The sequence below is a fragment of the Janthinobacterium sp. SUN026 genome (genome assembly GCF_030397625.1).
In the GTDB taxonomy this organism is placed as follows: Bacteria; Pseudomonadota; Gammaproteobacteria; order Burkholderiales; family Burkholderiaceae_D; genus Janthinobacterium; species Janthinobacterium kumbetense.
On the sequence record NZ_JAPQNU010000001.1, the window covers coordinates 681,485 to 795,078 of the forward strand.

General features: G+C 62.8%; 98 protein-coding genes, 3 tRNA genes and 1 other RNA gene (2 of these 102 running past the window's edge). 53 read left to right on the forward strand and 49 right to left on the reverse strand.

Annotation, left to right across the window (positions count from 1 at the left end; translation table 11 throughout):
* On the reverse strand, positions 1-1,764 hold the 5' portion of the coding sequence (locus OX459_RS03120) for a TonB-dependent siderophore receptor (RefSeq protein ID WP_289903794.1). The gene continues 402 nt to the left of window position 1, outside the view; the window shows 1,764 of its 2,166 coding nt (coding positions 1-1,764); its start codon is at positions 1,762-1,764; the stop codon falls past the left edge of the window.
* A 407-nt stretch (positions 1,765-2,171) separates the two neighbouring features.
* On the opposite strand from OX459_RS03120, the gene OX459_RS03125 reads away from it, so the two are divergent.
* On the forward strand, positions 2,172-3,986 hold the full coding sequence (locus tag OX459_RS03125) for an EAL domain-containing protein (protein ID WP_289903795.1): 1,815 nt from the start codon (positions 2,172-2,174) through the stop codon (positions 3,984-3,986).
* Here OX459_RS03125 and OX459_RS03130 read toward each other — a convergent pair.
* The 10 genes from OX459_RS03130 to OX459_RS03175 form a co-directional block, all read right to left on the reverse strand.
* Positions 3,977-6,427 carry a TonB-dependent receptor gene (locus OX459_RS03130; protein WP_289903796.1) on the reverse strand — a complete coding sequence of 817 codons (2,451 nt, stop codon included), beginning with the start codon at positions 6,425-6,427 and terminating at the stop codon, positions 3,977-3,979. The two genes, OX459_RS03125 and OX459_RS03130, sit on opposite strands and share 10 nt — an antisense overlap.
* 77 nt (positions 6,428-6,504) lie before the next feature.
* Positions 6,505-7,458 carry a FecR domain-containing protein gene (locus OX459_RS03135; RefSeq protein WP_289903797.1) on the reverse strand — a complete coding sequence of 318 codons (954 nt, stop codon included), beginning with the start codon at positions 7,456-7,458 and terminating at the stop codon, positions 6,505-6,507.
* The gene (locus OX459_RS03140) at positions 7,455-7,997 is read right to left on the reverse strand and encodes a sigma-70 family RNA polymerase sigma factor (RefSeq protein WP_289903801.1); all 543 of its coding nucleotides are present in this window, start codon (positions 7,995-7,997) and stop codon (positions 7,455-7,457) included. The genes OX459_RS03135 and OX459_RS03140 overlap by 4 nt, the downstream gene beginning before the upstream one ends.
* A gap of 122 nt (positions 7,998-8,119) precedes the next feature.
* Positions 8,120-8,473 carry a DUF3325 domain-containing protein gene (locus tag OX459_RS03145; RefSeq protein ID WP_289904812.1) on the reverse strand — a complete coding sequence of 118 codons (354 nt, stop codon included), beginning with the start codon at positions 8,471-8,473 and terminating at the stop codon, positions 8,120-8,122.
* On the reverse strand, positions 8,473-10,101 hold the full coding sequence (locus tag OX459_RS03150; RefSeq protein WP_289903803.1) for a PepSY-associated TM helix domain-containing protein: 1,629 nt from the start codon (positions 10,099-10,101) through the stop codon (positions 8,473-8,475). Before OX459_RS03150 ends, OX459_RS03145 begins: the two co-directional genes overlap by 1 nt.
* Complete coding sequence (locus OX459_RS03155; RefSeq protein WP_251350631.1) at positions 10,098-10,436, reverse strand: DUF3649 domain-containing protein; 339 nt, start codon at positions 10,434-10,436, stop codon at positions 10,098-10,100. The genes OX459_RS03150 and OX459_RS03155 overlap by 4 nt, the downstream gene beginning before the upstream one ends.
* A 2-nt stretch (positions 10,437-10,438) precedes the next feature.
* Positions 10,439-11,185, reverse strand: coding sequence for a DUF4198 domain-containing protein (locus OX459_RS03160; RefSeq protein WP_289903806.1), 747 nt, complete (start codon positions 11,183-11,185; stop codon positions 10,439-10,441).
* Positions 11,186-11,561: 376 nt separating this feature from the next.
* Positions 11,562-13,958, reverse strand: a complete 2,397-nt coding sequence (locus OX459_RS03165) for a TonB-dependent receptor (protein WP_289903807.1) — start codon at positions 13,956-13,958, stop codon at positions 11,562-11,564.
* Positions 13,959-14,049: 91 nt separating this feature from the next.
* A complete protein-coding gene (locus tag OX459_RS03170; protein WP_289903809.1) occupies positions 14,050-15,138 on the reverse strand; it encodes a FecR domain-containing protein in 1,089 nt (362 codons plus the stop codon).
* Positions 15,138-15,623: a sigma-70 family RNA polymerase sigma factor gene (locus OX459_RS03175; RefSeq protein ID WP_289903810.1), complete on the reverse strand. Its 486-nt coding sequence runs from the start codon at positions 15,621-15,623 to the stop codon at positions 15,138-15,140. The genes OX459_RS03170 and OX459_RS03175 overlap by 1 nt, the downstream gene beginning before the upstream one ends.
* 168 nt (positions 15,624-15,791) lie before the next feature.
* Here OX459_RS03175 and OX459_RS03180 point away from each other — a divergent pair, with 168 nt between their 5' ends.
* Positions 15,792-17,423 carry an alpha-D-glucose phosphate-specific phosphoglucomutase gene (locus OX459_RS03180; protein WP_289903811.1) on the forward strand — a complete coding sequence of 544 codons (1,632 nt, stop codon included), beginning with the start codon at positions 15,792-15,794 and terminating at the stop codon, positions 17,421-17,423.
* Between the two features lie 45 nt (positions 17,424-17,468).
* Here the strand turns inward: OX459_RS03180 and OX459_RS03185 are convergent, their stop codons facing one another.
* The 3 genes from OX459_RS03185 to OX459_RS03195 form a co-directional block, all read right to left on the reverse strand.
* Positions 17,469-19,007 (reverse strand): oligopeptide:H+ symporter, encoded by a 1,539-nt coding sequence (locus tag OX459_RS03185; RefSeq protein ID WP_289903813.1) that lies wholly within the window; start codon positions 19,005-19,007, stop codon positions 17,469-17,471.
* Between the two features lie 118 nt (positions 19,008-19,125).
* On the reverse strand, positions 19,126-19,683 hold the full coding sequence (locus OX459_RS03190) for a GNAT family N-acetyltransferase (RefSeq protein ID WP_289903814.1): 558 nt from the start codon (positions 19,681-19,683) through the stop codon (positions 19,126-19,128).
* A gap of 93 nt (positions 19,684-19,776) precedes the next feature.
* Positions 19,777-20,253: a hypothetical protein gene (locus tag OX459_RS03195; protein WP_289903815.1), complete on the reverse strand. Its 477-nt coding sequence runs from the start codon at positions 20,251-20,253 to the stop codon at positions 19,777-19,779.
* A 321-nt stretch (positions 20,254-20,574) separates the two neighbouring features.
* On the opposite strand from OX459_RS03195, the gene OX459_RS03200 reads away from it, so the two are divergent.
* Positions 20,575-21,669, forward strand: a complete 1,095-nt coding sequence (locus OX459_RS03200; RefSeq protein ID WP_289903816.1) for a hypothetical protein — start codon at positions 20,575-20,577, stop codon at positions 21,667-21,669.
* Positions 21,670-21,813: 144 nt separating this feature from the next.
* Here the strand turns inward: OX459_RS03200 and groL are convergent, their stop codons facing one another.
* Together groL and groES are read right to left on the reverse strand one after the other, a co-directional pair.
* Complete coding sequence (groL, locus tag OX459_RS03205; protein WP_289904813.1) at positions 21,814-23,463, reverse strand: chaperonin GroEL; 1,650 nt, start codon at positions 23,461-23,463, stop codon at positions 21,814-21,816.
* A 50-nt stretch (positions 23,464-23,513) separates the two neighbouring features.
* On the reverse strand, positions 23,514-23,804 hold the full coding sequence (gene groES, locus OX459_RS03210) for a co-chaperone GroES (protein ID WP_010400979.1): 291 nt from the start codon (positions 23,802-23,804) through the stop codon (positions 23,514-23,516).
* Between the two features lie 535 nt (positions 23,805-24,339).
* On the opposite strand from groES, the gene OX459_RS03215 reads away from it, so the two are divergent.
* From OX459_RS03215 to OX459_RS03235, 5 genes are all read left to right on the forward strand, one after another.
* On the forward strand, positions 24,340-25,086 hold the full coding sequence (locus OX459_RS03215) for a hypothetical protein (RefSeq protein WP_289903817.1): 747 nt from the start codon (positions 24,340-24,342) through the stop codon (positions 25,084-25,086).
* 156 nt (positions 25,087-25,242) lie between these two features.
* Complete coding sequence (locus OX459_RS03220) at positions 25,243-25,506, forward strand: DUF904 domain-containing protein (RefSeq protein WP_289903818.1); 264 nt, start codon at positions 25,243-25,245, stop codon at positions 25,504-25,506.
* Positions 25,506-25,817, forward strand: a complete 312-nt coding sequence (locus OX459_RS03225; protein WP_034747344.1) for a cell division protein ZapA — start codon at positions 25,506-25,508, stop codon at positions 25,815-25,817. The genes OX459_RS03220 and OX459_RS03225 overlap by 1 nt, the downstream gene beginning before the upstream one ends.
* A 54-nt stretch (positions 25,818-25,871) precedes the next feature.
* Positions 25,872-26,049, forward strand: a non-coding RNA gene (gene ssrS, locus OX459_RS03230) — 6S RNA.
* Positions 26,050-26,127: 78 nt separating this feature from the next.
* On the forward strand, positions 26,128-26,592 hold the full coding sequence (locus OX459_RS03235; RefSeq protein WP_099666763.1) for an EVE domain-containing protein: 465 nt from the start codon (positions 26,128-26,130) through the stop codon (positions 26,590-26,592).
* Here OX459_RS03235 and OX459_RS03240 read toward each other — a convergent pair.
* From OX459_RS03240 to OX459_RS03250, 3 genes are all read right to left on the reverse strand, one after another.
* Complete coding sequence (locus tag OX459_RS03240; protein WP_289903819.1) at positions 26,589-28,106, reverse strand: diguanylate cyclase; 1,518 nt, start codon at positions 28,104-28,106, stop codon at positions 26,589-26,591. The two genes, OX459_RS03235 and OX459_RS03240, sit on opposite strands and share 4 nt — an antisense overlap.
* 156 nt (positions 28,107-28,262) lie before the next feature.
* On the reverse strand, positions 28,263-29,093 hold the full coding sequence (gene lgt, locus OX459_RS03245) for a prolipoprotein diacylglyceryl transferase (RefSeq protein ID WP_152283306.1): 831 nt from the start codon (positions 29,091-29,093) through the stop codon (positions 28,263-28,265).
* A gap of 79 nt (positions 29,094-29,172) precedes the next feature.
* Positions 29,173-30,084, reverse strand: a complete 912-nt coding sequence (locus OX459_RS03250; protein WP_289903820.1) for a LysR family transcriptional regulator — start codon at positions 30,082-30,084, stop codon at positions 29,173-29,175.
* 182 nt (positions 30,085-30,266) lie between these two features.
* Between OX459_RS03250 and ilvD the strand changes: the two genes are divergently transcribed.
* Both ilvD and OX459_RS03260 read left to right on the forward strand, forming a co-directional pair.
* Complete coding sequence (ilvD, locus tag OX459_RS03255; RefSeq protein ID WP_289903821.1) at positions 30,267-32,132, forward strand: dihydroxy-acid dehydratase; 1,866 nt, start codon at positions 30,267-30,269, stop codon at positions 32,130-32,132.
* A gap of 220 nt (positions 32,133-32,352) precedes the next feature.
* On the forward strand, positions 32,353-32,664 hold the full coding sequence (locus OX459_RS03260) for a c-type cytochrome (protein WP_099666767.1): 312 nt from the start codon (positions 32,353-32,355) through the stop codon (positions 32,662-32,664).
* Between the two features lie 21 nt (positions 32,665-32,685).
* On the opposite strand, the gene OX459_RS03265 is transcribed toward OX459_RS03260, so the two are convergent.
* Positions 32,686-33,693, reverse strand: a complete 1,008-nt coding sequence (locus OX459_RS03265; RefSeq protein ID WP_289903822.1) for an NAD-dependent epimerase/dehydratase family protein — start codon at positions 33,691-33,693, stop codon at positions 32,686-32,688.
* A 91-nt stretch (positions 33,694-33,784) separates the two neighbouring features.
* On the opposite strand from OX459_RS03265, the gene OX459_RS03270 reads away from it, so the two are divergent.
* On the forward strand, positions 33,785-34,687 hold the full coding sequence (locus OX459_RS03270; protein WP_289903823.1) for a LysR family transcriptional regulator: 903 nt from the start codon (positions 33,785-33,787) through the stop codon (positions 34,685-34,687).
* 91 nt (positions 34,688-34,778) lie between these two features.
* Here the strand turns inward: OX459_RS03270 and OX459_RS03275 are convergent, their stop codons facing one another.
* From OX459_RS03275 to folD, 5 genes are all read right to left on the reverse strand, one after another.
* The gene (locus OX459_RS03275) at positions 34,779-35,921 is read right to left on the reverse strand and encodes a branched-chain amino acid ABC transporter substrate-binding protein (protein WP_070257968.1); all 1,143 of its coding nucleotides are present in this window, start codon (positions 35,919-35,921) and stop codon (positions 34,779-34,781) included.
* 369 nt (positions 35,922-36,290) lie between these two features.
* Entirely contained in the window at positions 36,291-36,659 is a 369-nt protein-coding gene (locus OX459_RS03280) for a hypothetical protein (RefSeq protein ID WP_289903825.1), read from the reverse strand.
* Entirely contained in the window at positions 36,656-37,081 is a 426-nt protein-coding gene (locus OX459_RS03285) for a DNA polymerase III subunit chi (protein WP_289903827.1), read from the reverse strand. The genes OX459_RS03280 and OX459_RS03285 overlap by 4 nt, the downstream gene beginning before the upstream one ends.
* Before the next feature lie 5 nt (positions 37,082-37,086).
* Entirely contained in the window at positions 37,087-39,156 is a 2,070-nt protein-coding gene (locus OX459_RS03290) for a M3 family metallopeptidase (RefSeq protein ID WP_289904814.1), read from the reverse strand.
* A 94-nt stretch (positions 39,157-39,250) separates the two neighbouring features.
* Positions 39,251-40,096, reverse strand: a complete 846-nt coding sequence (gene folD, locus OX459_RS03295) for a bifunctional methylenetetrahydrofolate dehydrogenase/methenyltetrahydrofolate cyclohydrolase FolD (RefSeq protein WP_099666771.1) — start codon at positions 40,094-40,096, stop codon at positions 39,251-39,253.
* Positions 40,097-40,666: 570 nt separating this feature from the next.
* Between folD and aceE the strand changes: the two genes are divergently transcribed.
* The 4 genes from aceE to OX459_RS03315 all read left to right on the forward strand — a co-directional run bounded on the left by aceE (position 40,667) and on the right by OX459_RS03315 (position 48,688).
* Positions 40,667-43,363 carry a pyruvate dehydrogenase (acetyl-transferring), homodimeric type gene (gene aceE, locus OX459_RS03300; RefSeq protein WP_034747396.1) on the forward strand — a complete coding sequence of 899 codons (2,697 nt, stop codon included), beginning with the start codon at positions 40,667-40,669 and terminating at the stop codon, positions 43,361-43,363.
* A 94-nt stretch (positions 43,364-43,457) separates the two neighbouring features.
* On the forward strand, positions 43,458-45,122 hold the full coding sequence (gene aceF, locus OX459_RS03305) for a dihydrolipoyllysine-residue acetyltransferase (protein ID WP_289903829.1): 1,665 nt from the start codon (positions 43,458-43,460) through the stop codon (positions 45,120-45,122).
* Positions 45,123-45,132: 10 nt separating this feature from the next.
* Positions 45,133-46,905: a dihydrolipoyl dehydrogenase gene (gene lpdA / locus OX459_RS03310; protein WP_289903830.1), complete on the forward strand. Its 1,773-nt coding sequence runs from the start codon at positions 45,133-45,135 to the stop codon at positions 46,903-46,905.
* A gap of 607 nt (positions 46,906-47,512) precedes the next feature.
* Complete coding sequence (locus tag OX459_RS03315) at positions 47,513-48,688, forward strand: hypothetical protein (RefSeq protein ID WP_289903831.1); 1,176 nt, start codon at positions 47,513-47,515, stop codon at positions 48,686-48,688.
* A gap of 23 nt (positions 48,689-48,711) precedes the next feature.
* On the opposite strand, the gene OX459_RS03320 is transcribed toward OX459_RS03315, so the two are convergent.
* Positions 48,712-49,431 (reverse strand): TetR/AcrR family transcriptional regulator, encoded by a 720-nt coding sequence (locus tag OX459_RS03320; protein ID WP_289903832.1) that lies wholly within the window; start codon positions 49,429-49,431, stop codon positions 48,712-48,714.
* Between the two features lie 144 nt (positions 49,432-49,575).
* On the opposite strand from OX459_RS03320, the gene OX459_RS03325 reads away from it, so the two are divergent.
* From OX459_RS03325 to OX459_RS03335, 3 genes are read left to right on the forward strand one after another with little or no spacing between them, the layout of a single operon-like run.
* Positions 49,576-50,769: an HlyD family secretion protein gene (locus OX459_RS03325; protein WP_289903833.1), complete on the forward strand. Its 1,194-nt coding sequence runs from the start codon at positions 49,576-49,578 to the stop codon at positions 50,767-50,769.
* Positions 50,770-50,775: 6 nt separating this feature from the next.
* Positions 50,776-52,374 (forward strand): DHA2 family efflux MFS transporter permease subunit, encoded by a 1,599-nt coding sequence (locus OX459_RS03330; RefSeq protein WP_289903834.1) that lies wholly within the window; start codon positions 50,776-50,778, stop codon positions 52,372-52,374.
* Positions 52,375-52,424: 50 nt separating this feature from the next.
* Positions 52,425-53,855, forward strand: a complete 1,431-nt coding sequence (locus OX459_RS03335) for an efflux transporter outer membrane subunit (protein ID WP_289903836.1) — start codon at positions 52,425-52,427, stop codon at positions 53,853-53,855.
* A 166-nt stretch (positions 53,856-54,021) separates the two neighbouring features.
* Here the strand turns inward: OX459_RS03335 and OX459_RS03340 are convergent, their stop codons facing one another.
* Positions 54,022-54,939 (reverse strand): LysR family transcriptional regulator, encoded by a 918-nt coding sequence (locus tag OX459_RS03340; RefSeq protein WP_251350662.1) that lies wholly within the window; start codon positions 54,937-54,939, stop codon positions 54,022-54,024.
* 39 nt (positions 54,940-54,978) lie between these two features.
* Here OX459_RS03340 and OX459_RS03345 point away from each other — a divergent pair, with 39 nt between their 5' ends.
* The 5 genes from OX459_RS03345 (at position 54,979) to OX459_RS03365 (ending at position 60,625) form a co-directional block, all read left to right on the forward strand.
* On the forward strand, positions 54,979-55,650 hold the full coding sequence (locus OX459_RS03345; RefSeq protein ID WP_289904815.1) for a short chain dehydrogenase: 672 nt from the start codon (positions 54,979-54,981) through the stop codon (positions 55,648-55,650).
* A 111-nt stretch (positions 55,651-55,761) separates the two neighbouring features.
* Positions 55,762-57,495 carry a hypothetical protein gene (locus OX459_RS03350; protein ID WP_289903837.1) on the forward strand — a complete coding sequence of 578 codons (1,734 nt, stop codon included), beginning with the start codon at positions 55,762-55,764 and terminating at the stop codon, positions 57,493-57,495.
* Positions 57,496-57,648: 153 nt separating this feature from the next.
* A complete protein-coding gene (locus tag OX459_RS03355; protein ID WP_289903838.1) occupies positions 57,649-58,341 on the forward strand; it encodes a hypothetical protein in 693 nt (230 codons plus the stop codon).
* A 104-nt stretch (positions 58,342-58,445) separates the two neighbouring features.
* The gene (locus OX459_RS03360; RefSeq protein WP_289903839.1) at positions 58,446-59,177 is read left to right on the forward strand and encodes a BON domain-containing protein; all 732 of its coding nucleotides are present in this window, start codon (positions 58,446-58,448) and stop codon (positions 59,175-59,177) included.
* Positions 59,178-59,332: 155 nt separating this feature from the next.
* A complete protein-coding gene (locus OX459_RS03365) occupies positions 59,333-60,625 on the forward strand; it encodes an MFS transporter (protein ID WP_251350666.1) in 1,293 nt (430 codons plus the stop codon).
* Between the two features lie 157 nt (positions 60,626-60,782).
* Here the strand turns inward: OX459_RS03365 and OX459_RS03370 are convergent, their stop codons facing one another.
* Positions 60,783-62,951: a S9 family peptidase gene (locus tag OX459_RS03370; protein WP_289903840.1), complete on the reverse strand. Its 2,169-nt coding sequence runs from the start codon at positions 62,949-62,951 to the stop codon at positions 60,783-60,785.
* A gap of 174 nt (positions 62,952-63,125) precedes the next feature.
* On the opposite strand from OX459_RS03370, the gene OX459_RS03375 reads away from it, so the two are divergent.
* Both OX459_RS03375 and OX459_RS03380 read left to right on the forward strand, forming a co-directional pair.
* Positions 63,126-64,172 carry a lysozyme inhibitor LprI family protein gene (locus OX459_RS03375; RefSeq protein WP_289903841.1) on the forward strand — a complete coding sequence of 349 codons (1,047 nt, stop codon included), beginning with the start codon at positions 63,126-63,128 and terminating at the stop codon, positions 64,170-64,172.
* A gap of 39 nt (positions 64,173-64,211) precedes the next feature.
* Positions 64,212-64,679 (forward strand): hypothetical protein, encoded by a 468-nt coding sequence (locus OX459_RS03380; RefSeq protein WP_289903842.1) that lies wholly within the window; start codon positions 64,212-64,214, stop codon positions 64,677-64,679.
* A 1-nt stretch (position 64,680) separates the two neighbouring features.
* Here OX459_RS03380 and OX459_RS03385 read toward each other — a convergent pair whose 3' ends face one another.
* From OX459_RS03385 to OX459_RS03410, 6 genes are all read right to left on the reverse strand, one after another.
* Positions 64,681-65,130 (reverse strand): hypothetical protein, encoded by a 450-nt coding sequence (locus tag OX459_RS03385; RefSeq protein WP_289903843.1) that lies wholly within the window; start codon positions 65,128-65,130, stop codon positions 64,681-64,683.
* A gap of 144 nt (positions 65,131-65,274) precedes the next feature.
* The gene (locus tag OX459_RS03390) at positions 65,275-66,129 is read right to left on the reverse strand and encodes an HNH endonuclease signature motif containing protein (protein WP_289903844.1); all 855 of its coding nucleotides are present in this window, start codon (positions 66,127-66,129) and stop codon (positions 65,275-65,277) included.
* A gap of 289 nt (positions 66,130-66,418) precedes the next feature.
* A tRNA-Lys gene (locus OX459_RS03395) sits at positions 66,419-66,494 on the reverse strand.
* Positions 66,495-66,562: 68 nt separating this feature from the next.
* Complete coding sequence (locus tag OX459_RS03400) at positions 66,563-68,317, reverse strand: GspE/PulE family protein (protein WP_289903845.1); 1,755 nt, start codon at positions 68,315-68,317, stop codon at positions 66,563-66,565.
* A 47-nt stretch (positions 68,318-68,364) separates the two neighbouring features.
* The gene (locus OX459_RS03405; RefSeq protein WP_289903846.1) at positions 68,365-69,153 is read right to left on the reverse strand and encodes a spermidine synthase; all 789 of its coding nucleotides are present in this window, start codon (positions 69,151-69,153) and stop codon (positions 68,365-68,367) included.
* A 222-nt stretch (positions 69,154-69,375) separates the two neighbouring features.
* Positions 69,376-69,888, reverse strand: a complete 513-nt coding sequence (locus OX459_RS03410) for a glycine zipper 2TM domain-containing protein (protein ID WP_034785134.1) — start codon at positions 69,886-69,888, stop codon at positions 69,376-69,378.
* Between the two features lie 401 nt (positions 69,889-70,289).
* Here OX459_RS03410 and OX459_RS03415 point away from each other — a divergent pair, with 401 nt between their 5' ends.
* The 5 genes from OX459_RS03415 (at position 70,290) to OX459_RS03435 (ending at position 75,624) form a co-directional block, all read left to right on the forward strand.
* A complete protein-coding gene (locus tag OX459_RS03415) occupies positions 70,290-70,688 on the forward strand; it encodes a barstar family protein (protein WP_034747450.1) in 399 nt (132 codons plus the stop codon).
* Positions 70,689-70,844: 156 nt separating this feature from the next.
* A complete protein-coding gene (gene purN / locus OX459_RS03420; protein WP_099666788.1) occupies positions 70,845-71,453 on the forward strand; it encodes a phosphoribosylglycinamide formyltransferase in 609 nt (202 codons plus the stop codon).
* Positions 71,454-71,474: 21 nt separating this feature from the next.
* Positions 71,475-72,794: an RsmB/NOP family class I SAM-dependent RNA methyltransferase gene (locus OX459_RS03425; protein WP_099666789.1), complete on the forward strand. Its 1,320-nt coding sequence runs from the start codon at positions 71,475-71,477 to the stop codon at positions 72,792-72,794.
* A 129-nt stretch (positions 72,795-72,923) separates the two neighbouring features.
* Positions 72,924-74,282 (forward strand): mechanosensitive ion channel domain-containing protein, encoded by a 1,359-nt coding sequence (locus OX459_RS03430; RefSeq protein ID WP_289903849.1) that lies wholly within the window; start codon positions 72,924-72,926, stop codon positions 74,280-74,282.
* Between the two features lie 133 nt (positions 74,283-74,415).
* The gene (locus OX459_RS03435) at positions 74,416-75,624 is read left to right on the forward strand and encodes a fatty acid desaturase (RefSeq protein ID WP_034785142.1); all 1,209 of its coding nucleotides are present in this window, start codon (positions 74,416-74,418) and stop codon (positions 75,622-75,624) included.
* Positions 75,625-75,764: 140 nt separating this feature from the next.
* Here the strand turns inward: OX459_RS03435 and rpmG are convergent, their stop codons facing one another.
* From rpmG to radC, 3 genes are all read right to left on the reverse strand, one after another.
* Entirely contained in the window at positions 75,765-75,932 is a 168-nt protein-coding gene (gene rpmG / locus OX459_RS03440; protein WP_010400929.1) for a 50S ribosomal protein L33, read from the reverse strand.
* Between the two features lie 22 nt (positions 75,933-75,954).
* On the reverse strand, positions 75,955-76,191 hold the full coding sequence (rpmB, locus tag OX459_RS03445) for a 50S ribosomal protein L28 (protein ID WP_010400928.1): 237 nt from the start codon (positions 76,189-76,191) through the stop codon (positions 75,955-75,957).
* A gap of 247 nt (positions 76,192-76,438) precedes the next feature.
* Positions 76,439-77,113 carry a DNA repair protein RadC gene (radC, locus tag OX459_RS03450; protein ID WP_099666791.1) on the reverse strand — a complete coding sequence of 225 codons (675 nt, stop codon included), beginning with the start codon at positions 77,111-77,113 and terminating at the stop codon, positions 76,439-76,441.
* A 244-nt stretch (positions 77,114-77,357) separates the two neighbouring features.
* Between radC and OX459_RS03455 the strand changes: the two genes are divergently transcribed.
* From OX459_RS03455 to OX459_RS03485, 7 genes are all read left to right on the forward strand, one after another.
* Positions 77,358-79,205, forward strand: coding sequence for a LamG-like jellyroll fold domain-containing protein (locus OX459_RS03455; protein WP_289903851.1), 1,848 nt, complete (start codon positions 77,358-77,360; stop codon positions 79,203-79,205).
* A 134-nt stretch (positions 79,206-79,339) separates the two neighbouring features.
* The gene (locus OX459_RS03460; protein WP_070224501.1) at positions 79,340-79,795 is read left to right on the forward strand and encodes an FKBP-type peptidyl-prolyl cis-trans isomerase; all 456 of its coding nucleotides are present in this window, start codon (positions 79,340-79,342) and stop codon (positions 79,793-79,795) included.
* A gap of 9 nt (positions 79,796-79,804) precedes the next feature.
* Positions 79,805-80,752, forward strand: a complete 948-nt coding sequence (gene ispH, locus OX459_RS03465; RefSeq protein WP_099666793.1) for a 4-hydroxy-3-methylbut-2-enyl diphosphate reductase — start codon at positions 79,805-79,807, stop codon at positions 80,750-80,752.
* A 297-nt stretch (positions 80,753-81,049) separates the two neighbouring features.
* Positions 81,050-81,979, forward strand: a complete 930-nt coding sequence (locus tag OX459_RS03470) for a branched-chain amino acid ABC transporter permease (RefSeq protein WP_077407985.1) — start codon at positions 81,050-81,052, stop codon at positions 81,977-81,979.
* A gap of 21 nt (positions 81,980-82,000) precedes the next feature.
* Complete coding sequence (locus OX459_RS03475; RefSeq protein WP_289903852.1) at positions 82,001-83,218, forward strand: ABC transporter ATP-binding protein; 1,218 nt, start codon at positions 82,001-82,003, stop codon at positions 83,216-83,218.
* A 13-nt stretch (positions 83,219-83,231) separates the two neighbouring features.
* Positions 83,232-84,005 carry an ABC transporter ATP-binding protein gene (locus OX459_RS03480; protein ID WP_099666795.1) on the forward strand — a complete coding sequence of 258 codons (774 nt, stop codon included), beginning with the start codon at positions 83,232-83,234 and terminating at the stop codon, positions 84,003-84,005.
* Entirely contained in the window at positions 84,002-84,721 is a 720-nt protein-coding gene (locus OX459_RS03485) for an ABC transporter ATP-binding protein (protein ID WP_070256673.1), read from the forward strand. The genes OX459_RS03480 and OX459_RS03485 overlap by 4 nt, the downstream gene beginning before the upstream one ends.
* Before the next feature lie 133 nt (positions 84,722-84,854).
* Here the strand turns inward: OX459_RS03485 and OX459_RS03490 are convergent, their stop codons facing one another.
* Positions 84,855-85,421: a phasin family protein gene (locus OX459_RS03490; protein ID WP_099666796.1), complete on the reverse strand. Its 567-nt coding sequence runs from the start codon at positions 85,419-85,421 to the stop codon at positions 84,855-84,857.
* Positions 85,422-85,837: 416 nt separating this feature from the next.
* Here OX459_RS03490 and OX459_RS03495 point away from each other — a divergent pair, with 416 nt between their 5' ends.
* The 3 genes from OX459_RS03495 to pbpG all read left to right on the forward strand — a co-directional run bounded on the left by OX459_RS03495 (position 85,838) and on the right by pbpG (position 88,685).
* Entirely contained in the window at positions 85,838-86,689 is an 852-nt protein-coding gene (locus tag OX459_RS03495; protein WP_251350747.1) for a DMT family transporter, read from the forward strand.
* Between the two features lie 25 nt (positions 86,690-86,714).
* A complete protein-coding gene (locus OX459_RS03500) occupies positions 86,715-87,434 on the forward strand; it encodes a nitroreductase (RefSeq protein ID WP_099666798.1) in 720 nt (239 codons plus the stop codon).
* 177 nt (positions 87,435-87,611) lie between these two features.
* The gene (gene pbpG, locus OX459_RS03505) at positions 87,612-88,685 is read left to right on the forward strand and encodes a D-alanyl-D-alanine endopeptidase (RefSeq protein WP_099666799.1); all 1,074 of its coding nucleotides are present in this window, start codon (positions 87,612-87,614) and stop codon (positions 88,683-88,685) included.
* 140 nt (positions 88,686-88,825) lie between these two features.
* Here pbpG and OX459_RS03510 read toward each other — a convergent pair whose 3' ends face one another.
* Positions 88,826-89,605, reverse strand: coding sequence for an IclR family transcriptional regulator (locus tag OX459_RS03510; protein WP_099666800.1), 780 nt, complete (start codon positions 89,603-89,605; stop codon positions 88,826-88,828).
* 151 nt (positions 89,606-89,756) lie between these two features.
* Here OX459_RS03510 and OX459_RS03515 point away from each other — a divergent pair, with 151 nt between their 5' ends.
* The 8 genes from OX459_RS03515 (at position 89,757) to OX459_RS03550 (ending at position 96,652) form a co-directional block, all read left to right on the forward strand.
* A complete protein-coding gene (locus tag OX459_RS03515; RefSeq protein WP_289903853.1) occupies positions 89,757-90,140 on the forward strand; it encodes a diacylglycerol kinase in 384 nt (127 codons plus the stop codon).
* 130 nt (positions 90,141-90,270) lie between these two features.
* Positions 90,271-91,275: a sulfate ABC transporter substrate-binding protein gene (locus OX459_RS03520; RefSeq protein ID WP_099666802.1), complete on the forward strand. Its 1,005-nt coding sequence runs from the start codon at positions 90,271-90,273 to the stop codon at positions 91,273-91,275.
* A gap of 53 nt (positions 91,276-91,328) precedes the next feature.
* Positions 91,329-91,895, forward strand: a complete 567-nt coding sequence (locus OX459_RS03525; protein ID WP_034747509.1) for an alpha/beta hydrolase — start codon at positions 91,329-91,331, stop codon at positions 91,893-91,895.
* A gap of 45 nt (positions 91,896-91,940) precedes the next feature.
* Positions 91,941-92,579 (forward strand): peroxiredoxin, encoded by a 639-nt coding sequence (locus OX459_RS03530; protein WP_034785187.1) that lies wholly within the window; start codon positions 91,941-91,943, stop codon positions 92,577-92,579.
* 323 nt (positions 92,580-92,902) lie between these two features.
* A complete protein-coding gene (gene cysT, locus OX459_RS03535; protein ID WP_099408869.1) occupies positions 92,903-93,712 on the forward strand; it encodes a sulfate ABC transporter permease subunit CysT in 810 nt (269 codons plus the stop codon).
* Complete coding sequence (gene cysW / locus OX459_RS03540) at positions 93,709-94,635, forward strand: sulfate ABC transporter permease subunit CysW (RefSeq protein WP_251350677.1); 927 nt, start codon at positions 93,709-93,711, stop codon at positions 94,633-94,635. The genes cysT and cysW overlap by 4 nt, the downstream gene beginning before the upstream one ends.
* 1 nt (position 94,636) lies before the next feature.
* Entirely contained in the window at positions 94,637-95,707 is a 1,071-nt protein-coding gene (locus OX459_RS03545; RefSeq protein ID WP_289903856.1) for a sulfate ABC transporter ATP-binding protein, read from the forward strand.
* 12 nt (positions 95,708-95,719) lie between these two features.
* On the forward strand, positions 95,720-96,652 hold the full coding sequence (locus OX459_RS03550) for a CysB family HTH-type transcriptional regulator (RefSeq protein ID WP_034785189.1): 933 nt from the start codon (positions 95,720-95,722) through the stop codon (positions 96,650-96,652).
* Here OX459_RS03550 and OX459_RS03555 read toward each other — a convergent pair.
* Positions 96,649-97,002: an MmcQ/YjbR family DNA-binding protein gene (locus OX459_RS03555; RefSeq protein WP_289903859.1), complete on the reverse strand. Its 354-nt coding sequence runs from the start codon at positions 97,000-97,002 to the stop codon at positions 96,649-96,651. The genes OX459_RS03550 and OX459_RS03555 overlap by 4 nt on opposite strands.
* Positions 96,999-97,610 carry a DUF2185 domain-containing protein gene (locus OX459_RS03560; RefSeq protein ID WP_289903860.1) on the reverse strand — a complete coding sequence of 204 codons (612 nt, stop codon included), beginning with the start codon at positions 97,608-97,610 and terminating at the stop codon, positions 96,999-97,001. Before OX459_RS03560 ends, OX459_RS03555 begins: the two co-directional genes overlap by 4 nt.
* A gap of 353 nt (positions 97,611-97,963) precedes the next feature.
* Here OX459_RS03560 and OX459_RS03565 point away from each other — a divergent pair, with 353 nt between their 5' ends.
* Positions 97,964-98,521, forward strand: a complete 558-nt coding sequence (locus tag OX459_RS03565) for a PEP-CTERM sorting domain-containing protein (RefSeq protein WP_289903861.1) — start codon at positions 97,964-97,966, stop codon at positions 98,519-98,521.
* 91 nt (positions 98,522-98,612) lie between these two features.
* On the opposite strand, the gene OX459_RS03570 is transcribed toward OX459_RS03565, so the two are convergent.
* The 3 genes from OX459_RS03570 to OX459_RS03580 all read right to left on the reverse strand — a co-directional run bounded on the left by OX459_RS03570 (position 98,613) and on the right by OX459_RS03580 (position 103,432).
* Positions 98,613-101,030 (reverse strand): TonB-dependent receptor, encoded by a 2,418-nt coding sequence (locus OX459_RS03570; protein ID WP_289903863.1) that lies wholly within the window; start codon positions 101,028-101,030, stop codon positions 98,613-98,615.
* A gap of 296 nt (positions 101,031-101,326) precedes the next feature.
* The gene (locus OX459_RS03575; protein ID WP_289903864.1) at positions 101,327-102,373 is read right to left on the reverse strand and encodes an aldo/keto reductase; all 1,047 of its coding nucleotides are present in this window, start codon (positions 102,371-102,373) and stop codon (positions 101,327-101,329) included.
* A 9-nt stretch (positions 102,374-102,382) separates the two neighbouring features.
* A complete protein-coding gene (locus OX459_RS03580; protein WP_099666807.1) occupies positions 102,383-103,432 on the reverse strand; it encodes a quinone-dependent dihydroorotate dehydrogenase in 1,050 nt (349 codons plus the stop codon).
* A gap of 203 nt (positions 103,433-103,635) precedes the next feature.
* On the opposite strand from OX459_RS03580, the gene OX459_RS03585 reads away from it, so the two are divergent.
* A complete protein-coding gene (locus OX459_RS03585; protein ID WP_289903866.1) occupies positions 103,636-106,947 on the forward strand; it encodes a S41 family peptidase in 3,312 nt (1,103 codons plus the stop codon).
* Positions 106,948-106,995: 48 nt separating this feature from the next.
* Here the strand turns inward: OX459_RS03585 and OX459_RS03590 are convergent, their stop codons facing one another.
* From OX459_RS03590 to OX459_RS03600, 3 genes are read right to left on the reverse strand one after another with little or no spacing between them, the layout of a single operon-like run.
* Positions 106,996-107,718, reverse strand: coding sequence for an arginyltransferase (locus tag OX459_RS03590; protein WP_099666809.1), 723 nt, complete (start codon positions 107,716-107,718; stop codon positions 106,996-106,998).
* 60 nt (positions 107,719-107,778) lie between these two features.
* Entirely contained in the window at positions 107,779-108,495 is a 717-nt protein-coding gene (gene aat, locus OX459_RS03595) for a leucyl/phenylalanyl-tRNA--protein transferase (RefSeq protein WP_251350684.1), read from the reverse strand.
* Between the two features lie 30 nt (positions 108,496-108,525).
* Positions 108,526-109,104, reverse strand: coding sequence for an NUDIX hydrolase (locus OX459_RS03600; RefSeq protein ID WP_099666811.1), 579 nt, complete (start codon positions 109,102-109,104; stop codon positions 108,526-108,528).
* A gap of 224 nt (positions 109,105-109,328) precedes the next feature.
* On the opposite strand from OX459_RS03600, the gene OX459_RS03605 reads away from it, so the two are divergent.
* A tRNA-Met gene (locus OX459_RS03605) sits at positions 109,329-109,405 on the forward strand.
* A gap of 163 nt (positions 109,406-109,568) precedes the next feature.
* Positions 109,569-109,645: transfer RNA gene (locus tag OX459_RS03610), tRNA-Met, on the forward strand.
* Positions 109,646-109,704: 59 nt separating this feature from the next.
* On the opposite strand, the gene OX459_RS03615 is transcribed toward OX459_RS03610, so the two are convergent.
* Positions 109,705-110,493 (reverse strand): helix-turn-helix transcriptional regulator, encoded by a 789-nt coding sequence (locus tag OX459_RS03615; protein WP_289903867.1) that lies wholly within the window; start codon positions 110,491-110,493, stop codon positions 109,705-109,707.
* A 110-nt stretch (positions 110,494-110,603) separates the two neighbouring features.
* Between OX459_RS03615 and OX459_RS03620 the strand changes: the two genes are divergently transcribed.
* Complete coding sequence (locus tag OX459_RS03620; protein WP_289903868.1) at positions 110,604-111,809, forward strand: MFS transporter; 1,206 nt, start codon at positions 110,604-110,606, stop codon at positions 111,807-111,809.
* Here the strand turns inward: OX459_RS03620 and OX459_RS03625 are convergent.
* On the reverse strand, positions 111,806-113,594 hold the 3' portion of the coding sequence (locus OX459_RS03625) for a xanthine dehydrogenase family protein molybdopterin-binding subunit (protein ID WP_289903869.1). The gene runs 518 nt beyond the window's last position; 1,789 of the gene's 2,307 nt are visible here — the last part of the coding sequence; its start codon lies beyond the right edge, outside the window — the gene reads right to left on this strand; its stop codon occupies positions 111,806-111,808. The two genes, OX459_RS03620 and OX459_RS03625, sit on opposite strands and share 4 nt — an antisense overlap.

Sequence of the window (113,594 nt, forward strand, 5' to 3'; positions counted from 1 at the left end):
GCCGGACACGCTCAGTTCAAACCCGTCGCTGCGCACTTCACCGACCGCCTCGGAGCAAGACAGCAGGCCGGGACCGCACTGCGTCAGCGGCAGCGCGGTCGCCAGGTTCTTTTGCACGATGCGGAACACGGCCGCCGAGGCGTTCAGCGCGCCGCCGAAGTATTCGCCCTTCACGCCCGCTTCCATGTTGATGCCCGTGACGGGATCGAGCAGCACGCCATTCCTGTCGACGGCGCTTTGCGGATTGAAGATGCTGGTCCAGCTGCCGTACAGCGAATGGTGGGCGTCGACGTCGTACACCAAGCCGGCATATGGCGTGACTTCCCGGCTCACCTTGTAGCCGGAGCGCGCGCCCGACAACGTGTTGATGGCGCGATAGTCGTACCAGTCGACGCGGCCGCCCACCAGCAGGGCCAGCGGATCGGCCAGGCTGAAGCGGGCCGTCGTGTAGACGCCCGTCTGCTTCGTCTTGCTGTCCTGGCCATAATAGAAGGTGCCGATCGCCGGTTTCACGGGCGCGCCCGTATCCCAGCGCACGGGGTTGAAGGTATAGCTGTAGTCGGGGACCGACTTGTAGCCCTTGTCCTCGGTATCGCGCGTGCGGTAGTTGGCGCCGAAGACGATTTCATGGCGGCGGCCCAGCAGGCTGAAAGGACCGGCTGCCTGCGCATCGACAATGCGCTGCTGGCGGTCGTAGACAAAGGCGTTGGCCGCGCTGAGGCGGAACAGATTCGTCTTCGGCACGCGGGCGATGCCCGTGACGACGGAGTCGAGTTCGTCCTGCAGCGCCTGCGCCGCCAGTTTGACCTTCCAGCCGTCGCCCAGCCGGTGTTCGAGTTCGGCGAACAGGCGCGTGTTTTTCTTGTTCCAGAAGGTCCAGTCGGGCGCATTGCTGGCCGAGCGGTCGAGCGGCAGGAAACTGCCGTCGAGCGCCGTTGGCAAGCCGTACCACGTGGAGCCGGGATTGCGCTCGTCGTTGACGTGAAAGCCCACGCTCAGGGTCGTGTCGCGCGACAGGTCGGCATCGGCGGTGGCGTAGAGCAGGGCGCGCTTGTGGCGGTAGTTCGAGATGAACGTGTCGGTATCCTGGTAGGCGGCCACGGCGCGCCCGCGCAGGCTGCCCGCCTGGTTCAGTGCGCCGCGCGCATCGACTTCGCCGCGGTAGTCGTTGTAGCGGCCGATGCTGCCCGTGAGCGACACCTCGTTCTGCGCCGTGGGGCGCTTGCGCACAAAATTCATGGTGCCCGACGGGTTGCCCACGCCATTGAGCATGCCGGCCGCGCCGCGCAGGATTTCGACGCGGTCGTACATGGCCAGGGTGGCGAAGCCCAGGGTGTCGCCGTCGGCCGACATGGTCAGGCCGTCTTCCGTGAAATTGCTGATCGAGAAACCGCGCGAATAAAAGCTGGCGCGCTCGGTGGCGCCCTTGTTCAGGCTCAGACCCGGCGTGATATTGGCGATGTCCTCGACCGAGCGGATATTCATGTCGTCCATTTGCTGGCGTGTGACGACGCTGACCGATTGCGGCGTCTCGCGCACGGACAGGTTCAGGCGCGTGGCCGCGTTCATGCTGCCGCTGGTGTAGGAGCCGCTGCCTTCGGTGGTGGCGGAGGCGGCCTGCGCGTTGACGCGCACTTCGGGCAGATTCTGTTCCTGCTGCTGCGTCTGGCCATGGGCTGGTGCACCCAAGGTGCCGAGAATGGCCGCGGCCATGAGGGTCGGCGCCAACGCGGCGGCCTTTCGCTGTGCGCTGTGTATTGTCATTGATTACTCCCGGTGTCGCGATGATGTGGTGGATGAAGCAGGCGGATGCCTGTTTCAAAATATGCGTCGCTGGGGGAGTGTTGCGCCTGGCTTGCCTGGCCATGCCGCTGCGGTCCTGGCATGGGCGCAGGGACTCAGATGAATGGAGCTGATTCCCAATAATGAGAATCATTCTCATTTTAGTGTTGCGCAGCAATTGTTGCAATAATTGGTGAGATTGTCTGTGGGAGGATTGCAACAGTGATCACGCCCCGCCGTGATTGACACCAGTCAAGCGGCGCCCGATCAGGCAAATATCGCGCCGGAATTCTTATATTATTTCCTTTCCGCATGGTTCCGCGCCCGGCCGCATGGCGCGCGTTGCAAAGGAAAAGCATGTCTTCCACCTCTTGCCTGCCGGGTGACGCATGACGACGCTGCTGCTGGCGCTGTGCCTGACCCTGGCCGTGATGCTGAGCGTTCTGCTGGCCTGCCAGTGGCAGGCGGCGCGCACGTGGCGCCTGCGCCATGCGACAGGCGTGGTGCTGCAGGCGGCGCAGGCGCAGCGCATGGCAGATGCGCTGGCGCTGCTGCACGCCTTGCCGGCGGCCGTCGTCGGCACCGACCACGCTGGCGTGGTGCGCTACCTGAATCCCCGCGCCAGCGCCATGGGCGGGCTGCTGGGCAACGATGGCCTGGGCCAGCCCGTGACGCAGCTGCTGCCGCTGTTCCATGACGGCACGCCCATCGATGCGGCGCGCCAGGTGCGTGACTGCGTGGCGCAGCAGGAAGTGCTGGAAGTGGCGCGCGGCGCCGTGCTGCTGCGCCATCTCGACGGCAAGCGCATCGACGTGCAGTACAGCTGCGCACCGCTGGCGCAGGGCGGCGCGGTGCTGCTGCTGCACGACGTGTCGGCACGCCGGCGCGCCGAGCAGCAGCTGGAATTCATCGCCCACCACGACGGCTTGACGGGCTTGCCGAACCGGCTGCACTTCCAGATCCGCTTTGAGCACGGCATCGCCTACGCGCGCCGCCACCAGGCGTTGCTGGCGGTGCTGTTCGTCGATATCGACCGCTTCAAATCCATCAACGACAGTCTGGGGCACGACGTGGGCGACCAGGTGCTGACGGAGTTCGCGCGCCGGGTGCAGCAGTGCGTGCGCAAGGTCGACACGGTGGCGCGCCAGGGCGGCGACGAATTCATCATCCTGCTGACGGAATTGCGCACGGCGCACGATGCCGAGCGGGTGGCCGAGAAAATCGTCGGCGCCATCGCCGCCCCCTTCGTCATCGGCGAATACAGCCTGTCGGTGGCGGCCAGCGTGGGCGTGGCCCTGTACCCGGACGATGACGACGACGTCAATGCGCTGATCGAAAAGGCCGACCTGGCCATGTATGCGGCCAAGCGCCACGCGCCCGGCACCTGCCTGCGCTACGCGCCGCGCATGCAGACGCAATCGTATTCGCGCACCATCCTCGAGACGGCCTTGCGCCACGCGCTCGAACGCAATGAATTCGCCCTGTTCTACCAGCCGCGCATGGACTTGAAGACGCGCACGATCACGGGCGTGAAGGCGCTGCTGCGCTGGAAGCACCCGGAGCTGGGCTTGATGATGCCGCTCGACTTTTTACCGGTACTGGAGGAAATCGCCCTGATCCTGCCGGTGGGAGCGTGGGTGATGGCCACGGCGGTGGAACAGGCGCGCAGGTGGATCGCGCAGGGGCAGATGCTGACGGTGTCCGTCAGCCTGTCGGCGCGCCAGTTCTACCAGCGCGACATCGCGCGCAATTTCGCCGCCGCGCTGGAAGCGGCCGGCGTGCCGGGGCATTGCATCGAGCTGGAAATCGCCGCCGGCATCCTGATCGACCGCAACCAGAACTGCGAACTGATATTGCGCCAGTTCCGCCAGCTGGGCATGGCGATCGCCATCAGCGATTTCGGCACGGGCGACGCTTCGCTCAATTACCTGAAACGCTTTCCCACGGATGCCGTGAAGATCGAAAAATGCTTCGTCGACGACGTGGGCAAGCCGGGCGGCGACGGCGCCATGGTGCGCGCCATCGTGGCGATGGCGCGCACGCTGGGATTGCGCACCATCGCCGGCGGGGTGGAAAGCGGCGAGCAGCTGGAACTGCTGGCCGAGATGGGCTGCGACGAGGCGTTTGGCTATTTCCTGGGCCGCGCCATGGCGCCCGAGGGCATTGAGGTGCTGCTCAAAAGCAGTGAAGCCATTCAGAACTGATAGCGCAGCGACAGCATGGCGTTGCGCGGATCGCCGTAGTAGCCGCCCATGCCCGTCGAGTAGTACTTCTTGTCGAAGACGTTATTCACGTTCAGGGTCGCCATCAGCTGCGGCGTGACCTGGTACTGCGCCATCAGTCCCGCCACGGCATACGCCTTCTGCGTGAAGCGTTCGCCGTTCGGCCCGCGGTCATCCATGTAGATATCGCTCTGCCAGTTCACGCCGCCGCCCAGCACCAGGCCAGGCACGCCCTGCGCCAGGCGCCATGTGGTCCACAGCTTGGCCATGTTCTGCGGCTGGTTGGTCTGGATGCGCTCGCCGGCGGCGTTGCGGATGCGGCTATACGCATAGCTGGCCGTCAGCTGCCAGTCGGGGCGCAGCTGGCCCGATACTTCCACCTCGACGCCGCGCGTGGTGGCGCCCTTCACCGTGTGATAGGCGTAGGAGCCGCCGCCCGTGCCGATGATCCAGATGTTGCCCGGATCGGCTTCGGCCAGGTTTTCCTGCTTCAGCTGGAACAGGGCCGCGCTGGTGGTGAGCTTGCCGCCGAAGAATTCGCCCTTGGCGCCCACTTCGTAGTTCTTGCCTTCCAGCGGCGCCAGGAAGCGGCTGTTGACGTCGCGCTGGCTTTGCGGCGTGAAGATGCTGGTGTAGCTGGCGTAGGCCGACCAGTGCTGGCCCAGGTCGTAGACCAGGCCCGCATACGGCGTGATCTTGCCGTTTTCGCGCATGGCGTCGTACAGGTCCGTATCGTTGAAATAATCGCTGCGGATGTCGCGCTTCCAGTATGACAGGCGCGCCCCGACAATCACCGACAGCGCGTCCGTCGGGCGCAGGCGCAGGGTCGAATACACGCCGCTTTCCCGTTCCTCGTCGTACGAGGAGCCCAGGCGCGTGCCGCTGTAGTCGGGCACCGGCATGGCGCCATGCCAGGCGTGGATATCCGGCACCGTGTAGTCGTAGCCGTCGAGGCGCCAGTTCGGGTAGATGGGGCCATTCGTCTTGAGTTCCGAGGCGCTCACGCCCAGCACCAGTTCATGCTTGCGGCCGAAGGCCTGGAACGGGCCGCTCACGTACGCGTCGAGCGAGGTCTGTTGCGGCTTGCTGTGCCAGTTGGCCAACCACAGCTTCATGCCGCCGCCCGTCACGCGGTCCGGGTAGCCGTTGCCGGAAAAACCCTGCAGGGCGTCGTACTGGTTGCTGCTGCGGCTGACGGCCACCTTGGCGATCCAGTCGTTGTCGAAATAGTGGTCGAGCGTGGCGAACAGCATGTTCTGTTCGCGGTCATACGTGCTCCACGCGGCCGTGCCGTTCATCGAGCGGGGAAAATGGGTTTGCGAGCCGTCGGCGTAGAACACGGGGAATTCGCGCCCCGCGCCCTTGAGCTTTTCCTTTTGGTAGTTGATGCCGGCGCTGAGCACCGTCGAAGGCGACAGGTCCGCTTCGACGATGGCGTACAGCACGTCCTTTTTCTGCTGGTAGCGGTCGATGAACGAGCGTTGGTCTTCATGCGCGGCGACGAGGCGCGCGCGCACCTTGCCGTCCGCCGTCAAGGGCGTCGAGACATCGCCCTCGACGCGGTAACGGTCCCATGAGCCCAGCTGCGCGCCGGCCGTGGCGGCGAACGTGCGGCCCGGGCGCTTGCGCACCAGGTTGATGGCGGCCGACGGGCTGCCCGTGCCGCTGATCAGGCCTGTCGCGCCGCGGATGACCTCGACGCGGTCGTAGATGGCCATGTCGTAGGTACGCGCTTCCAGGCTCTTGCTGGTCGGGATCCCGTCGAACATGTACGACGTGACTTCGAAGCCGCGGGAAAACACCTGGTCGTATTCGCGCGTGCTCGACGAATGATCCACCGTGATGCCGGGCGCCTGCAGCAGCACGTCCTGCAGGGTTTTCAAGCCCTGGTCCTCGATCTGCTGGCGCGTGATGACGCTGACGGCTTGCGGCGTTTCGCGCAGCGACAGGTTCAGGCGCGTGGCGCTGGTCAGGCCCGCGTAGCCGCGCTTGCCTTCCGTGGTGCCGTCGCGCAGGGCGCTGGAGCTGACGGCCACTTCGCCCAGGGTGGCGGCGATCGGCGCGGCGGGCGACGCAGCGCCCGACTTGCGCAGCACGTAGCTGCGCTCCCCGCTGGGAAGTGCCTCGAGGCCCGTGCCGGCCAGCAGGCGGGCCAGCGCCTGCGGCACCGTGTAGCTGCCGCTCAGGCCCGGCGTGCGCACGCCTTGCAGCAGCTCGGCCGCCGCGCCCACGCTCACCTTCGCCTCGATGGCAAAGCTGGCGATGGCGGCGGACAGCTCGCCGCCCGGCACGTTGAAGGCCGTTTGCGCGGCAACCGGCGCGGCGGCGGCATCGGCTGCCATGGCCGGCGCCTGCGCCAGCGACAGCAGGAGCACGGCGCTGCCGATGGCGCGCGCGAGGGGAGTCAGACGAGGAGGGTGCATGGTCTTGCCTTTCCGGTGAGTGTCGTTGTAATACTCACAGGACAGGCAGCGGTGAAAAAAGGGGCCAATTTTGTAAGTTATTTTTTGCGGGCCGCGATGGTGACCCAGTACGGGCTGCGGTACAGCACGTCGACGGGCAGCATGCGCGCCAGGCTGTCCAGCACGGCGTCCGTGTCGTCGAGCTGGAAGGCGCCCGACAGGTGCAAGCCCGCCACCTGCGGTTCCACGCGCAGCAGGCCGGGGCGGTAGCGCGACAGTTCGAAGGCGAAGGCGTCGAGGCGCATGTCCTGCGCCGCCAGCATGCCGCGTGCCCACGCGTCGGCTTGCGGCGGCGCCGGCGTGGGCAGGCTGGCGTGGCTGGCGTCGAAGCGGCCCTGCTGGTTCGCCATGAGCGTGCGGACGGTGGCCGAGGGCGCGCGCGGCGTGATTTCCACCGCGTGTTCGAGCACCGTCACGCGGCTGCCGTCGTCGTCGACGCGCACGGTAAAGCGCGTGCCCAGTGCGCGGATGCGTCCATGGCAGGTGGCGACGATGAACGGGCGGCTGCCCGCGTGGTCGGGGCGCGTCTGCACCAGCACTTCGCCGCGGCGCAGGGTCAGACGGCGTTCGTCGGGGCCATACGCCACATCGACGGCGCTGTCCGTGTTGAGCACCAGGGTGCCGCCATCGGGCAAGGATATGTCGCGCCGCTCGCCCACGCCGCTGCGGTAATCGGCCAGTATCTCGTGGCGCGCCAGCAGCCAGGCGGCGGGCGCCGCCATCAGCGCCAGCAGCAGCTGCACGGCCACGCGGCGCTGCGGACGGCGCAGCACGGGCACGGCCAGCTCCGGCGGCAGCAGACCGGCCGTCTGGCTCACTTGCTGCACCCTGTTCCAGGCGCGCGCGTGCTCCGGGTCGAGCGCGCGCCACTGCGCACTGGCGGCCAGGTCGTCCGGCGTGGCCTGGCCCGACTGCTCCAGCAAATACCATTCGACGGCCTGGCGCGCCACCTTGCGCGACAGCAGAGGAGGCGGTGGCGCGGCCGCGCTCATGGCAGCAGGTCCGGCGCCAGCAGCACGCATTCGGTCAGCGCCTCGGCCATGTAGCGCTTCACGGAGCGCTCGCCGATGCCCAGTTGCGCGGCGATGTCCGCATAGGCATGGCCTTCGATCTGCGCCAGGATGAAGACGGTGCGCACCTTCGGTTTCAGGCCGTCGAGCATGGCGTCCACCGCTTGCAGCGCCTGCAGGATTTGCGCGCGCTGCTCGGTCGATGGCAGATGCTGTTCGGGCAGGGCAGCGAGCGCTGCCAGCCACGCGCGTTCCAGCGACTGGCGCCGCAAGTGGTTGATCAGCAGGTGCTTGGCGACGGTGGCCAGGTAGGCTTTCGGCGCGCGCAGGGCCGGCGTTTGCGGCTGTGCCGGGGCGCCGGCCAGCAGGCGCGCGAAGGTATCCTGCATCAGGTCGGCGGCCTCGGCAGCATTGCCCAGGCGCCGCTGCAGCCAGTGTGCCAGCCAGCCATGGTGCGCGCGGTAATGGTTTTCCAGCTGCGTGGGCAGCAGGGGGGAGGGCGCGAACGGACTGCCTGGCATGGTGGGGAAAACCTTAATGCAAATAAGAATTATTCTCATTTTAGCGCGATGGCGGAGGTGATGCAATGCGCTGTTGCTGCGCCGCCACGCATGACCGTCGCGTGGCGGCGCAGCCAGTCCCGCTACAACACGGCCAGCGCGATGGCGGCCAGCACGGCCGCGCCGCCGATGAGGCGCGCCAGGCGCATGGCCTGGTGCGGCGCGTAGGGCAGCAGCCAGATCAGCAGCAAGCCGCAGCCCGTCAGGCTGCCGACCCAGTAGACGAGGCCGTAGCCGCCGCCGGCGATGTGCATGGCCCAGGCCAGGCCGGCCGCCAGCGCCAGCCACCCCGTCCACTGCAGGCGGCGGCGCAGCGGCGCGGGCGGTTCGGCGCCGCGCCCGTGCAAGTCGGCGTAGTGGCGGTCCATGGCCAGGCACAGCGAGGACAGGCCTGCGTAGCACAAGGCAAAGACGAGGAAATTGGCTAACAGTTCCATCACGCGGCCTCCATCGTCGTCGGTGCCGGCTTGGCGGCGGGTGCGGCCTTGGCCGCCTTCACGGGCAGCGGTTTCAATTTGAACGCCGCATACGCGAGGCCCAGGCCCAGCACCAGCACCACCAGGTCGAAGGCGGCCACCGCCACGGGGCCGCGGCCCAGGAACAGGGTCACGCCCAGGTGCGATTCGGTGGTGAAGACGTTCAGCACGGGCAGCGACGCCAGCAGGAAGGCGCCGGCGGCCAGCTGCATGCGCCACATGGCGCGCGACGGACGCAGCTGGGCGATGATGGCGGCCAGGGCCCAGGCGCCGAAGAAGCAGGCGATTTCCTCCTGCGGCCGGTCTTCCATCGTCACCGACAGCAGGCGGTTGGCCCAGAAATAGGCGCCGAAGGCGATCGGGATGCCGGCGATGGCGCCGATGTTGAGCGCTTCCACCAGGCGCAGGCCGAAGCTGGCGCGCTTGCCGGCGGCCAGTGCCTTGGCCTGTTTCTGGCGCGTCTTGACGGCCCACAGCAAGGCGCCCGTGGCGACCATGGCGCAGCCGGCCAGGCCGGAGAGGAAGAACAGGGCGCGCAGCAGCGGTCCGCCGAAACGGGCGATGTGCAGGCCATACATGACGCCGTGCGTGGCCGCCGCGCCGGGCAGCGCGTCGCCGTCGGTGGCCAGCAGCTTGCCGGACACGCCATCGAATTCCAGCGACGGCTGCTTCGACGACATGTCGCGTCCGGACGCGCGCGACAGCGTCACGGTGGCGTTGGCGTCGCCCGGATTATTCACGGAGATGCGCTCGACCTTGCCGCCGCCCCAGTGCTGTTCCGCCTGGCGCACGAGGGGCGCGAACGGCGTCAGCGGCGCGGCCACGCCGGCTGCCTTGCGCTCGTCCGAGCGGCCGGGGAAGGCTTCGGCAAAGAAGGCATCCTGGTCGCCCTTGTAGGCGGCCGTGGCGCCGGACGGCATGTACAGGAACATCAGGGTGACCAGGCCCGTGTAGGTGATCATCATGTGGTAGGGCAGGGCCAGCACGGCCGTCACGTTGTGCGCGTCCAGCCACGAGCGCTGGCCCTTCTTCGGCCGGAAGGTAAACAGGTCCTTGAAGATGCGCTTGTGCGTGACGATGCCGCTGATGATGGAGACGAACATGAACATGGCGCAGAAGCCCACGATCCAGCGGCCCCAGATGGCGGACATGTAGTGCAGGTCGAAATGCAGGCGGTAGAGGAATTCGCCGCCCCGCGTCTCGCGTGGCTTGGACAGCACTTCGCCCGTGGCCGGGTCGGCCTTTTCGCTATGAAAATTGCCGCGCCGTCCGCGTTTCTTTTCGCCCGGTTGCGACGGCTTGCTCCAGCCCAGCTGCGTGGCGGGATTGCGTTCGCCGGGCAGGCTGATGAACCAGCGCGTGGCGCCCGTGGCCCGCTCTTCCATCGCCTGTTGCGCGACCTTGGCCGCCACTTCCGTCGTCACTTCGCTGGCGGCGGCGCCATGCAGTTCGGGCTGCATCCACAGGGTGATTTCATTGCGGTAGTAGCTGGCCGTGCCGGCGCAAAACACCAGCAGCAAGATCCAGCAGACGAGCAGGCCGGACCAGGTGTGCAGCCATGCCATCGACTGGCGGAAACCTTCTTTCATGCGAGACTCCAGGATAGTGCGTCCATCCACTGCAGGATGGCGGCGATGACGGCGGCGGGAATCAGAAGGCCCAGCCAGGCGCGCAGGGCGCTGCGCGTGGCGAAGACCCACATCACGGCGCAGGTATAGATGGCAAACGACAGCAGGGTAGCCGTCATGACGGCTTCGGAGCGGGCCATGGGCAGGCTCACCGACAGCAGCATGGTGACCAGCGCGGCCAGCACGTAGCCGCCAACGATGGCCGCCACGCTGCGCGAAGCCACGCCGAGGCGGTACACGGCCCCGGCGGAGAGCCGCAGGCGCGGCATTTTTTCAGTGGTGGCTGGCGCTTGCATGGTCAGTCGTGATCCTTGCTCGGTGGCAGGGCCGGGCCGGCCGGCAGCGGCGTCACGCCTTGCGGCTGCACCAGGCTCAGGGTCGTCACGAACATGGCCTTGTCATAGGCTTGCGCGCCGCGCTGGCCGGCCGTCTTGTCCGTGTGTTGCACTTCCAGCACATAGCTGCCCTTCCATGGCAGCGGGAAGCTGACCAGGCCTTGCGCATCGCTCCACGCTTCCTTGCCCCAGCCCGACTGCACCACGGCGTTGACCTTGGCTTGCGCCAGCGGCTTGCCCTGGTAGCTGACCTGGAACTGGCCTGGTTTGCCGGTCGGCACCAGGTCCAGGGTCAGCGCGGGCGCTTGCGCCTTGCCGTCGGCGATCAGGCGCGCGGCCGGGATCCACACGGTGCGCGTGGCCTTGCCATCCTTTTTCTCTTCCCACGACGGGTAGTTGTCTTCCTCGACGATGATGCTTTCGCCGGCGCCCACCTTGCCATTCAGGATGAACGCGCCGGCCGTCTTGCTCGCCTGCAGCGGCTGCGCGCCCTTGGCGGACACCCACGTCACGTTCTTGATGCTGAACTTGTCCAGCAGTCCGGGCGAGGCTTCGCGCAGGTTGTCGCCGAATTCGCCGAAGTACACGCTGGCCGCCTTGCCGTCCTGCTGCAGCCAGATCTGGTGCGCGCTGGCCGTGCCGGAAACGAGGGCCGCGCCCAGTAGGGCGGCGGCGAGGGCGCCGAGGCGCGCGATGGGAGTGAGGTGCATGGTGTATGCCTTAGTTTGTGGTGAGAAACGTGGTTGTCGCAGCGGTGCAAAGTACCGGAAGTGGCGGCGGCAGCGCCGGCCAGCGAACGTGCTCGCGCCATGAAACGACCTTTTTGCGTTATCGATATGGGAAGGCTTGCTTGGCAGGGATGCCTGGCTGGCGCAGCGTGTCATCCAGCTGCGCATCGGCCATGCCGTCCTGGCCGGTCGATGGCAGGCGGGACATGCGAGATGCAGACTCCGAATGGAATCCAAATGTGAATGAGAACTATTCTTATTATAGTGCGAGGTTGCGAGACATGCAAGAGTGTGATGTTGTAAACGCGCACGGCCACCGCAGTGACGCGGCGGCCGTGCGTGCGCGGGAGCGCGGAGTTTACAGCTGGCCGCGCAGGGTCAGCATGGCGTTGCGCGGTTCGCCATAGAAGTTGGAACCATACGCGGCCCACACGCGCGTGTAGTATTTTTTGTCGAACAGGTTGTTCACCGTCAACGACAGCTCCAGCGTGGGACTGAGGCGGTAGCCCGCCTGCAAACCCACCGTGGTGACGGGGCCCTGTTCGAATTTCACGGGCCCGTTCAGGCGGTACATGCTGCTGACGCTGCGCAAGCCACCGCCCACGCTGATCTTGTCGAGCGCGCCGGCGAGCCGGTAATTGGTCCACAGGTTGAAGTTATGCCGTGGCGCGATGAAGGAATACAGTTGCGCTTTCTGGTCATCGCTGCCTTCGAGGGTGCGCGTGCTGGTGTAGGAATAGCCGCTCGTGATGTTCCAGCCCGGCAGGGGGCTGCCGCTCAGCTCGGCTTCCAGGCCCTGGCTGCGCATCTTGCCGGCGCCGATGGAAAACAGCGGGTTGGCCGGATCGGGCATGTCGCGGTTCTCGTCTTCCATGCGGAACAGGGCCGCATGCGCATTGACGTTCTTGTCGAACAGCTGCGCCTTCAAGCCCAGTTCGAATTGCTGGCCCGTGCGCGGCTTCAGGGTTTGGCCTGCTGCGTCCGTGGTGGTCTGGGGCGAGAAGATGCGCGTGTAGCTGCCGTAGGCCGATACCTGCTTGTCGAGCTCATAGACCAGGCCTGCGTACGGCGTGAACTTGGCCTTGATGGTGTTGCTGACGTCGGTGAACTGGTTGAAATACGTATTGCGGCTGACGGTATGGTTGTTTCGGTGCGTCAGGCGCCCGCCCAGGTTGACGGCCAGCCGGTCCGTTGCCTGCAGGCGGGTGCGCGCATACAGGCCGAACTGTTTGGTGCGGTTGTCGTTGCCGTCAGTAAAAGTGTAGCTGGGCTGGGGGATATTGTTATCCGGATGGAAGATGTTGATCGGGGTGTCCTTGCCGCCGCCGTAGCGGAAATTCTTGTGCACCTGGCGGTAGTCGGCGCCCACGATCAGGTCGTGGCTACGGCCGAACGCCTGGAAGGGCGTGGCCAGGTAAGCATCGAGTCCCTGCGTCTTCCAGTGGCTGCGGTAGCTCCAGGTGACCAGGCAACTGTCGCCCGTGACAGGGTCTGCCGAACATTCGGACCACCCGAAATGGCGCGATGGTTCGTCCTGTTCGCGGGACAGGGCGGTCACCTTGAACTGGCCGCCGTTGTCCAGCTTGTGATCGAGTTCGGCAAAATATTCCGTGACCTTTTCCGTGATGTGGTTCCAGGCCGGGTCCAGGTAGGTCGAGCGGGGCACGTCGAGCAGGCGCCCGTCTTCATAGGCGGGCAGGCCGAAGGCGGGACGGCCCTTGTATTCCTGCCAAGTGACGCCGCCCGTCAGCACGGTGCCCGGCGCTAGGTCGATGGCGACGGTGCCGTACAGCAGCGGTTTTTCCGCATACACGTGGTCGACGAAGGAGCGCCGGTGTTCATAGGCGGCCACCAGGCGGCCGCGCACCTTGCCATCCGCGCTCAGGGGGCCGGTGACGTCCGCTTCCGCATAGTAACGGTCCCAGGAACCCGCGCTGAGCACGCCGCTGGCGGCGAAGGTGTCGCGCGCCCGCTTGCGCACCAGGTTGATGGTGCCGCCCGGATCGCCCGCGCCCTGGAACAGGCCGGCGGGGCCGCGCAGCACTTCCACGCGGTCATAGATGGCCAGGCCGTAGCCGGCCGACAGGTCGTTACCCGTGCTGGCGGGCGTCATCACGCCATCGACCTGCACCGCGTCAAGCGCATGGCCGCGCGAGTAAAAATTGCCGTGGTTGCCGCCCGTGCTGCTCGCTTCGACGGTGATGCCCGTCACGCCGCGCATGGCGTCGTCCAGGCTCAGCAAATTCTGGTCGTTCAGCTGCCGGCGCGTCAGCACGGAGACGGACTGGGGAATGTCGCGCAGGCTTTGCCGGCCCTTGCCGATGCTCACCGCTTGCGCCGCATACGACTTCGTCAGCTCGGTATCGATGGTCGCGTCCTGGCGCGCGCTGACGGTGATTTCCGCCAGGGTCGCCACCTTGCCCGTGGCGGCGGGCGCGGGGCGGATGATGACGCTGTTGCCGTCGATGCTGGCGGCCAGGCCGCTGCCGGCCAGCAGGCGCTCCAGGCTGTCGGCCACGCTCAGGGTGCCGCTGACGGCGGGCGCCGTCTTGCCGGCCACCAGTTCCGGCGCAAACAGCAGTTGCAGATTGGCTTGCCGCGCCAGCTCATTCAGGGCTTGCCCCAGCGGCTGGGCGGCGATCGCCAGTTTGACGGGGGACAAGGTTTGCGCCTGTGCCAGGGGGATGTTGCCCAAGGCCAGCATGGCGGCCAGGGCGAGGGGGGCGGGTGTCAGATTGAGGCGGGGGGACCACATGTTGCATTTCTCCAGGTTAATTTATTGTCGATTAACTTGGTAGACGCGGCAGCGGAGAAAACCCTCACCTGCGAATGCGAATTATTTTCATTTATTGCAGTTGCATGGCCGGTGCCTGCGCGGCAGCTTTCGGCGCCATGCCGATGGTGCTGACGGTGCCGCTGCGCACGATCTGCACGGGCAAGAGTTGCGGCAGGGCTGCGGCGAAACGGTCCAGCTGGGTCAGGCTGAAGCTGCCGCCGATGCGCAGCCTGGCGACGGCGGGATCGCGCACGACGAAGCCCGTGTCGCCATAGCGTTCGAACTCGGCCAGCGCCGCGCCCAGCGGCACATTGTCGAAGGTGATCCTGCCGTCGCGCCACGACGCCACGCTGCCCGGGGCCAGGCTGGCGATGGCAGACAGGCGGCCGCTGGCATCGCTGCTGACGCCCTGGCCGGCCCGCAGGTCGACCCGGTCTTGCCGTGCACCCGCCACGCGCACCTGGCCATGCTGCACGGCCACGCGCAGCTTGCCGTCGTGTTCGAGGGTATTGCGCACGGAAAACTGCGTGCCTACCACCGTCACTGTCAAGGGACCGCTGAGCACGTCGAAGGGCTGGCCCTGCTTCGATTGCACCTGGAACAGCGCTTCGCCGTGCGCCAGGCGCACTTCGCGCCGCTGGCGGTACAGGGTGACGTGCAGTTGCGTGGCCGTATCGAGCTGCAGCTGGCTGCCGTCGGGCAGCGCGACGGCCAGGCGCTGGCCGCGCACGGTGGCATATGACTGGCTGAACACGGCTTGCTGTTGCCACCACTGGTAGCCGCCCGCGCCCACGCTCAGCAGCAGCATGGCGGCGGCCGCATACGGCAGGGAGCGCAGAAACGGGCGGCGGGGCAATGGCGCCGCAGCCGGGGGCACCGCCCAGCGCGCGGCGACTTGCGCGGGAATCCGCCGTGCTGCGCGGTGGGTCTGCTGCAGCTGCGCATATGTCTGCGCGTGCAGCGCATCGGCCGCCAGCCAGGCGGCAAACGCCGACTGGCCCTGTGCATCGAGGTTGCCGCGCCGGCTGAACCAGGTGGCGGCTGCCAGCGCCACGCCATCTTGCGTGGCGGCAAAGTTGGCGTACTCGCGCAAGTCCGCCTGCTCCTGGGCAGAGGGGCCGAAATCATGGCGGGGCGAGTGGGCGGTCATGGGCGCCATTATGTGGCTTCCCGCAAAGAATGCAACTGCGCCTGGCAACTGAGCATGCCGCGCGCGATATGTTTTTCCACCATGCTCACGGAAATGCCCATGCGCGCGGCGATTTGCGCGTGCGGCAATTCCTCGAACACGTGCAGCACGAAGGCGTCGCGGCAGCGGGGCGGCAAGGCGTCGATGGCGGCCACGCAGGCTTGCCAGTCCTGGCTGCTTTCCAGCGCCTGTTCCGGCTGCAGATGACGGGGGGCGGCCGGATGCGCGGCCTCCGGCAGGGCGTCGAGCTCCTCGTGCTGGCGCAAGGCGGCGCGGCGGTGCTTGTCGATCAGCAAGTTGCGCGCCGTGCGGTACAGCAGCGCGCGCGGTTCGCGCACGGCCGCTTCGCCCAGCACGCGCGCATAGCTTTCCTGCACCAGGTCGGCAGCGGCCTCGCGGTTGCGCAAGCTGCGCCAGCAAAAGTTCAACAGTTCTTGGTAATAGCGTGCAACCACGGCGTCCGATGTATGAGTCCGCAGCCAGGAATGCCGCATATGAGAATGATTCTCATTATATGCCATGCCGGGATGTGGCGCTAAGCGGCTTGGCGCACCGTGGCAGATGTACAACGCTTTGTCCGACGGCCGGCATCGATTACTATTGGAAGTTAATGTGGAGACAACATGGCCATACAAATCATCAATACGGCGCCGGTAGCGGGCCAGCGGCCCGGCACTTCGGGCTTGCGCAAGAAGGTGGCTGTCTTCAGCGCACCGCAATACCTGGAAAATTTCGTGCAGAGCGTTTTTGACACGCTGGGCGATTGCCGCGGCCAGACCCTGGTGCTGGGCGGCGACGGCCGTTATTACAACCGCGCGGCCATCCAGACGGTGCTGCGCATGGCGGCCGCGCATGGCTACGCGCGCGTGCTGCTGGGACAAGGCGGCATCCTGTCGACGCCGGCCGTCAGCTGCGTCATCCGCAAGCATGGCGCCAGCGGCGGCCTCATCCTGTCGGCCAGCCATAACCCGGGCGGACCCGACGGCGATTTCGGCATCAAGTACAACATCGCCAATGGCGGCCCGGCGCCCGAAAAAGTCACCGAGGCCATGTTTGCGCGCACGCAAACGATCACCGAATACCGTATCAGCGACGCTGCCGACATCGACCTCGATACCCTGGGAGTGGTGCGCATCGAACAGATGACGGTCGAAGTGATCGACCCGGTGCTCGATTACGCGGAACTGATGCAGCAGCTGTTCGACTTCGACGCCATCCGCGCCCTGTTCGCGGGCGGCTTGCGCATATGCTTTGACGGCATGCACGCCGTTTCCGGCCCGTATGCGACGGCCATCCTGGAAGGCATGCTGGGTGCGCCCAAGGGCAGCGTCATCAACGGCGTGCCCCTGGAAGATTTCGGCGGCGGCCACCCGGACCCGAATCCCGTCAACGCGCAGGAATTGATCGCCATCATGGCGGCCGACGATGGGCCCGACTTCGGCGCCGCCTCGGATGGCGACGGCGACCGCAACATGATCGTCGGCCGCCGCTTCGACGTGACGCCCTCGGACAGCCTGGCCATCCTGGCCGCCAACGCCACCGTGGCGCCCGGCTACCGCGCCGGGCTGAAAGGCATCGCCCGCTCCATGCCCACGTCGGGCGCGGCCGACCGGGTCGCCAGCGCGCTGGGCATACCGTGCTACGAGACGCCGACGGGCTGGAAGTTCTTCGGCACCCTGCTCGACGCGGGCCTGGCCACCCTGTGCGGCGAAGAAAGCTACGGCACGGGCTCGAACCACGTGCGCGAAAAGGATGGCCTGTGGGCCGTGTTGTTCTGGCTCAACCTGCTGGCTGAGAAAAAGCAATCGGTGGAAGAGATCGTGCGCGCCCACTGGGCCACCCATGGCCGCAATTACTATTCGCGCCACGATTACGAAGACATCGACAGCGCCGGCGCGGCGCAGCTGATGGACGCCGTGCGCGGCCAGCTGGCCGCCTTGCCGGGCCAGGCGCTGGGCGGCTACACGGTGGCGCTGGCCGACGATTTCAGCTACACGGACCCCGTCGACGGCTCGGTGGCGACGCAGCAGGGCATCCGCATCATCATGACGGACGGCGCGCGCATCGTGCTGCGCCTGTCCGGCACGGGTACCGAAGGCGCCACCCTGCGCCTGTACCTGGAGCGCTACGCAGCCGATCCGGCCCAGCATGACTTGCCGACCCAGCAAGCGCTGGCGGGGCTGATCGCCGTGGCGGAAACAGTGGCGCAGATCCGCGCGCGCACGGGGCGCGACGGGCCGACGGTGACGACGTAAAAAAAGGCGCCCGAGGGCGCCCTTTTGCGTTACATCAAACCGGCATCACGCTTTCGCCGGGATGACTGCCTGGCGGTAGTTGTCCACCATCTTGTAGCGCTTCGCATACAGGCCGAAGGCCAGCATGGCCACGGCGGCGAAGGCGGCGAAGAAGAACATCTGGAAGGCTGTCACGCTGATGCCGCTCTCGGCGATCTTGCCGATCACGCCTTCGTTCATGACGCTGCGGTTGACGATCAGCACCCACAGGTTGCCCACCGTGGTCGACAGGTTCCAGAAGCTCATGATGGCGCCCTTCATGGACACGGGAGCCTGGCTGTACGCAAATTCCAGGCCCGTGGCCGAGACCAGCACTTCGCCGAACGTCAGCAGGGCGTACGGCAGGATTTGCCACATGATGGAGACGGCGTTGCCGCTGTCGAGCGCCAGCTGCAGCAGACCGATGACGATCCACGCCAGCGAGGAAAAGCCGATACCGGCCGTCATGCGGCGCAGGGCCGTCGCTTCCAGGCCGAAGCGGTTCAGCATCGGGTACAGCACCAGGTTGTTGAACGGGATCAAGAGCATCACCAGCATCGGGTTCAACGCCTGCATCTGCGCCGGCAGGAACCAGCTTGGTTTTTCCATGGTGTTCGCTTGCACGATCCACGTCGAGGCCTTCTGGTCGAACAGCGAGAAGAACGGCGTGACGAGGGCGAAGATGACGAGGATGCGCAACACGGCGCGCACGCCTTCGACGGCTTCGTCAGGGTGGATGCCGCGTGCGCGTTCCAGCTGCATGGCCGTGCCGATGCTGCCGAAGGCCAGCAGCAATACCAGTGCGGTACACGCAGAAATCACGAAGCCCCATTCGGGAATGCTGTAGAACGCATACAGGGCGCCGATCACGCCGACGTAGGCCACGTACAGGCCGGGACGGGAACCGCCGTCGACGCGCGCCAGCAAGGCCGTGCGGGCCACGCGGGTGAACGAGTCGGGATTCGGCGGCGCCGGCGGCACGTGCACGTATTTCTTGGCGCCCATCCAGAAGACGATGGTGGCGGCCAGCATCATCAGGCCGGGGATGCCGAAGGCGATCGACGGGCCGAAGTCGCGCAGGAACATCGGCATCAGCAGCGAAGCGAAGAAGGAGCCGAAGTTGATGATCCAGTAGAACAGGTCGAATACCAGCTTGGCCTTGTGCTTGTTGGTCTGGTCGAACTGGTCGCCGACAAACGAGGCCACCAGGGGCTTGATGCCGCCGGAACCGAAGGCGATCAGGAACAGGCCGAAATAGAAGCCGTTGACGCTGTTTTCAAACAGGGCCAGGCAGGCATGGCCGGCGCAATACACGAGGCTGAGCCAGAAGATGGTGTTGTATTTGCCAAAGAAGCGGTCGGCCAGCCAGCCGCCCAGCAGCGGGAAGAAGTACACGCCGATGACGAAGGTGTGGAAGACGTGCTTGGCTTCGCCCGTGCGCTGGTCGATCGGGATCATCAGCAGCAAGGTGCTGATGAGGAATGGCGTCAGGATGTTGCGCATGCCATAGAAGCTGAAGCGTTCGCAGCCTTCGTTGGCGATGATGTACGGTATTTGCCGCGGCATTTTGCCCGTGGCGGTTTGTGTCTCGGCCGATGACATTGGCTCTCCCCCAAGTTTTTTTTGTAAGCCGCGATGCTAAGGCCTGCCGCGTTTGCTTGCAACAGAAAAAACGGCCTGTCCGCTATTTCGCAGAGATTTGTAAGGTATTGATTTTCATAAAGACATTACTTTCGGCACTTGCGCGCACCGGGCGGGGCAGCCACAGCTGCATTTGCAGCATGCCATCCGATGCGGGACAGTCTTCCAGGGTAAAACCGCAACCGAGGTACAGGGTCAATGCCGCGTGGTTGTCCTGCGCCACGGCCAGGCGCACGCGGCCCAGTTCGGGAATGGTGCAGGCATGGGCGATGGCGGCCTGCACCAGTTGCCGTCCCGCGCCGCGCCCGCGCGCCTGCGGCGCCACGTACACGCCCCACAGGCTGGCCTTGTCATGCACGACGGTAATCGGTTCGCGGCGCAGGCCGGCCAGCGCGATCAATTGTTCCTCGTCGAAAGCGCCAAATATTATTTGGTGGGAAGTGGCGCGCAAGCGCTGGGCTATCTGTGCCAGCGGCAAGCCGCTTTCCGCCGCATGCGTGGTGCAGAAGGCGGCGGGCAGTTCGGCGATGCCGGCCAGGCGCAGCGCGCGGTAGGCGGCAACGTCGTCTGGCGCGAGGGGGCGGACAGTGATGGCGGGCATGTGGGCGAGTATCGGGCTTCGATGCCAGAAAGTAAAGCTTGCGCTGCAAGGCAAGCGTCCCTGGCCATCGCGCCTGCAGCCGGCGCAGGGGCGTTACTGCGTGGCGACGCGCTGCATGGGCGCATTGTCCTTGCGCCATTGTTCCAGGCTGATCAGCTCAGCGCTGACGATGTCGTCGACGAGGATGCGCTTGCCGTCGGGCGATACGACGAAACTCTCCCACCGATGCGCCGCATCGGGCGTATTTTCGAAAAAGCTCAGCTGATAACAGGCGACGCCATCGACGAGGCGCGTCTCGGGCGACGTTTCCATCACGGCGCCATGAGCGCGCCCGCCGGATGCCTTTTCGATATGCGCCGACCAGGCCTTGATTTCCGGCAAAGCCATCAAGGCATCGATGGCGCGCGCGTTCTGCTCCGGCACTGCCGTCTGGCTGCTCGCGGCCGGGGCATTGTCTGCCTGCGGCGTGGATTGCTGGTGCAGGTAGAAAGCACCGAGCCCGGCGGCCAGCAAGCCGGCCAGGATGCCGGCGATGATGGTGGTTTTGGAAGAGGAGGCGCGTGGCGGCATGATGGTGAGCATGAGAAAGAGGGACGATGGCGGCCATGCTAAAGCAAAACGCACAGGCCGGCAATCGCCGGGGCAGGTAAGCAGCTGTTCACGGGGCGGGTGCCGCATCCAGGGCTGGACGCTCCTACCTTCGGTTTACCTTTGATATGTTATTAAAAAACATGGACCCATGAAGTTTCCAAATTGAATCAATTAGTGCTTGTATGAAATTGCTTATGTGCTAACTTTGGTGCAGACGCCCTGTTGCAGGCTGTCTGTTGCGCTGGCGAGGCACGGAATGTCCGGGTTTGGGCTCAGCACATCAACGTCCACGGAGAAACGATGAACATGATCAAACGTACGGCGCTGCTTATTGCGTCATGTTTTCTGGCCGCGTGCGCAAGCACGGGCAAGCAGTTTCCAACGCTCCATGAATCGGCGCATACTGCTGCCGGCGCCGTGGAAAAGACCCTGCCGACCGGCGAGGCGCTTGCCATGCTGCGCCAGATATCAAAGCATGCCGACATGGCCGAAGCAGTTTACCGGCGTGATCTTGATGTGTCGGAGCGCCAGGAGCGCGCCTGCGATTATGTTACCGCCACGGACTCGCCCCCCTTGCGCAGTGGCTTGCCCGATGGGTGGTTTCGGCTGAACCAGCAACTTATCAGGAAACTGGGCATGCAGCCAGCGGGGGAACAAGGTCGCCCGCTGCAACCTTGCCGTGGCGCCAGGGGCTTGCAATATGAGACCTACATCAGGCTGGACGCGTCGGGCCGCCCGCTGGAGGCGGTGCTGGCCTTTCGCGGTACGGAAAATACCAAGTATGAGTGGCGCAGCGACTGGATCGCCAACTTCAGCAACGTCGATTTTGGAGTAGGCGCCAATCCCCAGTTTAGCGAGGCCCGTATAGAAGGGGGGCGCCTGATCGAAGCGCTGGTGCGGGTGTTGCCGAAGACGACATCGTCGCCTGTCTGCAAGGCAGCCAAGAACAGGTCCGAGGGCGTGCAAGCGCCCATCGACCTGGTCGGCCACTCGCTGGGAGGGGGCTTGGCGCAACATCTGGCGTATAGCAGCAAGGCGTGCGATGTGCGCGCAACGATTGCCTTTGATCCCAGCCCGGCAACCGGCTGGTTCTTCTTGCATTGGCGCGGGTGCGTGGTGACGGCGGATCCGAATATCTACCGTGTGTATCTTGATGGCGAGGCGCTGTCGTTTGTCCGCAAGGTATCGACCAAATTCAATCAAACGCGTGATCACCGGCGCGACATCCGCATGACTTTTCCCGACGTTGATGTCGGGGCATTCGGGCGGCATAGCATGACTTTGCTGGCTGCCGGTATCAAATATGCCGCGAACAGTCTGCCGCCCGATGATACGGAGAATCGCATTGATTATGCATCGTCCATCGTGTATCCGGAGAGCCTCGGCCAGAACTGAGGGTGCGCCAGGCGAAAAAAAGCCACCTTCCGTAGAAGGTGGCTTTCGGGGCCGCCGGGAGGCGCTGGCAGCTTTTGGTCTGCCAGCCCTGTCCCTGCGTATGCGGCCAGTCGCGCCGTCGCCTGCGCGACTGGCCGCCGGACATTACATCATGCCGTCCATGCCGCCCATGCCGCCCATACCACCCATGCCGCCGCCCATGCCGCCGCCTGCTTTGTCGTCAGCGATTTCGCAGACCATGCAGTCGGTCGTCAGCATCAGCGAAGCGATCGAAGCGGCGTTTTGCAGCGCCGAGCGGGTCACTTTGGCTGGGTCCAGGACACCCATTTCAACCATGTCGCCATACGTGCCGTTGGCAGCGTTGTAGCCGTAGTTGCCCGAGCCAGCCAGTACGGCTGCCACGACGACCGAAGCTTCTTCGCCAGCGTTTTGCACGATCATGCGCAGTGGCTCTTCCATTGCGCGCAGGACGATCTTGATACCAGCGTCTTGATCAGGATTGTCGCCCTTGACCGTGATGTTGGCGCGTGCGCGCAGCAGGGCTACGCCGCCGCCTGGCACGATGCCTTCTTCCACGGCAGCGCGGGTTGCGTGCAGTGCATCTTCAACGCGGGCTTTTTTCTCTTTCATTTCGACTTCGGTGGCTGCGCCAACCTTGATCACGGCAACGCCGCCAGCCAGTTTGGCGACGCGCTCTTGCAGTTTTTCACGGTCGTAGTCCGAGGTCGCTTCTTCGATCTGTACGCGTACTTGTTTCACGCGTGTTTCGATCGAGGCAGCTTCGCCGGCGCCATCGATAACGATGGTGTTTTCCTTGCCCACTTCGATGCGTTTCGCTTGGCCCAGTTCGGCCAGGGTCACTTTTTCCAGGGTCAGGCCGACTTCTTCAGCGATCACTTGGCCGCCGGTCAGGACAGCGATGTCTTCCAGCATGGCTTTGCGGCGGTCGCCGAAGCCAGGGGCTTTCACTGCGCAGGTTTTCAGGATGCCGCGGATGTTGTTCACAACCAGGGTCGCCAGCGCTTCGCCTTCGATGTCTTCCGCGATGATCAGCAGTGGACGGCCAGCTTTTGCGACTTGTTCCAGTACCGGCAGCAGGTCACGGATGTTCGAGATTTTCTTGTCGCACAGCAGGACGAATGGGCTGTCCAGTACGGCAACTTGTTTCTCTGGGTTGTTGATGAAGTATGGCGACAGGTAGCCGCGGTCGAACTGCATGCCTTCAACGATGTCCAGCTCGTCGTTCAGCGACTTGCCGTCTTCTACGGTGATGACGCCTTCTTTGCCGACTTTTTCCATCGCTTCAGCGATACGCTCGCCGATCGAGTAGTCCGAGTTCGCCGAGATCGCGCCAACCTGGGCGATTTCCTTGGTCGTGGTGCAAGGACGGGCGATTTTCGCCAGTTCTTCGACGGTGGCTGCAACAGCTTTGTCGATACCGCGCTTCAGGTCCATCGGGTTCATGCCGGCGGCAACGAACTTCATGCCTTCGCGCACGATGGCTTGTGCCAGCACGGTCGCGGTGGTGGTGCCGTCGCCGGCGTTGTCGCTGGTGCGGGAAGCAACTTCCTTGACCATTTGCGCGCCCATGTTCATGAGCTTGTCTTTGAGTTCAACTTCTTTCGCTACCGACACACCATCCTTGGTGACGGTAGGGGCGCCGAACGAGCGCTCCAGGACCACGTTGCGGCCTTTCGGGCCCAGCGTTACTTTGACTGCGTTGGCGAGGATGTTGACGCCTTCGACCATCTTGGCGCGCGCTGCGTCGCCGAATACTACTTCTTTAGCTGCCATGTTCAATTCTCCTGAGTTTCGGGATGTATCTGTCTACAACGTGGAAACAATTACTTGACGACGATCGCCATGATGTCTTCTTCGCGCATGACCAGCAGCTCATCGCCGTCAACTTTGACGGTTTGGCCGGCGTACTTGCCGAACAGGACGCGGTCGCCCACTTTGACATCCAGAGGACGGACTTTGCCGTCGTCGAGAATCTTGCCATTGCCTACGGCAAGGACTTCGCCTTGATCCGGTTTTTCAGCAGCTGCATCAGGAATGATGAGGCCGGACGCAGTTTTGGTTTCCTGGTCGAGGCGTTTGACGATGACGCGATCGTTCAATGGGCGCAGATTCATACAAAACTCCTTAAAGTTCAATGGATAGGTGTTGCTAAATGAATACATGCCTGGCGCAGCGCCAGGCGTGCTTTCAGTGACCGCCGTTGAAAGCAGCCCGCAACGGTCAAGCAAACCCCATGTCATCGAGTGCGTGCCGGCGCTGGGCAGTGGTGGCATCGCGGCGTCGCCCGCCGCGTAGCGTTCCCTGCTGTTGTCCGGCATACACCATCATGTCCTGAGGATTGCTACGAAAGAGTTTGTTAGCACTCTCTACTAACGAGTGCTAATTATAGGGACGCTAAGGGTCAACTTCAAGGGCTTATTCAAGGGGAACATATAGATAGATGCTGAGCAGAGCCTGCATCTACACAGGGTTTGCGCCAGCACAAGCCTCGTTCCCGGGCGTCAGCAACAGGCGCGACTCTAGCATGTCGTTCGGAGAGGGGGCGTTCCTGTACGCACAGGAAACAGAGTTTGACTATGAAATTTGATAAGATGATTGCAATTGCATATCAATATCGCCACATATCACCGCTCGCGCCAGAAAGAAACCATGCCATTCCCGCTTTCCCGTCCCGCCCTGCGCCTGCTGGGCGTCACCGTCATCGGCCTCGCCTGCCTGGGCAATGCCGCCGCGCAAACGCCCACCATCGTCGATGAAATCACCGTGGCGGCCCTGACCCCGCTGGAAAAGAACATGCTGCTCAATGACTTGTTCAACGACTTGAACAAGGATGACGACGACCAGGAAGCCCATGTGTGGGACAACGGCGGCGACCGCGGCATGCTGGTGAAAGTCACGTATAACTTCAGCAACTCCGGCATGACGGAACACAGCCTGAAGGCGCACGTCTGCCGCGACCTGAAATTCGTCGTCACGGCGGCTGGCAAGTCGCAGGACCTGAGCCGCCGCACCTGTTCGCAAAACAGCGGCAACTGGGATGTGCAGGGCAAGGATCCAGCACCCGTCGTGTATCCGCCATTCCTGTCCGACGTGACCATCGCCAAGCTGAATGCGAAGGAACAGAAAGCCTTGCTGACGGCTGCCGTGCGCACCTTGAAGGATGAAGAGGATGGCAAGACGCGCCAGTGGAGCAACAAGGGCCTGGGCAATGCGGTGCCGCTGGCAGTGCGCCTGACGCCTTCGGGGACGGACGCCAAACCTGGCAGCTACCGCAGTACTTGCCGCGACTTGACGATGGTGCTTGACGGCAAGAGTGGACAACAGACGCTGACGCGCCGCTCTTGCGAAAACCGCTATGGCGGACTGGATATCGAACCCGATTACGTCGACGAGTAAAACGCTGCCATCGCGGCGCTGGCGGATGCGTGCAGATGGCGAAAAGCGCCGGAAAAAGCGTGTATTGTCCGCCAACTGCCCTGCATTGATGTAAATATGTGTGACAGCGGCGTGATTCGATTGACGCCCATGGAGCGTCCGCCCTATAGTGGCGGGATGATTTCCGAATTCAACGAATTATCCGACAAAATAGGCCTGCTGGCCGAAATGACCCATGCGCTGCGCCGTGAAAACGCGCAATTGCGCAAGGACAATGCCGCGCTGGCCGCCGACAACGCCCTGTACGTGCAACGCATGCGCGATGCGCAGGAGCGGGTGGAAGCGTTGCTGGAAAAAATTCCCGAACTGGTGCAAGCTGGCCTGGAGCAAGCCGCTTCGGAAGCGGGCGCCTATATTGCCGAGAACGAGAAGGAAGCGTAATGCCGCGTGTCGATGTCAATATCATGGGCCAGTCCTACAGCATGGTGTGCCGCGACGGCGAAGAGCGCGCGCTGCGCGAAGCGGCGATCTATCTCGATAGCAAAATGAAAGCCATCCGCGACGCGGGCAAGGTCAAGGGCAACGACCGCATCGCCGTGCTGGCCGCCCTGGGCGTGGCTGCGGAATTCCTGTCCGTGAAGTCGCCGCAAGGTCCGCTGTCGGAATTGACGATACTGGAAGTGAAGCAGAAAATCTCGGCCATGCACACAGTATTGGATAGTGCGCTGACGCCCCAGGAAAACCTTTTTTAAGCGCGTACGCGACGATTTGTCTTTGCGATGCGCGATCAAAGGAGTAAACTTGGGTCTACCCTGCGGTGTTCGCGATTGCCATATATTCCTTGAACCATTTATGCGCATCGGTTGCGAATTTTGTTTGATGGGAGTGAGCGTCGCTCGTTCGACGAACCCGAAATTGAACTAACGTGACCACCTTGAACCGTTTGGTTCGGGATGCCGGCATAGCGGCACAGGCGGGGCCCAATTTGCAGTACAAAGAAAACGGTTGCAGCATCATGCTCAGCCGTTTTTTTACGCCTGTTGCTTTTGATAGGGAGTGAACATGAAACAATACTGGCTGATGAAATCCGAACCCGATGAAGTGAGCATCGACGACCTGATGGCCGCGCCGCAGCACACCATGCCGTGGTTTGGCGTGCGCAACTACCAAGCGCGCAACTTCATGCGCGATGGCATGCAGCCGGGCGATGGCGTGCTGTTCTACCATTCCAGCTGTCCGCAGCCGGGCGTGGCGGGCGTGGCCGAAGTGGCCAGCGGCGCGTATCCCGATCACAGCCAGTTTGAAGCGGGTGGCAAGTATTTCGATGCCAAGGCCACGCCTGAACAGCCGCGCTGGATCAGCGTCGATGTGCGCGGCCTGAAGAAGACGGCGCTGCTGCCCCTGTCCGAGATGCGCCAGATGCCGGAGCTGGAAGACATGCTGCTGCTGAAGAAGGGCAGCCGCCTGTCGATCACGCCCGTGACGCCGGCGCAATGGAAAGTCATTACCGGCAAGCTGAAAGCCTAGACTTCGACCCGGTTGCGGCCATTCTGCTTGGCCCGGTACAGGGCCTGGTCGGCGGCGGCCAGCAATGCTTCCGGCGTTTGTCCTGCGTCACTCAAGGCCAGGCCGATGCTGGCCGTGACCAGGCCGCCGCGCGACGGTGCGTGGGCGATGGCGGCCGCGGCGATTGCTTCCTGCATCTTGTGCGCCACCGCCATGGCGCCCGCGCCATCGGTGGCGGGCAGGATGGCGGCAAACTCCTCGCCGCCGAAGCGGGCCGCTAGGTCGCTGGCGCGCGGCAGCGCGGAATGCAGGGCCGCCGCGATCTGCTGCAGGCAGGCGTCGCCATACGGGTGGCCGAAGGTATCGTTGAGGCTTTTGAAGAAATCGATATCGATGATCAGCAGCGCCAGCGCTTGCTGGTTGCGCGCGGCCCGTTGCCACTCCAGCTGCAGGGTCTGGTCGAAGCAGCGCCGGTTGGCGATGCCCGTCAAGCCATCCGTCAGCGACAGCTTTTCCAGCTTGTCATGCGCTGCGCGCAAGGCCAGTTCGCTTTGCATGTAGCGGCTTTGCAGGGTGGCCGAGCGCAGCGCGTGAACCGTCAGCGCGACAAACAGGGCGCTGGCCGCCAGGTAAAAATGCTCGCGCAGCACGACGAATCCCAGTCCCAGCAGGGCTGCCGTGAAGAAGATGGGGCTGAAGTTGTCAATCAGCAAGGTCAACGGCCGCGGCGGCCGCGCCTCTTCCTCGCCCGGCTGCACGCGCATGGCCAGCACCGCCAGCAGCAGGAAAGGCATGCTGGGCAGTATCTCGCTGGGACCGGATTCGGCCAGCGCGTGCAGGGTCAGGTAATTATAGGCGCCCGCGCAGGCGGCGTAGCACCACAGGAACACACTGAGCAGAAGGTAGAAGCGCCCTTGTGCGCCATCGCGGCGGTGCGCCAGCAGGCGCAGCGAGGCGCAACAGGCCAGGACGAGGTTTTCCACGTTGTACGTCGTCACCAGCAGGCTGGCAGGTATCGGCGCGATCGAGCGCTGGTCGAAGGGCGAGACGGAAAAGATGGCCGTGTAGGTCAGGTAGGCCGCCAGCAGCACTTGCACGGCGTCCAGCCATTGCAGGGTGCGCGAAGGGTGCCGGTCGCTGACGGAGGAAATGGCCAGCAGCAAGGGCGCGCCATACATGAAATAGGCAAAATCGGAGAAATACGTCGTGTCGGACGCCACATGGCCGCTCAGGTCTTGCCAGGCAGAAAGGGCCATGCCCACGCTCCAGAACAGCATGGCGGCCGCAAACAGGCCCCAGCCCGTGCGCACGACGCCGGGTGCGCTCAGGCTGGCGTTGCGGCAGCAGGCGGCCAGCGCCAGCAGTGGCGCCGTCACGCCGAACAGGTAGCTTACGGCGGGACCGCGCGTCCCGGCCCAGGCCGTCAAGGCCAGCTGCGCCAGCACGTAGCCGCCCGCCAGCGCCAGCCAGAATGTCGTGGTCTTCCTCGCATACTGCATGGATGGGACTCCCCGCTCGAATTGCCAACACAGCATGATTGCATGCCCTGCTCTTGTTGCAGGGTAAAGCGATCATTGCGCTATCGCAAGCGAAGATTCATTCCGCAAGGAAATTGTGCTGCTTTGAGGGAAAGGTTGCCGGAGGAGGGGGATGGCGCGCCTGCCTGGCGCGCCATCGGGGGAACAGCGGTTTTACGTGTTGGCGGGGCGGGCCTTGGTGGGCGGCGTGCCCATCACCTGGCTTTTATACGCCCACACGAGCAGCGCGATGGCGCCGACGATCATCGGCAAGGACAGCATCTGGCCCGACGTGATCGGCACGCCCAGCCACACGACTTCCCAGTCCGGCGTGCGGAAGTATTCCGTGAAGAAGCGCGCGCAGCCGTACAGCAGGGTGAACATGGCGCCCACGGCCATGCGCGGACGCTGCTTGCGCGCATACAGCCACAGGATGATGAACACCAGGATGCCGTCGACCAGCATCTGGTAGATCGGCGACGGGTGCACGGGATACGGGATGCCCGGCCATTGCATGGCCCATGGCAGGGTGTCCGGGGCGATGCGGCCCGGCAGTTCGGCATTGATGAAGTTGCCCAGGCGGCCGGCCGCGTAGCCGAGCGGCACCAGCGGCGCGATGAAGTCGAGCACGTCGAACAGGTTGCGGCCCGCCTTGCGGCTCCACAGGTACATGGCCAGGATGACGCCGAGGAAGCCGCCGTGGAAGGACATGCCGCCATGCCACACCATGAAGATCTCGAGCGGATTGTGCATGAAGTATTCGGGGCGGTAGAACAGCACTTCGCCCAGGCGACCGCCGATCACCACGCCCAGCATGCCGTAGAACAGCATGTCGTCGAGGTCTTCCTTCTTCCAGCCCAGCACGGCGATATGCGGCTGCTTGATGCGCACGCGGCCCAGGATAATGAACAGGGCGAAGGCCAGCACATACATCAGGCCGTACCAGTGCACGGCGAGCGGGCCGATCTGGATGGCTATCGGGTCGGGCATCGGGTGTATCAGCATGGGGTTTCTTTCTTTGTTTAAAGCTAAGGTTGCGTAGTATGGGGGCGCTTGCGGTTTTTTGCCTTAGCGGCCACTTAATTTAACTGGCAGTACCGCCGATCTGCTTGCGCAGCAGCGCCAGGAAACCTTGCAGCACGGCGGAAGGGTTGTCGCGGCGCCAGGCCAGGCCTGTTTCCACCAGCGGCGTGGCGTCCTGCAGCGGCCTGTATTCTACGCCCGGGCGCATCAGATTCGATACCGATTGTGGCACAAGCGCGATGCCCATGCCAGCCGAGACGAGGCTGACGATGGTTTGCATCTGGATCGCTTCCTGGCCGATCTGAGGCGTGATGCCGGCCGCGCGGAACACGCCGAGGATGGCGTCATGCAGGGCGGGCGAGATCGCGCGCGGGAAGATGATCAGGGGCAGGGCCGGCACGTCGCGCAGGCGTACGGGGCCCGGCGTGTTCAAGATGTCGAGGCCGGACGGCGCGGCCAGCACCAGCGGTTCGGCCAGCACGGGCAGGTAATCGAGTTCCCCCTTCGCCTTTTCGGGCAGGGGCGGGATCAGCAAGCCCGCATCCGTGCGCCCGGCCAGCAATTCGTCCAGCTGCAGGTCGGACGTGGCTTCCTGCAGCGCGATCTGCACTTGCGGATAGGCCGTCCGGTAGGCGCGCAGCAGCGGCGGCAGCACGCTGTAGTCGGCCGAGGAAACAAAAGCCAGGCTCAGGCGGCCCGCCTCGCCCTGCGCGGCCCGCCGCACCAGCGCGGGCAAGTCCTGCGCCTGGGCCAGCAGCCGGCGCGCCTCGGGCAGCAGGGCGTTGCCGGCCGGCGTCAGCTGCACCTCGCGCCGGGTGCGCACGAACAGGGGCGCGCCCAGCAAGTCTTCCAGGGCCATGATGGTTTGCGACAGGGGTGGCTGCGTCATGTGCAGGCGCGCGGCGGCGCGGCCGAAGTGCAATTCCTCGGCCACCGTGACGAAATAGCGAAGTTGTCGTAATTCAAGATTCATATGCATTTCCATGCTGATCGGATGCTGTGATACATAAAACGACTCACAGACACGTGCATCATATATTTGACAGTGGGACGCGCGCAAGGCAATCTGACGTACCCCCACTGCATGCAGGGTTTTACTGCGAATTTTTCTGTAAGCCCGCACAGTCAGGCACCAACACTTTTGGAAGGTCCATCATGCCGCAATACCGCTCCCGCACCACCACCCACGGCCGCAACATGGCTGGCGCCCGCGCCCTGTGGCGCGCCACCGGCATGAAGGATGGCGACTTCGACAAGCCGATCATCGCCGTCGTCAACTCGTTCACCCAGTTCGTGCCCGGCCATGTGCATTTGAAAGACCTGGGCCAGATGGTGGCGCGCGAAATCGAAGCGGCCGGCGGCGTGGCCAAGGAATTCAACACCATCGCCGTCGATGACGGCATCGCCATGGGCCACGGCGGCATGCTGTATTCGCTGCCGTCGCGCGACCTGATCGCCGACTCCGTCGAATACATGGTCAACGCCCACTGCGCCGACGCCATGGTCTGCATCTCGAACTGCGACAAGATCACGCCGGGCATGCTGATGGCCGCCATGCGCATCAATATCCCCGTCGTGTTCATTTCCGGCGGGCCGATGGAGGCGGGCAAGGTCGTCAAGGTGGTCAACGGCACGCAGAAGATCATCAAGCTGGACCTGGTCGACGCCATGATCAAGGCGGGCGACAGCACGGTGTCCGACGCCGACGTGGCGGAAATCGAGCGCTCGGCCTGTCCGACCTGCGGTTCCTGCTCCGGCATGTTTACGGCCAACTCGATGAATTGCCTGACCGAGGCCCTGGGCCTGGCCCTGCCCGGCAACGGCACCATCCTGGCCACGCACTCGGACCGCCAGCAGCTGTTCCTGCGCGCGGGCCGCCTGATCGTCGAACTGGCCAAGCGCCATTACGAGCAGGACGATTACAGCGTGCTGCCACGCTCGATCGCCACCAAGGCCGCGTTTGAGAACGCCATGGCGCTCGACGTTTCCATGGGCGGCTCGACGAATACCGTGCTGCACCTGCTGGCCGCCGCGCACGAGGCGGAAGTGGCATTCACGATGGCCGACATCGACCGCATCTCGCGCAAGGTGCCATGCCTGTGCAAGGTGGCGCCGATGACGGACAAATACCATATCGAAGACGTGCACCGCGCGGGCGGCATCGTGGGCATCCTGGGCGAACTGGCGCGCGCCGGCCTGCTCAACACGACCCTGCCGACGATCCACGCGCCGACCCTGGCCGACGCCATCGCGCAAAACGACATCATGTGCACGGACAATCCGGCCGTGCATGAACTGTTCCGCGCCGCGCCGGGCGGCGTGCCGACGCAGACGGCGTTCTCGCAGTCGGAGCGCTTCGCTGCCGTCGATACGGACCGCAGCACGGGCTGCATCCGCGACAAGGCGCACGCCTACTCGCAGGATGGCGGCCTGGCCGTCTTGTACGGCAACCTGGCCGAAAAGGGCTGTATCGTCAAGACGGCGGGCGTCGATGAAAGCATCCTGAAATTCTCGGGCAAGGCGCGTGTGTTCGAAAGCCAGGATGCGGCCGTCGCTGCCATCCTGGAAGACACCGTGCATGAAGGCGACGTCGTCATCATCCGCTACGAAGGCCCGAAAGGCGGGCCCGGCATGCAGGAAATGCTGTACCCGACGTCGTACATCAAGTCCAAGGGCCTGGGCAAGGCGTGCGCGCTGTTCACGGACGGGCGTTTCTCGGGCGGTTCCTCGGGCCTGGTGATCGGCCACGCCTCGCCGGAAGCGGCCGAAGGGGGCACCATCGGCCTGGTGGAAGAGGGCGACTTTATCGACATCGACATCCCCGAGCGCACCATCAACCTGCGCGTGACGGATGCCGAACTGGCCGCGCGCCGCGCCGCCATGGAAGCGAAGGGCGATGCGGCATGGCTGCCCGTCAACCGCGACCGCTACGTGTCGCAGGCGCTGCAGGCGTATGCGGCGCTGACGACGTCGGCCGACCGGGGCGCCGTGCGCGACCTGTCGCAGCTGAAGAAGCGCTGATTTGTTGCGCAGGTAAGACAGCCGGCCCCGATCTGCTGTGCGGGGCCGGCTGTCGTTACATCGCCTTACAAACAACATGGTCATGGGCGCGCAGATGGGGCAGAATATGACTGCCTCTCGTCTACATTGCGTTACTACATTGAAACGCTTGATCTGGGCTCGTGGTGCATCTGCGGAAACACAGTAAAATGCCGCAGGAAGTAACTTTGGAGAAAAGACAATGAAACGTTTTATGTTGGTGAGTGTATTGACCGTATCGGCTCTGGCATCGCAAGCAGCGTTGGCCAATCCGGACCTGGCGAAAGCAAAAAACTGCATGGCTTGCCACGCGGTGAGCACGAAACTGGTGGGCCCTGCGTTCAAGGACGTGGCTGCCAAGTACGCTGGCCAGAAAGACGCGGAAGCCAAGCTCGTGGCGAAAGTCATGAAGGGCGGTTCCGGCACCTGGGGCGCGATCCCGATGCCAGCGAACCCGCAAGTGAGCGATGCTGAAGCCCACACCCTGGTCAAATGGGTACTGGCACAGAAATAATCTGTGCCGCAGTACCTGCAGTCAGCGCGCCGGCAATCCCGGCGCATTTTTTTTGCCTGCCGCCTTCAGATTGCCCATGCCTTCCAGTGTCGCCCGCACGGCCTCGTCGAGCGGCGTATGCGCTTCCTGGCCCAGCACGGCCAGCAGCCGCGCATTGTCCATGGACAAGGGCGTTTGCCATAAATAGCGCATCTCGCGCATTTCGCGCAGGGTCGCCACGAACGGCGACGCCAGCGCTACCAGCCACCATGGAAAGCGCCGGATGGCGGGCTTGGCGCCCGTCGCCTGCTCCACCGCGCGGGCAATCGCGCCCGTCATTTGCAGGCCGTCGTGGTCCCAGTGGCCCGCCATGTGAAAGCGCGCAAAGGCGGGCAAGGTGGCGCGCATGGCCAGCAACCGCACCATCGTGCGCGCCACGTCGGGCAGGTAGGACCACTGGTGGCCCACGCCGGGCACGCCCGGATACAGGATGGTGCGCACGCTCTGGCCCGGTTTCACCAGCCCCTGCGAAAACCAGTTATTGCCGGCGCGGGGGCCGAAGAAGTCGCCCGCGCGCACGATCAGCACCCTGGCGCCCTGCGTGGCGGCCCGTTCCAGGCGCGCTTCCAGTTCCACGCGGATGGCGCCCTTGCGCGTCAGCGGGCGCTGCGGCGCGTCCTCTGTCAAGACAGGAAAGGCGTCGGGGCCGAAGTTGTACACGGTGCCAGGCAGCACGATGGTGGCGTTTTCGGCAATTGCCGCGGCGATGGTGTTGTCGAGCATGGGCAGCACCAGCTGGCCCCAGTGGCGGTAGCCGGGCGGGTTGACGGCGTGCACGATGACGGCGCAGCCTTTCGCGGCCGCCAGCACGTCCGCGCGCGACAGCGCATCGCCGCGCAGCCATTCGACGTGATCGCCCCGTGGCGACGGCGTTTCTCCCCGCGTCAGGGCGCGCACCTGCCAGCCCGCCGCCAGGAGCTGGCGCAGCATCTCGCCGCCGATGCCGCCCGTGGCGCCCAGTACCAATGCCGTGTTTTTCGTGTTTTCCATCCTGACCTCCGTGTGGTTGATGGAGCCAGTATCTGCCGCGCAAGGTTAATTGGGAATTGACGAGTATCGATCACAGGCTATACATTTATGTATGACTACCGCCATCGCCTGGGAATACTATCGTTCGCTGCTGGCCGTGCTGAAGCACGGTTCCCTGTCCGGCGCGGCCCGCGCGCTGGGCATCACGCAACCCACCGTCGGCCGGCATATCGCCGCGCTGGAACAGGCGCTGGGCGCGACCCTGTTTACGCGCTCCCAGCTGGGCTTGCTCCCCACGGAAGTGGCGCTGGCGTTGCGGCCCCATGCGGAAACCATGGAGCACACTGCCGCCCTGATGGAGCGTGCCGCCAGCAGCCAGGGGCAGGGCGTGGCCGGCGTCGTGCGCATCGCGGCCAGCGAAGTGGTGGGCGTGGAAGTGCTGCCGACTATCCTGGCTCGCCTGCGCGCGCGCCATCCGGGCTTGGTCATTGAATTGGTATTGAGCAACAAGGTGCAGGATTTGCTGCGCCGGGAAGCGGATATCGCCGTGCGCATGCTGCGTCCGCGCCAGGAGCAGCTGGTGGCGCGCAAGGTGGGAGATATCGAACTGGGCCTGCACGCGCACGCGGACTACCTGGCGCGGCACGGCATGCCGCTGGCACTGGCCGATCTGGCGCACCATGCCGTCATCGGCTACGACGAAGCGAGTCCTTTCGTGCGCAACGCTGGCGCCGCCTTCCAGGGATTTTCGCGGGACAACTTTGCCTGGCGCAGCGACAGCGACCTGGCGCAACTGGCCTTGATCCGCGCGGGCGCGGGCATCGGCGTGTGCCAGGCGGGGCTGGCGGCGCGCGATCCGGCCCTGCGGCGCGTGTTGCCGCAGGCGTTTGCGCTGCCGATGGAAACGTGGATCACCATGCATGAAGACTTGCGCGGCAGCCTGCGCTGCCGCGCCACCTTCGACGCGCTGGCCGAAGGGTTACTGGCTTATGTGGCCGGACAGCAAGAACCGTAGCGAGCGGATGTGAGTTGTGGCTGAGAAGCGGAGCTGTGCGAATGCACAGTGAGCATCGCAGGCCGCAAATCGCGCCGCGCAGTAGGTTCTATTATTTGACCACTTCCATCTTGGTCTTCTTGCCATCTCGATATGTAAACAAGGTCAGCGCGCCATCCTTGATGTCGCCGTTGGCATCGAACGAGATCGGCCCCGTCACGCCTTGGTAGTGCACCTTGGCCAGGAACGGCAGGTAGACGGACGGTTTCGACGACTTGGCGTCGGCCATGGCGGTGGCCATGGTCATCACGGCATCGTAGACGTAGGGCGCGTACAGCTGCACTTCCATGTTGTATTTCTGCTTGTAGCGGGCGCGGAAATCGTCCATGCCTTTTTGCTGCGCGCCCGTCACGCCGCCCGCTTCCGCGCAGGTGACCATGTCTTCGCCCACGGCGTCGCCCGCCAGCTTGCCCAGCGGTTCCGTGCACAGACCGTCGCCGCCCATGAACTTGGCCTTGATGCCCAGCGCCTTCATCTGGCGCAGCATGGGGCCGCCCACGGAATCCATGCCGCCAAAGAAGATCAGGTCGGGATTTTTCGACTTGATGCTGGTCAAAATGGCATTGAAATCGGTCGCGTTGGCATTGGTAAATTCCTTGCCGACGATTTGCACGCCGGGCGCCGCCTTCTTGGCGCCTTTGACGAACTGTTCCGCCACGCCCTGGCCGTAGGCCGTGCGGTCATCGATGACGGCGATTTTCTTCGCCTGCAGCTTGCCCACGGCATACGCGCCCAGGGTGCCGCCCAGCTTGTTGTCATTGGCCACCACGCGGAAAGCCGTGTTGAATTTTTGCTGGGTATACGTGGGGTTGGTGGCGGCAGGGGAAATCTGCGGAATGCCCGCATTGAAGTAAATGCGCGAGGCGGGAATCGTCGTGCCCGAGTTCAGGTGGCCGACGACGCCGTTGACCTTGGCGTCGACCAGCTTTTGCGCCACGGCCGTGCCCTGCTTGGGATCGGCCGCGTCATCTTCGGGCACCAGCACGAATTTCACGGCTTTGCCGTCGATCTTGAAGCCTTTGGCGTTCAAATCCTCGATGGCCATCTTGGCCGCGTTCTCGTTATCCTTGCCCAGGTGGGAGCTGGCGCCAGAGACCGGGGCGACGTGGCCGATCTTGATGATTTCCTGCGCGCCCGCATGGCCGGCAAAGGCGAGGGCGACGGCGAGAGGAAGGACTTTGGTCTTGAGCAGCATAAACATTCTCCAATGGATAAAGATACGGCGGCGTCTCGTGAAAACCGCTTCGAGGGGCGGTGCATTTGAAGAAGGTACAACAAAAAACAGGCGGCGCAAAGCCGCTTTTGGGGCTTTTTGCATTTTGTCGCAACAATCACCAAAGTGAGGCGCGATGCACCGATTTCGCAGGCGCGAGCGCACCAAAGAATGGCGTTGGGAGGGATACAGGTGTAGAGAAATCAGGCCAAATATGCCTAGTAAACTGACAGCACCTGATAAAACCGTAGCGAGCGGAATGGAGAGGTGGCTGAGAAGCGCAACCGTACTAGGGTACGGTGAGCATCGCAGGCCGCCTATACCGACGCGCAGTAGGTTTTTGCAGGTGTCTTAGTGTGCGGGAGGGTGCAGGTGTCCCAGCTCGTGGCTGACGGCATGCGCGACGATCTGTTCCAGCGATTGCTGCAAGTCCTCGCGCAGGGCGCCGCGCATTCCGATCAGGGCGTTTTGCAGGGCTGTCTGCAGGACGTGGGCAATGCGCTCTTCCAGCAGGTGGTCGATCTTGCCTTGTACCTGGTGCAGGATGCGCTGCGTCAGGCGCTGTTCGATGGCGTCCCAGTCGGGTTGCACTATGCTCGGTGGCAACACCGGCGCTTCCTCGACGGCAGCCGCAGCTGGAGCGACAGATTCCGGCACTTCCGGCCCCAGCAGCACTTCCGTCAGCAGGGGGATGCCCTGGTCGAATGGTTGATCACTCATGACTTGCCTGCCACGAAGTGGGTCGGTTGCACGTTTTGCTGGCGGTAGTGCAGGAAGCGCTGGCGGCCCGCCTGCGCATCTTGCTCATCCATGGAAACGATCTCGAAGACGCGCTGGAACTGTGCGTAATTAGCGGGCGGCAACTGCGACAGGTTGACGAGGATGTCGTGGTGCGGCAAGTCCGCCGCTGCGTCATCGGTCAGGATGATGGGCGTCTGCGCCGCCAGCGGATCGCCGGCCAGCACGTGGGGCAGGAAATCCGTGGCGGAAATGGTCCACATGGCGCTGTTCAAGGCGTCGAGCTGGGCGCCATCTTGCGCCAGCACGACCACCTCGTTGCCGGCCATATAGGCCTTGCGCGCCAGGCGGCAGGCGTAGGCCAGCTTGTCCGGCACGTTGCTGTGAAAATCGACGCGGCTCATGGCGATCAAGCGGCCATGCCGCTGTGGCGCAGCAGGGCGTCGATCAATGGTTCGCGGCCGCGGAAGGCCGTGAACGATTCCAGCGCGGGGCGCGAGCCGCCGACGGACAGAATTTCTTGCAGGTAACGCTTGCCCGCTGCCGTGGTGGCGGCAGGCCCCAGCACCTTGGCTTCTTCAAACGCGGCATACGCGTCGGCGGACAGCACCTCGGCCCACTTGTAGCTGTAGTAGCCAGCCGCGTAGCCGCCGGCGAAGATGTGCCCAAAGGAATTCTGGAAGCGGTTGAACGGCGGCGGAATCAGCAGCGAAAACTTGGCCCGCACGCCGTCGATCAGCTGCTGCACGCTCTGGCCCGTGCTGGCATCGTAGTCATAGTGCAAATGCATGTCGAGCAAGGAAAATTCCACCTGGCGCAGGGTTTGCAGGCCGGACTGGAAATTCTTGGCCGCCAGCATCTTGTCGTACAGCGCGCGCGGCAGCGGCGCGCCCGTGACGGCATGCGCCGTCATGTGCTCGAGCACTTCCCATTCCCAGCAGAAATTTTCCATGAATTGCGATGGCAGTTCCACGGCATCCCATTCGACGCCGGCAATGCCCGACACGCCCAATTCGTCGACCACCGTCAACATGTGGTGCAGGCCGTGGCCGAATTCGTGGAACAGGGTGATGACTTCATCGTGCGTGAACAGGGCTGGCTGTACCTTGCCGTCGACCACGGCCGGTTCCGTGAAGTTGCAGGTGAGATAAGCGATCGGCGTTTGCACGTGTTGCGCGTCGGCGCGTCGTCCGCGCGCGTCGTCCATCCAGGCGCCGCCGCTCTTGCCCGCGCGCGCATACAGATCCAGGTAGAACTGGCCGACCAGCTTGCCGTCGCGCTCGATGCGGTAAAAACGCACATCCTTGTGCCAGACGGGCGCCGTATCGAGCTTGATGTCGACGGCGAACAGGTTCTGGATCTGGCGGAACAGGCCGTCGATCACCTTGTGTTCAGGGAAATACTGTTTGACTTCCTGGGCCGAGAACGCGTAGCGGCGTTCCTGCAGCTTTTCGGAAGCGTACGGCACATCCCATGCTTGCAGTTCGGCAATACCCAGTTCTTCCTTCGCGAATTGTTTCAATTCTAACAAGTCTTTCTCGGCGAACGGGCGCGCGCGTTTGGCCAGGTCTTCCAGGAAAGCGATGACTTGCGCGGGCGAAGTGGCCATTTTGGAGACCAGCGACACTTCGGCGAAATTGGCGTAGCCGAGCAGTTTTGCCTCTTCTTCGCGCAATTGCAACAGGGTGACGATGTTGTGCGTATTGTCCCAATCCGCTTTCTTGCTGAAGACGTCGCCCTGGTCCGAGGCCTTGGTGGCGTTGGCGCGGTAGATGGTTTCGCGCAGCGCGCGGTTGTCGGCAAATTGCAGGATCGGGTAATACGAGGGGAAGTGCAGCGAGAATTCATAGCCTTGCTTGCCCGCCTTGTCGGCGGCGGCGCGCGCGGCAGCCTTCACGTCGTCGGGCAAGCCGGCCAGTTCAGCATCGTTCTCGACCAGCAACTTGTAGTCATTGGTGGCGTCGAGCACGTTTTCGGAAAAGCGCGTCGAGACGGCCGCGTGTTCTTCCTGGATGGCGCCGAAGCGCTCTTTCTTGTCCTCGGGCAACTCGGCGCCGCCCAGGCGGAAGTCGCGCACGGCATTGTCGACGATGCGCCGGCGCGCGGGCGACAGGCTGGCGAAATCGGCGCGGGCCTGCAATTGCTTGTATTTGCCGAAGAGGATTTCGTTCTGGCCCAGTTCGGTCCAGAATTCCGTCACCTTGGGCTGGTTCGCATTGTAGGCGGCGCGCAGTTCCGGCGTATCGACCACGCTGTTCAAGTGGTTGACGATGCTCCAGGCGCGGCCCAGGGTTTCGGCGATCTGGTCCTGGGGCGCGACGAAGTTTTCCCAGCTCACTTCTTCCATGGGCGCTTCCAGCTGCGCTACCGTGGCGCGCGCCTGGGCCAGCAGGGTATCGATGGCAGGCGTGACATGCTCGTGCGTGATCGCGTCGAAGCGTGGCAGGCCGGAAAAATCAAGCAGGGGATTGGTATTCATCGTCGGTTCGTCCATTCTGTCTTCATATATGGCGCGCCTGAAAAATGTTCAAGGCCAGGCAACGCCGCCATGAGCATTGTCTCAGGTGCTCCTCTTAAATGCGCTCGGCGGCTTCGACCGTGTTCATCAGCAACATGGTGATCGTCATCGGACCCACGCCGCCCGGTACCGGGGTGATGTGCGACGCCACTTCCTTGATGCCGGCAAAATCCACGTCGCCGCACAGCTTGCCGTCATCGTCGCGGTTCATGCCTACGTCGATGACGATGGCGCCCGGCTTGACCATGTCGGCCGTCAGGGTGTTGCGGCGGCCGACGGCGGCCACGACCACGTCCGCCTGGCGCGTGTACAGGCCCAGGTCCGGGGTCGCACTATGGCAGATGGTGACGGTAGCGTTCGCTTGCAAGAGCAGCAGGGCCATCGGCTTGCCGACGGTATTGCTGCGGCCGATGACGACGGCGTGCTTGCCGCGCAAGTCCACGCCCGTGCTTTCGATCAGTTTCATGCAGCCATACGGCGTGCACGGGCGGAAGCCGGGCAAGCCCGTCATCAGTTCGCCGGCGCTCAGGACGGAATAGCCGTCCACGTCTTTCGTCGTGGCGATCGCTTCGATGACCTTGTGCGGGTTGATGTGCTTGGGCAAGGGCATTTGCACGAGGATGCCGTGGATGGCCGGGTCGGCATTCAGGCTGGCGATGCGTGCCAGCAAGTCCGCTTCGGACAGGTCCGCTTCATATTTTTCCAGCACCGAGTGGAAACCCACGTCGCCGCACGCCTTGACCTTGTTGCGGACATACACCTGGCTGGCCGGGTCTTCGCCGACGAGAATCACGGCCAGGCCGGGCTGGGTGCCCTTGGCCGTGAGGGCGGCGGCGCGCGTGGCGATCTCGCTGCGCAGTTTTTGGGAGAGGGCGATTCCGTCGATCAGTTGTGCTGGCATGGTAGGGAGGCTGTGTGGGAGGGAAAAGACAGATTATAAAGCCGGGCGGCGCAAAGGGGCGGTTTTGGCGCCAAGCCTTTAAGTTAAGCAGTGCCATGCGTTTAAAAGCGCAAGGCTTAACAACAGCGGGCCGGAAACGCGGGCCTGAGAAAATGCCGATGGCGGCGTTGCAGCTCCTTGCCGTACTGGCGTACTGTCTGCGTCGCCGCGCCTTGCCCTCGACATTTTTCAGGCCCGCTTGGCCCGGTATGCCTGCGCGGACGACTGGGGTTTTAATTCGGTTTGCTGATGTGCTCGTAGAGCAGGGGCGGCCAGGGCATGCAAGTTTTCCGGTTTCGGCGCTATTTGCTACTCTGATCACCCTAATTTCCGGGCAGAATTTGCGGCAGTGCAGCATAAATCTCATAGGGTAATTTCACAATGCGAAATGCTATATCGTAATTTGAAAAATAGTAAATACGCTGTTAGAATCCCCACACTAAACCGACTTAATAGTAAATAATCAGCGAAATACCGTCCGACAGCGATCCGGAAAATCGGGGTGGGGCGTTCACAAAGGAGACTCAACAGATGTCAGCTCAACTGAACCAGGTAACGACACAGATCGGCACCGACCCGGATATGCAGGAAACCAAGGAGTGGCTGGACGCGCTCGAAGCCGTTCTGGAAAATGAAGGTCCGGAACGCGCGCATTACCTGATGGAGCGCATGGTTGACCTGGCCCGCCGCCGCGGCGCGCAGATCCCGTTCTCCAGCACCACCGCCTACGTCAATACCATCCCCACCAAGCAAGAAGCACACTGCCCCGGCAACCTGGAATACGAAGAGCGCCTGCGCTCGTGGATGCGCTGGAACGCCATGGCCATGGTCGTCAAAGCCAACCGCGCCGACGGCGACCTGGGCGGCCACTTGTCCTCGTTCGCTTCGCTGGCGAACATGCTGGGCATCGGTTTCAACCACTTCTGGCACGCGCCGACGGCCGACCACGGCGGCGACCTGCTGTACATCCAGGGCCACTCCTCGCCCGGCGTCTACGCGCGCGCCTTCCTCGAAGGCCGCTTGACGGAAGAGCAAATGCTGAACTTCCGCAAGGAAGTCGACGGCAAGGGCCTGTCCTCGTACCCGCATCCGAAGCTGATGCCTGACTTCTGGCAGTTCCCGACCGTGTCGATGGGCCTGGGCCCGCACATGGCGATCTACCAGGCGCGCTTCCTGAAGTACCTGCACGCACGCGGCATCGCGAAAACCGACAACCGCAAGATCTGGGCCTTCTGCGGCGATGGCGAGATGGACGAGCCGGAGTCCTTGGGCGCGATCGGCCTGGCCGCACGCGACATGCTCGACAACCTGGTCATCGTGGTCAACTGCAACCTGCAGCGCCTGGACGGCCCTGTGCGCGGCAACACCAAGATCATCCAGGAACTGGAAGGCGAATTCCGCGGCGCCGGCTGGAACGTCGTCAAGGTCATCTGGGGCCCGGGCTGGGACGCCCTGCTGGCACAGGACAAGGAAGGCATCCTGCAGCGCGTGATGATGGAAACCGTCGACGGCGAATACCAGAACTACAAAGCGAAAGACGGCGCCTACGTGCGCAAGCACTTCTTCGGCAAGCATCCGAAGCTGCTGGAAATGGTTGCCAACATGACGGACGACGACATCTGGCGCCTGACCCGTGGCGGCCACGATCCGCACAAGATCTATGCGGCATTCAAGATCGCCCAGGAACACAAGGGCCAGCCGACCGTCCTGCTGGTGAAAACCATCAAGGGCTACGGCATGGGCAAGTCCGGCGAAGCGCGCAACACGGCGCACCAGACGAAAAAACTGGACGACGAAGCCATCCGCGAAATGCGCGACCGCTTCTCGCTGCCTATCCCGGACGACAAGCTGGCCGACATCCCGTTCTTCAAGCCTGCCGACGATGCGCCGGAAATGGTCTACCTGCACGAGCGCCGCAAGGCCCTGGGCGGCTACCTGCCGCAGCGCCGCCAGAAGTCGGAAGAAACCCTGCCCGTGCCTGGCCTGGACGCGTTCAAGAACGTGCTGGAAGCCACGCCTGAAGGCCGTGAAATCTCGACCACGCAAGCGTTCGTGCGCGTCATTTCGACCCTGCTGAAAGACCCGAACCTGGGCCAGCGCGTCGTGCCTATCCTGGTCGACGAGTCGCGTACCTTCGGCATGGAAGGCCTGTTCCGCCAGATCGGCATCTACAACCCGAAAGGCCAGTTGTACGAGCCGGTCGACAAAGACCAGGTCATGTACTACCGCGAAGACAAGGCTGGCCAGATCCTGCAAGAGGGCATCAACGAAGCGGGCGGCATGAGCTCGTGGATCGCTGCGGCGACGTCGTATTCGACCAACGACCGCATCATGATCCCGTTCTACACCTTCTACTCGATGTTCGGCTTCCAGCGCATCGGCGACCAGGTATGGGCTTCGGCCGACATGCGCGCCCGCGGCTTCCTGATGGGCGGCACGGCCGGCCGCACGACCCTGAACGGCGAAGGCTTGCAGCACGAAGATGGCCACAGCCATATCTTCGCCGCGACCATCCCGACCTGCATGCCGTACGATCCGACCTTCAGCCATGAAGTCGCCGTCATCATCCAGGACGGCCTGCGCCGCATGATCGCCAACCAGGAAGATGTGTTCTACTACATCACGATCATGAACGAGAACTACGCCCAGCCAGGCATCAAGCCAGGCCAGGAAGAAGGCATCCTGAAAGGCATGTACAAGCTGCAGGAAGGCCCGGCCGACGCCAAGCTGCGCGTACAGCTGATCGGTTGCGGCACCATCCTGCGCGAATCGATCTTCGCCGCCGAATTGCTGCAAAACGACTGGGGCGTGGCTGCGGACGTGTGGTCGGCGCCGTCGCTGACCCTGGTGGCCCGTGATGGCCAGGATGCGGAACGCTGGAACATGGTCAACCCGTCGAAAGAGCAGCGCGTACCTTACGTGACGTCGCTGATGCAGGACACGGACGGCCCGATCGTCGCCACGACCGACTACATGCGCGCGTTTGCAGAACAGATCCGCGCCTTCATGCCGAAGGGCCGCACTTATAAAGTGCTGGGCACCGATGGCTTTGGCCGCTCGGACAGCCGCGCCAAGCTGCGCGAGTTCTTCGAAGTGAACCGTTATTATGTCACCGTGGCCGCGCTCAAATCGCTGGCTGACGAAGGCAAGATCGACGTGTCGGTGGTGGAGCAGGCGATCGCCAAGTACGGCATCGACGCGAACAAACCGAATCCGGTGACCCAGTAATCGTTGTGCGGACCCGATGATGCCAGGGCGGTGCGAAAGTGCCGCCCTGGCGTGTGTGCGGGTCCATCTGACAAATAAAATAACGGAGCAAGCTATGAGCATTGTGGAAGTCAAAGTCCCGGATATCGGCGATTTCAAGGAAGTCGAGATCATTGAACTGATGGTCAAGCCAGGCGATACGGTCAAGGTCGACCAATCCCTGATCACGGTCGAATCGGACAAGGCCAGCATGGAAATTCCATCGAGCCACGCCGGTGTCGTCAAGGAATTGAAAGTCAACGTGGGCGACAAGATCGCCGAAGGTTCGCTGGTCCTGCTGCTGGAAGTGGCGGACGACGCCTCGGTCCCGGTATCGGCGCCAGCGCCTGCCGCTGCCGCCCCTGCACCGGCTGCTGAAGCTGCACCAGCCGCCGCTCCCGCGCCAGCGCCTGCCGCTTCCGGCGCGCCGGCCCTGGTGGAAGTGACCGTGCCCGATATCGGCGACTTCAAGGAAGTCGAAGTCATCGAACTGATGGTCAAGGTGGGCGACAGCATCAAGGTCGACCAGTCGCTGCTGACGGTCGAATCGGACAAGGCCAGCATGGAAATTCCATCGAGCCACGCCGGTATCGTCAAGGAATTGAAAGTCAAGGTCGGCGACAAGGTGGCCAAGGGTTCGCTGGTGCTGGTCGTGGAAACGACCGGTGGTGCCGCCGCCCCGGCTGTAGCTCCTGCCGCAGCGCCGGCGCAAGCTGCCGCCGCACCAGCCGCCGCCGTCGCTTCGGCGCCGGTCGCCGCTGCTGCCCCGGCACCAGTGGCCGCCGCCCCTGCCGTCAACGGCAAGCTGGCGCACGCGTCGCCTTCGATCCGCAAGTTTGCGCGCGAACTGGGCGTGGACCTGGCCCGCGTGGGCGGTTCCGGTCCGAAGGGCCGCATCACCCAGGAAGACGTGCAGAATTTCGTCAAGGGCGTGATGTCGGGCGCCGTTGCCGCGCCGAACGCACCGGTCGCTGCCAAAGGCGGTTCGGGCGTGGGCCTGGATCTGCTGCCTTGGCCATCGCTGGACTTCAGCAAGTTCGGCACGACCGAATTGCTGCCGCTGTCGCGCATCAAGAAAATCTCGGGTCCGAACCTGCACCGCAACTGGGTCATGATCCCGCACGTCACGCAGTTCGACGAAGCGGACGTGACGGACCTGGAAGCGTTCCGCGTCGACACCAACGCGGCCAACGCGAAGAACAAGGATGCGGCCAAGCTGACCATGCTGGCCTTCGTCATCAAGGCCTCCGTCGCCGCGCTGAAGAAATTCCCCGCGTTTAACGCTTCCCTGGATGCCAAGGGCGAAAACCTGATCCTCAAGCAGTACTACAACATCGGCTTCGCGGCCGACACGCCGAATGGCCTGGTGGTACCCGTGATTAAGGGCGCGGACCAGAAGTCGGTCTCGCAGATCGCCCGCGAAATGACGGAACTGTCGCTGCAGGCGCGCGAAGGCAAGCTGAAACCGGCCGACATGCAGGGCGCCAGCTTCACGATTTCGTCCCTGGGCGGCATCGGTGGCACGCACTTCACGCCTATCGTCAATGCGCCGGAAGTGGCTATTCTGGGTCTGTCGAAAGCCTCGATCAAGCCGGTATGGGATGGCAAGGCCTTCCAGCCGCGCCTGATGATGGGCACCTCGCTTTCCTACGACCACCGCGTGGTCGATGGCGCGATGGGCGCGCGATTCTCCGTGTACCTCGGCGAAGTCCTGGCCGACATGCGCAAAATTCTGCTGTAAGGAGCGATTGATGAGCACAGTAGAGGTAAAAGTACCGAATATCGGCGACTTCAAGGAAGTCGAAGTCATCGAACTGATGGTCAAGGTGGGCGACATCATCAAGGTGGACCAGTCCCTGATCACGGTCGAATCGGACAAGGCCAGCATGGAGATTCCATCGACCCACGCAGGCGTCGTCAAGGAAGTCAAGGTCAAGGTCGGCGACAAGATCGCCGAAGGCAGCGCGCTGCTGGTGCTGGAAGCATCTGAAGGCGCTGGGGCAGCCGCTCCTGCGCCTGCAGCAGCTGCTCCGGCGGCTGCCCCAGCGGCAGCACCGGCAGCCGTTGCCGCCATCCCGGCCGGCAATTACAGCGGCCAGGTCGACATCGATGTCGACATGATGGTGCTGGGCGGCGGTCCTGGCGGCTATTCGGCGGCGTTCCGCGCAGCCGACCTGGGCATGTCGACGGTCATCGTCGAGCGCTATGCCACCCTGGGCGGCGTGTGCCTGAACGTGGGCTGCATCCCGTCGAAGGCGCTGCTGCACGTCGCTTCCGTCATCGATGAAACGGCGCACATGTCGAACACGGGCGTGACGTTTGCCAAGCCCACCATTGATATCGATCAGGTACGCAAGTACAAGGAAGGCGTAATCTCGAACATGACGGGCGGTCTGGCCGGCATGGCCAAGGCGCGCAAGACGCAAGTCGTCACGGGCGTGGGCCAGTTCCTCTCCGCGAACCACATCGAGGTGACGGCTACCGACGGCTCGAAAAAAGTCGTGCAGTTCAAGCAAGCCATCATCGCTGCCGGTTCGTCCGTGGTGAAGCTGCCCTTCGTGCCGGAAGACCCGCGCATCGTCGATTCGACGGGCGCGCTGGAATTGCGCCAGATCCCGAAACGCATGCTGGTCATCGGCGGCGGCATCATCGGCCTGGAAATGGCGACCGTCTATTCCACCTTCGGCGCGCGCATCGACGTGGTCGAAATGATGGATGGCCTGATGCAGGGCGCGGACCGCGACGCCGTCAAGGTGTGGCAGAAGTTCAACGAGAAGCGCTTCGACAACATCATGACCAAAACCAAGACGGTCGCAGTGGAAGCGTTGCCGGAAGGCATCAAGGTCACGTTTGAAGCGGCTGAAGCGGGCGCCACGGCGCCGGCGCCGCAGATCTACGACCTGGTGCTCGTCGCCGTGGGCCGCAGCCCGAACGGCAAGAAGCTGGCGGCCGACAAGGCCGGCGTGCAAGTGACGGACCGCGGTTTCATCAACGTCGACAGCCAGATGCGCACCAACGTGCCGAACATCTTCGCCATCGGCGACCTGGTGGGCCAGCCGATGCTGGCGCACAAGGCCGTGCATGAAGCCCATGTGGCCGCGGAAGCGGCTTCCGGCCAGAAGTCGCACTTCGACGTCAAGGTGATTCCATCGGTCGCCTACACGGATCCGGAAGTGGCATGGGCCGGCATCACGGAAGACGAAGCGAAAGCCAAGGGCATCAAGGTCGAGAAGGGCCACTTCCCTTGGGCCGCCTCGGGCCGCGCCGTGGCCAACGGCCGCGCCGAAGGCTTCACCAAGCTGCTGTTCGACGCGGAAACGCACCGCATCATCGGCGGCACCATCGTCGGCACGCATGCGGGCGACATGATCGGCGAGATCGCGCTGGCCATCGAAATGGGCTGCGACGGCACCGACATCGGCAAGACCATCCACCCGCATCCTACCCTGGGCGAGTCGATCGGCATGGCCGCCGAAGTGTACGAAGGCGTGTGCACGGACTTGCCGCCGCCGCGCAAGCGCTGATGCCGTAGCCGTACCTTGTTACACTCAAAAACCCGCAAGCGATTGCGGGTTTTTTATTGGAGCGGGCTACCACCCGCACCCGACCCTGCGTGAATCGATCTGCAGGTTGAAAAAACCGCCGAAGTGTACGAAGGCGTGTGCACGGACTTGCCGCCGCCGCGCAAGCGCTGATGTTGTAGCCGCACCTTGTCACACTAAAAAAACCCGCAAGCGATTGCGGGTTTTTTTATATCCCTTGATCCTGGCAGCGTAAATCGCAGATGGGGCGTGGCGGATACGCCCCATGTGAAAATTGGTGAGTATTGCCGTATGGAAAAAGTGGCAGAATGGAGGTCTGTCACCATGTTCTTCTTTTTGCTGCAATGGAAGCGTGTGATTTTTCCAGGAATGTTGCCAGCGTGGGGTTCGGTCAAGTTCCGCTGTACCGATGAGAGCCTGCCCCGGTGGATGAATGCATCCCCTGCTGGCGCCCCTCGGAAGCGGGGACTGCGGTGACCGTCGTCGCGTGGCTCGCCCCGCGTGCTCCTCACGCCTTGTCCGCGCTCCTGATGAATTGCCAGCAGAAGACGCTCCCTACTGGGATAGGCCCCAAGAAAGTTTTGCAACAATGAAAAAATTTACCGCCCTCCATATTGCCGACGTCCGTTTGCGCCGGGCCGATGAGCAAGAGCAAGCCGTGATGCTGCATGCCTTGTACCAGGATGTGGCCGCTATCCTGGCGGCGGGCAAGAGGATCGATGCGATTTTCTTCACGGGCCAGCTGGTGGCGCCCGACGCCTGTGCCGGCACGACGCCCGTGTATGTCTACGAATACTTCCTGCGTCCCTTGCTGCAGGCGGCCAGCCTGCCGGGCGCGCGTTTTTACCTGGTGCCGGGCAGCCGCGCGCAGGGTGTCGCGGCGGCGGCGCTGGGCAATGCCGGCTTCAGCTTTTTCTCCGCCGATGAGCATGCAAGTGCCGAGCAGCGCGCGCACTACAAGAATATCCACGCCGTGTTCCATGGCCACCAGCATACGGGCGATGCCAGTTCGCTGATGAAGTCGCTGGGCATCTTGTTCAAAAGCAATCCCGGCAGCCTGTACGGTGCGCATGGCCAGATGGCGGCGTTTGCCGTACTCGAGTTCGGTGCGGATGCGGCCGCGGCCGATGATGGCAAGGCAGGCACGCAGTGGACGGTGTCCCTGCGCGAGTTCGATGACGTGAGCAAGAACTTCGCCCTGTCGGTGCTGTACACGCCGAATGGGCAGGAAACGGGGCAGGTGGATGCCGAGTATGTGTTTTCCACCTTGCTGCCGCAACTGGCAGGCGAGCGCGCCTATCTCGATGGCTTGCTGGGCATGGCGGGCGCGCCGCAGCGCGTGGACGCCGGCGTGGCTGCCGATGCGCGCGAATTCCTGATGGAGCTGGCGTTCGTGATGTTCGAAGCGAAGACCGTCTTCCTCAGCGCGGCGGAGTTGGAGCGCTTTGCCGGCGACTATTGTGGCGTGAAGGGCTGGAGCATGGCGGCCGGGGACTGGCTGGCGCCGTTGTATGCGCATGGCTTGCTGCTGCGGGCCGATGGCCAGGTGGCGTTTTCCTTCGATTACTTCCGCACGTATTTCCTGGCGCAGCGCTTTGAGACATCGTTCGACCTGATGCGTTATGGCCCCGAACGCTATGATGGAAGTGAGTCTTCACTCAGTCTCGATGGTGCATCGGCGGCCCAGCCTTTCCTGCGCGCGCTGGGCTTGAACGATGAACACGCCGACGCGGCGGTGATGGAAGACTGCAGCCGCCCTGGCTGACCTGGCCGGCCAGCCGTCCCGCGTCAGTCCGCCAGCGGCTGGCGCAGGGTGCCGCGCAGGAACAGGTCGAGACTGACCGTCACCTTGGCGCGCAATTGCGCCACGTCCGGTTGCGCCTGCGGCGGGAACAGCAGGCGCGACATCTGGTCGCCCAGCAGGCAATTGAGCAGGTGCAGCGCCAGCATGGACGGCGTCAGTTCGGCGCGGAACAGGGGCGCGATGTCGGGCCGGCTGAAAAACTTGACCAGCATCTCGCGCGTCTGCCCCGGCCCCACCTTGTAAAACGTTTCCGCCAGTTCCGGGTGCGTGGCCGCCTCGGCCACCACCATGCGATTCAGGCGGATCGCCGCCGGCATGGTGACGAGCTGCACGAACAGCAGGCCGAACTCGCCCAGGATGGTGGGCAGGGGCCGCATATCCGTTTCCAGCGCCGGCATGGTCGAGAAGTAGGCGGCGCGGCGCAGTTCCACCACGGCATTGAACAAGCCCGACTTGCCGCCAAACTTCACATAAATCGTGCGCACGGCCACGTGGGCTTCGCGGGCGATCATTTCCAGGCTGACCTTTCCATACCCCTTTTCCAGAAACAGGCAACCGGCCGTGTGCAGCAGGTTTTCCATGCGCGCTTCCATGTCGGCCGCGCGCGGGCGGCCGGCTGGCTTGCCGCAGCAGGAAAGCTCCTGGGCCGCTTCGTCGGATTCTTTATCGGTTGGCAAGGTATCGCTGAGGCCGGGATCGGGCATGGTCTGGGTCTCTTTATAAGTGGGAAGGTAAGTGATGGCTCACACTGTAGTGCAAATTAAAATGAAATGCAATCGTTTCATTTCTTGACTTTGGCTTTTCTTTGCCCAATAATGAACCTACATCATTTCATTTCCGGAGCGAGTATGTCCAACCAGCCAGGCCAAGCAGAGCACAAGGTGCTGAGCGCCGTCCCACCCGCGGCCTCGGCCGCATCTTCCGCGCCTGCCGCTTCCGCCAGCTCCGCAGCACCGAATAACCGCGTGAAAATCATCGCCGGCCTGATCGTCCTGGTCGCCCTGGGCGCCGGCGCGCGCATGTGGTACCGCAGCCACTACTTCGTGGAAACGGAAAACGCCTATGTGGCCGGCCACGTGCATCCCGTCTCGGCGCGTATTTCCGGCGTCGTCACCAAGGTCTTCATCGACGACAATCAAATCGTGAAAGAGGGCGACGTGATCGCCGAACTCGACCCGTTCGACCAGCGCGTGAAAACCGAGCAGATCGCCGCGCAGATCGCCAGCGCCGAACAGCAAGTGCTGCAGGCGGATGCGCAGATCGCCCAGGTGCAGGCGCAAGCCAGCGGCGCCCAGGCGCAAGTGGCGCAAGCGGACGCGCAGCTGCTGCGCGCGAAACAGGATGCGGAGCGTTATGGCCAGCTGTACACGAGCCAGATGAAAGCCGTCTCGAAAGCGGAACTCGACGCGGCCAATGCGGCCCGCTCGAGCGCCGTGGCCGACCTGGCCGCCCGCCGCGACAGCGCTTCGGCCGCCAAGGCGCAGATCGGCGCCGCCCAGGCCGCGCGCGACGTGGCCAAGGCGCAAGTGGCCGTGCTGCGCGTGCAATTGAAGGACGCGGAACAGCAGCTGCAATACAACCGCATCCTGGCGCCCGTCGCCGGCCGCATCGGCAAGCGCAACGTGGAAACGGGCATGCGCGTGCAGCCTGGCCAGCAATTGACGGCCATCGTGCAGGACAACGTCTGGGTCACCGCCAACTTCAAGGAAACGCAACTGGCCGACCTGCACCGCGGCCAGAGCGTGCACGTGACGATCGACGCCATGCCGGGCAAGAAACTGGTGGGTACCGTGGACAGTTTCGCCCCTGCCTCGGGCGCGCAGTTCGCCCTGCTGCCGGCCGATAACGCCACCGGCAACTTCACCAAGATCGTCCAGCGCGTGCCGGTGAAAATCGTCTTCCAGCCGGAAGACATCAAGGCCATGAATGGCCGCCTGGTGCCGGGCATGTCGGTGATCGCCGAAGTGGAAGTGAACCAGCCCGTGTCGGAAAAGGATGCGCGCCACGCCGCCGCTCCTGCCGCCCGGACCACCGCCCGCTAAGCTTCCATGAGCAGCTCCTCCACCACGCTGGCGAAGCCGCCAGCGTTTCCCGTGATCGACGAGAAAGTCTCCGCGCGCACCTGGCTGGCGGTCGCCGCCGGCATGCTGGGCGCCTTCATGGCGGTGCTCGACATCCAGATCACGAACTCCTCGCTCAAGGATATCCTTGGCTCGCTGTCGGCCACCCAGGAAGAGGGCTCGTGGATTTCCACGGCTTACCTGGTCGCCGAAATTATCGTCATTCCCCTCACCGCGCTGCTGGCGCGCGTGTTCGGACTGCGTACCTACATGATCGGCACCACCGCCTTCTTCCTGCTGTTCTCCACCCTGTGCGGGGCGGCGTGGAACCTGGAAAGCATGATCGTCTTCCGCATGCTGCAGGGGTTTACGGGCGGCGCGCTGATACCGATGGCGTTCACCCTGGTGATGCTCAAGCTGCCGGCGTCGAAGCGCGCCGTCGGCATGGCCATCTTCGGCCTGACGGCCACCCTGGCGCCGGCCATGGGCCCGACCCTGGGCGGGTATCTCTCCGAGCTGTATGGCTGGCCTTCGATCTTCTACATCAACTGGGTGCCGGGCGTGCTGCTGATCGCCGGCATGATCTATGGCCTGGACAAGGAGCCGATGCAACTGAAGCTGTTCTGGAAAGCCGACTGGCTGGGCATCTTCTTCATGGCCCTGGGCCTGGGCTGCCTGACCATCTTCCTGGAAGAGGGTAATTCGAAGGACTGGTTCGACTCGGGTTTCATCATCGCCTTCGCCGCGCTGGCCCTGACGGGCATCCTGGGCTGGGTCGTCACCAGCGCCACGCGCGCCGAACCGTTCGTCAACCTGGCCCTGTACGGCCAGCGCAATTTTCTCGTTGCCACCGTGCTGTCGGCCGTGACGGGCATGGGCCTGTATGGCTCGGCCTTTTTGCTGCCCCTGTTCCTGGGCCAGATCGCCGGCTATTCGCCGATGCAGATCGGTGAAGTCATCATGTGGGTGGGCTTGCCGCAGCTGTTCATCATGCCGTTTGTCGCCAAACTGTCGTCGAAGGTGGACAACCGCATCCTGTGCTCGTTCGGCCTGCTGCTGTTCGGCGGTTCGTGCATGATGAATGCCTACATGGACGCTTCCACCGGCTACGACCAGTTGCTGTGGTCGCAGGTGGTGCGCGCGCTGGGCCAGCCCTTCGTCATGCTGACCCTGTCGAACTTCGCCATGAAGGGCATCGCGCCGAAGGACATGGCGTCCGCTTCGAGCCTGTTCAATATGACGCGCAACCTGGGCGGCTCGATCGGCATCGCCCTGCTGGCCACCGCCCTGAGCACCCGCGAGCACTTTCACTCGCAGCGCCTGGGTGAAGCGATCAACGCGTATTCCAGCGCCACGCAGCTGCGCATCGACCAGTTGACGTCCTCGTTCATGGCCAAGGGCTATGACGCCGTCACGGCCGGCAACCAGGCCTTGCAGGCGATCGACGGCATCGTGCGCCGCGAAGCGTATGTGATGGCTTACAACGACGGCTTCTTCCTCGTCGGCGCCATCCTGCTGGCCTGTATCGTGCCCCTGTGGCTGGCCGACAAACTCAAAGCCCCCGGTGGCGGTGGCGGCGGTCATTGACCGCGCACAGGCCGCACGTGCAGCACCTCAAGAACAAGAAGGTACACATCATGAACACAGTTATGACCAAAATCGCCGCAGCCGCCTCGCTGGCCGTGCTGCTTGCCGCCTGCGGCACCGTGGGCCAGGATTTCAAGGCGCCCGCCAATCTGGCCGGCATCGACACGGCCACATTCCGCCACGGCGCTGGTAGCGCGGACGCCGCGCAATTGCCGGCCGAATGGTGGAGCGTGTTCGGCGACGACACCCTGAACCGGCTGGAACAAGCCGCGCTGCGCGACAACCCGAGCGTGAAAGCGGCCGGCGAACGCCTGCTGCAGGCGCTGGCGCAAAGCGGCACGGCGCGCGCCAACCAGGGCCCGAGCGTGAACGTCAGCACGGGCATCTCGAACTCGCGCACTTCGGCCAACACCTCGCAGGGCCTGGCCCTGGGCAACCGCTCCATCAGCGGCAACAATTTTTCCGTCGGCGGCACGCTGTCGTATGAAGTCGACTTGCTGGGCCGCGTCAAACGCATGGTCGAAGCGGCCGATTCGCAGGCGCTGGCGGCGCAGGCGGACCGCGACGGCGTGCTGCTGATGCTGTCGGCGCAAGTGGCCAGCAATTACTGGCAGCTGCGGGGGCTGGACGCGGAAATGGCGATCTTGAATGGCGCGCTCGACACGCGCCGCGAATCGGCCCAGCTGGTCGAGGCGCGCTTCAACGCGGGCCTGACGAATGAGCTGGACCTGGCGCGCGCGAAAGTGGAACTGTCGAACGCGCAAGCCGACCTGCATGAAGTCAAACGCCAGCGCAACCAGCTGGAAAACAGCCTGGCTACCCTGACGGGCAAGCCGCCATCGGCGCTGCAGCTGCCGGTGGCCGCCGAACCGTCGTCCTTGCCGCTGCCGCCAGGTATCCCTGTCGGCTTGCCTGCCAGCCTGCTGGCGCACCGCCCGGACCTGGTCTCCAGCGTGGCGGGCCTGCGCGCGGCGAATGCGCAGGTGGGCGTGGCCGAAGGCGCGTTTTACCCGTCGCTGCAATTGACGGGCAATTTCGGCTATGCGTCCGAAAAGCTGCGCGACCTGGCGCAGGGCGGTTCGCGCCAGTTCAGTTTTGGTCCGCTGGCCCTGTCCCTGCCCATCTTCGACGGTGGCCGCAACCAGGCCAACCTGGATTTGTCCAAGGCGCGCTATGCGGAAGCCGTGGCGAATCATGAAACCAAGCTCCTGACGGCCTTGCGCGAAGTGGAAGATGCGCTGTCCGACGTGGAGCAGCGCCAGTTGCAGGGCGACGCCCAGGCCCTGTCGCAGGCAGCGGCGGCGCGCGCCTACCTGGTGGCGCGCACGCGCTACGAGCGCGGCATCTCGACCTACCTGGACGTGACCGATGCGCAACGCAGCTCGCTGGCGGCGGACCGCGCTGCCGCGCAGATCAAGACCCAGCGCCTGCTGGCGACGGTCGCCGTGGCCCGCTCTCTGGGTGCCGGCTGGCAGCATTGAAGGACACCAGATAAAACCTACTGCGCGTCGCGCTTTGCGGCCGGCGATGCTCACCGTACTAAAGTACGGTTGCGCTTCTCGGCCACAAATCACTGCCGCTCGCTACGGTTTTCTCAGGTGTCGCAATGTCAACCATGAGCAAAAAATGGTAAGTCAATTCAACTAGTTACGTGAGCGTGGCCGGCGGCGGTGTCGCCGCCGGCCCGTAGCGTTCCAGCAGAAAATCGATGAAGGTCGTCAGCTTCGGCGTGGGCTGGCGGTCGCGCGCATACACGAGGTGCATGGGGCGCGGCGCCGGCACATAGTCGGCCAGCAGCGGCACCAGCTTGCCGGCGGCGATATCGCCGGCCATCAGGATTTCCGCCTGCATGACGATGCCGAAGCCGTGCAGGGCCGCCACGCGCAGCGCCTGCCCATTGTTCGAGCGGAAGCGGCTCTCGCGCACGGGGCTGCCGTCGTCGTCGCCGCTCCTGGCCAGGCGCCAGCGCACATGGCGCGTCCACTGCATGAAGTCCAGGCATTCGTGGCGCGCCAGATCGGCCGGCGTGCGCGGCGTGCCGTGTCTGGCCAGGTAGGCGGGCGCGGCGCAGATCACCATCGCATACGGCCGCAGCGCGCGCGCCACCATGGCGGAATCTTCCAGCTTGCCGATGCGGATGGCGGCGTCGAATCCTTCTTCCACCAGGTCCACCGTCCTGTCGTTCAGGTTCAATTCCAGGCTCACTTCCGGATACGCATCGAGGTAGTCGGCCAGCAGCGGCGCGATGCACTCGCTGCCGAACGACACGGGCGCCGTGATCTTCAGCTTGCCGCGCGGCGCCGTGCGCATGGCTTCCGCACCCCGTTCGGCCGCATGGATGCTGGCCAAAATCTGGCGGCACTGCTCCACATATTGCTGGCCGATTTCCGTCAGGCTTTGCCGCCGCGTCGTGCGCGCCAGCAGCCGCGCGCCCAGCCGCTCTTCCAGGTATTTGATGTGCTTGCCCACCATCACGGGCGAAATCTGGAATGCCTCGGCGGCGGCCGTGAAACTGCCCGCATCGACGACGGCGACAAAAATTTCCATGCTGCGCAATTTATCCATGGCGCCTTGATTGCAAACTGTAGATTAGTAATCTTGTAAATTCTAGCGTATTTATTCCTTTTTGTAAGCGGCGCATACTGGCTCCATCGTTTAACCAGACAAGGAAGCATCATGAAAATCGTTATCATCGGCGCCAGCGGCACCATCGGCACGGCTGTCGCCGCCCAACTGGCGCAACGCCATGAAATCATCGAGGTGGGCAGCCGCAGCGGCACGCACCAGGCCGACATGGGCGACATCGCGCAAGTGCGCGCCCTGTTCAAGCGCATCGGCAAGGTCGATGCCGTCGTCGTCACGGCCGGCAAGCTGCATTTCGGCCCGCTGGCCGAATTCACGCCCGAGCAATTTCAGCTGGGCCTGGACAGCAAGCTGATGGGCCAGGTCAACGTGGCGCTGGTGGCGCAGGAATACCTGAACGACGGCGGCTCGATCACGCTCACGAGCGGTATCGTGGCCGACCAGCCCATCCGCTTCGGCACGGCCGCCACCATGACCAACGCGGCCGTGGAAGGTTTCGTGCGGGGCGCCGCCATCGAGTTGCAGCGCGGCGTGCGCATCAATGTCGTCAGCCCCACGGTGCTGGAAGAGTCGCTGGAGTCGTATGGCCCCTTCTTCTACGGCTTCGAACCGGTCGCCGCCAGCCGCGTGGCCCTGGCTTACAGCCGCAGCGTGGAAGGGGCGCAGACGGGGCAGGTGTACAAGGTCTGGTAAGCCGCTTGCCATGCCATGGGGCAGGTGGGACAATCGCAGGCTGAACAAGGAAGCGGCCGCGCCGTGATGGTGCGGGGTGCTTGCTTGCTGTGAACCACACACTGAGGCCCCATGAAAAACATCCTGATTCCCCTGCTGATGGCCGCCGCCGTCGGCAGCGCCTGCGCCGCGCCACAGGCAGCCACGCCGACAACCCCGGCCACCGCCGCACAACTGACCGCCATGAGCGCCCGCTATGCGCCCGTCGCGCTGACGGCCGATGTCACGCACCTGTCCGCAGGCGACCGCCAGGCCATCGCCAAGCTGGTCGAGGCGGCCAAGCTGGTCGACGTGCTGCAGCTGCGCCAGCGCTGGTCCGGCAATGAAGCGCTGTGGGCGGCCTTGAAGAAGGACAAGTCGGCCCTGGGCCAGGCCCGTCTGAACTATTTCTGGATCAACAAGGGTCCCTGGTCGGTGCTCGACGCCCACGCCTCGTTCATGCCGGCCAGCTATGCCGGCATCACGATTCCCGCGCACAAGCCGGAAGCGGGCAATTTCTATCCGCAGGGCGCCACCAAGGCCAGCCTGGAAACGTGGATGAATGGCTTGCCGGCGGACGACAAGCAGCAGGCACAATGGTTCTTCACGACCATCCGCGCGGGCAAGGACGGCAAATACCACACAGTAAAATATTCGGATGAATACAAGGTGGAACTGAAGCAATTGGCCAAACTGCTCGACGAAGCGGCCACCGCCACGGACAATGCATCGCTGAAGAAATTTCTGACCCTGCGCGCCAAGGCTTTCCTCGACAACGACTATCTGCCGTCCGACTTCGCCTGGATGGACCTCGATTCGCCCGTCGACATCACCATCGGCCCGTATGAAACGTATAACGACGAGCTGTTCGGCTACAAGGCCGCCTTCGAAGCCTACGTGAACATCCGCGACCAGGCGGAAACGCAAAAGCTGAACTTCTTCGCCAAGCACATGCAGGAGCTGGAAGACAACCTGCCGCTCGACGCCCAGTACCGCAACCCGAAAGTGGGCGCGCTGGCGCCGATGGTGGTGGTCAACCAGGTGTATGGCGCGGGCGACGGCAACATGGCCGTGCAGACGGCCGCCTACAACCTGCCGAACGACGAGCGCATCATCAGCGCGCGGGGCTCCAAGCGCGTCATGCTGAAAAACGTGCAGGAAGCCAAGTTCAAGGCCACCCTGACGCCGATTTCGAAACTGGTGCTCACGCCCGAAGCGCAGCAGGACGTGGATTTCAATTCCTTCTTCACGCACATCCTCGCGCATGAAATCATGCACGGCCTGGGCCCGCACGCGACCGTGGTCGACGGCAAGCCATCGACGCCGCGCCAGGACTTGAAGGAAGCGTATTCCACCATCGAAGAAGCCAAGGCCGACATCACGGGCCTGTTCGCGCTGCGTTACATGATGGACAAGGGGCAGCTGAACGATACCCTGGGCCAGGGCGACGTGGCCGAGCGCAAGCTGTACAACACTTTCCTCGCTTCCGGTTTCCGCACCCTGCATTTCGGCTTGACGGATTCGCATGCGCGCGGCATGGCCATCCAGATGAATTACATCCTCGACAAGGGCGGTTTTGTGTCGCTGGGCGATGGCAAGTTCGGCGTCGATTTCAGCAAGATCAAGCAGGCCGTGATCGACCTGGACCGCGAATTTCTGACCATCGAGGCGACGGGCGATTATGCGCGCGCGCAAGCGATGATGAGCAAATACGTGGTCATCCGCCCGGAAGTGCAGGTGGCGCTGGACAAGATGAAGGCCGTGCCGAACGATATCCGTCCGGAATTCGTCACGGCGCGCGCGCTGGACAAGGCGGCGAAGAAATAAGCCCGAGCTTGATTCTTGTCAGTGTGAAAAGCCGGCGCCTTTGCGCCGGTTTTTTTTCGTCTTTATTTATGAAAAGTTGCCAGTTTTTCCTTGTGGAAATATCCGCGCCGCTTACCCTGCAATGGTTGCTGCCCCATTTGTCCTGTCGCCCCCATGCCCAATCCGCTCTTGCTGATGAGCTTGCTCATCGCCCTGTCTCCTTTGCCTGCCGTGGCTGCCGCCAGTCTCACGGATCTGGAAGTGCGCTGGCTGCAGGCGGGCCAGGCCGTGATCGCATTTGCGCGGGCGCAAGGTTTGCCCATCGATATCATCGTGCAGCCGCAGGAGGCGCCCGGCGCCGTGCCGCTGGCGCTGGGCTACGCAGCCGGGCGCTGCAAGCTGGTGCTGTCCTTGCGCGGCAATGCGCAGGCGGACAGCGTCTTGCAAGGCGTGCCATGGGCGCGTTACGGTGTGATGATCGAAGCGATGACGGCGCATGAAATCGGCCATTGCCAGCGCTACGCGCAGGGCGACTGGCATGCCTTGCCGCGCGGTTTTGTCGAGCCGCTCAGCATGCAGCCGGGCAAGTTGACTCCGCTGGCGCAGGAGCTGCGCGAGACGCGCCGCGAAGAGGCGTATGCGGATCTGGTGGCCCTGGCCTGGATGCATAGGCGCCACCCCGGGCAGTACCAAGAGGTGCTGGCCTGGATGCGCGGCGTGCGCGCCGGCGACGATAGCGCGGGCGGTTCGCACGCCACGCAGGCATGGCTGGCGCTGGCCGATGGCGAGGGTGTATTTGATGACTCCGCTTCACCATTTGAACAGGCGCAAGTATTGTGGCGGAAGGGCTTGAGCGGCGACAAATAAACATGATTTTTTCCGCAGATGGCCTGTCAGCGTGTGCTGTCGCACGGAGCTTTGCGTCCGGCAGGGGTCTAATCTGGGCATCAATTAACCAGAGAGGAACCATCATGAACAAAATGATCGCACTCATGCTGGCCGCCAGTGCCAGCGCCTTGCTTGCCGCCACGCCCGCGTATGCGCAGGATGCCTCATACAAGAGTTTGACGGACAAGGCATCAAGTGATTACAAGCAGGCCAAGGCCGCCTGCGACAGCCACAGCGGCAACGCGAAAAAAGTCTGCGTGGAAGAAGCCAGGGTGGCGCGCGCCAAGGCCGATTCGGACGCCGTGGCCCAGTACCGCAACACGCCGCGCGAGCTGGGCAAGGCCCGCAAGGACGTCGCCAATGCCGAGTATGACCTGGCCAGGGCCAAGTGCGGCGACCGCACTGGCGCGGATAAAACCACGTGCATGAACGATGCCAAGGCGGCGAAAACGGCGGCCCTGGCCGACGCGAAAACGGGCGCCAGGGCCGGCACCAATGTGGCGCAAAATCCGCCCGCCACGACGAAGGAAAATTGCGACGCCATGGATGCGACGGCCAAGGCCGCCTGCGTGACGCGCAACGCGGCCGGCAGCACCAAGACGGCCGTGGCCGACTCCGTCATCACCACCAAGATCAAGGCTGACCTCGTCAAGGACAATGACTTGAAAGCGCTCGATGTGCACGTGGAAACGGTGAACGGCGTCGTCATGCTCAGCGGCTTCGTGCCTTCCCAGGCGCAAGTGAAAAAAGCGGCCGACCTGGCCCGTGGCGTGGAAGGCGTGACGGATGTGAAGAATGGCTTGAAAGTGAAGTAAGCGCATTTTGTACAGATGTTAAGGCCAGGGCTGGAGCCGCACGCAGCAGTGCAGCTCCAGCTTTTTTCGATTGTATAAATTACGATCATAATATAACATGGGAAAAAGCCCGCCAGCAGGCGGTGCTGGGCTAACTCTTTTCTCATGGGGACTGCATGCTTTCCTATCCTTTTTCGCAATGGCTGGAGCGGCGCGGCATGCACTTTGCCTGGGTCATCGTCGCCATCACTTTTCTCACGGCATTAACCTCGTCGGCCGCGCTGGGCTTGCCCGGCGCGCTGATGCAACCGTTGAGCCGAGAATTCGGCTGGGATGCGGAGCAGATTTCCTCGGCCCTGGCCGTGCGCTTCGTGCTGTTCGGTTTGATGGGCCCGTTTGCCGCCATCCTGATGGAGCGCTTCGGCTTGCGCAATATCATTTGCGTGGCCCTGGGCCTGATCGCCGCCGGTATGCTGCTGGCCACGCGCATGACGCAGTTCTGGCACTTGGTGGCCCTGTGGGGCATCTTGCTGGGCCTCGGTTCGGGCATGACGGCGCTGGTCTTGAGCGCCGTGGTGGCGAACCGCTGGTTCGAGACGCACCGGGGCCTGGTGGTGGGCGTGCTGACGGCCAGCTCGGCTACGGGCCAGCTGCTGTTCCTGCCCGTGGGCGCCTGGCTGATCGAGCACTACGGCTGGCGCACGGCCGTCATGCCCGTGTTTGCCGCCTGCGCCATCGTCGCCGTGCTGGCCTTCCTGTGCATGCGCAACCGTCCGCAGGATGTGGCCTTGCGTCCGTATGGCGCCGATCCGGCCACGCCGCTGGCGCCACCGCCAGCAGCGAAGATGACGTTTGCCACGCCCTTTTTGATCTTGCGCAGTGTTGCCGCGAATCGCACCTTCTGGATACTGTTCGGCACCTTCTTCATCTGCGGCCTCAGCACCAACGGCCTGATCCAGACGCATTTCATTTCCCTGTGCGGCGACTCGGGGCTGTCCGCCGTGCCGGCCGCGTCCGTGCTGGCCATGATGGGCGCCTTCGACCTGTTCGGCACCATCCTGTCGGGCTGGCTGTCGGACCGCTATGACAACCGGAAATTGCTGTTCTGGTACTACGGCTTGCGGGGCTTGTCGCTGTTCTGGCTGCCGTATTCGGAATTCACCTTGTACGGCCTGTCGCTGTTTGCCATGTTCTACGGCCTGGACTGGATCGCTACCGTACCGCCCACCGTCAAATTGGTGGGGGCCACGTTCGGCCGGGAGCGGGCGGGCATGGTGTTCGGCTGGATCTTCGCCGGCCACCAGCTGGGCGCCGCCGTGGCCGCGTATGGCGCGGGGCGCATCCGCACCCTGATGCTGACCTACAACCCGGCCCTGTTCGCGGCCGGCGCCGCCTGCCTCGTCGCCGCGCTGATGGTGCTGGCAATTCAACGCCAGAAGGCGGCCGTGGCCGCCGCCCAGCCCGCATGAAAAAAGCCAGGCCCGCGTGTGCGGAGCCTGGCTTTTTCATTTTTTCAAGATTTCAAGAACGCCTCAGAACACGTTCAGGGCAAGGCGCATTGCCGAAGGCAGTACGAATAGTACGACTAGGCAATGCAACGCCGCCATGGACTGTTCTGTGGTGTTCTTATTTTAAGTACTTGGCCAGCCAGCCTTCCAGTTCGCTGTAGAAGAAACGGCTGTTCTCGCCCTTCAAAATCCAGTGGTTTTCGTCCGGGAAGACCAGCAATTTTGCCGGCACGTTCAGGCGTTGTTGCACGGCAAAGTTCATCAGCGCATTGTTGGCCGGCACACGGTAGTCGAGCTCGCCCACGGTGATCAGGATCGGTGTCGTGAAACCCGTGCCTTTTTCGTGGTTGCCCGCTTGCATGACCGGGCTTTGGTCGCGCCACACGGGCAGGTTCGACCAGACGGGGCCGCCTGCATTCGTTTCACGGCCGAAACCTCCGTCGCTGGTGCCCCACTGCATGATCAGGTCCATTTCGCCCGCGTGCGAGACGATGGCCTTGTAGCGCGTGGTGGTCGCCTGCAGCCAGTTGGCCAGGTGGCCGCCATAGCTGGCGCCGCCGGCGGCCAGTTTCGTGCCGTCGATGAATGGATATTTCTTGATGGCTTCATCGACGCCTTGGTTGACTTCGTCGCCCGGGCCCTTCAATGGGTCGAATTGAATCGAGCGCGAGAATTCCTCGCCATAGCCGGTGGAACCCTTGTAGTCCGTCAGCAGCACGACATAGCCGGGCTTGGCCAATAAATGATAGTTCCAGCGCAGCACGAACTGGTCGCGCCACATGCTGGCCGCGCCGCCGTGGATGACGGTAAACAGCGGATATTTCTTGTTCGGGTCGAAATTGGCCGGCTTGACGAGCATATTGTGGATCTGGCGGCCGTCGGCCGTCGTGAACCAGAAGTGCTCGGGCGCCTGCCAGTCGATCTTATCTGCCTTGTCCGTATTGAAAGCCGTCAGGCGTTTCGGTTGCTTGCCGTTGAAGGCATAGATTTCCGGCGGGTTGATGGCGGACTCCCACACGCCGACCAAAGCCTTGCCGCCGCTGCTCAGCGAGTTGATGGTGCCCGTCGGCAAGGATGGTTCCTCGCGCACGTCGCCGCCCCTGGCGTCGATCGAGTACAGCTTTTCCAGGCCCGCATGTTCATAGCTGAAGATGATGCGCTTGCCGCCTTCGGGCAGCACGAAGCGCGAAATCGAACGGTCCAGCTTGGCCGTCAGGATGGTCGGCGCAGGGTTGCTCAATGGCCAGGCGAAGCTGGCCAGGCGCTTCACGTCATACACTTTACCGGGCGTTTGCGCGTCGCTCAAGGCGAACAGGGTCTTGCCGTCGGCCGAAAATTTCAGGGAAGCGTAGCTATGTTTGTCCTGCGTCAAGCGCTGTGCTTCGCCGCCCGCCACGGGCAGCAGATACAGTTGCGAATAGACGGCTTCGCGCTGGGCCGCGTCGCGGTTGGTGGCCGCGTTGAAGACGACGGCCTTGCCGTCCGGCGTCCAGACGGCGTCCAGCGATTGTCCCTCGTCGCCCTGGCCGCCGCCGAAGCCCGGCAGAGTGACCAGTTGCGTGCCCGACAGGATGTCGCGCGGCGTGTTTTCACCTTTCGTATCAGGCTGCGCATCGACGATGAACAGGCGCACTTGCTTGTCGGTCAGCCATTTGTCGAAATAGCGGGGCGCCGTCGTTTCATACGAACGGGCGCTGTATTTGCGTTCCTTGCGCTCTTTCGCGCTTTGCTTGACGTCGGCTTCCGTCTTGTTGCCTGGATAGATGTCGCTGATGAACAGCAATTGCTTGCCGTCCGGGCTCCATTTCGGCATGCGCGCGCCCAGGGTGAGCGAGGTCAGGCGTTGCGCTTCGCCGCCGGCGGCCACGTCGAGGCGGTAAATCTGACCCGCTTCATCGCCGTCGCGCTTGGCAACGAAGACCAGCTGGCGGCTGTCCGGCGACCAGGCCACGGCGCTTTCGCCCCCCTTGGAAGAGGTCAGGCGGCGCGCGGGGCTGTCGTCAAGCAAGGATTTGATCCACAGGTCGGACGATTGGTCTTGGCTAGAGTAGGCACTGTCGACCACGGAAAACACGGCCCAACGCCCATCGGGGCTGGCGACGGGCGCGCCCACCCGTTTCATCAGCCACACGTCTTCATGCGTGATGGCGTGCCTGGCGTTGGCTTGCTTGGCGGCAATTGGCGATGCCGGCGTGGTATCGGCGGCGTGGACGGTCGTTGCCAGCGAGGCGCAGGCCGCTGCGATCAGCAGCGAGCCGAGGGAACGGCGAAGACGGGGTGAGGTCATGGGCGTGGTCCGGAGTAGTGAAAAAAGTACAGCGGGCAACATTATTGCCCATCGTTTCCTGCACTGCCAAGGCTGTGTACCGTTACTTACCAGGCCGGCGCACGCATGGCGGACGGGTGGGGCGTATCCGATCAGTTAAACTTGCCGCTTTACTCACGCTGGCGCCGATTCAACATGAAAATTAGTCTACCTTTATTGAAAACGCTATTGCTGGGCGCGAACTGCCTGCTGGCCGTCCCGGTTTTTGCCGCTGCCGCCGCACCGTACCCGAATACCAGCGCCATGGGCGTGGGTCACGCGGAAAGCACGGCCTGGTATGCGGCTTGCCTGAAGGTCAAGGATGCGGCGCCGCCGCCCGCCGACTTGCCGGCGCCGTCCGCCGTGGCGTCGCTGCAGCAATGCCAGGCAACGGACCTGTATTACGATACCAAGAGTATGTCCTCGCCCAAGCCGGCCGACTGGCGTCCCGCGCGTCATTGCGCCATGGCTACGCAGAACAGCGCCGTGCTGATGATGCTGTACCAGAATGGGCAGGGCGTGCAGAAAGACCCGTTGCTGGCGCTGAAGTATGCGTGCAGCATCGATGCGGCGCCGGCCGAGATGCGGGGGCGCATCGAGCACTTGCAGCAGATCAATGCCAGCGGACGCGGCATGATCGACCTGTGTGACGACATAACCAGCGGCTACATGATGGGCGTGTGCAGCGCCATCGATGCGCGGCAAAAGCAGCGCGTGCGCGCGCAGGCGACAGATAAGGTCAGTGCGGCCATGCCGGCCGTGGCGCAAGCGTCGCTGCAAAAGCTGCAGGCGGCGGCAAGCAAGTTTGCCGACGCGCGCGCGGCGAATGAAACGGATTTGAGCGGCACAGCGCGCGCCGCCCTGAGCATCGCCGCCCGCACGGCCGAGCTCGACCAACTGGCGCACGATCTGCGCGAGTATGAAGCGGGCAAGTTGCCAGAAAGCATGTCCAAGGAACAGGCGGCGGCGCTCGACAAGGAACTCAACGCCATCTACGGCAAGCTCATGAAAAAGCCGGCGGAAACCCATGCGGGCGCTGTGGGCAAGGATGGCATCCGCGCCACCCAGCGCCTGTGGCTGGCGTACCGCGATGCCTGGATGAATTTTGGCGCTGTGCGCTATCCAGCCGTGACGAGCGAGACCTGGGCCGGCCGGCTGACGTCGCGGCGCAATGTGCAACTGCAAGATTTGCTGGGGAATTGAGCCATGCGGGAAGCGTACTACCACGAAGACGATTTTTGCATGATCGAACTGTTGCCGCTGGATAATTTACAGCACTGTCTGACGCAGATGGGCGAGCAGCAGGCGTTCGCCGACGCGCACCGCAGCGGTGCCGGCTGGACGGACATGTACGTGCCCGAGGCGCCGCCGTCGCCGCTGCGCGCGCTGGGCCTCACGGCGGACCAGCTGCGCCTGGCGCTGGCCGATGCCTTGCCGCCCTACGACGCCGTCTACACGGGCTACAGCAGTTACCGGGTGGAATGCAAGAACGTGCTGGCCTTTGGCGGCGAGCACACGGAAACCCTGTTCGCGGGCCTGGACGACGACGGCATCGTGTGCGACCTGTGGTGCAGCGATGGCATGCCCGGGCTGATGCTGCTGCCTCTGAAGGAGCGGTTGCTGCTGGCCGACTGGGGCGCGGGGTTTGCCTGTCCGCTGGCCGATGGGGAACTGTTCGCCCGTTATCTGCAGGAATACGAACTCGACTGATTTACTCGCAGGCGATGGCGTTCGGCTGCGCCACTTTGACGACCGACGCCAGGCGCGCCATGTCGTTGCCGTCGCCTTGCTCCACATACGGTTGATACGTATCAATGACGATGCGCGCACGGGCTTGCCAACCGCAATTGTCGGCCTGGCGCGCGGGTACGCGCAGCAGCCGGCGCGCCTCGCCATCGTTGCTGAAACAAAACCACGCATCGTGCGTGGCGGCAGGGCGGGGCAGGCGTCCCCACTGCGCCTTGTCGGGCGCGAAGCAGACGCGTTTGCCAATGATCTCCAGGCTCATCTCGTCCGTGCGCGCGCTGTACAGGCCGTCGAACACGATGGGCGTTTGCGCCTGGGCCTGTCCCGGGAACTGGCATAGCAGCGTGCCGAGGGCGTAAGCCAGAGCCAGGCAAGCTTGTCTGTTTCTGGCGTGGAATTGCTGTAAATGGTTCACGATAGGTTGGCGATAGAAAATATGAATCAGGTGGACAAGCTGGCCGCAACAGGTTTAGCGGCACCCGGCCGTGGGTATTGATCCCTCAGTATAGCGTTTTCGACATTCTGTAGCTGTTTGGGCAAATGCCTGATCCGTGGGCTCTCACCGGTCTTCCAGAAGCGCACCATGCATGCGCCAATGCTCGTCAATGCGCCTGGACGCTTCCGGCGTAAATAAATCCGTGCAGTTAATGATGGATACCACATCGAACTGCTCGACGAAGTAAAGGGCATTGTCGGCAGCGTGCTTGGCCGGGCTAAATAATTTTTGCTCCGTCGTGATATCGCCTGTGATAAAGCCCAAATCCGTGCGCATGCTGATTTCATCCTCGAGTCCATGACGGATATTTTTCGTGGTGGTGATTTCGATATAGCAGCGTTCCAGGGATTGCACGAAGGCGACGGATGTCAGGTCGCTGCGAATGAAATTTTTATATTTGCTCATGAGCTGCGGGAGGATTTCAATGGAGGTAATCCCATTCTTGCCCGTTTGTACGGCACGTAGGGCCGTACTCTTGTTGCTTTGCTTCACGGTCGCTTCCCATTTGTTCTTGCTGGCTTTGAGTTGGTCCTTGGTAATGCCCAGGGTTAAGCCGGAACTGTGCGCGAGGTCATGGTCGTTCGGACATAGCACGATCAGATTCGCATAGCCATTGTCCTTGCTGATTTCATATTCTTCGATGTGATGCACCACGTAGGCCACGCCTTTGCCGCCTTTGCATATATTGCATATATAGTTGCTGTTGTCGAGAAGGCGAAACAGGGTGTCGGTAGGAATTTCTTCCCGCATCAGCGCCTGTTTGAGAAATTTCGCTTCAGCCTGATTGAAACCATAGGTATCTATCAGATTTTTCTGGTTGATGGCTCTGGTACTTGTGACGGTCAGGCCCGCAGTGATGGCCCTTTGCGCCAAATCTGAAGCCACCCCATATTGCAGGAATTTTTCTACCTTGCTCATTGCATCTCCGGTTGTCATGTGTCGGCAATAATTATGCGTGCGGTGCAGTGTTGCCCGAGAGGCGAACCTCCCATGGCTTGCTTGCTGTAATCTTAACTTACAAGATATAGGTATTGATGGCAATTGCTGATGCTTTGCTGCCATGCCGGGGAAGCAAAGCATGGCGTATCGCACATGCGCCAGGGCGAGACTGGCAAGTGGGATGGGCGTGGGGGATTTGTTGACGACAGGTACGCTGAATGCAAAAAAGCCAGGCTCAAGGCCTGGCTTTTCTGGTACTGCGCATTCGTGGTAGGCCGTGCGGGATTCGAACCTGCGACCAACGGATTAAAAGTCCGCTGCTCTACCAGCTGAGCTAACGACCCGAAAGAGGCCGCATTATATATCAGTTGAAAAAGAATGCAAAGCATTCCTGCGAGAAAGTGCCGGCCTGCTAAGGCAGGGCCGCCGTGAGCTTCAGCACTTCGTCGAGACTGGTCGTGCCATCGAGGATCTTGCGCGCGCCGGCGATGCGCAGCGGCGTCATGCCGTCCAGCAGGCTCTGGCGGCGCAGCGCGTGCAGGTCGGCACCCGCCTTGACCAGCTGGCCGAACGTTTCCGTCACGCCCAGCAGTTCATAGATGCCGGCACGCCCCAGGTAGCCGCTGTGCCGGCACAGGGCGCAGCCGACGGGGCGGTACGCTGCGGCCGGCCGTTCCAGCTGGCCGCCCGTCAGGCGTTGCCAGGCAGCGGCGCCGGGGGCGGCGTCCAGCTGCTTGCAGGCTGCGCACAGGCAGCGCAACAGGCGCTGCGCCAGCACGCCGGCCAGGCACGCTTCCAGCAGGTAGGCGGGCAAGCCCAGTTCCAGCAGGCGCATGACGGCCGAGGGCGCGTCATTGGTGTGCAGGGTCGACAGCACCAGGTGCCCCGTCAGCGCGGCCTGGATGGCCATCTCGGCCGTGGCCAGGTCGCGGATCTCGCCCACCATGATGATGTCGGGATCCTGCCGCATCAGCGCCCGCACGCCATCGGCAAACGACAGTTCGATGCCGGCCTGGGTTTGCACCTGCATCTGGTTGAAGGCCGGTTCGACCATTTCGATGGGGTCTTCCACCGTGCACACATTGACTTCGCTGCCGGCCAGCGCCTTCAGGGTGCTGTACAGGGTGCTGGTTTTGCCGGAGCCGGTCGGGCCCGTCACCAGCACGATGCCGTGCGTGCGCGTCGTCAGCTGGCGCCAGCGTTCGGCGTCCGCGGGTGGGAAGCCCAGCTCGGCGAGGCTCTTGACGGCCACTTCCGGGTCGAAGATACGCATGACGAGCTTTTCGCCGAAGGCCGTGGGCAAGGTCGACAAACGCAGTTCGATTTCCTGCCCCTGCGCATTGCGCGTCTTGATGCGGCCATCCTGGGGACGGCGCTTTTCCACCACGTCCATGCGCCCGAGCAACTTGATGCGCGCCGTCATTGCCAGCAAGACCACGGGCGGCAGCTGGTAGGCCTGGTGCAGGCGGCCGTCGATGCGCAGGCGCACGAGGCCCGCGTCGCGCTTCGGTTCCAGATGGATGTCGGAGGCGCGCTGGGCAAACGCGTATTGCCACAGCCAGTCGACGATGCGCACTACGTGCTGGTCGTTGGCGTCCAGGTTACCCTTGTTGCGCCCCAGTTCCACCAGTTGTTCGACATTCTGGCGCAGCGCCAGGTCTTGCGTGGAGGCTTGCCGGGCCACCTTGACGGAACTGGCCAGGCTGAAAAATTGCGCGATGGCATCGGCGATGTGCAGCGGATTGGCGATGACCAGGCTCAGCTTGCGCGGCGCCAGCTTGCCCAGCTGGGCCTGCCAAGCGAGCGCGTACGGCTGGGCCGTGGCGATGACGATGCGCTCCGGCGTGCTTTCCACGGGCAGGATGTTGAAGCGGGCCGCATAGCCGGCCGTCATGACGTCGGCCACCTGGCTGAAATCGATGTGCAGGGGATCGATGCGCAGATACGGCAGGCTTACGCGTTGCGCCAGCCAGGCGCACAGGGTATCGAGCGTCAGCGCGCCGTGGGCGATGCTGCACAGCGGATGCAGGGCCGGCGCCGGCAGCAGGGCGGCCTGGGCGCCGATGGCGGCCGCTTGCGCCGCGTCGAGCAAGCCGTCTTCCTGCAGCCAGGCCAGCAGTTGCGGCAGTTGCAGCGGCGTATCGGGAGAAGGAGGGGATGCGGGCATGGCCGGCGCCTTTCCGGGCTGCCGGCCTTGCCTGGACTTGCCGGCGGTTACAGGGTGCTGACGATGCCCTTGACCCAGGACTTGGCGGGCAGCTTGGTCTCGGCGACGATCTGCTTGGCGCGCTCGAGCAGGGCGGCTTGCGCTTCGGCATCGAGTGCCACTTTCGTCTTGAAAGCGATGGCCACCACGTTCCCATCATGGACTTCCGGCAGGCAGATCACCTGTTCGAACGCAAACTTCATCGCCTTGATGTTCTTTGCATAGCTGGGATGGTCGCCAAACAGGTTGACCGTCATGATGCCGTGCGGCGCCAGGCAGGCGCAACAGGCGGAATAGAACTCGGCGCTGTCGAGCACGGGACCGCGCGCCGTGGCGTCGTACAAGTCCACTTGCAGGGCGTCCAGCGTGCCGTGGTTGGCCTCATCGTTGACGTAGTCGAGCGCATCCATTTCGCGCACGTGCAGGCGCTCGTCGTTGGGCGGCAGCTTGAACATCGAGGCGCAGATGGTGATGACGGACGGGTTCAGTTCGATGGCCTCGACCTGTGCCTGGGGGAACTGGCGGTAGCAGAACTTGGTCAGCGCGGCCGTGCCCAGGCCCAGCTGGGCGAGGCGCTGCGGCTGCTCGATCCACAGCATCCACGCCATCATCTGCTGCGCGTATTCGAGTTCCGGCCAGTCCGGCTTGCGGATGCGCATGGCGCCCTGCACCCATTCCGTGCCGAAATGCAGATAGCGCACGCCGTCCATTTCCGACAGGGTGACAGGGGCGTAGCGTGGCTTGCGCGCAGGGCGCGAGGATTCGACTTGTTCGATGGATTTTCGTTTGATAAGCATAAGGCGGCCTGAAAGTGTGCCGCATTATAGCCCGTGCCGGGGCGCCATAAAAAATGCCAGCCCCATGAGAAAGACATGGGGCCGGCATTTTAGTACTGAGTAACAACGCTTGACAGAAGCGTCGCGAGCGGAAGGCAGAGGTGGCCGAGAAGCGCAACCGTACTCCAGTACGGTGAGCATCGCAGGCCACCTATGCCGACGCGCAGCAGCTTATGTCAGGCGTTACTGTTGAGCTGGCTCGATGGAGACGCGCAAGCGGATGCGTTCGCCCGGATCGTAGGACATGATGCTCGTGTAGTTGCGGCCGCGGTAGTCGTAGGTGACCTGGTAGCCATTGTTGCGCGATTCCCAATGGTCGACCTGACGGCATTGCTTGACGGCTTGTTCCTGCATGCCGCCCTGGTAATTGTTCTGGTTGTCGACACGGTCACCGACGACGGCGCCGGCAATCGCGCCAGCGGCTGCCGCAGCCGTGCGGCCATTGCCGCCGCCGACCTGGCTGCCGAGCAGGGCGCCGGCGATACCGCCGACGATGGAGCCGCCAGCGCTGCGCTGTTGCGGCGGTGCCTGGACTTGCACGTATTCCGTACGGCATTCCTGGCGTGGACGATTGATCTGTTCCACTTGCGGCACGACGCGCACGACCTTGCCGAAATCTTCAAAGTCGGCGGCCTGGGCGAGTGGCAATGCACCGATACAAAGGGCTGACATCATCAATTTGGCTTGCAAGTTCATTTGTAACCTCGTTATCTAGAGAATCTTTCAGGGTATTTTTTACAACTTGGGGCTATAGTAATCCCGCCGGGCGGCGACAAGTGTTTCGCGTGGCAACAAAATGTAACAGCCCAAGCCCCTTGCCCCACAGTCTGTAACATGCACTTTCAATCGATACAAGATGTTGAAGTGACTTGAAACCAGCGGTTTGTAACAAATCTTGCGTTTGACATCATATTCGGGTTGATTCATGCAGGACAACACGTTACCCTAATACGCGTATGGCTTATATAAAATCGCACTGAATCGCATAAAAGTTGATACAGATCGAATCACCGCGTGCGCATTGACCCGCGTGCGGGGATGCAATAAGAAGAGCAGCTAGAAGATATCCATACATAACAGGTCGATTTGAGGGAAAAATGAGTTTGTTACTAACCGTGCCGCCCAACCTTGTCCAGTCCATCCGTGCCTTTCGCGTGACCGAATTACAAGACGAGGCGATCCGTCTCGGGCAGCACTTTTTATATGCGCATTGCAACGCTGGACAGACCAAACAACAAGTCATCGGCATTATTGCAGAAGCATTCCTGTTTCCGAAGAACCTGGCGAAGAATTTCGACGCCCTGCGCCTGTGCCTGACGGATACCATGTTCAAGGCGGGCACGCAAACGGGCTTCCTGGTGGTGCTCGAGCAATTGCCAAATACGCAAAAATTCGACAAGGAAGCGCGCGAGATCCTGCTCGACGTGTTCCGCGACGCGGCCGACTACTGGGCCGAGAAGAAAGTCCCGTTCCGCGTCTTCTATTCGTTTGAGTAAATACTTACTCTTGCCGCAGCGCCCTCAAGCGGGCCTCCGGCGCAGGTGAAAACCGGCATCGCCGGGCGGCTGCGGCGCGCCGGCGCTCATGTTGCGCCGCAACAATAATACCGGCCTTTCTAGATTCGCATCGCCATAGCGGGTACAATGCGCGCTATGAAAAATATCGTTATCCTCATTTCCGGACGCGGCAGCAACATGGAAGCGGTCGTCCGCGCGGCGCAAGCCGAGCAATGGCCAGCCCGTATTGCCGCCGTCATCAGTAACCGGGCCGATGCCCAGGGACTGGTTTTTGCCGCGGAACACGGGATAGCGACGGCAGTCGTTGCCAACAAGGATTATGCCAGCCGCGAACAGTTCGATGCGGCGCTGCAAGCCGTGATCGACGGCTTCGCCCCCGACCTGGTCGTGCTGGCCGGTTTCATGCGCATCCTGACGCCGCCCTTCGTCGAGCATTACGCGGGGCGCATGCTCAATATCCACCCGTCGCTGCTGCCGCTGTTCCCGGGCATGGCGACGCACCGCCAGGCGCTCGAGGCGGGCGTGACGGAACACGGCGCGACCGTGCATTTCGTGACTGCCGAGCTTGACCATGGCCCGGCCGTGGCGAGCGCGGTGGTGCCAGTCTTGCCAGGCGACACAGAAGACAGCTTATCGGCGCGCGTGCTGGTACAGGAACATCTGCTTTACCCGCGCGCCATCCGCCTGTTCATTGACGATAAACTGTCAGTCGAGCATGGCCAGGTCCGCGTGGACCCTCAATAAAATATTACAGGAAGAATAACAATGAGATTGCCACCAGCGATACTTGCCAATGCTGAAGAAGTATTGCGCGAAATTTTACGTTTCACGGCCCCGGCCGACACCACCCTGTCGCGCTATTTCCGCGACCATCCGCGCCTCGGTTCGCGCGAACGCGGCGCCATCGCCGAAGGCATTTATGCCGTCCTGCGCAACAAATCGTTCTTCACGGACTTCGCCGAAGCGGGCAGTGGCCCGACCATGCGCCGCCTGACCATCCTCGGCCTGGCCGAAGCCGTGGGCGCCGACTCCTTGGGCGGCTTGACGGAAGAAGAAGTGGAATGGCTGGAACGCATCACGCAGATCGACCGCAGCCTGATGCCGTCGAACATGCGCGCCAACATGCCGACCTGGCTGTTCGACAAGCTGATCGCCCAGTTCGGCGAAGCGGAAACCATGAAGCTGGCCGATGCGCTGAACGCGCCGGCGCCGCTGGACTTGCGCGTCAACTCGCTCAAGGCCACGCGCGACGACGTGATGCTGGCTCTGGCCGAAGCGCCTATTCTCAGCACGCCGACGCCGTATGCCCCGCTGGGCTTGCGCGTGATCAAGAAGCCATCGTTGCAAAACCTGCCATTGTTCCAGAGCGGCGCCATCGAAGTGCAAGATGAAGGCAGCCAGATCCTGTCGCAGATCGTCGGCGCCAAGCGCGGCGAGATGGTCGTCGATTTCTGTGCCGGCGCGGGCGGCAAGACCCTCGCATTGGGCGCGCTGATGCGCAACACGGGCCGTTTGTACGCGTTCGACGTGTCGGAAAAGCGTTTGGCCAAGCTGAAGCCGCGCATGGCCCGCAGCGGCCTGTCGAACGTGCATCCGGTGCAGATCGCGCATGAGCGCGATGCCAAGATCAAGCGCCTGGCCGGCAAGATCGACCGCGTGCTCGTCGACGCCCCATGCAGCGGCCTGGGCACCCTGCGCCGCAATCCGGACGTGAAATGGCGCCAGCAGCCGAACTCGATCGTGGAATTGCAAGCCAAGCAGGCAGCCATCCTGGCCGGCGCGGCGCGCCTGGTCAAGGGCGGCGGCCGCCTGGTGTACGCCACCTGCAGCTTCCTGAACGAAGAAAACGACTTTATCGCGGAGCAATTCCTGGCCGCCCATCCGGACTTCACCCTGGTGCCGATGAGCAAGGTGCTGGCCGAACAGAAGATCGAGCTGGAAATGGGCGACTACCTGAAATTGTTGCCGCACTTGCACCAGACCGACGGCTTCTTCGCCGCCGTGTTCGAGCGCAAGGTCATGCCGAAAAAAGTCTACGCTGATGAAAAACCGGCCGACGACGCTGACGCTGAACAAGCCGAGTAAGCCTGTCACGGGCCGCCGCTGCACCTGGCAGTGGCGGCTTTCAATGCCGCCGGCCCGCCTGGCGGCATGGGCCTAGCCCCTCCGTATCACCTCCGTCCCACCCGTCTCACCTTCCGGACCGCATCCGCCATGAATGAAACCCCACTGCTGAATCTGATCACTGACTTTGTCGATGATTTCCGTCAACCGGCCATCCTGTGGCAGGCGCTGGTCATCGTCGCCTGCCTGGCGCTGAGCTGGCTGCTGGTGCGGCAGTTGCGCGTGTTCCTGCATCAGCGGGCGGAAGCGGCCACTGTCCCGGCCACGCCGGAAACCTTGCAGCGCACGGACAGTTTCATCCGCATCCTGACGCCCGTGCTGGCGGCCATGCTGCTGGGCATTGCGCAGCATTTCCTGGCCAAGTTCCAGTCCGTGAACCTGCTCAGTATTGCCATTCCCCTGTGCACCTCGATGGCGCTGGTGCGCTTCGGGTTTTATGTGCTGCGCCGCATTTTTGCCCGCCACGGCGACATCAGCCCGACCATGTTGCTGCTGGAGAAGATCTTCACGGTGGTGGTGTGGGCCGGCATGGCCCTGTACATCACGGGCCTGTGGCCGGAATTGCACACCTTCCTGGAAGGTATCGTCGTGCCGCTGGGTCGCAACAAGGTGTCCGTGGCTGCCATCTTGCAAGCCGCTATTTCCGTGGCCGTGCTGCTGGTGCTGGCCATGTGGGCCGGTACTTCGCTCGACGAGCGCCTGATGAAAATGCAGGGCTTGCACACTTCCTTGCGCGTGGTGCTGTCGCGCATGGGGCGCGCCGTGCTGATCCTCGTTTCCGTGCTGGTCAGCCTGTCGCTGGTGGGCATCGACCTGACGGTGCTGTCCGTGTTCGGCGGCGCCTTCGGCGTGGCGCTGGGCTTTGGCTTGCAAAAGATCGCCGCGAACTTCGTGTCCGGTTTCATCATCCTGCTGGACCGCAGCCTGACCATCGGCGACATGATTACGGTGGGTCAATTCACGGGCAAGGTCACGCAAATCAATACGCGCTATACTGTGTTATTGGGTGGCGATGGCGTTGAATCCATCGTGCCGAATGAAATGCTGATTTCCGGCGGCGTGCAGAACATGTCGCTGAGCAACCGCATGGTCTGGCTGTCGACGGCCGTGTCGGTGGGCTATGAAACGGATCTGGATGTCATCTTCCCCTTGCTGGAAGCGGCGACGGCCAAGGTGCCGCGTGTGTCGCAAAGCAATCCGCCATCGGCTACCCTCGTGCGTTTCGGCGCCGACGGCCTCGATGTGCAGATCGGCTTCTGGATCGCGGACCCGGAAAATGGCACCGGCGGCGTGAAGTCGAATGTGAACCGCGCCATCTGGCGCACCTTGCAGGAACATAAGGTCACTGTACCGTTTCCGCAACGCGAATTGCGTATTGTTGGTACGCCTCCTGCCCCGCTCGCCAGCGCGGCAGAGGGTGAGTCCGCCCCATCCGGCACCCAGCCTTAACCTCGCTGCCTGCCTCCGATTTTGCCTGACCGCACCCATTAGGGCGTACAATCACGCCTAAAATTAACTCTGCCGGACCTCCAGAGTCACTGGAGCGACCGTGCGCACGCCCTGTCCACTTGGAGTAGTAGTAATGACATTGAGTTCCGTTTTACACGACGTTTTGCAGTTCATGGCAACTGGCATTACCGATCTGTCCGCATGGCAAGTTTTCCTGTACACCATGGTGGTCACGCATATCACCATCGCCAGCGTCACGATTTACCTGCACCGCCACCAGGCCCACCGGGCGCTGGAATTGCATGCGATCCCCAGCCATTTCTTCCGTTTCTGGCTGTGGCTGACGACGGGCCAGGTGACCAAGGAATGGGCGGCCATCCACCGCAAGCACCACGCCAAGTGCGATACGGAAGAAGATCCGCACAGCCCCGTGACGCGCGGCATCAAGAAAGTCTTCTGGGAAGGCGCCGAGCTGTACCGCGCTGAATCGAAGAACATGGAAACCATGGCGAAATATGGTCACGGCACGCCGACGGATTGGATCGAGCGCAACCTGTACACCAAGTACAGCTGGCTGGGCGTGGTGTCGCTGTTCGTCATCAATTTCATTTTGTTCGGCGTGATCGGCATTTCCGTGTGGGCCGTGCAAATGATGTGGATACCCATCACGGCGGCCGGCATCATCAACGGCATCGGCCACTACTGGGGCTACCGCAACTACGATTGCGCCGATGCGGCCACCAACATCATTCCGTTCGGCATCCTGATCGGCGGCGAAGAGTTGCACAACAATCACCATACCTATGCGACCTCGGCCAAGCTGTCGTCGAAATGGTATGAAATCGATATCGGCTGGGCGTATATCCGCGCGCTGGAAATGCTGGGCCTGGCCAAGGTGAAAAAGCTGGCGCCAGAGCCGAAGTTCTCGCACGGCAAGCTGGAAGCGGACTTCGAGACCTTGCAATCGGTCATCGCCAACCGTTACGACGTGATGGCCAAGTATGCGAAATCGATCAAGCATGCCTGGAAGGAAGAGCTGGAACACCTGAAGCACAAGGCGGAACTGGAAAAGCGCTTCCTGAAATCGTCGCGCAAGCTGATGCAGCGCGAGCCGGGCAAGCTGGCAGATGCGCACCACGAACAGCTGTCGGAATTGTTCCAGCACAGCAAGGCGCTGGAAACCATGCACCACATGCGCGTGGAGCTGGGCGCCATCTGGGAGCGTTCGCACTTTACGCGTGAGCAATTGCTGCAAAAGCTGCAAGACTGGTGCACGCGCGCCGAAGCGTCGGGCATCAAGTCGCTGCAGGATTTCTCCTTGCGCCTGCGCAGCTATGCCTGAGTAAGCTGTTGCGTCATATCAAGGCCCTGGTTTCCAGGGCCTTTTTTTCGTCCCGGCACAAGGGGCGAGCGGCGGGAGGAAAATCAGGGCGAAAAAAAACCGCTCATCGGAGCGGCTCTTTTTACAGAACACAATATCAATTACTTGATTTTGGTTTCTTTGTACGTTACGTGCTTGCGTGCTTTAGGATCGAATTTCATGATCTCCATTTTCGCAGGCGTCGTACGCTTGTTTTTGGTGGTCGTGTAGAAGTGACCCGTACCGGCGGTCGATTCTAACTTGATTTTGTCGCGGCCTGATTTTGCCATGATAGCTCCCTTATTCTGCTAATTAGACTTTTTCGCCACGAGCGCGCATATCGACCAATACGGCGTCGATGCCGACTTTATCGATGACGCGCAGACCGGCGTTGGACAAACGCAGGGAGACCCAGCGGTTTTCAGATTCAACAAAAATACGACGATTCTGCAAGTTAGGCAAAAAACGACGTTTGGTTTTGTTGTTTGCATGGGAAACATTGTTGCCGACCATCGGCTTCTTCCCAGTGACTTGGCAAACACGTGCCATGGCGCACTCCTTAAAGATATTCCAAATTGGAAAAACGAGAGTATATCCAAAATAAGCCGATTTATCAATGACTTGCGAAAAACAATTGTGTCATGTTGTATTGAAATAATTTAACAATTTGACTTTTCCCCTTCTTCATAGGGGAAGGCACTGGTAAACAGCGCTGTTTACTGTTAGATAAGCGTCTCGCTGCAGTGACGTATGTCCTTGTTTACACATGGTTAACTGCCGCCTGGCCAGCCCCGGCCTAGATCTGGCCGTGTTCCGCGAACGAATGCACGTGCCGTCCGGCCACGACGAAATGGTCGAGGATGCGCACGTCCACCAGCGACAACGCTTGCACCAGCGCGCGCGTCAGCAATAGATCCGATTCGCTGGGCTCGGGCGCGCCGGACGGGTGGTTGTGCGCCAGCATCACGCTGGCCGCGTTGTGCAGCAGTGCCTGCTTGACGACTTCGCGCGGATACACGCTGGTGTGGGTGAGGGTGCCGCGAAACATTTCCTGGGTCGTGATCAGGCGGTTCTTGACGTCCAAAAACAACACGTGGAATGCTTCATGCGCCAGGTGGCCCAGGGTCAGGCGCAAATAATCTTTCACGGCGTGCGGCGAATTGAGGGTCTGGCCCGCCTGCAAGTCTTCGATGATGGCGCGCCGCGCCAGTTCCAGCACCGCTTGTAGCTGGGCAAACTTGGCGCTGCCCATGCCGTGCACGGCGGAAAAGCTCACGAGGCTGGCGCCAAACAGGCCCCGCAGGGAGCCGAAGTGCTCGACCGTGTCGCGCGCCAGTTCCACGGCGCTCTTGCCGCGCACGCCCGTGCGCAGGAAGACGGCCAGCAATTCCGCGTCCGACAGCGATTGCGCGCCATCCTCGATCAGGCGTTCGCGCGGCCGTTCGCCGGCCGGCCAATCCTTGATGCCCATCTTGCCTCCCGTTCGCGCCCGGCTGGTCGTGGCGCCTGCCGATGATTGTCGCGCCTTCCCCGGGCGGCCATGCTGCGCTAGCTCGTCTTCATGGCGAATCATATGAAAAAACAAAAACCAAGATGCCCGACCCGGCCATTTTCAAGCGCTATGATTTGCCTGTCGTTGCATTCCATGCAAGTTGCAGCGATGGGGAGTCAGGGCCCTGAACTCAATGTCTTCCACTTGTTTGACAGGAGTCGTCATGCCGTACATCAAAGTTATCAATGGAGTCATGCAAGAGTTCAACGCCGCCGGCGTCAACACGGGCAAGGTCAGCGGCATCGGCCTCAATGCGCACGCGTATCTGGAACACCGCAACTGGAGCGTTACCGCACCGCTGACGCCGGACGTGAAGAATCCTGATTACAGCACCGATTTTCCGTATCTTGCGGCCAACGGCTTCAAGTACCTCCAGGTGATGCTGGCGCCTTTCAACGGCAAGGAGGGCGGTTGGAACTGGGGCGAGGTCGTTGGCAAGCCCGATTTCGCAACCGACAACACGCTGACCGCACTCAATATCAAGCCCGCATACTGGGCCGTGATCCAGGCGCTGCTCGATTGCGCGCTGGCCAATGGCATCGGCATCATCGCCTGCCCATTCTGGAATCCCTACGCCGTGCCGCAATTGGTGGGCGAGGCGGGCCCTGCGGGCGCTACAAAAGACGAGCAGGCCGCCGCCGCGCGCGTCGCACTGGCCAATCCGCAGTCGAAAACACGCCGCTACATGCGTGCCTTTGCACAGGCTTTTGCGCAGCACTACAGCAACCACGCCGGCATCGCCGCCTGGATGGCTGCGCAGGAACTGAAGGGCGTGACGGAGATGAGCTTGAGCGTTTGCCGGGAAATCATCCAGGAAACGGCGCAATTGCTGCGTGACAACGATGGCCTGGCGCGCATGATTTCTTCCGGTAACGCGGGCATTGCCCATACTTGGCCCCGGCAAGGCTCTTTGCAGCAATACGTCACGGAAACCCTGCCATTGATGAATCCGGACCCGGTCGACTGCCTTTGTGAAAACCTGTTTCTGGGTAATGAATATGTGAGCAGCGCCCTGGACAACAGCGCGGATTTGCCGGCCGACTTCGTCTCGTCTTCACTCGCTTACCTGCAAGTGATGCAGCGCGCGGCCAAGGCCTTGGGCAAGCCGTATTACCTTGGCAGCTTTTGCCTGTCGGAAAAGCAGGAGCAGGCGTTGCAAGATACCGAACGGCAAGATAACTTGCACGCCTTGCTGAGCGCCATACGCCGTACGGGCGTGCAACTGGCATGCTATTGGGACTGGAACGGCGGCAAGCCCATGCAAGACGACGGTCTGAACCTGGTGGAAACACCCGCCTACAGCAACGGACGCAAGGCCGTCTGGGATGCCTTGCGCGGCGACGATGCCGTCCGTCAGGCGCCGCCCACGCCTTGCTTCGGCGTCAAGAAAACCTTGCAATTCCAGCCTGGCCTCCTGCTCACCGTGCCGTCATCCGTGCGCTACGAGAGCGCCGATTTCTCGCTGTCGTATTGCATCCGGCAGCAGGCATTTTCCACGATGGTGGGCCGGGGCGGGGCTTTTGTCGCGCGTCAGGCGAACCTGAAAGGATGGACGCTGCTGACGCAGGATATCCAGACGTTCCTGTTCCTGCGCAACAGTGCTGGTGCGGGCTTCAATAACAATGGTCACGGCGTGAACGTGGATGGCGCCAACCGCTGGTTTCGCTGCACCTGCACCGTCAAGCATGATGGTTCCATCAGCCTGTACGTCGACGATTTCCTGATGTCGCAGGGCAGCAAGATGGTGACGCCATTCGTGCAGGCCATCGGCGCGCCCCTGGTGATCGGCCGCACAGTGGATGCGCAGGAGCAGGGCGCGCCAGCCTGGCAGTTGTCGGACGTCATCCTGTACGACCGCGTGCTGACGCCGAAGGAAGTGTATGACTATGGCCAGTATGGCATCGTGCACCGGCCCGTGGGACGCTGGAAGCTCGACGGCAACCTGGAAGACAGCTCCGGCTTCGGCAATCACGCCAGCACGGCGGGCGGGTTGACGTACGTCAACGTCTGATTCGCTGGATCGACGTCGGATGTGTTGCGCGGCCATGTTTTTTGACAAAAGCATGGCCGCGCCGAGATGGCATGGGGCGCGCTGGCTCAGGGTGGCTTACAATATCGTTTTGCACCAGTTACTTGAAAACTACTATGTCCAACGAGCAACCAGCAGTCGTCACCGAAGCGGCTTACCTCACCCTGCATTATCGTCTTGCCACTGTTGACGGTACTGACATTGTCACGACCTTCAGCGGCAATCCCGCGACCTTGATGCTGGGACAGGGCCAGCTGGCGCCGTTCCTCGAGCAGCGCTTGCTGGGCTTGCCTGAAGGCACGCACCAGACGTTCGAGCTGGCGGCCGGCGAAGGCTTCGGCGAGCGCAATCCCGAGCTGGTGCAGTCCGTCTCGCGCGCCACGCTGGACGAGAACTCCGTGCCGGGCGCCGACTACAAGATCGGCGACCTGGTCGATTTCGCCGCGCCGGGTGGCGGCCGCTTTGCCGGCGTGCTGCGCGAAATGCGCGAGGACTCGGCCCTGTTCGACTTCAACCATCCGCTGGCTGGCCAGCCGCTGCGTTTTGAAGTCAAGCTCATCTCGGTCCTGTAAGGAGTAGCGATGGATAAGGAACTGTTACTGGCCCAGCCCCGCGGCTTTTGCGCTGGCGTCGACCGGGCGATCGAAATCGTCGAGCGCGCCTTGCAGCAATTTGGCGCACCGATCTATGTGCGCCATGAAATCGTCCACAACGCCTATGTGGTGGCCGACTTGCGCAACAAGGGCGCCATCTTCATCGACGACCTCGATGACGTGCCTGCAGGCAATACGCTCGTGTTTTCCGCGCATGGCGTGTCGAAAGCCGTGCGCGCCGAGGCGGAATCGCGCGGCCTGAGCATTTTTGACGCGACTTGCCCGTTGGTCACCAAGGTGCACATGGAAGTGAGCAAGATGCGCCGCGAAGGCCGCGAGATCATCATGATCGGCCACGATGGCCATCCCGAGGTGGAAGGCACGATGGGCCAGGCCGATATGGGCATGCATCTGGTGGAAACGCTCGAGGATGTGGCGAAATTGCAAGTTGCCAATCCGGAAAGCCTGGCCTATGTTTCGCAAACAACGTTGTCAGTTGACGACACTAGCGACATTATTGCGGCCTTGAAAGCGAAATATCCGAATATCGCCGAGCCTAAAAAAGGCGACATCTGCTACGCCACCACCAACCGCCAGGAAGCCGTGAAATTCATGGCCCCGCAAGTGGAAGTGGTGATCGTCGTGGGCAGCCCGAACAGCTCGAATTCGAACCGCTTGCGCGAAGTGGCCGAGAAGATGGGCACGCCTGCCTACATGGTCGACAATGCTTCGCAAATCGATCCCGCCTGGCTGGAAGGCAAGCTGCGCGTGGGTGTGACGGCCGGCGCCTCGGCGCCCGAGGTGCTGGTGCAAGCCGTGATCGACCGCTTGAAGGAGTGCGGCGTGAAGAGCGTGCGCCCGCTCGACGGCGTGCAGGAAGCCGTTACCTTCCCGATGCCGAAAGGCCTCGATGGACTCAAGCGCGACGTCGCCTGAGTTTGCTGGGCGATTGAGTATCGGTGAAATAGTTACCTCAAAACCGAATTTAATTCGGAAATGATCGATTTATTCCAAGCTTAGTTTTTGCAAAAGATCGTTATGATTGCCTCAAGCTTGAATATGTTGTCGTTATGACTAAGCAAGGTCACGCCCTTTTTGAGTGCGTGCACCATGCTGGTGAGAACGGTCCAGGGATGGCACTGCAGGAATTCTTCCTCCGGTGCCGTTTTTGTATCAGCGACCCATGTTCTGGCGGAAGTTGTTCCCGAAAAATGCATATTTGATAGGGCAATCATGGATACATTCATCCAGCAGATCATCAACGGCTTGGTGTTGGGCAGCATGTATGCCTTAGTCGCCCTCGGTTACACAATGGTGTATGGCGTCTTGAATCTGATCAACTTCGCCCACGGCGACGTGCTCATGATCGGCGCCATGGTGGGCTTGAGCATTCTCAAGCTGCTGGGCATTTATGTACCGGACTGGCCCGGCTATCTGAAACTGGCCACCGCCATCCTCGGCGCCATTCCCATCTGTATTCTGGTCAACATCATCATCGAGCGGGTCGCCTACCGCCGCCTGCGCAATGCCCCCCGCCTCGCCCCCCTGATTACCGCCATCGGCGTCTCCATCCTGCTGCAAACCTTCGCCATGATGATCTGGACGCGCAATCCCTTGCCTTTCCCGCAATTGCTGTCGACGGACCCCATCAACATAGGGGGCGCCGTGATTTCGCAAACGCAAGTACTGCTGCTGGCCCTGGCCGCGCTGTCGATGGGCGGATTGGTGTTGCTGGTGGAAAAAACGAAAATGGGCCGCGCCATGCGCGCCACGGCGGAAAATCCCCGCGTGGCGGGCCTCATGGGCGTCGATTCCGACAAGGTCATCGTCGCCACCTTTGCCATCGGCGCCGCGCTGGCCGCCGTGGCGGGCGTGATGTGGGGCGCCAATTACGCATCCATCCAGTTCTCCATGGGCGCCATCCCCGGCTTGAAAGCCTTCTGTGCGGCCGTGCTGGGCGGCATCGGCAATATCTACGGCGCCATGCTGGGCGGTGTCTTGCTGGGCATTATCGAGAGCCTGGGTGCCGGCTATATCGGCGACATCACGGGCGGCTTCCTGGGCAGCCACTACCAGGATATCTTTGCCTTCGTCGTGCTGATCATCGTGCTGACCCTGCGCCCGTCCGGCATCATGGGCGAACGTGTGGCCGACCGTGCCTGATGTGAAACTGGGAGAATAATCATGGCACTACTCGATTTCGACGCAAAAAAGAATCCGGCCAAGGCCTACGCCGGCATGCTGGGCCTGGCCGCGCTGCTGATGGTGTTCCCGTTTTTTGCCGCGCAGTTCGGCAACTCGTGGGTGCGTATCATCGACATGGCCTTGCTGTACATCATGCTGGCCCTGGGCTTGAACATCGTCGTCGGCTTCGCCGGCCTGCTCGACCTCGGTTACATCGCCTTCTATGCCGTGGGCGCCTACCTGACGGCCTTGCTGGCGTCGCCCCAGTTCGCCATCCTGCTCGAATCGGTGGTGAACCAGTATCCGGTGCTGGGTGCATCCCTGGTGCAGCTGATGGGCCCGGAAATCCGCGAAAACGGCATCCACCTGTCGATCTGGATCATCGTGCCGCTGGCCGCTGCCGTGGCAGGCCTGTTCGGCGCCCTGCTGGGCGCGCCAACCTTGAAACTGCGCGGCGACTACCTGGCCATCGTGACCCTGGGTTTTGGCGAGATCATCCGCATTTTCATGAACAATTTGAACGATCCGATCAATTTCACGAATGGACCGCAAGGCATCAATTTGATCGACCCGATCCGCATCTTCGGCGTCAACCTGGCGGGTGAGGCTGGCACCAACAGCACCGTGACGGTGGCCGGTTTTTCCATGCCGTCCGTCAACGCTTATTACTTCCTGTTCCTCTTCCTGTGCATCGCCGTCGTGTTCGTCACCAAGCGCTTGCAGCATTCGCGCCTGGGCCGCGCCTGGGTAGCCATCCGCGAAGACGAGATCGCCGCCAAGGCCATGGGCATCAACACGCGCAACGTGAAATTGCTGGCCTTTTCCATGGGCGCCTCGTTCGGCGGCGTGGCTGGCGCCATGTTTGCGTCTTTCCAGGGCTTTGTTTCGCCGGAATCGTTCTCGCTGACGGAATCGATCGCCGTGCTGGCCATGGTGGTGCTGGGCGGCATCGGCCATATCCCCGGCGTGATCCTCGGCGGCGTGATCCTCGCCTCGATACCGGAAGTGCTGCGCCATGTCGTCGAGCCGGCCCAGCAGGCGCTGTTCGGCCACGTGGTGATCGAGGCGGAAGTGCTGCGCCAGCTGCTGTACGGCCTGGCCATGGTGTTGATCATGCTCAATCGTCCTGCGGGACTGTGGCCATCGCCGAAGCACGAAGACCGGCCCGACCACGATGTGGACCAGCCGAACAAATCCACCGGCGTCGTGTCCGCTTAAGGGAGGGAATCACATGAGCGAACAGATCATTCTCAATATCGCCGGCGTAAACAAGCGTTTCGGCGGCTTGCAGGCGCTCACCGACGTGGGCATCACCATCCGCCAGGGCCAGATCTACGGCTTGATCGGCCCGAACGGCGCCGGCAAGACGACGTTTTTCAATGTCATCACGGGCCTGTACCAGCCCGACACGGGCACCTTCGAGCTGGCCGGCAAGCCGTATTCGCCGTCCGCGCCGCACCAGGTGGCCAAGGCGGGCATCGCGCGCACCTTCCAGAACATCCGTCTGTTCGGCGACATGACGGCGCTGGAAAACGTCATGGTGGGACGCCATGTGCGCTCGCACCAGGGCGTGTTCGGCGCCATCTTCCGCCACAAGGCGGCGCGCGAGGAAGAGGCGTCCATCCGCAAGCGGGCCATGGAGTTGCTCGATTTCGTCGGCATCGCCCAGTTCGCCAACCGCACGGCGCGCTTTTTGTCGTATGGCGACCAGCGGCGCCTGGAAATCGCCCGCGCGCTGGCCACGGACCCGACCCTGCTGGCGCTCGACGAGCCGGCGGCCGGCATGAACGCGACGGAAAAGCTGGCCCTGCGCGAGTTGCTGGTGAAAATCAAGGCGGAAGGCAAGACCGTGCTCCTGATCGAGCATGACGTGAAACTGATGATGGGACTGTGCGACCGCATCACGGTGCTCGAATATGGCAAGCGCATCGCGGAAGGCTTGCCGGCCGAAATACAACAAAACCAGGCCGTCATCGAGGCTTACCTGGGGGGATCGCACGCATGAGCAATATATTGAAGGTGGCGGGCCTGCACGTGGCCTACGGCGGCATCAAGGCGGTGAAAGGCATCGACCTGGAAGTCAACGAGGGCGAGCTGATCGCCCTGATCGGCGCGAACGGCGCCGGCAAGACGACGACCCTGAAAGCCATCACGGGCACTTTGCCTGCCTGCAAGATCGAGGGCACGATCAGCTACCTGGGCGAATCGCTGAAGGGCACGAAATCGTTTCACCTGGTGGAAAGGAAACTGGCCATGGTGCCGGAGGGGCGGGGCGTGTTTACCCGCATGTCGATCCGCGAAAACCTCATGATGGGCGCCTACACGCGCACGGACAAGGCGGGCGTCGAGGACGACATCGCCCGCTGGTTCGATGTTTTTCCCCGCCTGAAGGAAAGGGCGGCGCAGATGGCCGGCACCCTGTCCGGCGGCGAGCAGCAGATGCTGGCCATGGCGCGCGCCCTGATGAGCCATCCGAAGCTGCTGCTGCTCGACGAGCCGTCGATGGGCCTGTCGCCCATCATGGTCGAGAAAATCTTCGAGGTGATCCGCAAGGTGTCGTCCGAAGGCATCACGATCTTGCTGGTCGAACAGAATGCCCGGCTGGCCCTGCAGGCGGCGCACCGCGGCTATGTGATGGATTCCGGCCTGGTCACCATGGGCGGTAACGCGGCCGCCATGCTCGACGACCCGCGCGTGAAGGCGGCGTATCTGGGCGAGTAAGCGCGTTCGGGAAGTGTTCAGGCATAAAAAATGCCCCAGCTGGGCTGGGGCATAATGGCATCCGTCGGGGAAGTGCGGGATGGATGCCTGGAGGAGCTGGTAACAGCAGACCGCCGTGGCGGCCGCTTGATAATTACTTGGCGGCAGTGCGCGGCACGATTTTTTCAGCCGCTTGCGTGAACTGGTTCACGGCCGACGTCAGGTTCGCTTCGATGGCTTCGACGGCTTGCTTGCTGGTTTTCGAGAATTGCTCGTAGCCTGCATTGGCGTTGCCGATGGCGCTTTTCAGGATGGCGACGGCGTTTTCCGAACCGGCTGGCGCGTTCTTGGTGACTTCTTCCACCAGGGACAGGACTTTACGGTTGGTTTCAGCGATTTGCGATTCAGCAGCTTTGCTGAATTCGGCTTGCGTGCCCGACGTGATGGCAGCCAGGTGACGGCCGTAAGCGATGGCTTTTTCGGCGCCAGGCTGGGCTTGGGCAGAGGCCAGCGAGAAGAATTCTTGTGGATCTTTTGCCGACAGCAATTGCTTGGCGGCGGCGGTCGATTCTTCCAGCGTTGCCTTGGCAGCGGTCAGATTCAGTTCGACGATCTTTTCGATGCCTTCGAAGGCCTTGCCCGTCAGCGACGAGAACAGGGCGAATTGGGCTTCCAGGTTGGCTTTGGTAGCGGACGAAAATTGCTCAGGAATTGAAAACATATAAATCTCCAAAAAATCGAAATCTGGTTAATTTGATGCTGCGTGTACCGTTTGGGAAAGCAGGTGAATCTAAATTTTTCAAGCTGAACAAGAATTGTGCAACGCAACAAACCCTATTCTACGGCGAAAAAAACGTAAGTCAAGCGATTCTTGTGCGATGCAACAATTGAATAGATTTGCATCAAAAGTCATTGTTTCTAAAGAGAAATATTTGATTTCTACCTGTTAATGGTTTGTGCTTAAACTATCGTTTCCAGTGCCTGCGGGGACGATCGCGGCGCAGCATGCTAGACTTTGCCTCCCGCACTGGGCAACGCTCCGGTGCCGATCCCGTTTCCCGAGTCGATACCATGTCCAATCTTCCCGCCGCGGCTGGCGCCAGCGGCAAAGCCTCCTTCCTGACTAACCTGGCGCCGATGGCCTTGCCCGGCTTCTTCGTGTTGTTATGGAGCACAGGTTTTATTGTGGCCAAGTTCGGCTTGCCGTATGCGCCGCCGCTGACTTTTTTGCTGTTGCGCTTCCTGGGCGTGCTGGTCATTCTGCTGCCGCTGGTGCTGCTGTTGCGCGCGCCGTGGCCTGTTGGCCAATTCCGCCAGATCGCCGTGGCCGGCATCCTGATGCAGGCCGGCTACTTGGCCGGCGTGTGGTGCGCCATCAAGCTGGGCATGCCGGCCGGCCTGTCTGCGCTGATTGTCGGCATGCAGCCCGTGTTGACGGCCTGCGCCGCGCCCCTGATCGGCGAATCCGTGCGCCCGCGCCAGTGGCTGGGCCTGTTCTTTGGCTTGCTGGGCGTGGCCCTCGTCGTGTATGCGAAGATCAACCTCGTGGGCTTGACCGTGGAAAGCGTGCTGCTGTGCGTGTTCGCGCTGCTGTCGATGACGGCCGGCACCATGTACCAAAAACGCCACTGTCCGCACTTTGACTTGCGCACCGGCACGGTGGTGCAGTTTGCCGCTTCCATCGTGGTGGTCTTGCCATTCGCCCTGTATTACGAAGGATTGGACTTGCATTTCAGTAATGTTCAATGGACGGCGAATTTCATCGGCGCCTTGCTGTGGTCGGTGCTCGTGCTGTCCATCGGCGCCATCTTCCTGCTGTTCGCCCTGATCCGCCGCAGCGATGCGACGAAAGTGACGGGCTTGCTGTACCTGACGCCGCCCACGACGGCCGTGATGGCCTGGCTGATGTTTGGCGAAGCCTTTAATATGTTGGGCATCGCCGGCATGTTGGTGGCCGTGGTCGGCGTGGTGTTCGTGGTCAAGAAATAATAAGCTATAGCGGGAGAGCAGGGCAGTGAACAAGCAAGCATTGGAAACACCAGCGGCGCAGCAAGCCGTCGATAGCGTCATCCTGTCGCGCCGTTCCATCCGCGCCTTTTTGCCCACGCCGGTGGCGCAGGACGAGATCGCGCGCATTCTGGAAGTGGCGGCGCGCGCGCCTTCGGGCGCCAACATGCAGCCGTGGAAAGTGTATGTGCTGTCGGGCGAGGCCCGCCTGCGCCTGTCGCAGCGCATCCTGGCCGCCTACGCCGCGCCGAAGGCGCCCGATGCGCCCGCGCGCACGGCCTCATATATCTATTACCCGCGCCAGTGGACGGCGCCGTTCATCGAGCGCCGCCGCAAGATCGGCCTGGACCTGTACCAGCTGCTGGGCCTGGAGCGGGGCGACACGGCCGGCATGGCGGCCCAGCATGGGCGCAATTTCCAGTTTTTCGATGCGCCCGTGGGCCTGATCTTTACCATCGAGCGGGTACTGGAACAGGGTTCCTGGCTCGACTACGGCATGTTTTTGCAAAACATCATGCTGGCGGCGCGTGCGCGGGGACTCGACACGTGCCCGCAGGCGGCCTTCATCCATTACCATGACATCATCCGCGACGAACTGGGCGTGCCGGCCGGTGAAATGGTGGTGTGCGGCATGGCCCTCGGCTATGCCGACCCGGACAAGGTCGAGAACCGCCTGAACACGGAGCGCGAGCCGCTGGCCGGCTTTGTTAAATTCATGGACAAATAGACATTACTGGCGACGGGCGGAGAAAAACAGCCGGTTAAGGATGAGTTTGTTTGCTGATCGCCAACGATTTGTATTTCATTGCTGCAATAAATACTGTCCTAACTGTTAAATAGGCTTGCGATTGCTCTGCATTTCGCTACACTGCAATAAGGCAACAGCTTCACGGGGAATTATCGAATGGCTAAGTTTAAACTTGCGCTGGGTATCCTGGCTTCCCTGCTGTTTGCACTGGCGCCGGCTGCGGCCGTGCACGCCAAGGAAGCGAACGGCAAATCCTCAGCCTCGAAGAAACACAACACCAAGAAAATCAAAGTCGTGCTGCGCAAGGGCGCGACGGCCGCGCCGCGCGAAAAGACCGTGCGCCGGGTCGTCATGGTGCGCGGCAAACGCAAGGTCATCTATCAAAAAGTCAGCAGCGTGGCCGTGCCCATGGCCGCACCGATGCCCACCATGGGCGACCTGGCCGGCCTGAACCTGACGCGCGATCCGCTCGACCTGAAGTCCAGCGTGGCGCTGGTGCTGGACCAGGCGAATGCGGAAGTGCTGTTTGAAAAGAATTCCAATGTGGCCTTGCCCATCGCCTCCATCACCAAGATGATGACGGGCCTGGTGGTGGTCGAAGCGCGCCAGGACATGGATGAGTTGCTGACGATCACGGACGAGGACGTCGACCGCGCCAAGTTCAGCAGCTCACGCCTGAAAGTGGGTTCGCAATTGACGCGCGCGAATATGCTGCACATCGCCCTGATGAGTTCGGAAAACCGCGCCGCCTCGGCGCTGGGCCGCAATTATCCGGGCGGCTTGCCGGCGTTTGTCGACGCCATGAACAGCAAGGCGCGCCAGCTGGGCATGATGGATACGCATTACGTCGATTCCAGCGGCTTGTCGAAGATGAACGTGGCCAGCGCGCGCGACCTGGGCAAGCTGGCCATGGCCGCCTTCCGCCATCCGCTGCTGCGCGAGTACTCGACGGACCCGAAAGCCATCGTCGAAGCCAGCGGCCAGCCCATGCAGTTTGGCAATACGAATCACCTGGTGGCCAATCCGGGCTGGGAAATCGGCTTGCAAAAGACGGGCTTCATCAATGAAGCGGGACGTTGTTTGATGATGCAGGCCGTCATCGAAGGACGGGCCGTGATCATGGTCTTCCTCGATTCCAAGGGGAAACAGTCGCGTACGGCCGATGCGGGACGCATGCGCAAGTGGCTGGAAGCCTTGAAACCAGCCAACATGAGCCTGCCTGGTGGTTAATGCAGAAAGTTGTCGTCACGACGCCTGACAAAACCGTCGCGAGCGGTAGTGATTTGTGGCTAAGAAGCGCAACCGTACTCTAGTACGGTGAGCATCGCAGGCCGCAAAGCGCGCCGCGCAGCAGGTTTGGTCAGGCGTTCTCAGTCTTGCGGGATATAACCTAATGTGACGGAAATCTGGTTCGCCGTTTCCACCAGATCCACCAGCCACTCATCCTGCAGGCGGTCGGCTGGGGCCGAGATCGACAGGCCGGCGATCAGCTTGCCTGTATCGTCGCGGATGCCGGCCGCCATGCAGCGCACGCCCAGTTCCAGCTCTTCATTGTCGCGCGCATAGCCGCGCTCGCGCACCAGGCTCAGCTCGCGCTCGAGCTTTTGCAGATCCGTGATGGAATTCTTGTTGTGTCCGGCCAGTCCCGTGCGCGTGGCGTAGGCGCGGATGGCTTTCGGCTCGTCCACGGAGAGGAACAGCTTGCCCGTCGAGGTCAGGTGCAGCGGACCGCGGCCGCCGATGGCGCGCACCACCTGCATGCCCGAGCGCTCGGAAAAGGCGCGGTCGATGTAGACGATCTCGTCGCCCTGGCGCACGGAAAGGTTGATGGTTTGCTGGGTTTTCTTGTGCAGCTGGCGCATGAAGTCCAGCGCCGCTTCGCGCACGCTGAGGCGGCTTTTCACCACATTGCCCAGTTCCAGCAGGCGCATGCCCAGCCGGTACGTGCCTGGTTCGATGCGGTCGACAAAGCGCGTCAGCACCATGTCGTTGAGGATGCGGTGCGCCGTCGAGGGGTGCAAACCGGAAACCTTGGATAATTCCTTCAGGCTGACCGGGTCGGAATATTTGGCCAGGGCATCGAGCAGGGCGACCATGCGTTCGATCACCTGGATCGTCGTCTTCGGGGCAGCGACCGGTTCAATTTTCATGATGGATTTGGTGCAATGCAGTATTCATGCTTCTTTATACCATGATGTGAAAAAATAGTGAAATGTTCCGAGATATTCAGCGAATAAATGGTCACAGTGCTATGTCGCCCCCATAATGTGCCCACTGCACTTGCTTTACATATGGAAAACTATGCAACCTGTAAACGAATTCAAAAGTAAAAGTGGCTTGAAACGGATTTTCTCCGCTTTTTTCTACTCGCTCGATGGCTTGAAAGCGGCCTGGCGCCATGAACACGCGTTCCGCCAGGAACTCGGTTTGTTCGTCGTCGGCACCGTGATCGCCTTGCTGCTGCGCGTCTCCGCCTTTGAAAAACTGGTGCTGATCGGCGTGCTGCTGCTGGTGCTGATCGTCGAACTGATCAATTCCGCCATCGAAGCCGTGGTCGACCGCATCTCGCTGGACCGCCATCCGCTGTCGAAGAACGCCAAGGATTTCGGCAGCGCGGCCGTGCTGCTGACCTGCATCCTGGCTTTTGCAGCGTGGGCCGTGGTGCTGTTCAACCGTTTCTATTAACCGCTTTATCCCCGTTGTGCGCCGTCCATATACGAAAAATGTATATCAAACGGCGAAACGCTTCGTTCTCTTTGCGGCCATAGCGCCGTAATCTGGTGGCTCTGAAAGTTCAACCACACGGGGATCTTAGATGCTGTCGAAAAAAATCATCACTGCCGCCGCCATCAGCGCGTTTGCCCTTCTGCAAACGGCGCAGGCTGCCGATATCACCCTGCTCAACGTGTCATACGACCCGACGCGCGAGCTGTACCAGGATGTGAATACGGCGTTTGCCAAGGAGTGGAAAGGCAAGACGGGCGACAACGTCAAGATCAAGCAATCGCACGGCGGTTCCGGCAAGCAGGCGCGCGCCGTCATCGACGGTCTGGAAGCGGACGTGGTCACCTTGGCCCTGGCCTACGACATCGACGCGCTGGCCGAGCACAAGCTGCTGGCCGCCGACTGGCAAAAGCGTTTGGCGCACAACAGCTCGCCTTACACCTCGACCATCGTGTTTCTGGTGCGCAAGGGCAACCCGAAAGGCATCAAGGATTGGAATGACTTGATCAAGCCGGGCGTGTCCGTCATCACGCCGAACCCGAAAACCTCGGGCGGTGCCCGCTGGAACCACCTGGCCGCGTGGGGTTATGCCTTGCGCCAGCCGGGCGGCAACGAAGCCAAAGCCAAGGATTTCCTCGGCAAACTGTATAAAAACGTGCCCGTGCTCGATTCTGGCGCGCGCGGCGCCACCACCACCTTCGTCGAACGGGGTATCGGCGACGTGCTGATCGCCTGGGAAAACGAGGCCTACCTGGCCGTCAAGGAACTGGGTCCGACCAAGTTCGACATCATCACGCCATCCGTCAGCATCCTGGCCGAGCCGCCCGTCGCCGTCGTCGACAAGTTTGCCGACAAGCACGGTACGCGCAAGGTGGCCGAGGCTTACCTGAACTACCTGTACACGGATGAAGCGCAAGACATTATCGCCAAGAACTACTACCGTCCGGCAACGGACAAGGCGGCGAAGAAATACGCGTCGCAGTTCGCCAAGGTCAACCTGTTCACCATCGAGCAAGTGGCCGGCGGCTGGACGGCAGCACAGAAGGCGCACTTTGCCGACGGCGGCATCTTCGACCAGATCTATCAGCCGAAGTAATCTTCACCGGCAGGCGGCAACGCTTGCCGGAATCGATCACGCAAGGACACATCATGGCGCTGCGCAGCTTTTCCGATTACCGGGTACTGATCGTGCCGGGCTTGCATAACAGCGGTCCCGAGCATTGGCAGAGCCGCTGGCAGCGCCTGTATCCGCAATTCGAGCGGGTCGAGCAGGATGACTGGAACGCTCCCGACCTGGCCACCTGGTCGGCGCGCCTGGATCAGGTGCGGCGGCAGGATGCACGTCCTACCCTGATCGTCGCCCACAGCTTCGGCTGCCTGACGACGGCGCACAGCCTGGCCCGCGACCCGCAGGGCGTGGCCGGCGTGCTGCTGGTGGGGCCGGCCGATCCCGACAAGTTTGGCGTGGCCAAGGCCTTGCCGCAAAAGCGGCTGCCTTGCCCCGGCATCCTGATCGCCAGCCAGACGGACCCGTGGATGACGGCCGAACACGCGGCGCAGTGGGCACGGCGCTGGAATTGCAAGTATATTGATGGCGGTGCGCTGGGCCATATCAACGCCGAGTCGCGCCTTGGTGACTGGGTCTATGGCCAGGCGCAACTGCAAACACTGTTTGATCTGGCGCAAAGCGACAAACGCCACCGTCAGGCAGCCTGATTCGACGCACATCCCATTGCCACACAACCTCTCAAGGAGATCACGATGACTTTACGCCTGGGCGATGTCGCCCCTGATTTTGAACAAGACAGCTCGATCGGCCCCCTCAAGTTCCACGAGTGGGCGGGCAATTCCTGGGTGGTGCTGTTTTCCCACCCGGCCGACTTCACCCCCGTGTGCACGACGGAACTGGGCTTGACGGCCAAGCTCAAGCCGGAATTCGACAAGCGCAACGTGAAGGCCATCGCCCTGTCCGTGGATGCGGCCGAGTCGCACAAGAGCTGGATCAAGGATATCGAAGAGACGCAAAACACGGTGGTGGGCTTCCCCATCATCGCCGACGTCGACAAGAAAGTATCGGTGCTGTACGACATGATTCACCCGGAACAGTCCGTCACGGCCACCGTGCGCTCCGTCTTCATCGTCGACCCGAACAAGAAAGTGCGCCTGATCCTCACGTATCCGCTGAGCACTGGCCGCAACTTCAATGAAATCCTGCGCGTCATCGACGCCCTGCAACTGACGGACGGCTACACGGTGGCCACGCCCGGCAACTGGAAAGATGGCGACGACGTCATCATTCCACTGACGGTGCAAGACCCGGACGTGATCAAGCAGAAGTATCCGAAGGGATTTACGGCAGCCAAGCCATACTTGCGCCTCACGCCGCAGCCAAACAAATAAGAGCACCGAAAAAACGTCCATGGCGTTGTTGCATTGCCTCGCCGTACATTCGTACTGTCTTCGGCAAGGCGCCTAGCCCTGAACGTTTTATTCGGCACTCTTGATCCCACAAAAACGCACCTGTCCGGTGCGTTTTTTTTCGCCCAGCATTTCCATCGGCAAGTATGCAAAATCCATCTAAGCAAATGAGAAATGGTTAGTTCTTTTTATAACGAATGCATGTGATTATTGCACTCTATAACTCAAAAATGTAATAAGAAGGAGTTTCTATGTCTGCAGCATCAGCAGCACCGCTCAAGGCGCGCGGAGCGCCGTTTCGGGTCATGCCGGGATTTAAGCTGTCACTGGGCTTCACGCTCTTTTACCTGGCCTTGATCGTTCTCATTCCGCTGTCGTCGGTGTTCCTGAAAACTTTCACCATGACATGGGACGCCTTCTTCAGCGCCGTCACGTCTGACCGCGTGATGGCGTCGTACCGCCTGACGTTTGGCGCTTCGCTGATCGCCGCCCTGTTGAACGTGGTGTTTGGCGGCATCCTGGCCTGGGTGCTGGTGCGTTACAAATTTCCCGGCAAGCGCATCATCGACGCGCTGGTCGACTTGCCGTTCGCCTTGCCGACGGCCGTGGCCGGCATCACCCTGACGGCCTTGTATTCGTCGAACGGCTGGTTCGGCCAGTTCATCGAAGGCGTGCTGGGCATCAAGGTGGCGTTCACGCCGCTGGGCGTGGTGGTGGCGCTGACCTTCATCGGTTTGCCCTTTGTCGTGCGCACCGTGCAACCGGTGCTGGAAGACGCGGAAAAGGAACTGGAAGAAGCGGCCGCCAGCCTGGGCGCCAATTCGCTGCAAACGTTTATCCGCGTCATCTTCCCCACGATCCTGCCATCCTTGCTGACGGGCTTTGCGCTGGCGTTTGCCCGCGCCACGGGCGAGTACGGTTCCGTGATCTTTATCGCCGGCAACATGCCGATGGTGTCGGAAATCACGCCGCTGTTCATTATTACCAAATTGGAACAATACGATTACGCAGGCGCCACGGCCATCGCCGTGGTGATGCTGGTGGTGTCTTTCCTGCTGTTGTTGACGATTAACCTGCTGCAAGCATGGACGCGCGGAAAGGCGAAGAAATCATGAGTACGAATACGACTAGCGTCGCTGGCGTGGACAATGCGCGCCCGGCAGTGCGCCGCTTCGAGCCGAATGTCGGCCCCGTCGTGCTGGAACCGTTGTGGGTACGCACGGTTCTGATCACCGTCGCCTTGCTGTTCCTGACGGCGTTCCTGATCGTGCCCCTGGTGGCCGTGTTCGCGGAAGCGTTCAAGAAGGGCTGGGAAGCGTATATCGCCGCCATCATCGACCCGGACGCGATTTCCGCCATTAAATTGACCCTGATCACGGCCGCCATCGCCGTGCCGCTGAACCTGGTGTTCGGCGTGGCCGCTTCCTGGTGCATCGCCAAGTTCGAATTCCGCGGCAAGAGCATCTTGCTGACCCTGATCGACTTGCCGTTTTCCGTCTCGCCCGTGATTTCCGGCCTGATCTATGTGCTGATGTTTGGCGCCCAGGGCTGGTTCGGCCCGTGGCTGCAGGCGCACGACATCAAGATCCTGTTCGCCGTGCCCGGCATCGTGCTGGCCACCATCTTCATCACTTTCCCGTTCGTGGCGCGTGAATTGATCCCGCTGATGCAGTCGCAGGGCAGCGAAGAGGAAGAGGCCGCCATCGTGCTGGGCGCCTCGGGCTGGAATACCTTCCGCCGCGTGACTTTGCCAAATATCAAGTGGGGTCTGCTGTATGGCGTGATCCTGTGTAACGCCCGCGCCATGGGCGAGTTCGGCGCCGTGTCCGTCGTGTCCGGCCATATCCGTGGCGAAACCAACACCATGCCGCTGCAGGTGGAGATTCTGTACAACGAGTACAACTTCGCCGCCGCGTTTGCCGTCGCCTCCCTGCTGGCCCTGCTGGCGCTGGTGACCCTGGCCTTGAAAGCTTTCATTGAGTGGCGTTTGAACGAGAGCAACGCCGACGATTCCGCCTTACGTTCCACGGAGCACTGATATGACCATCGCAGTTAAAAACATCCACAAGCGCTTCGGCGATTTCGTTGCCCTCGACAATATCTCGCTGGACTTTCCCGCCGGCGAACTGACGGCCTTGCTGGGCCCGTCCGGTTGCGGCAAGACCACCTTGCTGCGCATTATTGCTGGCTTGGAACATCCGGACAGCGGCCAGGTGCTGCTGGACGCGGAAGACGCGTCGAACCGCCATGTGCGCGAGCGCCAGGTCGGTTTCGTGTTTCAACACTATGCCCTGTTCAAGCACATGACCGTGTTCGAGAACGTGGCCTTCGGTTTGCGCGTGAAGTCGCGCAGCGAGCGCCCGTCGGAAGACCAGATCCGCCGCAAGGTCAAGGATTTGCTGGAACTGGTGCAGCTCGATTGGCTGGCCGACCGCTATCCGCCGCAATTGTCGGGCGGGCAACGCCAGCGCATCGCCCTGGCGCGCGCGCTGGCCGTCGAACCGCGCGTGCTGCTGCTGGACGAGCCGTTCGGCGCCCTGGATGCCAAGGTGCGCAAGGAATTGCGCCGCTGGCTGCGCCGCCTGCATGACGACTTGCACGTCACCAGTATTTTCGTCACGCATGACCAGGAAGAAGCGCTGGAAGTGGCCGACCAGGTCGTACTGATGAACAAGGGCACGGTCGAGCAACTCGGTTCCCCGGAACAAGTCTATAACCACCCCGCGTCGCCGTTCGTCTACGGTTTCCTCGGCAACGTCAACCTGTTCCACGGCCGCGTGCATGACGGCGTGATGGCCACGGGCGACGCCAGTTTCGAGGTGCCCGATTACGCAGGCGTGAGCGACAGCAAGGGCACGGCCTATGTGCGTCCGCACGACCTGGAAATCGACCGCTACACGCAGGGCGCGGAAGGCATCGTGGTGAAACTGAGCCGCGCGCATGCCATCGGCCCGCTGGCCCAGCTGGACTTGCAGCGCGTGGATAACAGCGAACTGATCGAAGCGGTGATGTCGAACGAGCGTTTTACCCATCTGCAGCTGAGGGAAGGCGAGACATTGGTTGTCCGCCCGAAACGCCTCCATGTATTTGTTGAACCCACCCGAACTTGATACAGGATAGCCATGAACTTTCAACAATTGCGATCGATCCGCGAAGCGGCCCGCCGCGGCTATAACCTGACGGAAGTGGCCAACGCCCTGTTCACGTCGCAACCGGGCGTGAGCCGGCAAATCCGCGAACTCGAAGACGAGCTGGGCGTGGTGATTTTCGAGCGCAACGGCAAGCGTTTGACGGGCTTGACGGAGCCGGGCAAGGGCATCCTGAAGATCGTCGACCGTCTCTTGATCGAGGCGGAAAACCTGCAGCAGGCCAGCCTCGAATACAGCGGCCAGACGAGCGGAACCTTGTCCGTGGCTGCCACGCACACGCAGGCGCGCTATGCGTTGCCGAAAGTGGTGCAAAGCTTCCGCGCCGCTTTTCCCGAAGTGCGTATTGCGCTACAACAAAGCGCGCCCGAGCACATCGCGGAATGGGTGCTGTCCGGCAAGACCGATATCGGCATCGCCACGGAAGGCTTGAGCCAGTTCCCCGACCTCGTGTCGTTCCCGTGCTACCGCTGGAGCCATCTGATCGTCGTGCCCGACGGCCATCCGCTGCTCGAGCACTCGCCCATCCGCCTGGAAGACCTGGCGAAGTATCCGCTGATTACCTACGACAAGGGTTTCACGGGGCGCGGCCATATCGACGACGCGTTTGCCAAGGCGGGCGTGGCGACCGATATCATCCTGACGGCCATGGATTCCGACGTCATCAAGCAATACGTGGCGCTGGGCCTGGGCGTGGGCATCGTCGCCTCGATGGCCTTCGACCATGGCCGCGACAAGGGGCTGCGGGCCGTGGAAGCGTCGCATCTGTTCGCCACCAACACGACGCGCCTGGCCGTGCGGCGCGGCGCCTACCTGCGCGCCTACGCCTACGAGTTCATCCTGCAGCTGGCGCCGGACTTGACGCGCGAAGATATCGACCGCGCCATGGCGGGCGAGGACGCCCTCTAGGCGATGGCCGCCCTTTGCGCGCGCGTCAGGCTGGCCACGGCGCGCGCGTGGCTATCGCGCACCAGTTCCGCCAGGTAATCGGACGGGAAGCGCGCCACGTCGACGATGGTCACCCAGTGAAATCGGCCCATGTAACGGGCCGGTTTCACGCCCGGCATGTCCGTCAGTTCGATAAAGCGTCCGGCGCTGGCGCGCAGGCTGAAGCGCCACTGTTCCGGCATGCTGGTTTTAAAGTACGCAAATTTTTTCCCCGCCACTTCATACACGAGGATGTTCGACGGCGCACCGTACAGCACGGCTTGCGCGCCGGGCAGGGCCGCGCAAACGTCTTTCAGTTCATCACTTGTCATTCGTCAACCGCCATGAATTGTTGCGTGTCGTGGTCAAAGGCGAACGCCGACCCGGCGGGCGCATCGAGCAGCGCAATGAAGCGGTCATCCACGCTGAGCACGGCGCCCAGCGACACGAGGGCCACGTTGGCGCTGTCGTTGATGTAGTCGTCGCTTTCATCGTTGGCCGTGAAGCGCCAGCCGCTGTCGTCGGCGTTGTCCGGCTCCTCGCGGTACAGATAGCCGACGGGCGCGCCGTCTTCCAGCACTTTTTTCGTGACGAAGCACAGGCCCGCATAGCGGTTGACGAGGTTATCGTCATCGTCGTGCTGCGTATTGATGATGTGGCGCGCTTCGAAGGCGACGGGGTCTTTGGCTTGCAGATCACGGATGTAGCCTGGCGTGTTGTCGAGCTTGCCGGTGAAGTGGCCATGCGGTTCGACCGTATCCACCAGCACCCACATGCGCTCGGCGCCCGGCGCCTGCGGATCGTCGCTGTGGAAGGCGAAGATCAGCTTGACCACCTCGCCGGGGCGCACCTGGGCGATGGCCTCGGGCGGCGATTTGTAGAAGGTGTAGGGATGGCGCGCCGCCAGTTCGGCGGCGTCGGCCAGGTGCCAGCTGGGCATGGTTATCCGTCATCAAGAAGAGTAAGGCCCATGGTAGCCGATTGCGTGCCAGGATGACCACGCCTACCTTCCGGCTTGCCGTTGCCGCAGGGCTACACCGCTATCTGGCATGTGCCGATCTACAACAATCCTGCTGCCAGGAGCGGCGCCCGGACATGGCAGGGAGGGCGGCATGCCCCGCGATAGCCGGCACCGGCTATAAACTGATGAGGCCAATTGAAAATGCCAATGGTAAAAATTGTTTCTTTTATTGTATTTCGATTTCCTGAATGATATCTTTTGCTCTGCGATGTGAAAATAGCAGAAAAATAACCAATATTGCATTTATAGAAATATTTATATCAGGGGAATATATGAACATGACCAAACGCGCGTTGCTGGGGCTTTGCCTGACCGCTGCGGCTTGCCTGGCGCCATTGGCCCAGGCGGCGAGCTGGGTGGAAATCACCGATCCTGCCATGGCGGGCTTCTCGGTGGGCGGCAAGACCGTCACCTATGGCAGCGTGGCAGCGGACTCGGTCTGGGTCTATGACGGCGCCAACCCGCCCGGCGCGCAAAGCGCGGCCGCCATCCAGAGTTTGGTCAGCAGCACGTTTGGCCTGCCGTCCAGCGGTACCGGCTCCTTGGTCTTTGCCGCCCAGGGCGACTTGGCCAGCAGCAACTCTGGTTCGTTCACCGTCAACTCCAGCTTTGACTACCTAGCCGTGCATTATGGCCGTGGCGAACTGTTGTTCCACTGGGACACGCCGCTGGCCGCCAATACGGTTGTCACCATTGCCAACCTGCCGCGTGGCCTGAGCAATTTCCGCGCGTTCAACTCGGTTTCGGCAGTGCCTGAGCCAGCGACCTACGGCATGCTGATGCTAGGCTTGGGCCTGGTCGGATTTGTCGCGCGCCGCCGCCGCGCCTGAGCCTGCAGCGCCTGCGGGCGCATGCGCTGACGCATGAAAAAAAGCCTGGAAACGCGATGCGTTCCAGGCTTTTTGCATGGCAGAGCGGCATTTACCAGCTATAGCCGGCCTTGGCGTAGTAATAGCGGCCGTTGAAGCCGTTCGGCGCGAAGCCGCTGTACGGCTGGGTGCCGCCATTGTTGAAGTTGCCCACGCTGGTGACCTGGTCAGGATAGCGGTTGGTGACGTTGTCGATGCCGGCCACCAGGCGCCAGTTCTTGCCCAGTTTCACGGAACCGGACACGTCCAGCACCCATTGCGGATCGTAATGCTGGTCTTGCAGGGCATTGTTTTGCGGCACGATGAAACTGCCGTAGCGCGTTACGACGCCGTGCGCATTCCAGATGCCGACGCTGTAGTCGGCGGCCAGGCTGAACTTGTCCTTTGGCGAACCGACGGTGGCGCGCTGGATGGTCTGGCGGTCGATCAGTTTCAGGTCGTTGGCCGTCAGGATGGCCGGATTGTCCGCCAGTTTCTGTACCGAGGTCTTGTTGTGGTTGTAGGCCACGGTCAAGTCCAGGCGGTCCTTGTCCTGCAAGTCGATGCGGTAGGTGCTGACGATGTCCACGCCTTCCGTGCGCGTATCGACGGCGTTGGTGAAATAGCGTCCTGCGCCCACCGGCGTGCCTTGCGCGGCGAGGATGTTTTTCAAAGTAGTGCTGAGTATCAGATTGGAGGAAAACAGGATACGGTCATCGATGTCGATGCGGTAGGCGTCGATCGTCGTCGTGAAGTTGCGCGTGGGCTGGAATTGCAGCCCCAGGCTGTAGTTGCGGGCTTTCTCCGCTTTCAGGTTTTGTGCGCCCAGTGCGCGCGCCTGCGGCGTGTTGACGGCAAAGGTGCCCGTTTCGATGGCCGTATTCGTGCCATTGATGACCTGAAAGTTGGTGGTGGTGATGGTGTAGTACTGCTGCGCCAGCGACGGTGCGCGGAAGCCACTCGACACGGTGCCGCGCAGGGACAGGGCGTCCGTGAAGGCATAGCGGGCCGAACCCTTGGCCGAGGTGGTGCTGCCGAAATCGCTGTAGCGCTCATGGCGCAGGGCCACGCCGCCGGACAGTTTTTTCGTCGCTTCCGCTTCCAGGTTGACGTAGATCGATTCATTGTGGCGGCTGTGGCTACCCGCGTTTTCGGGACGGAAGCCGGCAAAGCCCTGCGAACCGGTACCGGTATACGATGCTTGCTCGCCGGCGCCGATCGTGTATTTTTCATGGCGCGCTTCGGCGCCCACGGCCACCGTCAGCGGCCCCGTAAAGTAAGCGACGGGAAATTCGCGCGCCGCGTCGAGATTCAGGACGGTCTGCTCATTTTTCAGCGAGCCCACATAAAAGTGCGTGGGACTAGCTGCAGCCAGGTCTAAATTGACGGTATTGTCGAGATCCAGCTTGAACTTGTTGCTGCCGTAATTCAGGCTGGCATTCCAACGCCAGCCGGCCGCCTCGCCGCGCAAGCCCGTCACCAGCGACTGGTCGGTCAGGGTGCTGTTCTGGATCGGCAGGAAGCCTTCGGGGAAGATCGACGAGCGCGTGACGTATTGTCCATTTTTGTCCTTCACCAGGCCTGAGCGCCAGGTGGCGCCGGCCGAGGTGTCGCGCTGGCCGTAGCCGCCGAAGGCATACCAGTCGAGGTTGTCGCCGAGATGGTATTCGCTGTTGATGAAGACGGTAGCCGGCTTGCTCTCGGCATCGCCGTAGCGCAGGTTGACCTTGCCGTAGCGCGGTTCCAGCGGGTTGCTGAAATCGCGGCCGGCGCGGTTGGTGGGACCGCGATCGGCCACTTCCGCCGAGACGCGCACCCAGCCGTCCTCGCCCAGGGCGAAGCCGGCCGAACCCTTGATGGATTTCTGCTTGCCGTCGCGTTCCTGCGTCTGGCCATAACCCACTTCGATGTCGCCGCCGGCCGCGCCTTTTTTCAGGATGATGTTGATCACGCCGGCAATCGCATCGGAACCGTACTGGGCCGCCGCACCATCGCGCAGCACTTCCACGTGGTCGATGGCGGCCAGGGGGATGGCGTTCAGGTCGACGGGCGCCGAGCCGCGGCCCAGGGTGCCGTTGACGTTGACGACGGCCGACGTGTAGCGGCGCTTGCCGTTCACCAGCACCAGGGTCTGGTCGGGCGACAGGCCGCGCAGCTGGGCAGGGCGCACGGCGTCGCTGCCATCGGCACCCGTCGGACGGGGGAAGTTCATCGATGGCAGCAGGCGCGCCAGCACGGTGGCCAGTTCGGCCGAGCCCGTGCTTTGCAGGTCGCGCGAGGTGAGGATGTCGATCGGCGATTCGGAATCGATGGTGCGGCGGTTCTTGGCGAAGGTGCCGGTGACAACCACCGATTGCAATTCGCCTTCGGCCGGCAGCTCTTGCTGCGCTTGCGCCTGCATGGGCAGGCTGAAGCAGGCGATCAGGCTGGCGGCGATAACGGTTTTCACGGGCAGGGCGGGAAGCTGGGAGCGGGCGTTGCTTGAACTCATCGACGATATCTCTTCGGTTGGTGGTTACGCGGACCATGGCGGTCCGACGATGAAATCAGATTAACAGTGGGCACGTGGCGTGCTTACGAATCGTTCTGTCTATCGATATGCAATAAATATCTGAAACACGTCAACATGGCGCGAGTAGCGCATATGGCCTCGTTTCCAGCATACGGCCGGGCAAGGCAAGGCCGCAATGCTGCACAGCAGTAAATTGCCAGCTGTTGTATAAAAACGACTATCTGCGAGAAGAGGGGGGAGCCTGGCGGCGGCATGCGCCGCCAGACGCAGGGCGGTTACTGCCCTGGATTGGGCGCGCTGGCGTGGATGGCGTCGACGGCCGCCACCAGTTCCGGCGACAAAGTGACTTGATGGGCGTCGATATTTTGCTGCAACTGCTCCACGCTGGTGGCGCCGATGATGGTGGAGGCCACGAACCAGCGCGTGTAGCACCAGGCCAGCGCCAGTTGCGCCGGCGTCAAGCCGTGCGCGCGGGCCAGCGCCGCATACTGGCCGGCGGCCGCGATGGTGGCGGGGCGCACGTAGCGGGGACTCCAGCCGGCCGGAAAGCGCGTCAGGCGGCCCTTGGCTTGCGGATCGTCGAGGTATTTCGCCGTCAGCTGGCCGAACGCCAGCGGGCTGTAGGCCAGCAAGCTGACATTTTCCCGGTGGCAGGTTTCGTCGAGCAAACTCGTCTCGAAATGGCGCGCCGTCAGGTTGTACAGGTTCTGGATGGAGGCGATGCGCGGCAAGCCCTTCAGTTCCGCCTGCTTGATGTATTCGCACACGCCCCACGACGATTCGTTCGACACGCCGATGTGGCCGATCTTGCCTTCGTCGACCAGCTTGCCCAGCACGGCCAGCGTGTCTTCGATGGCGACGCAAGCGTGCTCCTTGCGCGGGTTGTATACGCTGGCGCCGAAGATGGGCAGGTTGCGGCTGGGCCAGTGCAATTGATACAGGTCAATGTGCTCCGTCTGCAGCCGGCGCAAGCTGTCTTCGACGGCGGCGCGGATGTTGACCGCGTCGTGGTCCGTCTTGCCCTTGCGTATCCAGTGCATGCGCGAATTCGGCCCGGCCACCTTGCTGGCCAGCACGATGTTGCCGCGCTTGCCGCTTTTCTTCAGCCAGCTGCCGATATGGCGCTCGGTGCTGCCCTGCGTCTGCGCGCTGGCCATCACCGGATACATCTCGGCCGTGTCGATGAAGTTGATGCCCCGTTCCAGCGCGTAATCGAGCTGGCTGTGCGCTTCGGCTTCCGTGTTCTGTTCGCCGAAGGTCATCGTGCCCAGGCAGATCCTGCTGACTTCCAGGCTGCTGGTACCCAGCTTGATCTTTTCCATGCGCCGTCCTTAGCGGGCCTGCTTGCCGTGCAGCGCGCGCGCGCAATCCTTGATCAGCGCGGGACCGGCGTAAATCAGACCGCTGTACAGCTGCACCAGTTGCGCGCCCGCCTCGAACTTGGCCACGGCGTCGCTGCCCTGCATGATGCCGCCCACGCCGATGATGGGCAGCGCGTCGCCCAGTTCCGCCTTCAGCAGGCGGATGACATTGTTCGACAGCTCGAACACGGGCGCGCCCGACAGGCCGCCCGCTTCCGCGCCGTGCGGCATGCCTTCGACGGCGCTGCGCGACAGGGTCGTGTTGGTGGCGATGACGCCGTCGATCTGGTGGCGCGTGAGCGACTCGGCGATGCTCTTCACCTGTTCGCCATCCATGTCCGGCGCGATTTTCAGGGCCAGCGGCACGTAGCGCTTGTGCTTGTCCGCCAGGCGCGCCTGGGCATCTTTGAGCTGCGACAGCAGGGCGTCGAGTTCCGACGCGCCCTGCAGCTGGCGCAAATTCTTGGTGTTCGGCGACGAGATGTTCACCGTCACATAGCTGGCGTAGGGGTAGACTTTTTCCAGGCACAGCAGGTAGTCGTCGGCCGCGCGCTCGATGGGCGTGTCGGCGTTCTTGCCGATGTTCAGGCCCAGCACGCCGGCGCGGTTCTGGTAGAACTTCGACGCCTGCACGTTGGCGACAAACGCGTCCACGCCGCCATTGTTAAAGCCCATGCGGTTGATGATGCCCTGCGCCTGCGGCAGGCGGAACATGCGCGGTTTCGGGTTGCCCGCCTGCGCGCGCGGCGTGACGGTACCCACTTCGATGGAGCCAAAACCCAGGTCGGCCAGCGCGTCGATGTAGGCGCCGTCCTTGTCCAGGCCGGCGGCCAGGCCGACCGGGTTCGGGAAGGTGATGCCCATCACCGTGCGCGGGTCCGCCGCCGGTTTGCCGGCCAGCTTCGTCAAGCCCAGCGCGCTGGCGCGTTTCAGGGCGGGCAGGGTGAGATGGTGGGCCGCTTCGGCATCCATCGAAAACAGCAAGGGGCGGGCGAGGGAGTACAGGAATTTTTCAGACATGGGGCGCTTTGAGTAGGTATGCGGGCTGCCGGGAAGGGCTGGCGGCGCGCGAAATAAGTGGCGTATTTTACCGTGTTCCGCGCGGCTGCCGGGTGTATAGTTCTTGTTGGTCTAATGCAATATTGAATCCTTGATAATTCGCATTCGACCGTGGACCTTCCTGTTTTTTCTCTGTTCTGTTGACTTCATAAGCGAGACATCGATTGAAAAAGACACGCATCCTGACCGCCATCGCGGCCGCCAGCGCACTGCTGCTGAGCCATCCGGCCCTGGCCCTGCCCAATACGCAAGACACCCGCATGCTGAGCGAACCTGCCGTCTCCAGCCGCCACATCGCCTTCATCTATGCGGGCGACGTATGGCTGTCGAACCTCGATGGCGGCGGCGCGCGGCGCCTGACCTCCGACCTGGGCGACAAATCGAACCCCGTGTTTTCGCCCGACGGCAGCCTGATCGCGTATAGCGCCAACATCGACGGCAATGTCGACGTGTATGTGATCGCGGCCGCCGGCGGCGTGCCGCGCCGCCTGACCTTCCACCCGGGTGTTGATCTGGCGCAATCGTTCACCCCCGATGGCCAGTCCGTGATGTTCACCTCGCCCCGCGCCGCCTTCAACAACCGCTTCCAGAAGCTGTTCACGGTGCCGGTGGCGGGCGGCGTGGAAACCCAGCTGGAAATCCCCAACGCGTCGCGCGCCACGTATTCGCCCGATGGCCAGCGCATCGCCTACAACCCGCTCGCGCCCGCCTTCAAGCAGTGGAAGCGCTACCGGGGCGGCACCAATTCCTGGCTGTGGCTGTTTTCGTCCAGCGACAAATCGATTGAAAAAATCCCCCAGCCCACCACGCGCTCGAACGACGTCGATCCCATGTGGATCAAGGATACCGTGTACTTCCGCTCGGACCGCAACGGCGAATTCAACCTGTTTTCCTACGACGTCAAGACGAAAGCCGTGCGCCAGTTGACGCAGCACAAGGATTTCCCCGTGCTGAACGCGTCGGCGGCGAACGGCACCATCGTCTACGAGCAGGCCGGTTATCTGCACTCGCTCGACATCGCCAGCGGCCAGGCGCACAAGCTGGCCATCGCCGTGGCCAGCGACCTGGGGCAGGCGCGCCCCCGCTGGGTCAAGAACGCGAAATACATCCGCGACGCCTCGATTTCGCCGTCGGGCGCGAGGATCGCCTTCGAGTACCGGGGCGAGATCGTCACCATTCCCGCCGACAAGGGCGACGTGCGCAACCTGACGCAGACGGCCGGCGCCCACGAGCGCACGCCGATCTGGTCGCCCGATGGCCGCTCGGTCGCATATTTCTCGGACGAGTCGGGAGAATATGAACTGCATGTGCGCTCGCAGGACGGCAAGGGCGCCGTGAAAAAGCTCAAGCTCAATGGCAGCGGTTTCTATGACAACGCCGTCTGGTCGCCCGACAGCAGGAAGATCGCGTTTGCCGACAATGGCTGGAGCATGTATGTGATCGATGTCGGCACGGGCAAGGTGCAAAAAATCGCCACGGAGCCGATGTATGGCGTCGACAAGAGCATGCGCGCCGCGTGGGCGCCCGACTCGCGCTGGCTGGCCTATACGCTCAATTCGCCCACCTACACGCGCAGCGCCTACATCTATTCCGTCGAGCAGAACAAGTCGATGCCCGTGACCGACGGCTTGTCCGACGTGGCCCAGCCCGTGTTCGACAAGAGCGGCAAATACCTGTACTTCTTCGCCTCGACGAATGCTGGCCCCAGCAACAACTGGTTCTCGCAGCAGAACGAAGACAATCTGGTGACGCGCACCGTGTGGATGGCCGTGCTGCGGCGCGACTTGCCATCGCCCCTGATCAAGGAAAGCGACGAGGAAAAGGCGGCCGGCGCGGAGAGTAAAAAAGACACGGTAAAGGGGGAAGCGGAAGCGAAGAGCGAGCCGAAGGTCGATCCGAAGACGGGGCGCGACGACCCGAAAGTGGTCGTCGCGCCGGTGGCGCCGATCCACATCGATTTCGACGGCATCGCCACGCGCATCGTCGACTTGCCGCTGCCGGCCGCGCAATTCTCCAGCCTGACGGCTGGCGCTGCGGGGCAAATCTTCCTGCTGCGCGAAAGCGACGGCAAGAAGGCCGTGCAGCGCTTCGATCTGAAGGAGCGCAAGGCGGAAACCGTGGTGGCGGAAGCCGATGATTTCGAAGTCTCGGCCGACGGCAAGAAGCTGCTGTACCGCCAGAAGGACAATTGGGCCATGGGGTCGGCCACGGGCAAGCTGCTGGCGCCGGGCGAGGGCAAGATCAAGGTCGACGCCATCGAAGTGAAGGCCGATCCGCGCGCCGAATGGACGCAGATTTTCAACGAGGTGTGGCGCATCAACCGCGATTACTTCTATGACCCGGGCATGCATGGCGTGGACTGGAAGGCCATGCGCGACAAGTACGCCGTGTTCCTGCCCGAGCTGTCCAGCCGCGCGGATCTGAACCGATTGATACAGTGGATGTGCAGCGAGCTGGCCGTGGGGCACCACCGGGGCGGCGGCGGCGACGATTTTATCGAGGCAAAGAAAGTGCCGGGGGGCTTGCTAGGCGCCGATTATGAAGTGCGCGACGGCCATTACCGCTTCAAGAAGGTGTATGGCGGCTTGAACTGGAATCCGGCCCTGCGCGCGCCGCTGACGGAGCCGGGCCTGAACGTCAAGGCGGGCGAATACCTGCTGGCCGTCGACAGTCGTCCTTTGCTGCCGCCGACGAATATCTACAGCGCCTTCGAGAACACGGCCGGCAAGGCCATCGACCTGACCGTGGGACCGTCGGCCGACGGCAAGGGCGCGCGCACGATCACCGTGGTGCCCGTGCCGACCGAGGATGCCTTGCGCAACCGCGACTGGATCGAAGGCAATATGCGCAAGGTCAATGCGGCCACGGGCGGCAAGGTGGCGTATGTGTACGTGCCGAATACGGCGGGGCTGGGCCATACCTACTTCAAGCGCTATTTCTTCCCGCAGGCGGACAAGCAGGCCATCATCGTCGACGAGCGTTTCAACGGCGGCGGTAGCGTGGCCGATTACTACATCGAGATCCTGCAGAAGAAGGAAATCGCCTGGTGGACCATGCGCTACGGCGCCGACATGAAGACGCCGTCCGCGTCGATCCAGGGGCCGCGCGCCATGCTGATCGACGAGACGGCCGGTTCGGGCGGCGACCTGCTGCCGTGGATGTTCCGCAAAAACAACATGGGCCCGCTGATCGGCAAGGCGACGTGGGGCGGCCTGGTGGGTGTACTGGGCTTCCCCGTGCTGATGGACGGAGGCTTCATCACGGCGCCGAACCTGGCGTTCTGGACGCGCGAGAATGGCTGGGGCGTGGAAAATGAAGGCGTGCCGCCCGATATCGACGTCGAGCAAACGCCGGCCGACGTCATCGCCGGGCGCGATCCGCAGCTGGAAAAGGCGATCGAGGTGATCCAGGCCGAACTGGCGAAGAATCCGCCCGTGCAGCCCAAGCGTCCGGCGTTTCCGGACAAGAGCAAGTAAAGGGGATCAAAGGAGATCAATAAGAAAAAGGGGCGCAAGCCCCTTTTTTTACAGGATGACCCACTGCCCCTTGATGCGTGCTTCCAGCGGCTTGAAGTTGATCTTGTACGCCATCTTCGGGCTTTGCTTTATCCAGTAGCCCAGGTAGATGTAGGGCAGGCCCAGTTCGCGCGCCTGGGCGATTTGCCACAGCACGTTGTAGGTGCCGTAGGAGGCGCCCGGCACGTCCGGATCGAAAAAGGTGTAGACGGACGACAGGCCGTCGGCCAGCACGTCGATGATGCTGACCATGCGCAGGATGCCTTCGGCATCGCGAAACTCCACCAGGCGCGTATTGACCCGGCTTTGCAGCAGGAATTGCGCATACTGGTCGCGGCTGTCCTGGTCCATGCCGCCGCCCGCGTGGCGTGTGCTCTGGTAGCGCAGGTACAGCTCGTAGTGCTCGTCGAGGAAGGACAGGGTGGCCACGCCCGCCTGCAGGTCGGCGTGGCGGCTCCAGGCGCGGCGCTGGTTGCGGTTCGGGGTAAACTCGCCCGTCACGACGCGCACGGGTATGCAGGCCTGGCAGCCATCGCAATACGGGCGGTAAGTAAAAATGCCGCTGCGGCGAAAGCCGTTGCGCACCAGTTCCGAATACACGTCGCTGTTGATCAGGTGCGAGGGCGTGGCCACCTGCGAGCGGGCCTGGCGGTCGTCCAGGTAGCTGCACGGGTAGGGCGCCGTCGTGTAGAACTGCAGGGTGGCAAACGGTAGTTCGTTCAGGTGCGTCATGCTGATCCTGTCTGGTCTGTCCGCGGCAATGGAAGTCTGCGTGGAGATATCATAGCTTTTTTATGCCGGCGGTGCAGCCTGCCAATCCGTGATTTGCGCTGCTTCAATGGCGACGCGCACGTGGGCCAGGAAGCGCGCGCGCGAAATGGGCGCCGCGCCCAGCGACGCCAGGTGTCTTGTTTCTTGCTGGCAGTCAATCATGGCCACGCCGCGGTCCTTCAGGAAGCGCACGAGGTGCGCCAGCGCGATCTTCGAGCCATCCGTCACGCGCGCGAACATCGACTCGCCATAGAACATGCGCCCGATCGACACGCCATACGCGCCGCCCACCAGTTCCCCGTCCAGCCACAGTTCCGACGAGTGCGCGTAGCCCAGCTTATGCAAGCCCGTGTAGCCGGCGATGATTTCGTCGGAAATCCACGTTCCCGGGCCATCCTTGCGCGGCGCGGCGCAGGCGCGCATGACGGCGTCGAAATCGCCGTCGAAGCGCAGCTGCCAGCGCCCGTCCGTGGCGGCGCTGCGTTCGACCTTGCGGATCGCCTTGGCCAGGCTGTCGGAGACCTTGAAATGCTCCGTCATCAGCACCATGCGCGGATCGGTGCTCCACCACAAAATAGGCTGGCCTTCGGAAAACCAGGGGAAGATGCCGCGCCGGTAGGCGTCGAGCAGGCGCGCGGGCGACAGGTCGGCACCGGCCGCCAGCAGGCCGGGCGCCTCGTCGGTCAGGGCGCGCGAGACGTCGGGGAACGGGGTGTGGATGTCGAGCCAGGGAATCATGCGGCGTCAAAGGTGGCAGGTGAGGGGAGCTTATTCTGCATCCGTGCGTGCCATCGGGCGCGTGATGTCGCCCGTATGCACGCCGTAGCTGCCGCCTTCGCGGATTTTCACGCGGTCGGCAAAGAACAGTTCCAGGGTGGCGCGGATGGTGGGGAAGGCCAGGTCATCCCAGGGAATCTGCGCTTCCGTAAACAGCTGCACGTCCAGGCTTTCGATGCCCGGTGCGAAATCGAGGTCGCGCAGGCGCGCCAGGTAGAACAGGTGCACCTGGTGCACGCGCTGCACGTTCAGCAGCGAGAACAGGGGCCCCAGTTCGATATTGGCGCCCGCTTCCTCCACCGTTTCGCGCTCGGCCGCATCCGACGTCGTTTCATCGTTTTCCATGAAGCCGGCCGGCAGGGTCCAGTAGCCCAGGCGCGGTTCGATGGCCCGCTTGCACAGCAAGACCTGCAACTGGCCATCCTCTTCCCAGACGGGAATCGAGCCGACCACCATTTTCGGGTTCTGGTAATGGATGGCGTCGCAGTTGGCGCACACATAGCGCGGGCGGTTGTCGCCTTCCGGGATGGACAGGCTGACAGGATGGGCGCATTCGGAGCAGAATTTCATGGGCGGGCTTAGGAAAAGAATGATGTCTAGTGTAACGCTTACTGTACACCGCTTACTGTACACCGATTGCGTGCGGCGTGGCGTGACCGGCGGACACAATGCCAACCGGCAATTGGCGAAGCTGCTTGACGCCCTTTGGAACGCATTTTTAATAAAATGGCTCTATTGCAGTCAAAGTTGAGATAGCTATTGCCTAAGCCGCCTGTTTGCCCTTATAATTCTTGTGCGGGGTGGAGCAGTCTGGCAGCTCGTCGGGCTCATAACCCGAAGGTCACAGGTTCAAATCCTGTCCCCGCAACCAATACCGGAAAGCCGCTGATTCTTGCAAAAGATCGGCGGCTTTTTTCATTTCCGCCTGGCGCACCCCATCATCTGCCTATCGGCAATCTTCGCGAGGCGGGGCGCGCATGCAATTGTCAAATCTTGCCCTTTACGCCTCGCAACAATCTGGTATATAATTCTGCTGCGGGGTGGAGCAGTCTGGCAGCTCGTCGGGCTCATAACCCGAAGGTCACAGGTTCAAATCCTGTCCCCGCAACCAATTCGAAGCCGCTGATTCCTCGCAAGAGGGTCAGCGGTTTTTTCGTTGTGCGGCGGTGTTTACTCTGGCAGCTGGCGCGCATACACGACCAGCCGCAGGTGGCGGTCCGCATCGATGGTCAGCGAGGTGTGCTCATATGCGATGCCTTCGCCGCCGACGTCCAGGCAGCGCACGCCGGCACATGGCGCATGCACGTCGTGGCGGCGCCACCACAGCTTGAATTCGGGCGAGACTTTTTCCAGTTCGTCCACCAGCGCGTGAATGTCCGCTTCCTGCGTGGCGCGCGCATAGTCGCGGCGAAAGCTCGACAGCATCAGTGGCGCCTGCTCTTCCCAGCCGATGAAGCGCGAGCGCAGCAGCGGATCGGTAAACAAGAGCCATAGCAGATTGCGCCGCGCCGGCACATGCGCGCCGAAGCCGAACAGGGCGTCCGCGCCCGCATTGAACGCCAGCACGTCCCAGCGCAGGTTGAGCACATACGCGGGATGCGCCAGTTCGTGCATCAGGCGGCGCACCGGCGGCGGCACCACGCAAAACGTCTTGCCCTCTTCGGCCGGCGGACGCGCATGCGCGAGCAGGAACAGGTGGCGGCGTTCGCCCGCGTCCAGTTTCAGCACTTCGGCCAGCTTGTCGAGAAAGGCGCTGGAGACGCCGATGTCGCGCCCCTGCTCCAGCCAGGTGTACCAGGTCAGTCCCACGCCGGCCAGCGCCGCCACTTCTTCGCGGCGCAAGCCGGGCGTCCTGCGCCGCCCGCCGCCGGGCAAGCCCACGTCTTCCGGCGACAGGCGTGCGCGGCGCGCCTGCAGGTAGGCGGCCAGTTCGTGGCGGGTGCGGGCCAAAGTGCGCATGATGCTGCCTTTCCGGTAAGCCTGTTGCTATCAGTAATAGCATAAACAGTTAAATTGTAATTGTTTATATTGTATTCCAGAATGCCTGCTTTCTTCCCGAAGGCTTGCCCATGTCCGACTATTCTTCTCACGCCAGTACTGGCACTTCCGCCGCCGTGCTGCCCGCCACCGTCTATCTGATCGCCGTGGGCGCGTTCGCGCTGGGCATGGCGTCGTATGTGACGGCAGGCCTGATGCCGATGATCGCCGGCGCGTTTTCCGTTTCGCTGGCGATGGCGGCGCAGCTGGTGACGGCGTTTACCCTGGCCTATGGCCTCGGATCGCCGCCGATGGTGGCTTTGCTGCCGGCGCGCGCGCAGCGCTCTGGCCTTTTGGTCGCCCTGGGCGTGTTCGTGCTGGCGAACGGGGCCAGCGCGCTGGCGCCCGGTTTCAGCAGTCTGCTGGCATGGCGCGCCATCGCCGGCATCGGTGCGGGCGTGTATCTGGCGCTGGGCATCGCGGCGGCGGCCGGCGTGTCGGCGCCGCAGCAGCGGGGCAAGGCCATCGGCGCGATCATGGGCGGCATGGCGGGCGGCACGGTGCTGGGCGTGCCCTTGAGTTTGCTGCTGGCGCAGCAGCTGGGCTGGGCCGCGGCCCTGTGGCTGGTGGCGCTTCTCGGTGCGCTGGCGCTGGCGGGCTTGCTGTGGAAGCTGCCCGCGCTGCCTGCCGCATCGTCCGCGCCGGCCATTTCGCTGCGCCGCAAGCTGGCCTTGCTGGCCGACGGGCAGGTGCTGGCCATCCTGCTCGTGTCGCTGCTGGCGGCCATCGCCAGCCTGGGCATGTACACCTTCATTGCGCCGCTGCTGGCGTGGTCGGCGCAGGGCGCAGCGATCTCCGCCACGCCCTTCCTGTGGGCCTGGGGCGTGGGGGGGATCGTTGGCAGCGTGCTGGTCGGGCCATGGGCGGACAAGGTGGCGGCGCCGAAACTGACCTGGCTCATCTTGCTGCAGCTGGCGCTGGCCTTGGGCGCGCTGCCGCTGGCGGCCGGCTGGTCGGCCTGGCTGATGCTGGCGCCTATCGTGCTGTGGGGCGCGGCCGGCTGGGCCCTGCAAGTGCCGCAAAACCAGCAATTGCTGGCCGTGCGCGCGCGCCAGGGCGACGGCAATCTGGCCATCGCCCTCAACGAATCGGCGCTGTACCTGGGCAGCGCCATCGGCGCCGCCACGGGCGGGGTGCTGCTCCTGCTGGACTGGCCCATGTGGCTGCTGGCGGCCGCCGCCGCCCTGGTCGCCGCCGCCTCCTTGCTGCTGCAGTTGCCGGCGGCGCGGCGCGGCTAGCCTTTCTTCGCCAGTTGCATGCCCACGGGCAGGGCGCGGATGCGCTTGCCCGTAGCGGCGAAGATGGCGTTGCACAGGGCGGGCGCGATGGGCGGCGTGGCCGGCTCGCCCACGCCGCCCAGCTCCATGTCCAGGGTGCCCGGCACCAGGTGCGTGTGGATCACGCGCGGCGCGTCGGCGGCGCGCAGCACGGCGTAGTCGTGGAAATTGCTTTGCTCGACCCGGCCATTTTTAAAGCTGATTTCGCCGCTCATGGCCAGGGACAGGCCCATGATGCAGGCGCCCTCGATCTGCGAGCGCACGCGGTCCGGGTTGATCTGCGGGCCGCAATCCATGGCGATGTCGACCCTGGGCACGATGACTTCGCCGGCCGCATTGATCTCCACTTCGATCACGGCCGCCACATAGGTAACGAAACTGTAGGACACGGCCAGGCCCAGGCCCCGTCCCTTGGGCAGCTTGCGGCCCCAGCCCGCCTTGGCCGTCGCCAGCTCGATCACGTGGCGCATGCGGCCGATATCGACCGGATACTTCGCCGGATCTTCGCCATAGTTCCAGCCGTCGGACAGGTCGGCCGGGTTGATCTTGCGCGCGGGGCCCAGGAGCGCCAGCAGGTAGTCGCGGTGGTCCTTCTTCGCCGCATGCGCCAGTTCGGCCGTGAACGACTGGATGGCGAAGGCGTGCGGGATGTTCGACACGGAACGGAACCAGCCGATGCGCGTGTGGGCCGGCACTTCGGGCACTTCGACGCGGATGTTCGCAATGGCGAACGGCACGTTGATGGCCGACATGCCCAGTTCGAACGGCGCCTGTTTGTTCGCGCCGGCGGCAAAGGTCGACGTGATGGTGGGCGCGGCCGTACGGTGCAGCCAGGCCGTCGGCATGCCTTTCGCGTCGAGCGACGCTTCCAGCCGTTCGACCGATACCGTATGCAGGTAGTCGTGCTGCAGGTCGTCGTCGCGCGTCCACGTCAGCTTGACGGGCGCGCCATCCATGGCTTTCGACAGCAGCGCCGCCTCGACGGCGAAATCGGGTTTCGATTTGCGCCCGAAGCCGCCGCCGAGCAGGGTCACGTGGACGGTCACGTCGTCATACGTCAGGCCCAGGGCCTTGGCCACGTTGCTGCGCGTCGCCTGCGGCGCCTGCACGCAGGCCCACACTTCGGCCTTGCCGTTGGCGATGCGCACGGTGGCGGCGGGCGGCTCCATGGTGGCGTGGGCCAGGTGGGGCAGATAGTACTCGGCGCTGAATTTTCGCGCGGCGGGAGCTGCGGCCAGTGTCGCCACCGTCTTGCCCTGGTCGCGCGCCGGGCTGGCCGGCTGGCGCACGGCCGCTTCCAGCGTCTTGCGGAAGGCTTTCGAATCGTAGCCGCCGTTCGGACCGTCGTCCCATTCCAGCACCAGCGCTTCGCGGCCCTTGATGGCGGCCCAGGTGTTGCTGGCGATGACGGCCACGCCGCCCAGGGGATTGAACATGGCCGGCGGCGGGCTGCCCGCCAGTTCGACGATGCGCAGCACGCCCGGCACTTTCAGGGCCGCCGTCTTGTCCACGCTTTTCAGCTTGCCGCCGAAGACGGGCGGACGGGCGATGACGGCGTACGCCATGCCGTCGAGGCGCGTGTCGATGCCGAAGTGGGTGTTGCCCGTGACGATGTCGTGCAAGTCGATGCCGCGCGTGCTGGTTTGCCCGATGTAGCGCAGCTCGCCCGCCGTTTTCAGGCTGATGCGCGCGCGTGGCGGCACGGGCAATTTGGCCGCTTCTTCGGCCAGCGCCCCGAAGGACAGC

Excerpts from the sequence above, each read along its gene's own strand:
- OX459_RS03125 (WP_289903795.1), top strand. The coding sequence starts at position 2,172 with ATGACGACGCTGCTGCTGGCGCTGTGCCTGACCCTGGCCGTGATGCTG.
- OX459_RS03130 (WP_289903796.1), bottom strand. The coding sequence starts at position 6,427 with ATGCACCCTCCTCGTCTGACTCCCCTCGCGCGCGCCATCGGCAGCGCC.
- OX459_RS03135 (WP_289903797.1), bottom strand. The coding sequence starts at position 7,458 with ATGAGCGCGGCCGCGCCACCGCCTCCTCTGCTGTCGCGCAAGGTGGCG.
- OX459_RS03140 (WP_289903801.1), bottom strand. The coding sequence starts at position 7,997 with ATGCCAGGCAGTCCGTTCGCGCCCTCCCCCCTGCTGCCCACGCAGCTG.
- OX459_RS03145 (WP_289904812.1), bottom strand. The coding sequence starts at position 8,473 with ATGGAACTGTTAGCCAATTTCCTCGTCTTTGCCTTGTGCTACGCAGGC.
- OX459_RS03150 (WP_289903803.1), bottom strand. The coding sequence starts at position 10,101 with ATGAAAGAAGGTTTCCGCCAGTCGATGGCATGGCTGCACACCTGGTCC.
- OX459_RS03155 (WP_251350631.1), bottom strand. The coding sequence starts at position 10,436 with ATGCAAGCGCCAGCCACCACTGAAAAAATGCCGCGCCTGCGGCTCTCC.
- OX459_RS03160 (WP_289903806.1), bottom strand. The coding sequence starts at position 11,185 with ATGCACCTCACTCCCATCGCGCGCCTCGGCGCCCTCGCCGCCGCCCTA.
- OX459_RS03165 (WP_289903807.1), bottom strand. The coding sequence starts at position 13,958 with ATGTGGTCCCCCCGCCTCAATCTGACACCCGCCCCCCTCGCCCTGGCC.
- OX459_RS03170 (WP_289903809.1), bottom strand. The coding sequence starts at position 15,138 with ATGGCGCCCATGACCGCCCACTCGCCCCGCCATGATTTCGGCCCCTCT.
- OX459_RS03180 (WP_289903811.1), top strand. The coding sequence starts at position 15,792 with ATGGCCATACAAATCATCAATACGGCGCCGGTAGCGGGCCAGCGGCCC.
- OX459_RS03185 (WP_289903813.1), bottom strand. The coding sequence starts at position 19,007 with ATGCCGCGGCAAATACCGTACATCATCGCCAACGAAGGCTGCGAACGC.
- OX459_RS03190 (WP_289903814.1), bottom strand. The coding sequence starts at position 19,683 with ATGCCCGCCATCACTGTCCGCCCCCTCGCGCCAGACGACGTTGCCGCC.
- OX459_RS03195 (WP_289903815.1), bottom strand. The coding sequence starts at position 20,253 with ATGCCGCCACGCGCCTCCTCTTCCAAAACCACCATCATCGCCGGCATC.
- OX459_RS03200 (WP_289903816.1), top strand. The coding sequence starts at position 20,575 with ATGAACATGATCAAACGTACGGCGCTGCTTATTGCGTCATGTTTTCTG.
- groL (WP_289904813.1), bottom strand. The coding sequence starts at position 23,463 with ATGGCAGCTAAAGAAGTAGTATTCGGCGACGCAGCGCGCGCCAAGATG.
- groES (WP_010400979.1), bottom strand. The coding sequence starts at position 23,804 with ATGAATCTGCGCCCATTGAACGATCGCGTCATCGTCAAACGCCTCGAC.
- OX459_RS03215 (WP_289903817.1), top strand. The coding sequence starts at position 24,340 with ATGCCATTCCCGCTTTCCCGTCCCGCCCTGCGCCTGCTGGGCGTCACC.
- OX459_RS03220 (WP_289903818.1), top strand. The coding sequence starts at position 25,243 with ATGATTTCCGAATTCAACGAATTATCCGACAAAATAGGCCTGCTGGCC.
- OX459_RS03225 (WP_034747344.1), top strand. The coding sequence starts at position 25,506 with ATGCCGCGTGTCGATGTCAATATCATGGGCCAGTCCTACAGCATGGTG.
- OX459_RS03235 (WP_099666763.1), top strand. The coding sequence starts at position 26,128 with ATGAAACAATACTGGCTGATGAAATCCGAACCCGATGAAGTGAGCATC.
- OX459_RS03240 (WP_289903819.1), bottom strand. The coding sequence starts at position 28,106 with ATGCTGTGTTGGCAATTCGAGCGGGGAGTCCCATCCATGCAGTATGCG.
- lgt (WP_152283306.1), bottom strand. The coding sequence starts at position 29,093 with ATGCTGATACACCCGATGCCCGACCCGATAGCCATCCAGATCGGCCCG.
- OX459_RS03250 (WP_289903820.1), bottom strand. The coding sequence starts at position 30,084 with ATGAATCTTGAATTACGACAACTTCGCTATTTCGTCACGGTGGCCGAG.
- ilvD (WP_289903821.1), top strand. The coding sequence starts at position 30,267 with ATGCCGCAATACCGCTCCCGCACCACCACCCACGGCCGCAACATGGCT.
- OX459_RS03260 (WP_099666767.1), top strand. The coding sequence starts at position 32,353 with ATGAAACGTTTTATGTTGGTGAGTGTATTGACCGTATCGGCTCTGGCA.
- OX459_RS03265 (WP_289903822.1), bottom strand. The coding sequence starts at position 33,693 with ATGGAAAACACGAAAAACACGGCATTGGTACTGGGCGCCACGGGCGGC.
- OX459_RS03270 (WP_289903823.1), top strand. The coding sequence starts at position 33,785 with ATGACTACCGCCATCGCCTGGGAATACTATCGTTCGCTGCTGGCCGTG.
- OX459_RS03275 (WP_070257968.1), bottom strand. The coding sequence starts at position 35,921 with ATGCTGCTCAAGACCAAAGTCCTTCCTCTCGCCGTCGCCCTCGCCTTT.
- OX459_RS03280 (WP_289903825.1), bottom strand. The coding sequence starts at position 36,659 with ATGAGTGATCAACCATTCGACCAGGGCATCCCCCTGCTGACGGAAGTG.
- OX459_RS03285 (WP_289903827.1), bottom strand. The coding sequence starts at position 37,081 with ATGAGCCGCGTCGATTTTCACAGCAACGTGCCGGACAAGCTGGCCTAC.
- OX459_RS03290 (WP_289904814.1), bottom strand. The coding sequence starts at position 39,156 with ATGAATACCAATCCCCTGCTTGATTTTTCCGGCCTGCCACGCTTCGAC.
- folD (WP_099666771.1), bottom strand. The coding sequence starts at position 40,096 with ATGCCAGCACAACTGATCGACGGAATCGCCCTCTCCCAAAAACTGCGC.
- aceE (WP_034747396.1), top strand. The coding sequence starts at position 40,667 with ATGTCAGCTCAACTGAACCAGGTAACGACACAGATCGGCACCGACCCG.
- aceF (WP_289903829.1), top strand. The coding sequence starts at position 43,458 with ATGAGCATTGTGGAAGTCAAAGTCCCGGATATCGGCGATTTCAAGGAA.
- lpdA (WP_289903830.1), top strand. The coding sequence starts at position 45,133 with ATGAGCACAGTAGAGGTAAAAGTACCGAATATCGGCGACTTCAAGGAA.
- OX459_RS03315 (WP_289903831.1), top strand. The coding sequence starts at position 47,513 with ATGAAAAAATTTACCGCCCTCCATATTGCCGACGTCCGTTTGCGCCGG.
- OX459_RS03320 (WP_289903832.1), bottom strand. The coding sequence starts at position 49,431 with ATGCCCGATCCCGGCCTCAGCGATACCTTGCCAACCGATAAAGAATCC.
- OX459_RS03325 (WP_289903833.1), top strand. The coding sequence starts at position 49,576 with ATGTCCAACCAGCCAGGCCAAGCAGAGCACAAGGTGCTGAGCGCCGTC.
- OX459_RS03330 (WP_289903834.1), top strand. The coding sequence starts at position 50,776 with ATGAGCAGCTCCTCCACCACGCTGGCGAAGCCGCCAGCGTTTCCCGTG.
- OX459_RS03335 (WP_289903836.1), top strand. The coding sequence starts at position 52,425 with ATGAACACAGTTATGACCAAAATCGCCGCAGCCGCCTCGCTGGCCGTG.
- OX459_RS03340 (WP_251350662.1), bottom strand. The coding sequence starts at position 54,939 with ATGGATAAATTGCGCAGCATGGAAATTTTTGTCGCCGTCGTCGATGCG.
- OX459_RS03350 (WP_289903837.1), top strand. The coding sequence starts at position 55,762 with ATGAAAAACATCCTGATTCCCCTGCTGATGGCCGCCGCCGTCGGCAGC.
- OX459_RS03355 (WP_289903838.1), top strand. The coding sequence starts at position 57,649 with ATGCCCAATCCGCTCTTGCTGATGAGCTTGCTCATCGCCCTGTCTCCT.
- OX459_RS03360 (WP_289903839.1), top strand. The coding sequence starts at position 58,446 with ATGAACAAAATGATCGCACTCATGCTGGCCGCCAGTGCCAGCGCCTTG.
- OX459_RS03365 (WP_251350666.1), top strand. The coding sequence starts at position 59,333 with ATGCTTTCCTATCCTTTTTCGCAATGGCTGGAGCGGCGCGGCATGCAC.
- OX459_RS03370 (WP_289903840.1), bottom strand. The coding sequence starts at position 62,951 with ATGACCTCACCCCGTCTTCGCCGTTCCCTCGGCTCGCTGCTGATCGCA.
- OX459_RS03375 (WP_289903841.1), top strand. The coding sequence starts at position 63,126 with ATGAAAATTAGTCTACCTTTATTGAAAACGCTATTGCTGGGCGCGAAC.
- OX459_RS03380 (WP_289903842.1), top strand. The coding sequence starts at position 64,212 with ATGATCGAACTGTTGCCGCTGGATAATTTACAGCACTGTCTGACGCAG.
- OX459_RS03390 (WP_289903844.1), bottom strand. The coding sequence starts at position 66,129 with ATGAGCAAGGTAGAAAAATTCCTGCAATATGGGGTGGCTTCAGATTTG.
- OX459_RS03400 (WP_289903845.1), bottom strand. The coding sequence starts at position 68,317 with ATGCCCGCATCCCCTCCTTCTCCCGATACGCCGCTGCAACTGCCGCAA.
- OX459_RS03405 (WP_289903846.1), bottom strand. The coding sequence starts at position 69,153 with ATGCTTATCAAACGAAAATCCATCGAACAAGTCGAATCCTCGCGCCCT.
- OX459_RS03410 (WP_034785134.1), bottom strand. The coding sequence starts at position 69,888 with ATGAACTTGCAAGCCAAATTGATGATGTCAGCCCTTTGTATCGGTGCA.
- OX459_RS03415 (WP_034747450.1), top strand. The coding sequence starts at position 70,290 with ATGAGTTTGTTACTAACCGTGCCGCCCAACCTTGTCCAGTCCATCCGT.
- purN (WP_099666788.1), top strand. The coding sequence starts at position 70,845 with ATGAAAAATATCGTTATCCTCATTTCCGGACGCGGCAGCAACATGGAA.
- OX459_RS03425 (WP_099666789.1), top strand. The coding sequence starts at position 71,475 with ATGAGATTGCCACCAGCGATACTTGCCAATGCTGAAGAAGTATTGCGC.
- OX459_RS03430 (WP_289903849.1), top strand. The coding sequence starts at position 72,924 with ATGAATGAAACCCCACTGCTGAATCTGATCACTGACTTTGTCGATGAT.
- OX459_RS03435 (WP_034785142.1), top strand. The coding sequence starts at position 74,416 with ATGACATTGAGTTCCGTTTTACACGACGTTTTGCAGTTCATGGCAACT.
- rpmG (WP_010400929.1), bottom strand. The coding sequence starts at position 75,932 with ATGGCAAAATCAGGCCGCGACAAAATCAAGTTAGAATCGACCGCCGGT.
- rpmB (WP_010400928.1), bottom strand. The coding sequence starts at position 76,191 with ATGGCACGTGTTTGCCAAGTCACTGGGAAGAAGCCGATGGTCGGCAAC.
- radC (WP_099666791.1), bottom strand. The coding sequence starts at position 77,113 with ATGGGCATCAAGGATTGGCCGGCCGGCGAACGGCCGCGCGAACGCCTG.
- OX459_RS03455 (WP_289903851.1), top strand. The coding sequence starts at position 77,358 with ATGCCGTACATCAAAGTTATCAATGGAGTCATGCAAGAGTTCAACGCC.
- OX459_RS03460 (WP_070224501.1), top strand. The coding sequence starts at position 79,340 with ATGTCCAACGAGCAACCAGCAGTCGTCACCGAAGCGGCTTACCTCACC.
- ispH (WP_099666793.1), top strand. The coding sequence starts at position 79,805 with ATGGATAAGGAACTGTTACTGGCCCAGCCCCGCGGCTTTTGCGCTGGC.
- OX459_RS03470 (WP_077407985.1), top strand. The coding sequence starts at position 81,050 with ATGGATACATTCATCCAGCAGATCATCAACGGCTTGGTGTTGGGCAGC.
- OX459_RS03475 (WP_289903852.1), top strand. The coding sequence starts at position 82,001 with ATGGCACTACTCGATTTCGACGCAAAAAAGAATCCGGCCAAGGCCTAC.
- OX459_RS03480 (WP_099666795.1), top strand. The coding sequence starts at position 83,232 with ATGAGCGAACAGATCATTCTCAATATCGCCGGCGTAAACAAGCGTTTC.
- OX459_RS03485 (WP_070256673.1), top strand. The coding sequence starts at position 84,002 with ATGAGCAATATATTGAAGGTGGCGGGCCTGCACGTGGCCTACGGCGGC.
- OX459_RS03490 (WP_099666796.1), bottom strand. The coding sequence starts at position 85,421 with ATGTTTTCAATTCCTGAGCAATTTTCGTCCGCTACCAAAGCCAACCTG.
- OX459_RS03495 (WP_251350747.1), top strand. The coding sequence starts at position 85,838 with ATGGCCTTGCCCGGCTTCTTCGTGTTGTTATGGAGCACAGGTTTTATT.
- pbpG (WP_099666799.1), top strand. The coding sequence starts at position 87,612 with ATGGCTAAGTTTAAACTTGCGCTGGGTATCCTGGCTTCCCTGCTGTTT.
- OX459_RS03510 (WP_099666800.1), bottom strand. The coding sequence starts at position 89,605 with ATGAAAATTGAACCGGTCGCTGCCCCGAAGACGACGATCCAGGTGATC.
- OX459_RS03515 (WP_289903853.1), top strand. The coding sequence starts at position 89,757 with ATGCAACCTGTAAACGAATTCAAAAGTAAAAGTGGCTTGAAACGGATT.
- OX459_RS03520 (WP_099666802.1), top strand. The coding sequence starts at position 90,271 with ATGCTGTCGAAAAAAATCATCACTGCCGCCGCCATCAGCGCGTTTGCC.
- OX459_RS03525 (WP_034747509.1), top strand. The coding sequence starts at position 91,329 with ATGGCGCTGCGCAGCTTTTCCGATTACCGGGTACTGATCGTGCCGGGC.
- OX459_RS03530 (WP_034785187.1), top strand. The coding sequence starts at position 91,941 with ATGACTTTACGCCTGGGCGATGTCGCCCCTGATTTTGAACAAGACAGC.
- cysT (WP_099408869.1), top strand. The coding sequence starts at position 92,903 with ATGCCGGGATTTAAGCTGTCACTGGGCTTCACGCTCTTTTACCTGGCC.
- cysW (WP_251350677.1), top strand. The coding sequence starts at position 93,709 with ATGAGTACGAATACGACTAGCGTCGCTGGCGTGGACAATGCGCGCCCG.
- OX459_RS03545 (WP_289903856.1), top strand. The coding sequence starts at position 94,637 with ATGACCATCGCAGTTAAAAACATCCACAAGCGCTTCGGCGATTTCGTT.
- OX459_RS03550 (WP_034785189.1), top strand. The coding sequence starts at position 95,720 with ATGAACTTTCAACAATTGCGATCGATCCGCGAAGCGGCCCGCCGCGGC.
- OX459_RS03555 (WP_289903859.1), bottom strand. The coding sequence starts at position 97,002 with ATGACAAGTGATGAACTGAAAGACGTTTGCGCGGCCCTGCCCGGCGCG.
- OX459_RS03560 (WP_289903860.1), bottom strand. The coding sequence starts at position 97,610 with ATGCCCAGCTGGCACCTGGCCGACGCCGCCGAACTGGCGGCGCGCCAT.
- OX459_RS03565 (WP_289903861.1), top strand. The coding sequence starts at position 97,964 with ATGAACATGACCAAACGCGCGTTGCTGGGGCTTTGCCTGACCGCTGCG.
- OX459_RS03570 (WP_289903863.1), bottom strand. The coding sequence starts at position 101,030 with ATGAGTTCAAGCAACGCCCGCTCCCAGCTTCCCGCCCTGCCCGTGAAA.
- OX459_RS03575 (WP_289903864.1), bottom strand. The coding sequence starts at position 102,373 with ATGGAAAAGATCAAGCTGGGTACCAGCAGCCTGGAAGTCAGCAGGATC.
- OX459_RS03580 (WP_099666807.1), bottom strand. The coding sequence starts at position 103,432 with ATGTCTGAAAAATTCCTGTACTCCCTCGCCCGCCCCTTGCTGTTTTCG.
- OX459_RS03590 (WP_099666809.1), bottom strand. The coding sequence starts at position 107,718 with ATGACGCACCTGAACGAACTACCGTTTGCCACCCTGCAGTTCTACACG.
- aat (WP_251350684.1), bottom strand. The coding sequence starts at position 108,495 with ATGATTCCCTGGCTCGACATCCACACCCCGTTCCCCGACGTCTCGCGC.
- OX459_RS03600 (WP_099666811.1), bottom strand. The coding sequence starts at position 109,104 with ATGAAATTCTGCTCCGAATGCGCCCATCCTGTCAGCCTGTCCATCCCG.
- OX459_RS03615 (WP_289903867.1), bottom strand. The coding sequence starts at position 110,493 with ATGCGCACTTTGGCCCGCACCCGCCACGAACTGGCCGCCTACCTGCAG.
- OX459_RS03620 (WP_289903868.1), top strand. The coding sequence starts at position 110,604 with ATGTCCGACTATTCTTCTCACGCCAGTACTGGCACTTCCGCCGCCGTG.